This window comes from Vibrio sp. Vb2880, from assembly GCF_033337975.1.
Taxonomy (GTDB): domain Bacteria; phylum Pseudomonadota; class Gammaproteobacteria; order Enterobacterales; family Vibrionaceae; genus Vibrio; species Vibrio alginolyticus.
The window spans coordinates 113,905-229,247 of record NZ_JAWORT010000001.1; the positions used below are offsets into that span (position 1 = coordinate 113,905).

General features: G+C 45.6%; 96 protein-coding genes and 1 riboswitch (2 of these 97 only partly in view). Of the genes, 53 read left to right on the plus strand and 43 right to left on the minus strand.

Annotated elements, in window-relative coordinates:
* Positions 1-19 carry the end of a TetR/AcrR family transcriptional regulator gene (locus tag R7M92_RS00525; RefSeq protein ID WP_115386815.1) on the plus strand. It extends 527 nt beyond the left edge of the window, so 19 of the gene's 546 nt are visible here — the last part of the coding sequence; its start codon lies beyond the left edge, outside the window; the stop codon is at positions 17-19.
* Positions 20-103: 84 nt separating this feature from the next.
* Here the strand turns inward: R7M92_RS00525 and R7M92_RS00530 are convergent, their stop codons facing one another.
* Both R7M92_RS00530 and R7M92_RS00535 read right to left on the minus strand, forming a co-directional pair.
* Complete coding sequence (locus R7M92_RS00530) at positions 104-2,542, minus strand: formate C-acetyltransferase/glycerol dehydratase family glycyl radical enzyme (RefSeq protein WP_318132480.1); 2,439 nt, start codon at positions 2,540-2,542, stop codon at positions 104-106.
* A 2-nt stretch (positions 2,543-2,544) separates the two neighbouring features.
* The gene (locus R7M92_RS00535; protein ID WP_318132481.1) at positions 2,545-3,471 is read right to left on the minus strand and encodes a glycyl-radical enzyme activating protein; all 927 of its coding nucleotides are present in this window, start codon (positions 3,469-3,471) and stop codon (positions 2,545-2,547) included.
* Between the two features lie 257 nt (positions 3,472-3,728).
* Here R7M92_RS00535 and R7M92_RS00540 point away from each other — a divergent pair, with 257 nt between their 5' ends.
* Entirely contained in the window at positions 3,729-4,403 is a 675-nt protein-coding gene (locus R7M92_RS00540; RefSeq protein ID WP_027726626.1) for a fructose-6-phosphate aldolase, read from the plus strand.
* A 238-nt stretch (positions 4,404-4,641) separates the two neighbouring features.
* On the opposite strand, the gene R7M92_RS00545 is transcribed toward R7M92_RS00540, so the two are convergent.
* From R7M92_RS00545 to R7M92_RS00560, 4 genes are all read right to left on the minus strand, one after another.
* Complete coding sequence (locus R7M92_RS00545; protein WP_256896032.1) at positions 4,642-5,070, minus strand: DUF2809 domain-containing protein; 429 nt, start codon at positions 5,068-5,070, stop codon at positions 4,642-4,644.
* A complete protein-coding gene (creD, locus tag R7M92_RS00550; RefSeq protein WP_115386819.1) occupies positions 5,057-6,397 on the minus strand; it encodes a cell envelope integrity protein CreD in 1,341 nt (446 codons plus the stop codon). The genes R7M92_RS00545 and creD overlap by 14 nt, the downstream gene beginning before the upstream one ends.
* A gap of 75 nt (positions 6,398-6,472) precedes the next feature.
* A complete protein-coding gene (creC, locus tag R7M92_RS00555; RefSeq protein WP_318132570.1) occupies positions 6,473-7,915 on the minus strand; it encodes a two-component system sensor histidine kinase CreC in 1,443 nt (480 codons plus the stop codon).
* On the minus strand, positions 7,915-8,625 hold the full coding sequence (locus tag R7M92_RS00560; RefSeq protein ID WP_031781081.1) for a response regulator: 711 nt from the start codon (positions 8,623-8,625) through the stop codon (positions 7,915-7,917). Before R7M92_RS00560 ends, creC begins: the two co-directional genes overlap by 1 nt.
* Before the next feature lie 259 nt (positions 8,626-8,884).
* Between R7M92_RS00560 and R7M92_RS00565 the strand changes: the two genes are divergently transcribed.
* Positions 8,885-9,397 carry a DUF2799 domain-containing protein gene (locus R7M92_RS00565; RefSeq protein ID WP_017634421.1) on the plus strand — a complete coding sequence of 171 codons (513 nt, stop codon included), beginning with the start codon at positions 8,885-8,887 and terminating at the stop codon, positions 9,395-9,397.
* 34 nt (positions 9,398-9,431) lie between these two features.
* On the opposite strand, the gene R7M92_RS00570 is transcribed toward R7M92_RS00565, so the two are convergent.
* Together R7M92_RS00570 and R7M92_RS00575 are read right to left on the minus strand one after the other, a co-directional pair.
* Entirely contained in the window at positions 9,432-9,890 is a 459-nt protein-coding gene (locus R7M92_RS00570) for a GNAT family N-acetyltransferase (RefSeq protein ID WP_033906688.1), read from the minus strand.
* A 24-nt stretch (positions 9,891-9,914) separates the two neighbouring features.
* The gene (locus tag R7M92_RS00575) at positions 9,915-10,385 is read right to left on the minus strand and encodes a GNAT family N-acetyltransferase (protein ID WP_033906687.1); all 471 of its coding nucleotides are present in this window, start codon (positions 10,383-10,385) and stop codon (positions 9,915-9,917) included.
* Between the two features lie 132 nt (positions 10,386-10,517).
* Here R7M92_RS00575 and R7M92_RS00580 point away from each other — a divergent pair, with 132 nt between their 5' ends.
* From R7M92_RS00580 to R7M92_RS00625, 10 genes are all read left to right on the plus strand, one after another.
* Complete coding sequence (locus R7M92_RS00580) at positions 10,518-11,708, plus strand: MFS transporter (protein ID WP_318132482.1); 1,191 nt, start codon at positions 10,518-10,520, stop codon at positions 11,706-11,708.
* Entirely contained in the window at positions 11,683-12,651 is a 969-nt protein-coding gene (gene yidZ / locus R7M92_RS00585; protein ID WP_171345523.1) for an HTH-type transcriptional regulator YidZ, read from the plus strand. The genes R7M92_RS00580 and yidZ overlap by 26 nt, the downstream gene beginning before the upstream one ends.
* Before the next feature lie 141 nt (positions 12,652-12,792).
* Positions 12,793-13,662, plus strand: coding sequence for a DMT family transporter (locus R7M92_RS00590; protein WP_318132484.1), 870 nt, complete (start codon positions 12,793-12,795; stop codon positions 13,660-13,662).
* A 388-nt stretch (positions 13,663-14,050) separates the two neighbouring features.
* A complete protein-coding gene (locus R7M92_RS00595) occupies positions 14,051-16,228 on the plus strand; it encodes an FUSC family protein (RefSeq protein WP_318132485.1) in 2,178 nt (725 codons plus the stop codon).
* 10 nt (positions 16,229-16,238) lie between these two features.
* The gene (locus R7M92_RS00600; RefSeq protein ID WP_033906682.1) at positions 16,239-17,882 is read left to right on the plus strand and encodes a TolC family protein; all 1,644 of its coding nucleotides are present in this window, start codon (positions 16,239-16,241) and stop codon (positions 17,880-17,882) included.
* Positions 17,882-18,085, plus strand: coding sequence for a DUF1656 domain-containing protein (locus R7M92_RS00605; protein ID WP_005462724.1), 204 nt, complete (start codon positions 17,882-17,884; stop codon positions 18,083-18,085). The genes R7M92_RS00600 and R7M92_RS00605 overlap by 1 nt, the downstream gene beginning before the upstream one ends.
* 12 nt (positions 18,086-18,097) lie before the next feature.
* Positions 18,098-18,988 (plus strand): HlyD family secretion protein, encoded by an 891-nt coding sequence (locus R7M92_RS00610; protein ID WP_318132486.1) that lies wholly within the window; start codon positions 18,098-18,100, stop codon positions 18,986-18,988.
* Between the two features lie 16 nt (positions 18,989-19,004).
* Positions 19,005-19,691 (plus strand): potassium channel family protein, encoded by a 687-nt coding sequence (locus tag R7M92_RS00615; protein WP_017634413.1) that lies wholly within the window; start codon positions 19,005-19,007, stop codon positions 19,689-19,691.
* Positions 19,684-20,832 (plus strand): AI-2E family transporter, encoded by a 1,149-nt coding sequence (locus R7M92_RS00620; RefSeq protein ID WP_005386936.1) that lies wholly within the window; start codon positions 19,684-19,686, stop codon positions 20,830-20,832. The genes R7M92_RS00615 and R7M92_RS00620 overlap by 8 nt, the downstream gene beginning before the upstream one ends.
* A 216-nt stretch (positions 20,833-21,048) precedes the next feature.
* A complete protein-coding gene (locus R7M92_RS00625) occupies positions 21,049-21,720 on the plus strand; it encodes a DUF2057 domain-containing protein (RefSeq protein ID WP_017634411.1) in 672 nt (223 codons plus the stop codon).
* A 59-nt stretch (positions 21,721-21,779) separates the two neighbouring features.
* Here R7M92_RS00625 and R7M92_RS00630 read toward each other — a convergent pair whose 3' ends face one another.
* Both R7M92_RS00630 and R7M92_RS00635 read right to left on the minus strand, forming a co-directional pair.
* Positions 21,780-22,226, minus strand: a complete 447-nt coding sequence (locus R7M92_RS00630; protein WP_047102393.1) for an RDD family protein — start codon at positions 22,224-22,226, stop codon at positions 21,780-21,782.
* A gap of 180 nt (positions 22,227-22,406) precedes the next feature.
* Entirely contained in the window at positions 22,407-23,171 is a 765-nt protein-coding gene (locus R7M92_RS00635) for a ferredoxin--NADP reductase (RefSeq protein WP_005374935.1), read from the minus strand.
* A 210-nt stretch (positions 23,172-23,381) separates the two neighbouring features.
* On the opposite strand from R7M92_RS00635, the gene R7M92_RS00640 reads away from it, so the two are divergent.
* A complete protein-coding gene (locus R7M92_RS00640; protein WP_005374933.1) occupies positions 23,382-23,834 on the plus strand; it encodes an acyl-CoA thioesterase in 453 nt (150 codons plus the stop codon).
* 688 nt (positions 23,835-24,522) lie between these two features.
* Here the strand turns inward: R7M92_RS00640 and R7M92_RS00645 are convergent.
* A complete protein-coding gene (locus tag R7M92_RS00645; protein WP_005374929.1) occupies positions 24,523-24,741 on the minus strand; it encodes a VF530 family DNA-binding protein in 219 nt (72 codons plus the stop codon).
* Between the two features lie 132 nt (positions 24,742-24,873).
* Between R7M92_RS00645 and R7M92_RS00650 the strand changes: the two genes are divergently transcribed.
* Complete coding sequence (locus tag R7M92_RS00650; RefSeq protein ID WP_015313624.1) at positions 24,874-25,797, plus strand: LysR family transcriptional regulator; 924 nt, start codon at positions 24,874-24,876, stop codon at positions 25,795-25,797.
* On the opposite strand, the gene R7M92_RS00655 is transcribed toward R7M92_RS00650, so the two are convergent.
* Together R7M92_RS00655 and R7M92_RS00660 are read right to left on the minus strand one after the other, a co-directional pair.
* A complete protein-coding gene (locus tag R7M92_RS00655) occupies positions 25,794-26,084 on the minus strand; it encodes a putative quinol monooxygenase (protein WP_005374925.1) in 291 nt (96 codons plus the stop codon). The genes R7M92_RS00650 and R7M92_RS00655 overlap by 4 nt on opposite strands.
* A gap of 69 nt (positions 26,085-26,153) precedes the next feature.
* Entirely contained in the window at positions 26,154-26,807 is a 654-nt protein-coding gene (locus tag R7M92_RS00660; RefSeq protein WP_005384588.1) for an oxygen-insensitive NAD(P)H-dependent nitroreductase NfsB, read from the minus strand.
* 167 nt (positions 26,808-26,974) lie between these two features.
* Here R7M92_RS00660 and R7M92_RS00665 point away from each other — a divergent pair, with 167 nt between their 5' ends.
* Together R7M92_RS00665 and R7M92_RS00670 are read left to right on the plus strand one after the other, a co-directional pair.
* Positions 26,975-28,438 (plus strand): helix-turn-helix domain-containing protein, encoded by a 1,464-nt coding sequence (locus R7M92_RS00665; protein WP_169644583.1) that lies wholly within the window; start codon positions 26,975-26,977, stop codon positions 28,436-28,438.
* A gap of 129 nt (positions 28,439-28,567) precedes the next feature.
* Complete coding sequence (locus R7M92_RS00670; protein WP_318132487.1) at positions 28,568-31,225, plus strand: alpha-amylase family glycosyl hydrolase; 2,658 nt, start codon at positions 28,568-28,570, stop codon at positions 31,223-31,225.
* A gap of 84 nt (positions 31,226-31,309) precedes the next feature.
* Here R7M92_RS00670 and R7M92_RS00675 read toward each other — a convergent pair whose 3' ends face one another.
* Positions 31,310-32,467: a D-alanyl-D-alanine carboxypeptidase family protein gene (locus R7M92_RS00675; RefSeq protein ID WP_104976414.1), complete on the minus strand. Its 1,158-nt coding sequence runs from the start codon at positions 32,465-32,467 to the stop codon at positions 31,310-31,312.
* Positions 32,468-32,677: 210 nt separating this feature from the next.
* Here R7M92_RS00675 and R7M92_RS00680 point away from each other — a divergent pair, with 210 nt between their 5' ends.
* Both R7M92_RS00680 and R7M92_RS00685 read left to right on the plus strand, forming a co-directional pair.
* Positions 32,678-33,973 (plus strand): alpha/beta fold hydrolase, encoded by a 1,296-nt coding sequence (locus tag R7M92_RS00680; RefSeq protein WP_225477314.1) that lies wholly within the window; start codon positions 32,678-32,680, stop codon positions 33,971-33,973.
* 460 nt (positions 33,974-34,433) lie between these two features.
* A complete protein-coding gene (locus R7M92_RS00685) occupies positions 34,434-35,414 on the plus strand; it encodes a rhodanese-related sulfurtransferase (protein WP_017634441.1) in 981 nt (326 codons plus the stop codon).
* A 68-nt stretch (positions 35,415-35,482) separates the two neighbouring features.
* Here the strand turns inward: R7M92_RS00685 and R7M92_RS00690 are convergent, their stop codons facing one another.
* A complete protein-coding gene (locus tag R7M92_RS00690) occupies positions 35,483-35,788 on the minus strand; it encodes a DUF6482 family protein (protein ID WP_017634442.1) in 306 nt (101 codons plus the stop codon).
* A gap of 108 nt (positions 35,789-35,896) precedes the next feature.
* Here R7M92_RS00690 and R7M92_RS00695 point away from each other — a divergent pair, with 108 nt between their 5' ends.
* The 3 genes from R7M92_RS00695 (at position 35,897) to gbpA (ending at position 39,894) form a co-directional block, all read left to right on the plus strand.
* Positions 35,897-37,378: a cryptochrome/deoxyribodipyrimidine photo-lyase family protein gene (locus tag R7M92_RS00695; RefSeq protein ID WP_213866700.1), complete on the plus strand. Its 1,482-nt coding sequence runs from the start codon at positions 35,897-35,899 to the stop codon at positions 37,376-37,378.
* 80 nt (positions 37,379-37,458) lie between these two features.
* Positions 37,459-37,959, plus strand: a complete 501-nt coding sequence (locus R7M92_RS00700; RefSeq protein ID WP_005384595.1) for a fasciclin domain-containing protein — start codon at positions 37,459-37,461, stop codon at positions 37,957-37,959.
* A gap of 272 nt (positions 37,960-38,231) precedes the next feature.
* A riboswitch (cyclic di-GMP riboswitch) is annotated at positions 38,232-38,332 on the plus strand.
* Positions 38,333-38,430: 98 nt separating this feature from the next.
* Positions 38,431-39,894 carry an N-acetylglucosamine-binding protein GbpA gene (gene gbpA / locus R7M92_RS00705; RefSeq protein ID WP_318132488.1) on the plus strand — a complete coding sequence of 488 codons (1,464 nt, stop codon included), beginning with the start codon at positions 38,431-38,433 and terminating at the stop codon, positions 39,892-39,894.
* 52 nt (positions 39,895-39,946) lie between these two features.
* Here gbpA and R7M92_RS00710 read toward each other — a convergent pair whose 3' ends face one another.
* Together R7M92_RS00710 and R7M92_RS00715 are read right to left on the minus strand one after the other, a co-directional pair.
* Positions 39,947-40,819 carry a patatin family protein gene (locus tag R7M92_RS00710; RefSeq protein ID WP_318132489.1) on the minus strand — a complete coding sequence of 291 codons (873 nt, stop codon included), beginning with the start codon at positions 40,817-40,819 and terminating at the stop codon, positions 39,947-39,949.
* 190 nt (positions 40,820-41,009) lie between these two features.
* The gene (locus tag R7M92_RS00715; RefSeq protein ID WP_318132490.1) at positions 41,010-41,651 is read right to left on the minus strand and encodes a MarC family protein; all 642 of its coding nucleotides are present in this window, start codon (positions 41,649-41,651) and stop codon (positions 41,010-41,012) included.
* 194 nt (positions 41,652-41,845) lie between these two features.
* Between R7M92_RS00715 and nfsA the strand changes: the two genes are divergently transcribed.
* The gene (gene nfsA / locus R7M92_RS00720; RefSeq protein WP_054728823.1) at positions 41,846-42,568 is read left to right on the plus strand and encodes an oxygen-insensitive NADPH nitroreductase; all 723 of its coding nucleotides are present in this window, start codon (positions 41,846-41,848) and stop codon (positions 42,566-42,568) included.
* A 69-nt stretch (positions 42,569-42,637) separates the two neighbouring features.
* Here the strand turns inward: nfsA and R7M92_RS00725 are convergent, their stop codons facing one another.
* Positions 42,638-43,531, minus strand: a complete 894-nt coding sequence (locus R7M92_RS00725; protein ID WP_031780904.1) for a hypothetical protein — start codon at positions 43,529-43,531, stop codon at positions 42,638-42,640.
* Positions 43,532-43,989: 458 nt separating this feature from the next.
* Here R7M92_RS00725 and R7M92_RS00730 point away from each other — a divergent pair, with 458 nt between their 5' ends.
* From R7M92_RS00730 to R7M92_RS00740, 3 genes are all read left to right on the plus strand, one after another.
* Positions 43,990-45,108, plus strand: coding sequence for a polysaccharide export protein (locus tag R7M92_RS00730; protein ID WP_017820139.1), 1,119 nt, complete (start codon positions 43,990-43,992; stop codon positions 45,106-45,108).
* A 129-nt stretch (positions 45,109-45,237) separates the two neighbouring features.
* Positions 45,238-45,678, plus strand: coding sequence for a phosphotyrosine protein phosphatase (locus R7M92_RS00735; RefSeq protein WP_017820138.1), 441 nt, complete (start codon positions 45,238-45,240; stop codon positions 45,676-45,678).
* 51 nt (positions 45,679-45,729) lie between these two features.
* A complete protein-coding gene (locus R7M92_RS00740; protein ID WP_005374875.1) occupies positions 45,730-47,898 on the plus strand; it encodes a polysaccharide biosynthesis tyrosine autokinase in 2,169 nt (722 codons plus the stop codon).
* A 65-nt stretch (positions 47,899-47,963) separates the two neighbouring features.
* Here the strand turns inward: R7M92_RS00740 and R7M92_RS00745 are convergent, their stop codons facing one another.
* Positions 47,964-48,335 (minus strand): hypothetical protein, encoded by a 372-nt coding sequence (locus tag R7M92_RS00745; RefSeq protein ID WP_158156064.1) that lies wholly within the window; start codon positions 48,333-48,335, stop codon positions 47,964-47,966.
* A 7-nt stretch (positions 48,336-48,342) separates the two neighbouring features.
* A complete protein-coding gene (locus R7M92_RS00750) occupies positions 48,343-48,651 on the minus strand; it encodes a monooxygenase (protein WP_005374871.1) in 309 nt (102 codons plus the stop codon).
* A 109-nt stretch (positions 48,652-48,760) separates the two neighbouring features.
* On the opposite strand from R7M92_RS00750, the gene R7M92_RS00755 reads away from it, so the two are divergent.
* The 5 genes from R7M92_RS00755 to R7M92_RS00775 all read left to right on the plus strand — a co-directional run bounded on the left by R7M92_RS00755 (position 48,761) and on the right by R7M92_RS00775 (position 54,961).
* On the plus strand, positions 48,761-49,651 hold the full coding sequence (locus tag R7M92_RS00755; protein ID WP_042521726.1) for a LysR family transcriptional regulator: 891 nt from the start codon (positions 48,761-48,763) through the stop codon (positions 49,649-49,651).
* Between the two features lie 280 nt (positions 49,652-49,931).
* Entirely contained in the window at positions 49,932-51,197 is a 1,266-nt protein-coding gene (locus R7M92_RS00760) for a DUF1835 domain-containing protein (protein ID WP_318132491.1), read from the plus strand.
* A 389-nt stretch (positions 51,198-51,586) separates the two neighbouring features.
* Positions 51,587-52,891: a dicarboxylate/amino acid:cation symporter gene (locus tag R7M92_RS00765; RefSeq protein WP_054576578.1), complete on the plus strand. Its 1,305-nt coding sequence runs from the start codon at positions 51,587-51,589 to the stop codon at positions 52,889-52,891.
* A 403-nt stretch (positions 52,892-53,294) separates the two neighbouring features.
* Positions 53,295-53,768 (plus strand): DUF6795 domain-containing protein, encoded by a 474-nt coding sequence (locus tag R7M92_RS00770; RefSeq protein WP_232284613.1) that lies wholly within the window; start codon positions 53,295-53,297, stop codon positions 53,766-53,768.
* Positions 53,768-54,961 (plus strand): lipase family protein, encoded by a 1,194-nt coding sequence (locus R7M92_RS00775; protein ID WP_005374861.1) that lies wholly within the window; start codon positions 53,768-53,770, stop codon positions 54,959-54,961. Before R7M92_RS00770 ends, R7M92_RS00775 begins: the two co-directional genes overlap by 1 nt.
* 9 nt (positions 54,962-54,970) lie before the next feature.
* Here the strand turns inward: R7M92_RS00775 and R7M92_RS00780 are convergent, their stop codons facing one another.
* The 4 genes from R7M92_RS00780 to R7M92_RS00795 all read right to left on the minus strand — a co-directional run bounded on the left by R7M92_RS00780 (position 54,971) and on the right by R7M92_RS00795 (position 57,865).
* A complete protein-coding gene (locus R7M92_RS00780; protein ID WP_318132493.1) occupies positions 54,971-55,345 on the minus strand; it encodes a YkvA family protein in 375 nt (124 codons plus the stop codon).
* A gap of 181 nt (positions 55,346-55,526) precedes the next feature.
* The gene (locus R7M92_RS00785) at positions 55,527-56,651 is read right to left on the minus strand and encodes a M20 family metallopeptidase (RefSeq protein ID WP_318132494.1); all 1,125 of its coding nucleotides are present in this window, start codon (positions 56,649-56,651) and stop codon (positions 55,527-55,529) included.
* A gap of 9 nt (positions 56,652-56,660) precedes the next feature.
* Entirely contained in the window at positions 56,661-57,128 is a 468-nt protein-coding gene (locus R7M92_RS00790) for a YjiG family protein (protein WP_005374849.1), read from the minus strand.
* The gene (locus R7M92_RS00795) at positions 57,128-57,865 is read right to left on the minus strand and encodes a nucleoside recognition domain-containing protein (protein ID WP_005374846.1); all 738 of its coding nucleotides are present in this window, start codon (positions 57,863-57,865) and stop codon (positions 57,128-57,130) included. Before R7M92_RS00795 ends, R7M92_RS00790 begins: the two co-directional genes overlap by 1 nt.
* A gap of 448 nt (positions 57,866-58,313) precedes the next feature.
* Between R7M92_RS00795 and R7M92_RS00800 the strand changes: the two genes are divergently transcribed.
* Together R7M92_RS00800 and R7M92_RS00805 are read left to right on the plus strand one after the other, a co-directional pair.
* Positions 58,314-58,601 carry a hypothetical protein gene (locus R7M92_RS00800; protein WP_049872671.1) on the plus strand — a complete coding sequence of 96 codons (288 nt, stop codon included), beginning with the start codon at positions 58,314-58,316 and terminating at the stop codon, positions 58,599-58,601.
* 96 nt (positions 58,602-58,697) lie between these two features.
* A complete protein-coding gene (locus R7M92_RS00805; RefSeq protein ID WP_318132495.1) occupies positions 58,698-59,414 on the plus strand; it encodes a DsbA family protein in 717 nt (238 codons plus the stop codon).
* A 69-nt stretch (positions 59,415-59,483) separates the two neighbouring features.
* Here R7M92_RS00805 and R7M92_RS00810 read toward each other — a convergent pair whose 3' ends face one another.
* From R7M92_RS00810 to R7M92_RS00830, 5 genes are all read right to left on the minus strand, one after another.
* Complete coding sequence (locus R7M92_RS00810) at positions 59,484-61,544, minus strand: alpha-amylase (protein ID WP_318132496.1); 2,061 nt, start codon at positions 61,542-61,544, stop codon at positions 59,484-59,486.
* A gap of 180 nt (positions 61,545-61,724) precedes the next feature.
* Positions 61,725-62,402, minus strand: a complete 678-nt coding sequence (gene mtgA, locus R7M92_RS00815; RefSeq protein WP_062855380.1) for a monofunctional biosynthetic peptidoglycan transglycosylase — start codon at positions 62,400-62,402, stop codon at positions 61,725-61,727.
* Between the two features lie 151 nt (positions 62,403-62,553).
* On the minus strand, positions 62,554-64,746 hold the full coding sequence (glgB, locus tag R7M92_RS00820; protein WP_241782197.1) for a 1,4-alpha-glucan branching protein GlgB: 2,193 nt from the start codon (positions 64,744-64,746) through the stop codon (positions 62,554-62,556).
* A 283-nt stretch (positions 64,747-65,029) separates the two neighbouring features.
* Entirely contained in the window at positions 65,030-67,210 is a 2,181-nt protein-coding gene (gene malQ, locus R7M92_RS00825; RefSeq protein ID WP_213866692.1) for a 4-alpha-glucanotransferase, read from the minus strand.
* 117 nt (positions 67,211-67,327) lie between these two features.
* Positions 67,328-69,781 (minus strand): glycogen/starch/alpha-glucan phosphorylase, encoded by a 2,454-nt coding sequence (locus R7M92_RS00830; RefSeq protein ID WP_005374836.1) that lies wholly within the window; start codon positions 69,779-69,781, stop codon positions 67,328-67,330.
* Between the two features lie 734 nt (positions 69,782-70,515).
* On the opposite strand from R7M92_RS00830, the gene malT reads away from it, so the two are divergent.
* The 7 genes from malT to sstT all read left to right on the plus strand — a co-directional run bounded on the left by malT (position 70,516) and on the right by sstT (position 79,238).
* Positions 70,516-73,224, plus strand: coding sequence for an HTH-type transcriptional regulator MalT (malT, locus tag R7M92_RS00835; protein WP_005374834.1), 2,709 nt, complete (start codon positions 70,516-70,518; stop codon positions 73,222-73,224).
* 578 nt (positions 73,225-73,802) lie between these two features.
* Complete coding sequence (locus R7M92_RS00840) at positions 73,803-74,720, plus strand: DUF368 domain-containing protein (protein WP_017820124.1); 918 nt, start codon at positions 73,803-73,805, stop codon at positions 74,718-74,720.
* 244 nt (positions 74,721-74,964) lie between these two features.
* Positions 74,965-75,390: a hypothetical protein gene (locus R7M92_RS00845; protein WP_025768641.1), complete on the plus strand. Its 426-nt coding sequence runs from the start codon at positions 74,965-74,967 to the stop codon at positions 75,388-75,390.
* 9 nt (positions 75,391-75,399) lie between these two features.
* Positions 75,400-76,014: an SCO family protein gene (locus tag R7M92_RS00850; protein WP_042522188.1), complete on the plus strand. Its 615-nt coding sequence runs from the start codon at positions 75,400-75,402 to the stop codon at positions 76,012-76,014.
* Positions 76,004-76,312, plus strand: coding sequence for a PTS glucose/sucrose transporter subunit IIB (locus R7M92_RS00855; protein ID WP_318132498.1), 309 nt, complete (start codon positions 76,004-76,006; stop codon positions 76,310-76,312). Before R7M92_RS00850 ends, R7M92_RS00855 begins: the two co-directional genes overlap by 11 nt.
* Before the next feature lie 275 nt (positions 76,313-76,587).
* A complete protein-coding gene (gene rsgA / locus R7M92_RS00860; RefSeq protein WP_318132499.1) occupies positions 76,588-77,664 on the plus strand; it encodes a ribosome small subunit-dependent GTPase A in 1,077 nt (358 codons plus the stop codon).
* 356 nt (positions 77,665-78,020) lie between these two features.
* Entirely contained in the window at positions 78,021-79,238 is a 1,218-nt protein-coding gene (gene sstT, locus R7M92_RS00865; RefSeq protein WP_213869934.1) for a serine/threonine transporter SstT, read from the plus strand.
* Between the two features lie 65 nt (positions 79,239-79,303).
* On the opposite strand, the gene pdxY is transcribed toward sstT, so the two are convergent.
* The 3 genes from pdxY to R7M92_RS00880 form a co-directional block, all read right to left on the minus strand.
* The gene (gene pdxY, locus R7M92_RS00870) at positions 79,304-80,173 is read right to left on the minus strand and encodes a pyridoxal kinase PdxY (RefSeq protein ID WP_182038106.1); all 870 of its coding nucleotides are present in this window, start codon (positions 80,171-80,173) and stop codon (positions 79,304-79,306) included.
* 101 nt (positions 80,174-80,274) lie between these two features.
* On the minus strand, positions 80,275-80,463 hold the full coding sequence (locus R7M92_RS00875; RefSeq protein WP_017634469.1) for an AbrB/MazE/SpoVT family DNA-binding domain-containing protein: 189 nt from the start codon (positions 80,461-80,463) through the stop codon (positions 80,275-80,277).
* Between the two features lie 139 nt (positions 80,464-80,602).
* A complete protein-coding gene (locus R7M92_RS00880) occupies positions 80,603-81,799 on the minus strand; it encodes a tetratricopeptide repeat protein (protein ID WP_213967507.1) in 1,197 nt (398 codons plus the stop codon).
* A 546-nt stretch (positions 81,800-82,345) separates the two neighbouring features.
* Here R7M92_RS00880 and pulA point away from each other — a divergent pair.
* Entirely contained in the window at positions 82,346-86,335 is a 3,990-nt protein-coding gene (gene pulA / locus R7M92_RS00885) for a pullulanase-type alpha-1,6-glucosidase (protein ID WP_318132500.1), read from the plus strand.
* 99 nt (positions 86,336-86,434) lie between these two features.
* Here the strand turns inward: pulA and R7M92_RS00890 are convergent, their stop codons facing one another.
* From R7M92_RS00890 to R7M92_RS00910, 5 genes are all read right to left on the minus strand, one after another.
* On the minus strand, positions 86,435-88,051 hold the full coding sequence (locus R7M92_RS00890; RefSeq protein ID WP_239933094.1) for an endonuclease: 1,617 nt from the start codon (positions 88,049-88,051) through the stop codon (positions 86,435-86,437).
* 331 nt (positions 88,052-88,382) lie between these two features.
* Positions 88,383-89,996, minus strand: a complete 1,614-nt coding sequence (locus R7M92_RS00895; RefSeq protein WP_318132502.1) for an alpha-amylase family glycosyl hydrolase — start codon at positions 89,994-89,996, stop codon at positions 88,383-88,385.
* Positions 89,997-90,116: 120 nt separating this feature from the next.
* Positions 90,117-90,623, minus strand: coding sequence for a glycosidase (locus R7M92_RS00900; protein ID WP_238843734.1), 507 nt, complete (start codon positions 90,621-90,623; stop codon positions 90,117-90,119).
* A 316-nt stretch (positions 90,624-90,939) separates the two neighbouring features.
* Complete coding sequence (locus tag R7M92_RS00905) at positions 90,940-91,749, minus strand: MalM family protein (RefSeq protein WP_005374786.1); 810 nt, start codon at positions 91,747-91,749, stop codon at positions 90,940-90,942.
* 100 nt (positions 91,750-91,849) lie between these two features.
* Positions 91,850-93,121 (minus strand): maltoporin, encoded by a 1,272-nt coding sequence (locus R7M92_RS00910; protein ID WP_005374784.1) that lies wholly within the window; start codon positions 93,119-93,121, stop codon positions 91,850-91,852.
* A 446-nt stretch (positions 93,122-93,567) separates the two neighbouring features.
* Between R7M92_RS00910 and glgX the strand changes: the two genes are divergently transcribed.
* A complete protein-coding gene (gene glgX, locus R7M92_RS00915) occupies positions 93,568-95,559 on the plus strand; it encodes a glycogen debranching protein GlgX (protein WP_238843735.1) in 1,992 nt (663 codons plus the stop codon).
* A gap of 78 nt (positions 95,560-95,637) precedes the next feature.
* On the opposite strand, the gene R7M92_RS00920 is transcribed toward glgX, so the two are convergent.
* The gene (locus R7M92_RS00920; protein ID WP_017634477.1) at positions 95,638-97,008 is read right to left on the minus strand and encodes an L-serine ammonia-lyase; all 1,371 of its coding nucleotides are present in this window, start codon (positions 97,006-97,008) and stop codon (positions 95,638-95,640) included.
* Between the two features lie 11 nt (positions 97,009-97,019).
* Positions 97,020-98,561, minus strand: a complete 1,542-nt coding sequence (locus R7M92_RS00925; RefSeq protein ID WP_025499426.1) for a sodium:solute symporter — start codon at positions 98,559-98,561, stop codon at positions 97,020-97,022.
* 339 nt (positions 98,562-98,900) lie between these two features.
* Between R7M92_RS00925 and R7M92_RS00930 the strand changes: the two genes are divergently transcribed.
* The 3 genes from R7M92_RS00930 (at position 98,901) to R7M92_RS00940 (ending at position 102,577) form a co-directional block, all read left to right on the plus strand.
* A complete protein-coding gene (locus tag R7M92_RS00930) occupies positions 98,901-100,196 on the plus strand; it encodes an MFS transporter (protein WP_158173275.1) in 1,296 nt (431 codons plus the stop codon).
* A 101-nt stretch (positions 100,197-100,297) separates the two neighbouring features.
* Complete coding sequence (locus R7M92_RS00935; RefSeq protein WP_005374772.1) at positions 100,298-101,314, plus strand: nuclear transport factor 2 family protein; 1,017 nt, start codon at positions 100,298-100,300, stop codon at positions 101,312-101,314.
* A gap of 177 nt (positions 101,315-101,491) precedes the next feature.
* Positions 101,492-102,577: a porin gene (locus R7M92_RS00940; protein ID WP_009706550.1), complete on the plus strand. Its 1,086-nt coding sequence runs from the start codon at positions 101,492-101,494 to the stop codon at positions 102,575-102,577.
* A gap of 69 nt (positions 102,578-102,646) precedes the next feature.
* Here R7M92_RS00940 and R7M92_RS00945 read toward each other — a convergent pair whose 3' ends face one another.
* The 4 genes from R7M92_RS00945 to hisD all read right to left on the minus strand — a co-directional run bounded on the left by R7M92_RS00945 (position 102,647) and on the right by hisD (position 106,478).
* The gene (locus R7M92_RS00945; RefSeq protein ID WP_025768657.1) at positions 102,647-103,360 is read right to left on the minus strand and encodes an alpha/beta fold hydrolase; all 714 of its coding nucleotides are present in this window, start codon (positions 103,358-103,360) and stop codon (positions 102,647-102,649) included.
* Between the two features lies 1 nt (position 103,361).
* Positions 103,362-104,366, minus strand: coding sequence for a cupin (locus tag R7M92_RS00950; protein ID WP_025768658.1), 1,005 nt, complete (start codon positions 104,364-104,366; stop codon positions 103,362-103,364).
* Positions 104,367-104,449: 83 nt separating this feature from the next.
* Positions 104,450-105,184 carry an SDR family NAD(P)-dependent oxidoreductase gene (locus R7M92_RS00955; protein WP_025768659.1) on the minus strand — a complete coding sequence of 245 codons (735 nt, stop codon included), beginning with the start codon at positions 105,182-105,184 and terminating at the stop codon, positions 104,450-104,452.
* Between the two features lies 1 nt (position 105,185).
* Complete coding sequence (gene hisD / locus R7M92_RS00960) at positions 105,186-106,478, minus strand: histidinol dehydrogenase (RefSeq protein ID WP_005374756.1); 1,293 nt, start codon at positions 106,476-106,478, stop codon at positions 105,186-105,188.
* 289 nt (positions 106,479-106,767) lie between these two features.
* On the opposite strand from hisD, the gene R7M92_RS00965 reads away from it, so the two are divergent.
* The 8 genes from R7M92_RS00965 to R7M92_RS01000 form a co-directional block, all read left to right on the plus strand.
* On the plus strand, positions 106,768-107,517 hold the full coding sequence (locus tag R7M92_RS00965) for an HpcH/HpaI aldolase family protein (protein ID WP_005374748.1): 750 nt from the start codon (positions 106,768-106,770) through the stop codon (positions 107,515-107,517).
* Between the two features lie 150 nt (positions 107,518-107,667).
* A complete protein-coding gene (locus R7M92_RS00970; protein ID WP_318132503.1) occupies positions 107,668-108,624 on the plus strand; it encodes a LacI family DNA-binding transcriptional regulator in 957 nt (318 codons plus the stop codon).
* Between the two features lie 268 nt (positions 108,625-108,892).
* Entirely contained in the window at positions 108,893-109,888 is a 996-nt protein-coding gene (locus R7M92_RS00975; RefSeq protein ID WP_318132504.1) for a TRAP transporter substrate-binding protein, read from the plus strand.
* Positions 109,889-109,945: 57 nt separating this feature from the next.
* Positions 109,946-110,509: a TRAP transporter small permease gene (locus R7M92_RS00980; protein WP_318132505.1), complete on the plus strand. Its 564-nt coding sequence runs from the start codon at positions 109,946-109,948 to the stop codon at positions 110,507-110,509.
* A complete protein-coding gene (locus R7M92_RS00985) occupies positions 110,506-111,786 on the plus strand; it encodes a TRAP transporter large permease (protein WP_318132506.1) in 1,281 nt (426 codons plus the stop codon). The genes R7M92_RS00980 and R7M92_RS00985 overlap by 4 nt, the downstream gene beginning before the upstream one ends.
* Before the next feature lie 525 nt (positions 111,787-112,311).
* On the plus strand, positions 112,312-113,286 hold the full coding sequence (locus tag R7M92_RS00990; RefSeq protein WP_318132507.1) for an ester cyclase: 975 nt from the start codon (positions 112,312-112,314) through the stop codon (positions 113,284-113,286).
* 49 nt (positions 113,287-113,335) lie between these two features.
* Positions 113,336-114,331, plus strand: a complete 996-nt coding sequence (locus R7M92_RS00995) for an ester cyclase (protein ID WP_318132509.1) — start codon at positions 113,336-113,338, stop codon at positions 114,329-114,331.
* Positions 114,324-115,343, plus strand: partial view of a sodium:solute symporter family transporter gene (locus R7M92_RS01000; RefSeq protein ID WP_017820102.1) — the 5' portion only. It continues 714 nt past the right edge of the window; the window shows 1,020 of its 1,734 coding nt (coding positions 1-1,020); the start codon lies at positions 114,324-114,326; its stop codon lies off the right edge, out of view. Before R7M92_RS00995 ends, R7M92_RS01000 begins: the two co-directional genes overlap by 8 nt.

Consider the following 115,343-nt stretch of genomic DNA (forward strand, 5'->3'; position numbering starts at 1 on the left):
CATTTTGCACAAGCTTTAATGCGTTCAGGTATAGTCATTTGCGGATTAAGTATTCAAACGAAAGGCACCAATCGGTGCCTTTCGTTTTAGTTAGTGAGTGTACTTACAGCTCGTGCTCAGTACGTGCGATAATGTCGTCTTGCGCATCTGGTGATAGCGCGGTGAAGAAGGCTGAGTAGCCTGCAACTCGCACAACAAGATCACGATATTGTTCAGGGTTCTTCTTCGCAGCTAGCAAGGTCTCGCGAGAGACGATGTTGTACTGCACGTGCCAACCTTTGTGGTGGTTGAAGAAGGTACGAATCAACATAGAAAGCTTGAGCTTATCCCCTTCAGACTCAACTGCTGCCGGGCTTAACTTCTGGTTAAGCAGCACGCCACCAAGGATCTTATTCGCTTGAATCTTACCAACCGAGTTGTACACTGCCGTTGGACCTAAACGGTCTGAGCCAGATGACGGGCTTGCACCTTCTGCCAATGGCGTTTTCGCTTTACGACCGTCTGGCGTTGCCATGGTTGAAGCACCGAATGGGACGTTTGCCGAGATACTTGATGTCCCTGCGTAGTAACCGCCGCCAATTGGACCACGCCCATGACGTGTATTAACGAACTGTTCTAGCTCATCAATGTACACTTGGTACGCGTCTGCCAGTAGTTGGTCTACTGCGTCATCATCGTTACCGTATTTGGGTGCAAAGTTGATAAGACGTTGGCGAAGTTGTTCGTTCTCCATGCCGTCGAAATCTTCTGCCAATGCTTTTGCAAGCTGTTGTTGTGAGATAAGGGGCTGCGTAATCTGAGCGTCATCGAAAACAAGGGGCTTGATGGCAGCTAGGCTGTTACCCAAGTTGGCGATACCGACTTGCAAACCAGATACCCAGTCGTATTTCGCGCCACCTTCTTTCACGGTTTTACCGCGAGCTAAACAGTTATCCACCAGCGTTGAACAGAAGATGTCTTGAGCTTGCTGTTCAAGCACGCTATCGACTACGGTATCAATCTCAATCGATTTACGGGTGTAGTAGCGGATTTGCTCTGCCCAAGACGCCGTCACTTGCTCAAAGTTCTCAAAGTTTCCTTTTGCTAATGACTTATCGTGTGGCAAGAAAGCTTTACCCGTTGTTGCATCCACACCTTCGTTAAGTGCCGCTAATAGGATACGCGCAAAGTTAATGAAGCTCATGCCCGTGCAACGGTAACCCCATTTGCCCGGAACCGCCGTCTCGATACAACCGATAGATGCGTAGTTGTAAGCGTCTTCTTTCTCTACGCCAAGCTTGATGAATTCAGGAATGACAATCTCGTCATTGTTGAACGCAGGCATACCGAAGCCACATTTAATCACTTCAACACAGCCCATCAGGAATTCTTGGTTTAACCCCTCATGGTAACGCACACTCAAGTTAGGTTGCGTCGAACGTAACTGACCACAAGATTCCAGAATCGCCCAAGAAAGTGGATTCACTGCGTCTTCAGGCTCACCCTTTTCATTCAACTTCTGACCGCCGATACAGACGTTTTGGTACAGCGGAGAACCTGCGGATGCTTTTGAGTGCGCACCAGAGCGAATCTTGTTTACTTCAAGCAGCTTCAACCAGCAGCTTTGTAGCAACTCTAATGCGAAGTCTTTCTCAATTGTGCCGTTTTCGATATCACGAACATAAAATTCGTTGAGGAATTGGTCCATACGACCGAAAGAAACCGAGTGACCGTTCGATTCGATTTGTAGCATCAATTGAACGAAGTAGCTCAATTGCAGTGCTTGCCAGAAGTTTTCTGGCGCATCACTCGCCACATGACGACAGTTTGCCGCAATGCTTTCTAACTCAGCTTTGCGCAGCGGGCGCGTCTCTTCAAGCGCCATTTTTGCTGCTAATTCAGCGTAGCTCACCATGTGATCTTTAATGGCAAGCAACACGATTTCGACCGATTTGTAGAACTGCTCTTTCTTCAAGCCTTCAAAGGTCGAAACATCATTGTTTACGCGGTGCTGACGAACATCCTCTAGCAAACCGTTCATGCCTAACTTCAAGATTTTCTCGTTATCCACCGCTAGGTGCGCGTCACCCGAAGTCATGTTGCCTTCAGCTTTAATGATGGTGCTGGCTAAGATTTCTTGCTGCTCATTGGTAAACAAGCCATAACAACGATCTTGAACCGTTTTACCGCGCCAGTACGGTGTGATGCTGTGGATGCTTTGCTTATCTTCTTCGGTGACCGCAAAGCCTGCACCCGGACGGTCGGCTAGTCCATCAATTTCCGCTTCAATCCAACGGACTGTATATTCCGGGAAAATAGGCGCAGCGCGCACTTTGCTCGCTTGGTTACCGACGATCAATTCATCGTGCTTAATCCAAATCGTACGAGTGCGTAAGTGCTCTTGCAGTGCCAACGCACGTTGGACAATCACAGGTTTGTCTTCGTTTGTTTGATAAGCACGAGTGTATGCCTCTGCACGCTCGGTACAGACAGGTGGCGTTACGATATTTACCAGTGCCGATTTGTGCGCTTTGATACGCTCAGGAAGGGTGTTCAGGTCCATAGTTAACCTCTTACAATCACGTTAAGTTGGGTGTTTTCGCTTGCGTATTGCATGGCGCTTTCTAGCAGTTCTGGTTTGTTTAATGGCTTGTCAGAACACTCGTAAGGCATATCGAGCAAACGGTATTTATTGATGCCGAGCGTGTGGTACGGCAGCAAGTGAAGTTCTTGGCAGCTTTCTAGTGAGGCCGCAAAATCGATGATGTCTTTCAACTCTTCGATGGTGTCATTGAACCCCTGCACAACGGGAACGCGAATCACAATGCGTTTCGCGATAGGTGCCAGTTTTCGGAAATTGTCTTTGATGCGTTTTAGTGAACCTTTCGCCCAACTAAGAAACTTTTCTTCATCGGTGTGTTTTAAATCTGCCAACCAACAATCGATATGCGGCGCGGCTTTTTCGACGTTCTTCCATGGCACATGCATGCACGATTCAATAGCAGTCGAGACTTGGTTGTCATGCAGACGCTGCGCGAGTTCGGCCACTAAATCCGCTTGCATGAGAGGCTCACCACCGGAGAAGGTCACACCACCTTGGCTTTGGTCATAGAAAGGTTTGTCTTTCATCAAGGTGTCGAACAGCATGTCTGATTTCGCCTCTTCACCGCAGACGGTCAGTGCTTGCGTAGGACAGACGTTTCGCAGCGCGATCAGTTGGTCTTCTTTGATGGCTTTGCGATTGATGATGATCTGGTTGTCGATACGTTGAATACCATCACCCACCGTGGTTTGAGTTGTGGCTTGATATGCAGAAATGCAAAGCTGGCAGCCTTCCATGCAGCTTCGCTGATCAAACAACAGTGAATGTTTTTCGCTGCGGCTTTCTGGGTTTTGACACCAAGGGCAAGACAAGCTGCATCCTTTAAGAAAAAGAATGGAACGAATGCCATCGCCATCATGGGTAGAGAATCTTTGGATATTGAAATACATCTCTGCTTGCCTCTTGGTCTGTGCTACCGCTGTGTACTTAATCCGTTTCTTTTTGCTGGTTAAGTCTTATGAACAGCTTTTCTGTGTTCTAACTGAAAGCTTCATTTGAGTGTTTACAAGTTTTACTCGGCTTTCATTTAGTGAAATTATTGTGGTTTCAAATGAAATTTCAATTGATCGAAATCAAGATCTCGTTCGATTGTCAGATCTATAGTGATCCCATCATCAAAACGAAGATTTTGTTTAAGGTAGAAACCATGATTGAACTTTATTTAGATACTGCTGATGTGGCAGAAGTAAAACGCTTTAACCAGTGCCTACCGCTAAAAGGCGTGACGACAAACCCAAGCATTTTGGCGAAGTCAAAACAGGGACTGAATGAAACCCTAGCAGGCATGCAAGAAGCACTTGGCGGTACACCGCGTTTTCACGCGCAAGTCGTGAGTTCAACTGTTGAAGGCATGGTGGCAGAAGCACGTCAACTGAATGAATTGCCTTACGATATGGTGGTAAAAGTGCCAGCAACAGAAACGGGTTTAGCGGCAATTAAGTTAATGAAAAAAGAGGGAATTCAGGTTCTTGCTACCGCTATCTACTCTGCTCAACAAGGTTTCCTTGCAGCACTGTGCGGTGCAGACTACCTAGCACCTTACGTAAACCGCATTGATGCGATGAACGGCAACGGTGTTGAAGTGGTCGCCGATCTTCAATTGTTGCTCGATCAAAACCAACTACCAGCGAAGATTTTGGCAGCCAGTTTCAAAAACACTCAACAAGCGATGGAGGTGATGAAACTGGGCATCGAAGCCATTACATTACCAACCGATGTGGCGGCGCAAATGTTCGCTCATCCAGCAGTCAAACCTGCGGTTGAACAGTTCGATAAAGACTGGAAAGAGACGTTCGGCGAGAAGCTTTCATTTGAAAGCTAATTAAAAATAGCAGCTAGACTTCATAGTTAACAATAAAGGGAATCTTAACTCACCCTGTGCGCCGGTGAGTTAAGATTCCCTTTTGTATTTCAGATAGAGAAGTAGCGCTACAGTAGTTCTCTATTGGTCAGTGACCAAAGGTACACGCGCTTTAGTAAACTGATTTTGATCCTTTTACGAATACCTCGTTTGGAATGGCGGAGTCGGTTTGGTAGCGCAATGGCTTTCATCTCGGTTTTCATTTCTTTTCCATCCACCAACACAGTAGACCCCCGATGCAGTAAGCCAGCAGATCTTTCCAATCAAATGTGGCGCCCAAAATCACAGCCAGAGGCGATGAAGATTCGATACCAAGCCAAACCGCGACCTGTAACAATTGCCCTAACTCAACAGCAAACGCAATCAACACCACCAGTGAAACCAGCCAGTTAACGGGCATGGAGAACAAGCTTGCAAGAAAGTAGTAGAGCCAAACCACAACGAGAACATCACCAACTGTCGGACGAATAAAGCTGTCTCGAACATAGAGCGCGATAACGACCAATGCGATAAAACACACCAAGCTTTTGAGTCCATTTTTTGCAGAAAATTGCAGGCGGATAGCGGACGTCTCTTCCACCATATCGCTTGGCTGACCAGCAAGAGTGACTCGTTTAAACATCTTCACGATTCGCCTTTGCACTTTCTTCTGCTTTCTTATTTCGTGCGTACCAGTCGATGTTGCGTGTAATGACCATAGTGAAGCTCAAAATCGCAAAACACAGTAATGTCCCCATGACCAATGCGTAACTCTCTGCTTGTAGCAAGCCAAACAGTAATCCGTAGAGAGTGAGCAAACACGCTCCGAATATCGCGCCGTGCTTGGTGTTGCTCAACATACCGCTCACGTACACACTTAAAAGCCCCGTCGATGCAACTGCTGACACCACATACGCCCAGTTAAAGCCGAGGTGTTCACTCATCGAAATCAGCAACAGATAGAAAAGTGCTAAAGCCAGACCAATAAAGCCGTATTGCACAGGGTGCACCGGACGCGCTTGGAACAACTCCAGTAAGAAGAAACTCGCAAATACTAATGTGATAACCAACAGTGAATAGTTCACAGCTCGGTGAGACTTCAAATAGTGATCAACGGGGTCAATCAAATCTACGCCCATTTGTCGCTGTTCAAGCTCGTGACAAGCGTGATTCGATGACAAACAGCTTTGGAACAGCTGCGCGATATTGGTTGAGAAGTTGTTGCTCGCCCATTGCGCGTTAAATCCATCTTCAGATACTTCTGATGACACCGGTAAGTAATCACCGATAAAGCTTGGATGCGCCCATGTTGAAGAGAGCTCCACTGTTGTTTGACTGCCAATTGGTGTGACTTGAAGCTGTCCCATCCCTTGTAGCAAGAAGTTAAGATCGAATACCAAAGGTTTTGCTGGGTTTAGGTCTGCAAGTGTCAGATCACTGTGGAAGCCTTGTGGTAACTGATTTAACCCCGTTCCCGGTGCGACTTCGATATCAGAGCTCGCCATGGTCATGTCATCCAAACGAATCAATCCACGGCTGTCTTCAATGCCAACGACTAGGCTCATGTTGTCAATATCAAGCCCCTGCAACGCCGCGAGTTCGTCTGCATCAAAAGTGCCTTTCAGTGCCACTTGTGCTTTGTATAAACGCGCGCGGTAAATGCCTCGGTACTTTTCAAAACTGTCCAGATTCGCGCTCATATCAAAAGTGCTAGGTAAAAGAAATTTACGACGCTCTTTAATCTGTACTTTGTCATCTCGGTAACTGGTTTCGGTGTAATTAACCATGATGAATGGACCAATGATGCGCTGTTCGCCGCTGCTGCTGCGTGCGATGTCGTTTCTGACTTCATCTTGGCGATATGAGCGTTCTGAGATCAGCCCTGTGACCATTGAAAGCGGGATTTGCAGTAAGACAAACAAAAACAGCACGAAGGCGAACTTCGTGCCGAGTTGGTTATTGAGGATCTTTTTCATGTTTCATTCTCCATTTGCTGATGGGAGTAATCTAAATCAGCAATTTGGAGAACGAATGGAGCTAATGTGGAGTTTCTATGGAGTTGGTAAAATCAGGGTCACTTTCACGCCAGCATCGACGTTTTCGACTTGCAACTGACCTTTGTGCAGCTTGATCACTTGCTCAACAAAATTAAGCCCGAGCCCAGTGCTCTTAACACCATTTTCCCGAGCGAGGGAGTAGAAGCGCTCGGTTAAACGAGGCATTGCATAGTCGGGAATGTGAGGACCTGAATTGAAAATCGACAGGCACACCTTTTCTTTCGTGACCTCAGTTTTCCATTCAATGCATCCCTCTGAATGAACAAAATCCAGCGCATTGTCCATCAGGTTAAAAACGGCTTGTTTCAGTAAGAAGGCATCACCAAGTACGGAGAGATGGTCATCAATTTGGATTTTGGCAGTGACCGACTTAGCACTCAAACGCGCATCCGCCGACTCAACCACTTCATTGACCATTTGTTCTAGCGAGATAGCTTCGACTTGCTCTAGCTCAGGGCGCTTTTCAAGACGAGCAAGTTCTAGCAACTTATCAATCAATGACTGCATGCGATCGCTCTCTCGCTCAATGTTGCCAGCAAAGCGCGCGACCTTTTCTTCAGGCAACGGCATTTGCAATATTTCACTCGCGCCTTTGATCGCTGATAACGGACTTTTCAGCTCATGAGTCAGCGTCTGTACGTACTCTTCCACATACTGCTTACCATCGAGCTGATTGCGCATTTTCTCTAATGCATCACTTAGCGTGCCGTACTCATAAAAGATACGAAATGTCGGCTTAGAGACCTTTTCACCTTCACCCATTTTGGTCGCGTAGTCTTCTAGCTTGTTCAGTGCCGAGTGAATTCGCCAAGCAAACAATGCCCCTGCCAATAGCACTAAACCACTCATCCACACCATCCAAAACAGCACATTGCATTTAGAAAGATCGATGAAGGGTTGTACTGAGCGATTGGATTTTGCCACCGTCACGCTGCCAATAATTTCGCCTTTATGATAAATGGGCGCAGCCACGTGCATAACGGTTGAGAGCGGATCTTTCGGGTCTTCGATGGTACTGCGCGCGCCGTATTGACCACGCAACGTGAGATAAACATCGTTCCATTGCGAGTAGTCTTTGCCTACGTCTTGCTGCCAAGAATCCGCAATAACAATCCCTTGTTTATCGGTGATGTAAATTCGATGGTTAATCGCTTTTTTGCCGATTTCCCAAATGCGCGCTTGAGGCTCTCGCTGTCCATAAGCCGTTAATAGTTTGGAGAAGCGATTCTCAGACAACTTGTCATTCGCGACGTCTTCTTCCGCCAATACCGCAAGCAAGTTCGCCATATCCACCAGCGTCTCTTCGGTGGTTTGGCGCACGGTTGGCTTAAGTTCTTGGACAACCGTTTTGCTCACCATGTAAGCCGTCATCCCGACTAAGATGAAGTAGAGAAAAAACAGTCTGAGTCCAAGTGGGATCTTCGGCCAGCGATTCATCATTCACCTTTAATGCAGTAAAAATAACCAAAGCCACGTTTGGTACAGATGCGTTCAGACATCTCAAACGGCTTCAACTTATGGCGAATGGCTTTGATGTGGGTATCAATATTGCGCTCGTACGCAGCTTCCGGCGCCATGTCAGCAGCGACCATAAGTTGCTCTCGACTCAATACATTGGAAGAGACAGAAATCAGTTTATCGAGGATCTTGAACTCCACCGCGGTCAGCCCAAGCATTTGCCCGCCAACACCGTAGTCGAAGTTCTGCGCAACTAAATCATGGTTCAAATGAGGTTGTTCTGGAACAGCCACAGGCTCTGGTTTGTGCTCCATCATCGGCATTTTGGCTTTGATTCGAAGTTTAATACGAGCCAACATTTCACGCGGGCTAAATGGCTTAGTCACGTAATCATCTGCGCCAATCTCCAAGCCCACTACGCGGTCAATTTCATCGCTTCTTGCAGTGAGAAAGATAATGGGAATATCAGAAAACTCACGGATGGTTTTGCATAATTCAAAACCATTGCCATCCGGTAAGCCTACGTCTAAGACAAGTAACGCTGCAGAGTTATGCTGCAAAAAGGCCAAGCCCTCTCCTGCCGTTGCAAACCACTCTGCGTGGTAGCCATCCATCTCTAATACATGAATCAGGTTCTCTGCGATAGCAGATTCATCCTCGATAATAAGGACGGTGGGTTGTTCGCTCAATGTCTTAGCCTCATTGACGGTGTTTATCTTTATGTTGGTATTATCACTTAATTTGGGGCCAAGGCTAGTGGATTGATGCAGCAAAGGCGCAGTTCGTGGATAATACTAATCAAACACACTTCTATTCAGCATAATAAATTTATCACTTAGATTAATGAGTCACCACAATTGTGGATACAATGATTTCAACCATTGATATGAACAGTGTTCATTTTAAACTCAAGTTATCAATTCGATTTTATTTAAAGGACAGTCACTGATGAAAAGAGCGCTAATCCCCCTGGCTTTACTGACTTTGCTCTCAGGTTGCGCCAGCATGTCTCCGGATGAGTGCAAAACGGCAAACTGGTACAACGTAGGTTATCAAGATGGCCGAGACGGCAACGATCCAAGCATTATCAATAGCTATACCGAAGACTGTGGTGAAGCGGGTGTGATACCCGACCGAGCGAAATGGAAAGAAGGCTTTGATAAAGGCACTATCCAATATTGCTCACCAGACAATGGGTACACTGTCGGTATCGAAGGCAAAGAATATTACGGTGTATGCAGCAGCAAAGAGTTTATTGAGAACTACCAGTTAGGTCATCAAGAATATCAACGCCAGCAACGCATCCAACAAATCGATACTGAAATCTCGGTCATCGATAATCAGCTTGATGGCAATCCAGACAAAGACAATGCCAAGAGACTGAAAGAGAAGAGAAAGCGATTGGCTGACGAGCGTTCAAGCCTCTTGTCGCCAACCATCAACTTGAATCTGAATTTCTAAATCGATTGGATTTAGCTTCTAAAAATTCATGGCCCTAGCTCAGTTCTAGGGTCATGAATTGACTGTTCGGATCGAGTTCGTAATCCCCGAACGGCTCGCAGTACACAAAGCCATGCTTTTCATACAACAGGCGCGCTGGTTTAAAAAACTCCATCGAGCCCGTTTCTAAACTCAAGCGCTGCAAACCTTTTTGCTTCGCTTGCTCAATCACATGAATCAATAATTGAGATGCCACACCTTGGTTTCTTGCCGTAGGCGTGGTGCGCATGGATTTCAGCTCCGCGTGTTGGTCATCCAACTCTTTAATCGCCGCACACCCAAGCAGTTGCTCACCTTTCCATCCGGTCCAAAATGTCACTTCTGGCGCTTTGAGCTTATCTAAATCTAACGCATGCACGCTTTCTGGTGGTGACGTGGCGTACATGTCCTGTAAATGTCCTTCCAACATCGCTATCACTTGCGGCCGTTCTAAATTGTCGATTTCAATCCTCATCTTTCCATCCTTGGTTTTTCCTAGCTAAAGCGGCTGTCTCATAATGTGTTGCGGTCCAACGGGGCCGCCGTGGTAAAGCTCATTGGTATCTTCAAACCCTGATTTTAAATAGCACTGATAAGCGGGTATGTTGCGGCAATTCACAGTGAGATAAAGCGCATCAAACTCGGGATAATGGCGTTTGGCGAAATCGGCAAACTGTTGAATGGCTTGCTTGGCGATGCCTTTGCCTTGATGACGGTGATCCACCAGCAAAGCCCGCACGCCTAAACTGTTTTCCGGGCAAAAATCGTATTTCTCACTGTAAGCTGCATCAAATAGAAAAAAGCCAACCACATCATCGTCTGTCAAAATCAGATGCGGAAGTTCTGTAGGTTCAAGACGCGTAAGCATTTCACCCACATCCGCGACCGTAAACTGCGATTGCTCTTCTAGCACGCTAAGTTCGCAAGTTTGTTCATGTCGCTCAGGCGAATACTTTTCAATAGTAATCATAATCTTCCTTGTTGTTTTTATGCTCAATTCATACAGGGTATGTCGTAAATAGAAATACCTAGTGTCGTATTTCCCACTCGCAGGCAAACGTTTAGCACTCTATTATCCTCGCCATTCGATAGAGAGGTTTCCATGTCCCGTTTTTTACTTTGTAGTTTTGCACTCGTTTTACTCTACCCTACTGCCATTGATTTGTATCTTGTTGGTTTGCCTCAAATTGCGTCAGATCTCAACGCCAGTGAATCTCAGTTGCATATTGCGTTTTCGATCTATTTAGCTGGCATGGCTACCACCATGTTATTCGCGGGGAAAATTGCAGACTCTGTGGGACGAAAGCCTGTTGCCGTCGTCGGCGCGATGATCTTCGTGCTCGCGTCTTTTCTCGGCGGAATGGCTGAACAACCAAACGCTTTCTTGATTGCTCGCTTTTGCCAAGGCATCGGTGCAGGATCTTGCTATGTCGTCGCGTTCGCGATTTTACGCGACACGTTAGACGATGAACGCCGCGCGAAAGTATTGTCGATGCTCAATGGCATCACCTGTATCATTCCAGTGATCGCACCCGTGATTGGTCACTTGATTATGCTGAAATTTCCTTGGCCGAGTTTGTTTACCACGATGGCAGGAATGGGCATTCTCGTCAGTGTATTGGCCATTTTTGTTCTCAAGGAATCACTACCCAGCCAACAATGTGAAGAACAGACAACGCCAGAGAGCCATCAAGAGACTTTCTTCGAGCGATTTTTTATCAGTAGGCTGATCATTACTGCACTTGGAGTGACCACCATCCTGACCTTTGTTAACGCTTCACCAATTGTTGTGATGAGTATGCTTGGTTTTGATCGCGGTGGCTATTCTTCCATCATGGCGGGGACTGCGACGATCAGTATGTTGATTTCGTTCTCGGCGCCATTGGCATTGGGGATTTTCAAGCAGCGAACCTTAATGATGAGCTCTCAAGGATTGCTCGTTTGTTCAGCCATCGTGCTCAGTGCAGCCCATTTCCATGATGGACAACCTTTTTACTATGTTTTCGGACTTGGGCTGATTTGCGCAGGCTTCGCTTGTGGCTTTGGCGTGGCCATGAGCCAAGCGCTCAGCCCATTCTCTCAACAAGCTGGCGTGGCAAGCTCGTTACTGGGCATTGCTCAAGTTTGTAGTTCCGCGTTCTATATTTGGTTTATGGGTTTCATCGGCGTTAGTGCACTGAATATGTTGGTGTTTATCTTAGTGTTAGGTAGCGTAATCAGCCTTGCTCTAATACTATTGATTCCAAAGCCTGTTCACGATACCCATTATGAAGAAATCCCTAGCGCGACTTGATTTAAACTTACTGTTCACGCTGCAATTATTGCTGCAAGAGCAAAGCGTCTCGAAAGCCTCGAAAAAGCTGAACGTTACGCCCTCTACCGTAAGTAAGTCGCTCAACAAACTTCGTCATTGGTTCGATGATCCTTTGTTTGTCAAAACACCTAAAGGTCTTGCGCCAACGCCTTTGGCACAAAGCATGGAGCAAGATCTCGCAGAATGGCTGCAAATTGGCAGCCAAATTGCAGAAAAACGCAGCGATATTACGCCTAAAGGAGTGCGTTTTGATATCACGATTGAGTCGCCATTAGTGCTCACAGTGCTGGACAGACTCATCGTCGCTATCCACCAGCGATACCCTGAAGCGAAAGTAAAAACCAGTAACTGGGATTACGATTCACTCGACGCCATCATTCGAGGAGAGGCGGATATCGGTTTTACCGGCCGAGAGAGTCACCCGAGATCGAAAGAGTCGTTGGATCTTCTGCCTTATTTCTTGGATTTTGAGATTCTATTTTATGACCTGCCGATGGTGTATTTACATAAAGATCATCCGGCATTACAGCAAGAGTGGAATCTCGAGACCTTTCTGAGCTACCAACACATCAATATTGTTTGGGAAAAAAGTGAAACTTGGGCGTTGGATGAAGTATTAACGGAACTAGGGCTACAGCGCTCTATCGGGCTGACGATGTCCAACTTTGAGCAATCTCTTTTTATGGCAGCGCAGCCGACGCATGACATGATCACCACCGCGCCGCACTATTGCAAAAGTTACACAGAAAAGCTGCATCTCGATTTGGTGTGCTTGCCAATTCCGTTAGACAAAACTCAACAAGACAAGTTACTGATTCCATTTACCATGATTTGGCATAAACGCAATGCGTACAACCCCAAATTGCTATGGTTGAAAAACACCATTAAGTCATTGTACAAACAACCTTCCCAACCACAGTAAGACTCAGGCTAAGGTCAGGTTTTCTCTGGTTATTTTTAATGACTTTCTTGCTCTGATAGCTATAACTAATCACTTTATCAACTAATAAAAATGTTCTTTTGGATCTACACTAGCTGTTCATTTACACGCTAAGGATCAAGGATGTCGACCTTCTTACTCACTGCTATTGCAATGCTGGCGTTCGCTGCCAATTCATTATTGTGCCGACTTGCCTTGGCAGAAGGGTTAATTGATGCGGGAAGCTTCACGCTCGTTCGATTGATATCTGGCGCGATTACCTTAATCGCAATGCTTGTCGTGAGAGGTCAGTGGAAAACCGATCGGCCAACTTCTCGCTTTCGCTTTTTTGCTGGCGTGGCGTTATTTGGTTACGCAGCCCTTTTCTCTTTCGCGTACTTACAACTGGCGACAGGAACTGGTGCTTTGCTTTTGTTTGGTGCCGTGCAACTTACATTACTGGCGATCTATTGGTTGCAAGGTGAGCGCTTTCAGTTTCTCGAAATCATCGGTATCGGCCTTTCAATTGTTGGATTTGTTTGGTTGATGTTGCCATCTGCCACTCGCCCCGATATTAGCTCTGCACTTCTCATGTTGATTTCTGGCGTTTGTTGGGCTGCGTTTACTGCGCTCGGTAAACAAGCGCCTTCTCCAAGTAGTGGAATCACGTGGGGATTCATCGCAGCATCAATAATTGGCGTGCTCCTTTCGCCATTAATCTTGTCCTCAATCCAACTTTCTTTGAGCGGAGTGTTGCTCGCTATCGCATCTGGTGCCATTGCCTCTGGCCTTGGTTATACACTTTGGTACCAAGTCGTACGTAAGCTCTCTTTACTTCAAGCCGCCGTCAGCCAACTTTCCGTGCCAGCCATTGCTTTACTACTCGGCAGCATCGTACTCCACGAGCCTCTTTCACTGCATACTCTTTTAACCAGCGGCATCATTCTTGGTGGGATCGCTTTGGTTTTTTTATCTCGATCCAAAAAAACAAACGAACAATCGGCAAGCCGATAAAAAGTAATAACTTTCCCTCTCAAATACCCATTCATCATCTATGCTTTTTAAAGCAGTAAAGCTCATTGCAGATGGTACAAGTGGTCTGCTTTGGTACCAGGCGAAGAATATAAGGTGAGAATTGGCTCACACAATGCAGCGATTTTGTTTCAAAAGTGAGAATCATCACAGATCGCGAATTTGCTCGTTTTAGGCGTTTCACCAATAACGCCAAGGGCTAGCACGAGATCAAGCCAAATACGCACTTTTTGTTTTGACAAAGGGTTTACAAAGCACACTTTTTCACCCGCTATATTCCGCCCCCCGAATTTATTCAGAACAAGATTCTGATTATTCATATAAGAAATTCATCAACTTATAACGATAAGCCTGAGCAAACTTTGACACTATGAACGACAAAATAAAATTCGCTATTAAAGTATCGCTTAGCCTGACTCTGGCTTATCTGATCCCGTTTGCCATGGGTTGGCCGCAAGCATCGACGGCCGCAACTACTGTAATGCTGATTGCATCGACAGGCAGTCGTCGTGAATCACTCGCCAAAGGTACCTTACGCGTGTTAGGTACATTGGTTGGTGCCGTGGTTGGCTTGTTACTGGTGGGGTTGTTTGCTCAAGACCGCTTGCTGTACATGCTGAGCGTGTCGGTTGTGGTCTCATTCATTTTTTACTTCCGTAATGCCTATCAAAAAGATCCAACGCTACTCATGCTGACCGGCGTGATGACACTGATGATGTCCAATGGCGGTGACGCAGAAGGTGCGTTTCTTTATGGCGTTGACCGCGCCTACATGACGGTGTTTGGGGTGGTGGTTTACACACTCGTGGGGACTTTCTTATTCCCGACCAAAACAGAACAAAACCTAAGACAGCTCATCGAACAACTCAACCAAGCACAACGCGCGTTGTTCACCTCTATCTTGCAAAATTTCGAGCAAAAATCGGCAGGGCAAATCTCTCCTCAAGAAGGCGGAGAAGAAAATCCAGAAGCGGAAGAGCCACAACCTCCTAGCGTGGACACTCTCATCGAACAGATGTTTGCCGCTCAAAATGCGCTCGAACAGCGTTTTGCCACGGTCAGTGTGGAATGCAGTGACGTGTCGGCCTACATGAAAGAGTGGCGCTTGGCAGTTCATTTGAACAAGCAGGTAACGCAACAATTGACCGTCGCGGCGCACAGCCACTTTAGCCACCAGCAAGACCGTGAAAGTATCAGCAACTTTGATCAAGCCGTGGCGGAAATTGACGCGCTATTTGATACCTGCCAACAAGTCTGGGACGAAAAAGAACCCGCTTATCGTGCCCAGGAATTCAAAGTCAAATACAACCAAGCGTTGCTAGAAGACGCAGCTCACCTAGAGAAAGGCTCTGCGCTTACGCTTGGTCACCTGTTGGAACTGATGCATCAAAACTTGTCGCGTTTAGCGGAGAGCATTAGCTGTATTGACTCTGTGACGAACAATGTCTCCTTTGACGTGCCACTGCCGAAACCGAAAGGCAAGTTTCTATGGTGGGACGCAGAAAACTTTAAAACCGCGGTCAAAACCTTTGTCACTTATTGGGTTGCTGGACTGATTTGGATTTATTTCAATCCACCAGGCGGCTATTCATTCGTGGTCTTCTCGACCATGTTTATGTCTTTGCTGTCGTTCGTGCCTGTGCACCCAATTTTGTTGCTTGTGCTGTTCACTTTCGGCTTCTTGTTCGCGGTGCCTTCTTACGTCTTCATTCTTCCGCAATTGGATCTCGGGTTAGAACTTGGCCTGTTCATCTTTATCTACACCTTTATCGGCTTTTATCTGTTTAACGGGCCAGTGACGATTTTCTATATGATTGGCTTGTTTGTTCTTGGTTTAGACAACAACATGTTTTATCACTTCGGGATCCTCATGACGATCATGCTGTTGTTCTACATGGTGGTGTTCATGATTATTTTCGCGCACTACTTCCCGTTTAGCTCACGACCAGAACACCTCTTTTTGACCATAAAAGAACGCTACTTCCGACATACCCGAGAGCTGTTCACTACCTATCAACAGCAGTCCAGCTCGGTTATTACGCCGCTCAAACGGGCCTTGCACTTGGTGACGCTCAATGTCTCATCGAAAAAGCTCAAAGTCTGGGGTTCGAAAATCAACCACAAACACTTTGATAAAACCACGCCAGAAGCGATTGGCGCGTTTAGCAAAGCGTGTGATGTACTCAGTACTCACATCAACATCTTAATGGCCGCCGAGAAAAAGTTGATGACCAATCCACTAATTACTCAGCTTCGCCAACAGCACCGCGATTCCATCATTCCTTTGATGGCGGGCGCTTTAGCCAGCCATCAAGCAACACAAGAACTCGACTCCGTATTCGACCAATACAGTCAGGATTACCAAACATTCGAAGATAAACTGGAAGATTTTTTTAGTGAGTTGGATTTATCTGACTACGCTTATTCAGAGATAGCCGGTTTTTATATCTTGCTGAATTTAAAACGGAACGTGTTCGAAGCAATCAAGCATTGCAAGCAAACCTACGAGGATATCGATTGGGTGAACTTACAACAGAAGCGTTTTTAAAGGTGGGGATATGATGCTTCCAAAACTAACCAAACCAAGCCTCGCCATACTTTCTTTGCTCGGACTCAGTGCGTGTACCACGGTAGGACCAGATTATGTTCATCCAAAGCAGGCGCCACTGCCAAGTGACTGGTCGGTGCAAAAAGCAGCCAAAGATACGCAGCAATCAGAGCAACAGCTACAACAATGGTGGCAGCAATTTAATGACTCAACTCTTAATCAGCTGGTTGAGTTGGCGAGCAAACAAAACCTCGATTTAGAAGCCGCAGGGCTACGAATTGTTCAAGCACGTTCATTGCTTGGTATTTCGACTGGCTTGCAATACCCACAAGTTCAAACCGTGTCAGGAAACCTAGCGCGTGCCTACGTAAATGATCAGGGCGTGAATAACGCCACTTTATCGTTTGATGCTGCTTGGGAAATGGATGTTTGGGGCAAGTATGCTCGCGGAATTGAGTCGGCAGAAGCGGGTTACTACGCATCCATCGCATCGTATCACGACATCATGGTCACCATAACCGCCGAAGTGGCGCGCAATTACATCAACTATCGCACATTCCAAGAACGTATTTTGCTGTCTCGCCGCAACATAGAGATTCAAGAGCGTGTCGTACGTATTACTCAGGTGCAGTTCGACTCTGGCAACGTTACAGAATTGGACGTTCAACAAGCTAAAAACCAACTCTACACCACCAAAGCAGCGTTACCGAGCCTCGAAGTGGCAATGAAGCAATCACGTACTGTGTTGGCTTTGCTACTGGGTCTGTTACCAGAAGAAGTAGATCGACTGCTACAGTCAGATGGGATGCACAAGCAAATCGCTGAGTACGAAGCCCAGTTCAAATCGACGGGCAGAAAATCGGCGCTATCGGGCACCGACGAGCGTTCCATTGTGCCACGTCCACCGCTTTTGGATACGCAAGTGGATGCTAACTTAGTGATGCGACGTCCGGATTTGCAAGTCTCTGAGATGCAAGCTCGCGCGCAAAGTGCGCAGATTGGCGTGGCAGAAACCGCTCTGTACCCAAGCTTTTCGTTGTTCGGTTCCATCGGTATCGACAGTACGGTTCCCGATGGCAGCAGTTTCAGTTTTAGCGATTCGCTCACCATGGTGGTTGGCCCAACGTTCAGTTGGAACATTTTCCAATACGGACGCGTGAAAAATAACATTCGTTTCGAAGATGCTCGCTTCCAAGAAACGCTGACGAACTACAACAAAAAGGTACTGCAAGCCGTTAATGAAGTCACCAATGCAATCGAAGCGTATGACCTGTATTTGCAACAAAAAGATTTACGCTTGCAATCGGTCAACTCTTCCATTCGTGCGTTCAACATATCCATGACACAGTACGAAAACGGACAAATTTCATTCGAACGTCTGCTTAACTCGGTAGAAAAAATGACCCGCGCAGAAGACAGCTACGCAACGATCAAAGGGAACGTGGCGAACCAAGTTGTTGCACTCTATAAAGCCCTCGGTGGAGGCTGGCAAACCCAAACAGGCAAGCCTTTCATCAGTGAATCGATTGCCACGCAGATGACAGAGCGCACTGACTGGGGAAGTTATTTAAATGAAGAAAACCGCGTATTGCCGCCTTTGCGCCTCGAAACTCCGGCTGAGACCAGTGATGAAAACAAAACGGAGGATCGGTAATGCCTCATGAACTTTCTTGGGGAGACATTTACTTTTCTCCTACGCTACTCGTGCTCTTTCTCGCCGTCACGGCCACGTGGATAACGGTGATGATATTGAACAAGACACGTTTGTCTCGCTTCATCGCTTTTCCGTCTCTGACGTTTATTGCCATCATGGTCGGTTATGTGGTGGCCATCGACAGCTTTTATATTCAATTTTAGGTGCCAAACAAGATGAAAAAACTATTCGTAATCGCACTCAATCTTGTCATTCTTGGTGGCGCAGCTTGGCTCGGCTATCAAAAGTTTGAGGAATACTTTAATAACCCATGGACACGAGATGGACAAGTGCATGCTAACGTCATCAAAGTGGCTCCTCGCGTATCAGGCCCAATTGTAAATGTCGCGGTGCAAGACAACCAAGAAGTAAAAACGGGGGATTTACTGTTTGAAATCGACCCTGCGACTTACCAGGTTGCGTTATCTCAAGCCGAAGTAGCACTGGAGCGCTCCATTGTTAGCTCTCGCGGTAAAAAAATCGAATATGACCGCTTAAAAGACATTCGTGCCAAAGACCGTGGCGCAGTTTCTCACAAGGATCTGATTCGTCGTGAAATCGCTTACGAAGAATCGCTACTGCAAATCAAATCTGCAGAAGAACAACTAAAATCAGCACGCCTTAACCTCAGCTTTACCAAAGTTTATGCGACCGTCGATGGTTTTGTATCTAACCTCGATATTAGAAACGGTACGCAAGCGGTCGCAAACCAACCACTGCTCGCACTGATCGACAAAAACAGCTTTTGGGTATTTGGTTTCTTCCGTGAAAACCAACTTGCGCAAATCGAACCTGGCAGCCAAGCGCGTGTCACTTTGATGTCTCACCCAGGCACGCCAATAGACGCGACGGTTGACTCGATTGGTTGGGGTATTGCGCCCAAAGACGGCACGGTCGGCTACAACCTTCTTCCAAACGTAAACCCTGTTTTTCAGTGGATTCGCCTAGCACAACGTATTCCGGTGCGAATCTCCCTACAAGAACTTCCTGAAGATGTTGATCTTCGATTCGGGCTTTCTGCGTCCATCATGGTGATGAAAGAGTCATCCGCAGAAAGTGAACAATAACTAAGTGAGAAGAGCCATGGTCATTGGTAAAAACCTCAAAAATATTAATGAAGAAAACAACTTCTTCTATCTAACCTTAGCACTAGTGATTTTGTTGCTAGGGAGTGCGATGGCACAAGTCGTAGGTGAAGGGACGATTGAACACATACTTCAGGCTTTCACGGTTCTGACGTTTATCGTCTGTTTTGCGAGCCTTCGCTTTGACAAAACCTGGTCTCGTTTCCTCTACAGCCTGTTTGGTGTTTGGGTTCTTGTGATTGTGATCAAGACCGTTTTCGACATCAGAGAGATGAATGTGGTGATGCTTGCCCTCACCTTTGCGTTCTTTTTCGGCACTTTTAAATCCATCGCAAGACAGATTCTTTTCACCGGCCATGTCAACAGCAACAAAGTCATTGGCTCGGTAGCGCTTTTCTTGCTGCTTGGTCTGATGTGGGCGATTGCCTACCTCATTCTGCTTGAGTTTTCGCCTGAAGCCTTTACCGGTATGGAAGCGATTTCTTGGGGGCAGAACTTCTCCAATGCAGCGTATTTCAGTTTCGTTACCTTAACCACGCTCGGTTATGGCGACATTAGTCCTCTAACACCACTGGCTCAAGTCGTGGTGTATTTAGAGGCCATCACAGGTGTTTTTTATATGGCGATTGTTGTTTCAAGTCTCGTCAGTTCTAACATTGATCATCAGGTAAACAAAAATGGATAAACAATCGGTAAAAATCGACAGTAAGCTTTTCATCAGTAATATGGTGGAATCGGCAATACGCATTGGCTTGATCTTTGTCTTGCTGATGTTTACGTACGACATCATCAAACCCTTCATCCTTCCGGTTATTTGGGGCGCTATTATAGCCGTCGCTTTAATGCCGCTTACCCAAAAATTGCAGCGTGTATATGGTGGTCGTAGAGGCTTGGCAGCCACAACCATTGCTTTACTTGGTATTGCCCTCCTTGTCACGCCACTTGTTATGGTATCAGGCTCCATTGTGGATGGTGCAACGCACGCGCTTGAAGTACTACAAAATGGACAAGTGAAAATACCAGGGCCAAAACCTTCCGTAGCGGATTGGCCTATCGTGGGTGATAAGCTCTACGAAGTGTGGACCCTATTCGCTACTAATCTTGAACAAGCTATTCAAACCTTTATGCCACAAATAAAGGCAGGACTCACATCTTTACTGGGTACACTGGGGGGCGTATTGGGAAGTTTACTGCTTTCAATCTTGTCACTTGCGATTGCAGCAGGTTTCATGACGTACTCTGAATCTGCAGCATCAGGCTTAAGAACCATCGCGATTCGAACCGCTGGTGAAAACGCAAAAAGCTGGACCACGCTTATCGCTGCGACAATTAAAAGCGTACTGCTTGGCGTAGTCGGTGTAGCGGCGATTCAAGCACTGTTGATCGGTGCTGGTTTCTTCGTATTTGGCGTTCCGGCAGCAGGTTTACTCACACTGCTTCTAATGATTTTATGTATCGCTCAGCTCCCGGCGTTGCTCGCAGTGCTACCTGTGATTGGCTTCATGTACATGACCCAAGACACCTCAACAGCAACCATGTTTACTGTTTGGGTCGTAGTTGCGGCTCTTTCTGAAAACCTGTTCAAACCAATGTTAATGGGACGTGGCGTCGACGTGCCAATGCCTGTGATTCTGCTCGGTGCCATCGGTGGTATGCTTTTCTACGGCATCGTTGGTCTGTTCTTAGGTGCCGTTATCCTAGCAATTTGGTATGAGTTATTTGTTTGGTGGTTGAGCATTGAGAAAGCACAACAGCAAGAAGAAATGGCAGAACAACAAGACGCTTCTGATGACCAATCAGAACCTGGACACGGTGCTGGAATTTAATAAATCAATAAGTTAGAAAGAAATTTAATCTATAACTTATGATATCAAACCGCTGCATTTCAGCGGTTTGATTCTATTTGGATCACAGTTTCGTCGTAATAAATGCGATAAAAATGACGTTCTTGTTAAATTTTCATACTTATTACACTTGGGAGTTGCAATCGGGCAATGAACGATGCACTCTCGATGACCACTAATTTGCTTAGGATAAAAACAATGAAATTGATCAAGCCTTTAACTTGTGCGCTTGCTCTCGCAATGAGTGGCATGGCATTCGCAGATGTAACCGTGAGTGTTCCTGACAACGTTTCAGTATTAGCGGCTAACGGTGAAAAAGCAGATCTTTCGGGTGGTTTTTTCGCCTCTGAAAGAACACTGACGTTACCTGATGGCCTTAACCAAGTCGTATTTCGTTTCGCCCCTTACTTCAACCAAGGTAATGACCGTTTAAGTGTTGAAAGCGATGTTATCGTTACACGATTTGACGCGACCAATGCCGAACTCACTCTACAAATGCCAGAATACCGCAACCTACGTGATGCGGAAGAGAAGATCAAAGACTTAGATTGGAAACTGGTTGATGATTCTGGCAACGCAATCGCGGTTGACCAGGACAAGTTGCTCAAACCGGGTATGCAAATCGGTCGTGATTACGTACGTGAAATCGAAGATTATAACCAAGCTGGCGGTGCAGCAGCCGTGGCTTTTGCTGGCGCAGCAACCATGCAGCCAGTCACGCTTCCTGCAAAGGTTCCTGCGGATATGAAGCAAGTGAGAGCAACTGCGGTTAAAGCGGATTCGACAGCTGAAGAGATGCTGCACTTCTGGTACCAAAAAGCAGACGCAGAAACCAAAGCTCGCTTTAAGAAATATGTTAATCAACAGTAAATCTGGTTAACTTTATCGATATTAAAAAAGCCACTTCACGTGGCTTTTTTGATCAAAAATTAGGAAGCTTGGACAACTTTAGTATTGGCGATCAAGTCATGCAACAATCGTCGCTCCGGATGAAAGAACAACAATGCCAAATTTACCAACGGGATCCCCGGAATGAGCATCTCCAGCAAGTAGCTAATAACAAGCCTTAACCCTGCTGTAACTTTCGTTGCCTTACTATCATTTTTCATTACAACTTTAATACCAATCATGCGCATACCAATGGTTTGCCCATGACTCAATGCATTCCAGTTGATCATTAAAACCGTTGGTAAAGAAAGCAAGTAAAACGCCTGAGTTTCACGAACAAGCGTGAGGTTATCTGCTAAAGAGAGCTGAAAGTCGTTAAGAAAAGAGTTAATACTCAATGCAATTATTAACACGACCACCATCGTAAAGAGCAGGTCGATAAAACCAGCAATGATTCTCTGTTGCTTGCTCGCGATAAATGCATACATGGACTTCAGTCACCTCAATGTAATTGGTTAAGCGAGAATGACTGAGTGTACAGACGCGCAATGGTGAGCGCAGTTTAGGTATTGCCAACATAATATTCAACTAAGAACATACTAAATCGCGATCGTATCTCAAAAGTAATCATTACATCTTGAGCATAACCGTATCAATTTAACAAAACGCTACCAGTAACGTTCGTAAATGATATTTCCCCCAGTTTGATGGCGATACTTTTCCAAGCCTAGCTCTTGTAAAACGGGCACGGTATCTTTGATCATTTGCGGATTCCCACACATCATGACAAAGCTACGCTGAGCTGAGAATGGCGCATCAGCGGCGTTGGACAGTAAACCCGATTCGATGAGTTCAGGAATTCGGCCTTGTAATTTACCGTCAACCACTTCCCTGCTGACTATCGGTATATACTTTAATCTGCCTTCATATCGTTGCTGAAGCTGTTCAATTAGGTATTTATAAACCAGATCTTTTTCGAAACGAACGGCATGAACCAGCACAATGCGCTCATTGTGAGGCGGTAAGTTTATATCATCCAGCAGCGATAAAAACGGTCCAATCCCCGTACCTGTAGATAGCAGCCACAGGTCATGAGCCTGTTTAGGAATAGAGTCATGGATTAAATCGCCATGTGCGGTGGCACCGACATAAATGCTATCACCAGATTTAAGCTTTTGGAGCCGTGGAGAAAGTTGTCCTTGAGGGTCGGCTACTATTAGAAATTCCAACCAATCGAATTGCTCGCTTGGCGCATTAACCACAGAGTAAGCACGGCTGATCGGCTTACCTTCATCATCAAGCAAAGCAAGCTTGGTGAATTGGCCAGCTTTAAATGAAAGAGGCGCGCCAGATATTCTCAAACTGAACAGCTCACCTGTCCAATCAATGCGTTTCTCAACTCTTGCGAGGTTGAAACCTTTGAGTTCAATCATGAGACACCTCCTATCTGGTTACTCTTAGTTAAACTTACGCCTTCAACTCGATTATGTAAAGTTTCTAGTTTACATAATCAAACCACTATTTCATTTCACACTTTAAAAACAATTTTATTACATATTAAATGATTACATCTAGAATAAATGCTCAAAGTGATAAGTCGCGTCGCAATTTGTGGCAAAGCAGATGAAAAAGGAGCAATAAAAATGGACACACTGTTAAAGGACTTTCCCGTTATCACAGAGATAAAAGTCGCATGGGGTGAAATGGATGCTCTGCAACACGTTAATAACGTGGTCTATTTTCGCTACTTCGAGACCGCACGTTTAGATTACTTCAACAAAATTAACCTGCTGGTCGACCTGCAGACCTCGCAAATTGGGCCAGTACTGAGCGAGACTCAATGCCGCTACAAATTGCCTGTTACTTACCCAGACACGCTATTAGTCGGTTCTCGCGTAATCGACATGCAAGAAGATCGCATCACAATGGAGTACCAAGTGCTGAGTAAGAAGTGGGGTAAAATTGCGACCATCGCGACCGCCACTGGTGTGATGTTTGATTTTAAGAACAACGTTAAAGCTGCGATTCCAGATCACGTTCGCCAGTCGATTTTAGACTTGGAAGGAACCGTGGGTAGTACGCATCACTTGGAGTAGCAAGAAACGAGAGATTAAAGGCGAGGTTCCCGACAGCGCTTCTTCATCGCTATCGGGAATGATGCTGAGGTACCATTCCAACTTACGCAATAAGAAAACTCGCGTCATTCTAATGAGCCTAAAGTGAATCATTCGAAACCTCGCTAAACGTAACAGTAGAGCGACTCTTTCAGCCTACGCGATAAGAAGAGCTACGTCATTCTAGCGAGCCATAGCGAGACTAAGAATCTACTTACCGCTTGCAGCAGACCATAAAGCCATGAATAAACTCAATACAATCTGAGAGTAGATTCTGAATCACGCTCGTTCCTCGCTGTTCAGAATAACAGTTCGAGTTTGGCTCTGATCTCTACAAAACCATCTAAAAAGCGATTCCAGAAGAACCTATGTGACCATCCGGAATTTCGCTTTAGACGTAACAGTAGAGCGACTCTTTCAGCCTACGCGATAAGAAAAGCTACGTCATTCTAACGAGCCAAAGCGAGACTAAGAATCTACTTACCGCTGCTGTAGGCCCATAGAGCTATGAATAGACTCAATACAAGCCTGAGGGTAGATTCTGAATCACGCTTTAAACGTAACAGCAGAGCGACTCTTCTAGCCTACGCGATAAGAAAAGTGACGTCATTCTAGCGAGCCATAGCGAGACTAAGAATCTGCTTGCCGCTTGCTGCAGACCATAGAGCGGTTAGCAGAATGTCTCGATGTACAGCGCTTCCACCTTATCTCTGGCCCATTGCGTTTTACGCAGGAACTTCAGCGACGATTTGATTGAAGGATCTTTCTTGAAACAGTTCACACGAACGCGCTCATACATGCCATTCCAACCAAAGTGTTCAACTAGTCGGGTGACGATTTTCTCTAAACTCAACCCGTGAAGTGGGTTATTCGGCTGCTGTTGGCTCATGCTATTGATCCGGTAAAGTGAAGTTGCGCGCTAATCTAACTCAAACTCGCCGTGCAACCTAATGTTTTAACCTTGAATTGGCCTACGACTCTCCCCTATAGTAGCCCAAACTTCTTAAAAGCCCTTTTCACAATGAAAGCCCTCAACGACCTCAATATTTTTGTCGAAACCGCGCGCCAAGGCAGCTTTTCAAAAGCCGCTAACAGCATGGACATGACACCTGCCGCCATTAGCGCATCGATTAAGCGTCTTGAAGGGCAAATCGGTTTCCCGTTGTTTGTGCGTTCCACCCGAAGCCTGCGTTTAACCTCAGAGGGCGAACTGTTTTTAGACAAAACCACGCAAGCGTTGGCAACATTGCAAGAGGGGTTGGATCAGATCTCAAGTGCGCGCGGGGAGTTGTCTGGTCAGCTGCACATTACTGCACCCTCCGATTTTGGTCGCAATATGTTGCTCGATTGGGTGGATGAGTTCATCGATCTCTACCCAAATGTTTCCATCAAACTAGAGCTGTCCGATAGCTTGACGGATATGTACACCAAGCCTGTCGATATTGCGATTCGCTACGGCGAGCCGGCCGACTCCAATCTGGTCGTATTGGCATTATGTGGGTCAAACGAACGGATATTATGTGCATCGCCAGAGTACGTAGCTACACATCCAGAACTCACCTCTCCTGCCGATTTAATGCAACACAACTGCTTGTGCTATATGGTCGCGGATTCGGTCTACAACAAATGGACGCTCACGCGTGACGGCGAGAAAGAACAAATCGTGGTCAGCGGTAACTTAATGAGCAACGATAGTGACTTGCCACACCGGTTAGCGATCAAAGGCAAAGGCATTGCGAATAAATCATTGATGGACATTAGCCGAGACTTAATCGAGGGAAGATTGGTGCGAGTGTTACCAGAATGGGATTGCGGCCCAGTGCCGCTCTACATGGTATGTGCCGATCGTCGATTATTGACGCCAACGATTCGGACTTTCCGCGACTTTATCCAACAAAAATGCTGCCAGCAACGCGCCAACGTGCTGGCAACCTTCTGTCATTAGGCGATAAATCGAAGAGGACGAATCTGGGTATATTCAACCCAATCATTCTCTTCCAATGTTTCAAGAAACGTCGCCATATGCGGGCTTTGCAAATGCTTATCCAAGGCCTCTTGCGATGCCCAGATTTCTTGGAACATAAATAGGCCATCAACTTTTTCGTCGAGATACAACTCGTATTGGCAACAGCCTTCTTCTTTGCGAGTTGGCTCTAGTAAACCAGCAAGCAAATTCACCACCTGATCCTTACTATCTGGATAGGCTTTCACTTCTGCGACTAAGTGGATCATCGTTTTATCACTCTTTTGCGATTTATATATTGATTACAAGGTTCTACGTCACCTGCAAGTAAGCTCGAATTAGATCTCGGTGAATACGGTTTCTGCGTCCCAGCGAGACTTTGGCGTTTTCGCGTTGAAGTCATCTTCCGCGTGGTAGCCAAGCGGCACGATCACAACACTGGTATAACCTTTTTCACGCAAGCCAAATTCTTCATCCAGCACTTTTGGATCAAACCCTTCAATTGGTACTGCATCGATTTCTAACGTCGAAGCACCCAACAGCAACGTACCCACGTTGAGGTAAACTTGTTTCTCCATCCAATGGTTTGCATCTTTCAGATCAAAACGGTGCATGTTCACAAAGTAGCTACGACCACCGCGTACAGCCGCTTTCGCTTCTTCAGTTGGGAATCGACCATCTTTTTCTTCTTGCACCATTAGCGCTTCAATGTAGTCGTTATCAATGCCTGTTTTCGCACAAAACACCAATACGTGAGAAGCGTTGAGAATCTTCGCCGCGTTAAATGCGTAGTTCTCTTGCGCCGCTTTAGCGATGCGCTGTTTGCCTTCTTCTGTGCTTGCCAGAATGAAATGCCAAGGTTGAGAGTTCACACTCGATGGACTAAAACGAATCAGCTCTTTAACTGCATCGATTTTTTCTTGAGATAGCTTGCGCGTTGGGTCAAACACTTTCGTTGAGTAACGAGATTTTGCAGCTTGTACGATATCCATGAGGCTCTCCAATTAATGAGTTTAAGCTGAGTAACAGCATAACCTCATGAGATAAAGGGAAAAACCGATTTCGATTAAAAACATTTTCAAAATAAATTTGAAAATAAAACGATAAGAAAGGCTTTGAGCGTTCTCACTGAACTTCTTCATCTTTTCGGCAATAATGCATGTTTGCTCGCAACCAAACTCAACTCATGCTGCCTCAAGATAACGTTATTACATCCTTTCTGTGCAAAAAGCTCGGTCACAATCACCTTCGAATTGCCGGCGAATATTGGCACATTGAGAAGTTGGTGGCCTTGCAATGCATGATGTTGAAAGAAGCGCCTAACCTCCAAGAAGGGCTGCTTTGGTGGAGTAAAAGTGTCTCATTATTCGACCGCCGTTTGTACGTCACATTGCAACATGGTGATGCCCAAATCCATCTTCAAGTCGAATGTAGAACGGGCGATATGCCAAATTGGGCGGAGTCGGTGTTTGGCTTGCTCAAAATGCAGTTGGAAATGCTTGAGTTAAGCGAATCAATACAGGTACAAGTTCACGCCAACAATCCACTCGCGGCCAATATTTTTCTAGAGGAAACGCGAGATTCTAAAACGAGTTCAAGCGTGTTTGAACTGGTGAAACATGTTTATTTGCTGCTTTCTCACCAACCAATTGAACAGCCAGAATTGCTGAGTGTTTTGAACGCCTTGTTCATCAAAAACAGTAATTACGCGCTCAAGTTAGAGCAAGCGGCAAGGCAACTGGGCGTCTCCAAACGCACCTTGCAACGTCGACTGCAAGAAAAGCAAATGAGCTACTCTCAATGCGTTGATTTCGCTAAAAGAAAGCAAGCACTCACTTTGCTTGCCGACACCCAACTCACAACGCAGCAAATCGCCTATCAACTTGGTTATGAAGAACCTTCGAACTTTCACCGCACTTTTCGTCGTTGGTATCCGTTTTCACCCATGCAATATCGCCAACAATGTTTGGATAACCGAACTCAACTAAATCAACAACCGATCCGCTTATACTACGCCAAAGCCAATACCTTCGACGATAACCACATCGACCAACCTGTCGGCAAAATCTGGATGGAAGTGGACAATATTGCGTTTGAAAAAGTGGTCTCGGTAGAATGCCGTGACCGTGATGGCGCATGGCGGCGCTACCCCGCCTTCTTCGAGCGTTTTTTAAGTCATGGTACCGAGCTATGGGCAACGACCGAACTTCCGGTAGCGCATCCCCTTACCTTTCGCCTGTGTTATGAAGTCGATGGAGAACGTTACATTGAGAATAACCACCAGCGTGATTATGTGGTTTCTAAGGGGCTTTTAATTGGCGCAACGGAATATATTGTCCCGACTCGGCAGCTTATTAATATTGGGGCGCAATACACGCTCTTTATCGAACTGGCATGCCGACTTGAAAACGTTGTGAGGATTGACTGTTACGCCGATGATGACCCCACACCTCACGCAATGCGCTTGACCCAACACTCGCAACATTATGCTTGTTGGGTGCTGCAATTATCGCTCACTCAAACTGCAAAGCAGTGCCGTTTCCGCCTTTATGATGAATCCGACAACGAGCTCGCGAAAGAGCATTACCCGATACAATATCCTATTGTGCAACCTCTCAATTAAAACTGTCGGTCAGATCAAAATCGTCTCTTCGTGACATCATATCACGTCTTTTTTGGCGTGAAATGACACTCTCAATTTCAAACCTTTGCTTTATCGTTTCTGCATTGCTGCATAACGGAGGCAAAGACCGTGTTTGAAACTCTACCTAACTCAATGAATAAAATAAAAATACTTCCTTTATCGATCGCTCTAGCTCTTTCTGGCTGTGGAAGCGACGAAACCGCACCAGTCGATACAGGCAGCCACGTGGCATCTCCTGATTGGCAAGATCAAATCATTTACTTCCTGATGATCGACCGTTTTAACGACGGCGACAGCGCTCTTAATGATCAAGGGCAAAACGAATTCGATCCGACTTCGGATAAAAAGTTCAGCGGCGGCGACCTCGTTGGCGTGAGTGATAAGTTAAGCTACATCGAAACTCTCGGTGCCACATCGATCTGGATTACTCCGCCAGTGGCAAACCAATGGTGGGATGCAGAACAAAACTATGGTGGCTACCACGGTTACTGGGCGCGTGACTTCCAAAAAGTGGATGAGCACTTTGGTGACATGGAAAGCTACCAAGCGTTAGCACGCGAAGTGCATGCGCGTAACATGTTCTTAATTCAGGACATCGTGACCAACCACGTAGGTAACTTCTTCACTTACGATGACCCATACAATTACGATCCTAGCCTACCTTGCCAAGGTTTCCGTTTGATTGAAAATGCGCTACCAGCAGGACAAGAACTGCCTTACCCGCTCAACAAGAATGAGTGTAAAGAAGATGGCACAGGCAGCTACCACTGGACGCCAAGCATCACCGACCACAACGATCCGGTACAAGAAAAAACCTGGCAGCTCTCTGATTTGGATGACCTTAATACGTCCGATCCTGAAGTACGCGCTTATCTAAAAGAGAGCTACCGAAAATGGATTCGCGAAGTCGGCGTCGACGGATTCCGTATCGATACGGTGAAGTTTGTTGAGCACGATTTCTGGAACGACTTCCTGCACGCCGACGATGGTGTGATGACTCAAGCGGTTGATACTGGTCGCGATAACTTCCTGACCTTTGGTGAAGTCTTCGAAACATCTACGCCTTACAACACAGAAGGCGAAGAGAAAATGCTGACTTACATCGGCGAAAGCGGCTCGCCGGAGCAGTTAACCTCGGTACTGAACTTCCCATTGCAAGCGACCATGACGCGCGTATTTGCAGCAGGGCAACCGACCGATTACTTACGCTTCCGTCTTGAGAAAATGATGGAGATGTTCCCAAATCCATACATCATGCCGAACTTCATTGATAACCACGATATGCCGCGTTTTCTATCGCAAGGCAGTGTCAACGATATGAAGCAAGCTCTGATCACCATGATGAGCGTACCCGGTATTCCTGTGATTTACCAAGGTACAGAGCAAGCGATGCCAGCAGCGCGCGATGCGATGTTTGCTGGCGGTTACCGTGAAGACGGCGACTACGTAGATTCATTCGACCAAAACAGCGAGATGTACTTGTTCATCCAAGAGCTTGCTAAGTTACGTACCGAAAACAAAGTCATGACACGCGGCGAAATGAAAGTCATTGGCAGCGATAAAGCTGGTGCAGGTGTGTTCGCCTTTACCCGCACTTTGGATAACGACGAAGTCTTAGTGGTAATGAACACATCTAACTCTCCAATGTTGATGAACCAACTCGATGTAGAACAAGTTGGTGGCACCGTCTTCAAACAACAAATCATGTCGAACTGGGTAGACGCTCCAGAGCAGTTAATCGCAGATGAAAACGGTCACGTAACCCTTGAGCTACCAGCCAAATCTGCCGTGATTTACTCAAAAACTAACGATACCCAATCGGTAGATACCCCAGACCTCAACATACAACTGGCGCAGGATTGGGAAGGAAAAACCATCACTGGTGATATTGTTATCGCGGGTAGTGCGAACGCCAACGAGAAGTTGAACCTTGTCGTCGATGGTAACTTAGAAACAGCGCAAGCCATTACTGCAGGCGCTGATGGTCAGTTTAGTGTCACGCTGTCGACTCGTCACTTTGCAATTGGCGAACAACAACACCGCTTCGCGATTTATTCTACTGAGAAAAAAGCTGGCATTGAAGATGTTAACTTTGTGTCGGACTTAAGCTGGTCAAACACGCCAGACGACACTATTGATGACGCGGGTGATGCGCAAGATGGCATGGGCGGTCCTAACGGTAACTATTCGCTACCAACGGATCCAACATTCGATAAAAACAATAGCCAACTCGCAATCAACAAAGCTGAGGTATTTACCGTTGGCAGTAACGTACGTTTGACCTTCACTATGGACAACATCACCGACACTTGGTTGCCACCAAACGGCTTCGACCACGTAGGTTTCACCATCTTTATTGATTTACCTGAAGAAGCCGCAACTAACTTGTCTGAGCTACCGAAGATCAACGCTTCTATGCCAAGCGGAACCTGGAGTCGTAATGCGGTTGTTTTTGGCTGGCAAAGCTCGATTTACAACACCAAAGGAGCAAATGCGACGACATGGGGAGAAGCGGTCACGCCAGCACCAACAGTGACAGTAGACAAAGCCAATAACACTATTTCGATGGACTTTGCGAGTGACGCGCTGGGCCGCCCAGATTCGCTCGATGGTATCCGCTTCTATGTCACGACTTGGGACTTAGACGGCCTTTCGGCAACTTACCGTCCGCTAGAACAAGACAAAGGCCCTTGGAACTTCTCCGGTGGCGCATCGGATGAAAGTAAGATTTGGGACGATTTACCAATCATCACCTTGTCGGAATAAACCGTTAAATAAAACACCGCCCAGCGTTTAGCTGGGCGGCCATCAACAAAAAAATGCAGAAAGACACTTCTGCTCGTTTTTATTCTAGTTAAAGAACGATTTCACCCACAGCACCAGACTGTCCCAAAGCTGAGCGAACCACGAGCCCTCTTCTACCGCTTGGCTGCTGACCAAGGGATAACTCGCCACGGTACTGTCATCGCTTTTCCAAACGACCTTACCAATCTCATCTCCTTGCGCGATCGGCGCAATCAACGGTTCATTTAACACCACACTCTTATCAAGCCCAGCCGTCATTGAACGAGGCAGAGTGAGATAGGCATCTTTAGCAAAGATCGCCTCAACTTGATTAGCATTTCCCTTCCAAACGCGAACTTTAGACTCAACTTCCCCCTGTTTAGCAACTTGCTTGGTGTCATAAAAGCGAAAACCATAGCTGAGTAGATTCTTCGATTGGCTGATCCGAGCCTGTTTACTTGGCGTACCCATCACCACCGAGATAAGGCGCATTCTTCCTTCTTTGGCCGAGCTCACCAAGCTGTATCCGGCATTGCTGGTGTAGCCGGTTTTTCCCCCGTCGACATCAATGGAATTGTCCCACAACAACTTATTGCGGTTGTACTGCGTAATGTCGTTCCACTTGAAGACTTTCTCACTGTATAGCGCGTACACATCAGGAACATCGCTGATGATCGACTGCATGAGTCTTGCCATATCGGTTGGTGAGGTTTGGATGCCATCACTATCAAGACCATGGGAGTTCACAAAATAGGTGTCTTGCAGTCCTAATTTCTCCGCCCAACCATTCATCAAGGCAACAAAGCCGCGTTCACTGCCTGCAACATGCTCAGCCAGTGCAACGCACGCGTCATTTCCTGATTGGATGATCACGCCGCGCATTAAGTTCGCAACACTAATTTCATCTTTCGGTTTGATGAACATTTTAGAAGAACCGGGAAACTTGGCCGACCACGCGTTTTCGCTCACGGTGACAACATCATCCCATTTCAAACGCCCCGCTTTGATTTCTTGTCCAACTACATAAGCGGTCATCAACTTGGTTAAACTCGCCGGAGCAAGGCCTGCTCGCCCGTTATACTCGGCAATAATGGCACCGGATTGAAAGTCCATTAATACGTAGCCTTTTGCCTGTAACTGAGGTGGGTTGGGCGTAACAACGGCAAAAGTAGGTACGCTTATTAAACAAGTCACAATTGTCCATCGAGCCAGTGACACTTTCATCCGACTTCCTCCATGCTCTTACTTTGTCGCAACTCTATTGAGCATAGCTCACTCAACCAGTTGCACCAGTCGCTAATCGTTTCATTTTCTTGAACTTACATTGATTTGACCAAGGTATAGAACTGAAGAGGCAATTGGGAAATAGCGTTGGTTCTTCGCGCCATTCGCAGTAAAGTAGCGCTACCCCTCAATAAGGAAATAAAGATAACAATGAACGCTCAATCATTTATCGACGCAGGATTGCATTACACTCCCCACAGTTTTACCGTTCCTCTGGATTACCAAAACGCGAGCAAAGGCACCATTGAAGTCTTCGCCCGTGCGGTTTGCCTAGTTGGCGAGGAAGAATCGACCAAACCTTGGTTGGTTTACTTTCAGGGCGGACCTGGCTTTCCCTCTCCGCGTCAAAACGGCAATAACGGCTGGGTAAAACGCGCGCTGCAAGAGTACCGAGTTTTGCTTCTCGACCAGCGCGGTACGGGCAACAGCAGCGTAATTAATCACCAGACGCTTGCTCACCTCACGCCAGAGCAACAAGCAGACTACTTGAGCCACTTCCGAGCGGATAACATCGTGCGCGACGCGGAATACATTCGTGAGCAATTTGGCGTCGAAAAATGGGCGATCTTAGGTCAAAGCTTTGGTGGTTTTTGCTCCCTCACCTATTTATCTTTGTTCCCAGACAGCTTGCTACAAAGCTACATCACAGGTGGCGTGCCATCAGTCTCGCGTCATGCCGACGATGTGTATGAAGCCACTTTCAAACGCACCATGGAGAAAAACCAAGCGTTCTTCCAACAATTTCCCAATGCACAGCAACTTTGCCAAAACATTGCGAATCACTTGCTAGAAAATGAAGAGTACCTACCAAATGGTCAACGCTTCACGGTGGAACAATTTCAACAAATCGGCATCAACTTTGGTGTGAGTGATACTTTCTTACCAACTTACTATTGGCTAGAAAGCGCGTTGATTGAAGTGAACGGCAAACCACAACTTCGTTATGAGTTCTTAAACGATATGTTGGCGCAGCAAAACTTCCAAACCAACACGATCTACGCCATTTTACATGAATCGATTTACTGCCAAAGCTTCGCGTCGAATTGGAGTGCGCACCGCGTTCGCCAAACCCGATCAGAGTTTAATTATGAATCTGGCAAGCCATTTTACTTCACGGGGGAAATGGTCTTCCCATGGATGTTCGACCAATACGTTAACCTCAAGCCACTAAAAGACACCGCAGAAATATTGGCAGCGAAAGAAGATTGGACTGCGCTGTACGATCAAACACAACTGGCTCAGAACAAAGTGCCTGTCAGTTGCGCCGTTTACGCCGATGATATGTTTGTTGAAATGGATATCAGCCGAGAGACGCTCGCGTTAATACCAAACTCAAAAGCGTGGATCACCAATGAGTATGAGCACAACGGTTTACGTGCCGACGGTGAACGTATTCTCGACAGGCTCATAGCCATGGGCAAACAGACCGCAGCTACGTTGAAATAAGCACGGCAGACGTTAGAAAAACGCCTTTTCAGTATGTGGTGAAAAGGCGTTTGTTTTATAGCGGTTTATGAACAATGGCGATCAGTCATTCACTCTTTGTCCCTAAACCTTTATCCCTCACCACCTCATGTATAAAACTGCGACATGTCCTTTCCTTGTCAATGACTCCGGTGATTACTTGGTGCTTCTTGCGCCTAACTTTTTTGAAGGGCCCAAAACAGCATAAATTTAAACCAAAAGTATCGGCTCCAACCTACCTAACCCACTATAATTAATGCTTATAATTTGAACACATAGCGGCTTCACCTGCGGACATGCTCCCCCTATCAAAGACCGCCAGGCCCCGCCTACTCATAATATCCGTATAATTTGTCCGTATTTCCGACTAGTTTAGTCAGGTATACTTCGTGCCGCTAAAATTTTAAGGTCGTTGACCACCTGTATTTTTAAAGGAAACCTCATGAGTCAGTATGTAGTTTGTGCGCTGTACAAGTTTGTTGAGCTGAATAACTATCAAGAGCTACGCGAGCCATTACTTGCGTTGATGGAAAAACACCATATTCGCGGAACATTACTACTGGCAAGTGAAGGTATCAACGGTACTGTTGCATCTGATCGTGCAGGTATTGATACGCTACTGGAGTGGCTAAACAACGAACCTCGTTTGACTGGCACCGTATACAAAGAGTCGTATTCTGAGACCCAGCCATTCAATCGCACCAAAGTGAAACTGAAAAAAGAGATCGTAACATTAGGTGTTGAAGGTATAGACCCTCGCCACGTAGTGGGTACTTACGTGAAACCTCAAGAGTGGAACGATCTTATTGCTGATCCTGAAGTGTTTGTTGTCGATACACGTAATGATTACGAAATCGAGATCGGGACATTCAAAGGCGCTGTAAACCCAAATACTGAAACCTTTCGTGAATTCCCAGACTATGTAAAAGAAAACATGGACCCGGCAAAACACAAGAAAGTTGCGATGTTCTGTACCGGTGGTATCCGCTGCGAAAAATCAACGGCTTACATGAAAGAACAGGGCTTTGATGAGGTCTACCACCTAGAAGGCGGCATTCTTAAATATCTTGAAGAAGTTCCTCAAGAAGAGAGCATGTGGGAAGGCGATTGTTACGTATTTGACGGGCGTGTTGCAGTGAACCACCAGCTAGAAAAAGCAGATTACGATTTATGTAACGCTTGTCGTCTACCGATCACTGAAGAAGACAAACAGTCAGAATTGTTCGAGCAAGGCGTGAGCTGTCCAAAATGTCACGGCACACACTCAGAAGAACAAATTGCTCGATTCCGCGAGCGTGAAAAACAAATTGTTCTTGCAGAGCAGCGAGGCGAGCAGCATGTTGGTGGTGAAAGTGCCAAGCAAAGAGAAGCCCGACGTGCCGCTAAGTACGCGCAAAAAGAAGCGCAGCGTAAACAAGACTAAGCCTAACTCTCCTTATATTTAGCGAGCTGCCGTAAGGTGGCTCGCTTTTACTGCGCACCAATACTCTTTCAATACAATTTTGTATCCCTCACCAATACCTCTAGTTGATTGTCTCTTTTGCCTTCGGGTAGCCCCACCATTTCATCATAAGCACTTTGATGCACTAGAACCTGCTTATTTGCTTTGATATTCCTGCACTTCTTTTGCATCTCGATCAGGGAATGAGCCCTCAAAAAGATACCGTTGTCATCAGTGATAAATTGCGCTTCTCCATCAATCACAACAGATGCCTGATACAATGCGAGATCAAGCGAATGAATGACCAATTTGTCCACATAGAAGTATTTTTGTAACTTACTCAATGCTATTGCCATGTGTCACCTCCCTAAAAGTTATGTCTACGTTTTGTGGAATAAAACCGATCATTGGATGAGATTTCTTCGGTTTACTTGCGTACAACATCGGAAACAAAGAGGATTCCGATGCAAACAATCAATGTCGTGTGGTTAAAGCGAGATTTAAGGCTGACTGACCATCAACCACTAACTCAAGCATTATCAACAAAGCACCCAACTGTGCTTTTATATATTGTTGAACCATTGCTATTGAACAACCCACACTATTCTGAGCGCCACCGGCGATTTGTTTGGCAATCACTGCAAGACATGGATGAGACGCTCAAAGCGTATGGGCATCGAATCACGGTGCTGTATGACGATGCCTTAGCATGTTTCCAATCAATTCAAGCGCAATATCAAATCAACGCTGTTTTTTCTCACCAAGAAATAGGACTCAACTGCACCTTTGAGCGCGACAAACAAGTTGCCGCTTGGCTGTATGAGCAGAACATCGACTGGTTTGAGTTCGAACACGGTGCTGTTATCAGAGGTGCAAAAAACCGGCAAGGTTGGGACAAACATTGGGACTCTGTCATGAGAGCCTCAATAAGCCCTATTGAGCTCCAAACCGACTTATTGCATTCATTGGATGCAGAAACTCTCGGCTGTTCGTTTTCGCCACCATCATCCTGGCTATCAAAATGCAAAGGAATGCAAACGGGAGGAAGCCGGCTCGCTTGGAAAACACTAGAGGACTTTTTTCATCGTCGAGGTCGTGATTACTATCGAAGCATTTCTAGTCCCACTGCCTCACGTACAGCCTGTACTCGCCTTTCTCCATACCTCGCTTGGGGTAACATATCCTTGCGTGAAGTTTATCAATACCTTTTGAAACACTGGCAAGTGGCTGGGTTTCGTCGCAGCTTAATTGCATTGTCTTCACGGCTTCATTGGCACTGTCACTTCATCCAAAAATTCGAATCGGAATACGACATGGAGTTTTACTGCGTTAATCGGGCTTACGAACCATTGATTAGACAAAGTAGTACTTTCGATGAAGAAAAGTTAGCAGCATGGAAATCCGGGCATACTGGCGTACCTTTGATTGATGCCTGCATGCGCTGTTTGCACCACACTGGTTACATTAACTTTCGCATGCGTGCCATGCTGGTTAGCTTTCTTACTCACCACATGAACATGGATTGGCGAGTAGGTGTAACGCATTTAGCGCAACTGTTTCTCGACTTTGAGCCTGGAATTCATTACCCACAATTCCAAATGCAAGCAGGAGTAACCGGGACTAACACAATCCGTATTTATAATCCGATCAAGCAAGCCCAAGAACATGATCCTAACGGTACGTTCATCTACAAGTGGGTACCTGAGTTACAAATGGTTCCTCCCCCTCTTTTATTCGAGCCCTGGACAATGACCCAGATGGAAGCTGTCATGTATCAGTTGCAGCCAGATAGCCGTTACCTTGCACCTATTATCGCACTAGACAACACAGCTAAGGCAGCAAGAGAGCGCTTATGGGCGTGGCGGAAACGAGCCGATGTGAAACAAGAAGGCAGACGAATTCTTGCGCGACATGTTAGGCCCTCAAAAGAAAGTAGGACGCGATGATCATCTTTCAATCACAATGCGTACAAATGCAAACACACTCCAGGGAACCCGTTGTACCCTCAACTAGTAAGGAACACATTATGTTCAAACGTATCTTAGTTATCGCGGCGACACTGATGGCGACGTTATCTTTTATGCTGCCCGTCAAGGCTCATGAGCATGGCATGATGAAAGCCGATATTGTCGACGTTGCCGCTGAAAATGGCTCTTTCAATACGCTTGTTGCTGCGGTGAAAGCAGCGGGCCTGGTTGACACTCTCAAAGGGGAAGGCCCATTTACTGTTTTTGCACCAACGGATGACGCTTTTGCAAAACTGCCAGACGGCACAGTCGACATGCTCTTAATGCCGGAAAACAAAGACAAGTTAGTATCTGTTTTGACTTATCACGTCGTCCCAGGGAAAGTGATGGCTGCCGATGTTGTTAAGCTAGACAAAGCGACTACGGTTCAGGGGCAAGATGTGATGATTAAAACCATGGGCGATAAAGTCATGGTTAACGATGCAAATGTCATCGCAACCGATGTGAAAGCTAAAAACGGTGTCATTCACGTGATTGATACTGTCATAATGCCGAAATAACACCATCCAGAGGGCGGTACACTCCGCCCTTTAGACAGAACTTCTTCCACCCTTAGCACGATTCCTCTCCATTTATCCCCAACAAACCTCCACTCATTCTCCATGATTATTAATAAGATAAAAACAAAATTAAAATCAATATCTTGCAATACGATACTGCATAATATTGACGAGGTTAAGATATCGTTATCTTTCAATTTGAGAACAGGATTCCATGTCAGTGACGTTTACTTTTCCACATGTAAATTCTTAAGCTAAATTTTGGCTGCTCAATCACATTTCGGCAAACCATTCGAAAGGGTGGGACGCAAAGCTTCCGGTCTGTCAGCATTTAAAAATCTAAAAGAATGCTCATGATAGCGGGGTTACCATGACTCAGTGTTACAGAAGTCCAATTTCTGTAGCGTTGCTTTATGCTCAGCATGCGCCGGGGTGTGACATTAGTTTGTCAGTCATAACAGAGGACATGTGATGAAATCATTTCCAACCAAATCCGTACTCGCGTTAGCACTTGCAAGCATTAGCTCAGGTGCTGCGGCTCACGGTTATGTATCAGAAACCAATGGTGGTGTCGCTGCAAGTCGCTCGGCACTATGTAAGTATCCATCGCCAGATACTAACGAAAAAAATAATAACTGCGGTGCGATTCAATATGAACCGCAAAGCGTTGAAGGCCCTGATGGCTTTCCCGAAACAGGGCCTCGCGATGGTAAAATAGCGAGTGCCGAAACCGCTTTAGCAGCTGCCCTTGATGAGCAAACTGCCGACCGTTGGGTAAAACGCCCTATTCAAGCAGGTACACAAACTTTTGAATGGACATTTACCGCTAACCACGTGACGCGCGACTGGAAATATTACATCACCAAGCCTGATTGGAACCCAAACGCTTCACTATCACGAGACTCTTTTGATCTAACTCCTTTCTGTGTCGTCGACGGCAATATGGTTCAACCCCCGAAACAGGTAAGCCATCAATGTAATGTGCCTACTCGCGAGGGATACCATGTCATCCTGGCAGTATGGGATGTTGGCGACACTGCAGCCTCATTTTATAACGTGATCGATGTGAAATTTGATGGTGGCAGTCCCGTTATTCCAGATTGGAAGCAAGGCGGTCAAATTATTCCTACAATGGATTTAAATATTGGGGATTCGGTTTATACGCGCGTATTTGATCAAGCAGGTGAAAACATAGCGTATAGAACTGAACTAGAAATTACCGATGCAGCAATGGGCCAAGCGAAAAACTGGTCTTACGCACTCGCGACTAAGCTAAACCAAGAACAAGCAAAACTGCAAGCCGGGCAGTATGCAGAGGATAAATTCACTCCTGTTTATGGTACTAATCCGGTGTATCTGCAAGCAAATAGCGGCCTTGAGCGAGTAGAGATCGGCTATAACATTGAAACTCCTGTTTCAGAATACTCACTCACAGTAGATGGCTTAGCAGACGAATATATCATTGAGTCAACACCGACAACGTTGGATCTGACACTAACTGCTGAAGGCGATTTAAATGCAGAACTCACCGTTTACAATCACCATCGCGAACCACTTGCAAGTTGGGCAAACGAAATGAAAGACGGCTCGGTAGAAGCGATATCGCTCGCTTTAAGTAAATCGGAGCCGGGTCACCATATGCTCGTAACACGTGTTAAGGATAAAGATGGCAACTTGGTGGATCAGCAAACGCTCGACTTTCACTTAAAAGAAGATCCAGTAACGCCACCACCATCTGGTGAGTACGATTTTGTCTTCCCTGAAGGACTATCTAGCTACACGGCGGGCACAAAAGTGCTTGCCAGCGACGGGGGCATTTATCAATGTAAACCTTTCCCATACTCTGGTTACTGTATGCAGTGGAAAGAAAGCGCAAACCATTACGAGCCTGGAATAGGTTCACACTGGGAGATGGCTTGGGATAAAGTCAACTAAATCACCCTTTGAACGTTACGCAAAAGAGCCTCACTATGAGGCTCTTTTATAATCAAACGCAAAAATGACAATTTTCCCGGTCTAAACCATGAACACCAGATAAACTAGTGAGATGCGCTCGCCCCTCAATCAGCCCCATTTCATACCCTTCTAGTAAAACGGATTGTCGCATTGATAAGCGCTGAACATGAAAATTATCTGGTGGGGCAATTACCCTAACATGTGTTCCTGGTGGAGGGTTACGAATAAACTCTAATGATTGATTATAGTTATCTGCACGTCTTAACATCGCATCCGCCATTTTGGGGTGCTCCGCAAACAGTTTCTTCATCAGCCATGTGGTCTTAACTGGCTTTTTGGCATAATTCAGTGGGTGAGAGAGTACTACGGTTATGTCGCGAGCCCCTCGACGATAAGCCTCACGCACTGGTATAGAGTCAGCGACCCCACCATCGGTATAACAACCGCCAGAAAAACAAGGGGTATGCTTGTAGGCAATCGGCAATGCTGTTGTCGCTTCAATCGCATGGTGAAAATTATCACGTGTCACGCGATAGTAATCTGCTTGCCCTGTATCTACATTTGTTGTCGCTGCGAGAAAAGGAACGCCATTAAACAGTTTATTTTCATCGACGGGATACAAGCGATTAGATTCTTCAAACAGCCACTTCACATCAATGAGGTCCCCACCTTTAACGAAGCGAGTTGGGTCAAAAAAGCGTTTGCTTGTGGCCAGCTTAGTAATGACGTTAATACTGCGATGCGGGTAGTCGGTCAAATACCCAATCAAAGTTGATGCACCAGCAGATACACCGATTGCAAAATCAAACGGTTTATAACTCTGCTCTAAAAACGCATCTAACACTCCGCTTGCGAAGACGCCTCGCATCGCGCCACCTTCTACTACAATTGCTTTTGTTGCCATATTTCCCCCATTCTCCTTGCCAAAAGAGTAATGAAATTCGTGCAATCACAACAATTGAATATTCTTATTATTGAAATAGGTGAAGTCTATTTATTTCTCTCTTAGAAAATGAAAACTAAAGTTCAAAAAATCCGTACCCGTTAGAAATGTAATTGCGGGCTTAACCAAGGTGGCAAGGTCTAAGAGAAATCTAGGAGAAAACCGTTTTATAGGCTTCGCCCGCGCCATCAATGAACATTTGAGTACCAATAACCGCTAGAATTAAGCCCATCATTTTAGTCACAACATTTAGAGCACTTGGTCCAACCGTTTTGACCAATTTGTCTCCAAATAAAAACAGTACATAGGTGATCACACAGAGGACAGCGAAAGAAACGATAGTAATAATGGTTTGATCGAAACCACCCGCTGTCGCAAAGTTCATCGCGGTAGCAATCGTTCCAGGCCCAGCTAATATTGGCATCGCCAGTGGAGACACTGCAATACTCAATGCCGCCCGTTGCTGAGCTGGTGAATACGCCTTCTCTTTGGTTTTCTGATGCGTCGAATCACCTTGAAGCATGTTAAAACCTATCAAAAACACCAAAATGCCGCCTGTTATTCGCAATGCATAAAGCGTGATACCAAACAAATCAAAAATTAACTTACCGGCAATAGAAAATATCGCGATGATAATAAATGCAATAAAAACCGAGCGGAGCGCAATGGAACGGATGGTTTCTTTATCTTCATCAGCAGTTAAACTCAAAAAGATGGGAATATTGGCGATAGGGTTCATGATGGCAAAGAAGCCCATAAACACCGTAACTGTATGAACAATGAGTTCTTTCATATTTTCCACTGCATTTAAATTATTGATTCTAAAAACAGTATATACGCTCTCAAACAGAACGAGTGGTGTATTCTCGATTCGTCTTCACACTTATGCACCAAGCATTGTTTTTCTTTTGAGATAGTTTACCGACTCATCAAATGTCGCTAAGGTGAGTCTTCAGCCTTTAACGTAACAGGGGATGTTAAGTCACCATGAACAGCACGATTCAAACAATTCTCAATCACCGCTCAATTCGAAAATTCACCTCACAACCGATTGAGAGCGAACAATTAGATGCCATTCTTCAAGCTGGCCTTGCGGCGTCCTCATCAAGCATGTTGCAAGTCGTTTCAATTATTCGCGTGACCGACAAAGAAAAACGTACGCTATTAGCTCAATATGCCGGAAATCAAGGGTACGTTGAAAGCGCGGCTGAGTTTTTGGTGTTTTGCATTGATTACCAACGCCACGCCAGTATCAACCCAGATGTTCAAGCTGACTTTACCGAGTTAACGCTAATAGGCGCTGTAGACTCGGGCATCATGGCACAAAATTGCTTGCTAGCGGCGGAGTCGATGGGACTAGGAGGTGTGTATATTGGTGGTTTACGAAACAATGCCCAAAAAGTAGACGAATTATTAGGTTTACCTAAAAATACCGCCATTTTGTTTGGTATGTGTCTTGGTCATCCAGATCAAGCCCCTGAAGTAAAACCTCGCCTACCTAAGCATGTCGTGGTGCATGAGAATCAGTATCAATATCTAAACTTGGATGATATTCAGACGTATGACCAAACTATGCGAAACTACTATGCAAACCGTTCGAGCAATCAAAAACAGAGTACTTGGTCACAAGAAGTCACCAGTAAACTGGCTGGCGAATCACGTCCGCACATCCTGCCTTACTTAAACAGAAAAGGGCTCACTAAAAGGTGATGACTACAATACGATAGGATCAAAAAAGGCCTCTGAAGAGGCCTTTAGAATTTATCAGCAAAAACTTGCTTAGTTACCGCCTGTCGCGCCAGTGCCTGGACCCGGTGGATCTTCAGGTTCAATTGGCTCACCGACTTCCGCATCTGGAATTTGTGGTACGTCAGGTTCGATATCTTCTAATGGAATGTCGTTATCGATAGCCTCTTGTACATCAGCAACAACTTTCTGAGTATCTTCAGCTGGAATCGTTACGTAGATAACGTCACCTGAATCATTCTCAGGATAATTTGGGTTCGCCGCGATTACATCTTCTGTTATTGCTTTTGCAGCAACAGCTACAGCTTCAGGCGAAGCTGTTGGGTTCGCTTTGATGATGTCTGATACAACGTTTGCTGTTGCAACTAGCTGAGTAGCAAGTGCGCTGTTACCACCCTCACTGCCAAGTCCTGCTACTACAGATTCTGTATCACGAAGGATTTCGTCAACTGTTTTACCACTTGCATTGATATCGATACCCAAATTCTCGAATACTTTTTCAGCGATATCAGAAGAGTATACTTCACCATCTTTTAAAGAGTTAGCAACCAAAGTCGTAAATGGAGAGCCTGTTACCAATGAATCCGCCTGGGCTAGGCCTTGAGGGATTTTGTAGTCAGATGTAATAGGTTTGCCATTTGACGCGTCTTTACTATCTTCTGTGTGCGTTAATACGAAAGCACAATCACCTGGCGCATTTACAACGTTGATATTTTCAAAACGCGCTTTACCAACCATACCTTCATAGTTTGTTGTATTTTCAATCGCGTCGTATGTCTCACCACCACATACTGCTTGAACTTTCATGCCGATAACAGCTGGGTCATAAGCCTGAACTGAGTATCTTTTTACCTCAGGGTCGCTGTCACTACCACAACCTGCTAGTAGGACTGCTGCCACACTTGCCGTTAAAAGTTTGATTTTCAAAATTAGCTCCAATATTTGTTGTTATATCCGACCGCAACAGGAAGCATAACGGCAGTTGCATATAGTGTAAATAGGATGCATACAACTTTGGCATGAGTTTTTTCACATTCTTGCCTGTTTGCTTGTGCAAAATCATGCATTCATCTCAATAACGTTAAATAGACACAATTTTGTCATGTATTCGTCAGTATTTTTTCAAGTAACTTGTTGCCTTTATTGCAACCAGATGGATAATAGTTGACTATTTTTTGTGGGTCGGATTTTCACACCTTCATTAATGAAACTAAGAGCTCTAAGTCGCTAGCAGCCATTTGGAGTGTTTATTACACAAATAATTCTGAATGGACTCGCTTTCTAAAGGCTTAAAACTGCAGTAAATCATCAATATTGATGAAATGCAGTTCAATTAGAATGAATCAATTTCAGTCGGCAAACTTTCTTTCGGTAGTTATAAACCAATGAACACATTTAATAAATTTTTGGGGATATCAGTACTTCCTATCCTTCTTACAGGGTGTACTTTGCCTGGTAGCCACCTTTCGGTCAGTGACAAAACAGTCATGAGCACTGAATCGAGTGATATAGAGTCTCAGGTTACCGTTTATCCCTTAACTTTGGAGCGCGTAACGTCTTTAAATTCAGTGGACCCTTTTTCAAAACCAAACCCAGAGTTAGATATTGAAATCGCAAAATATGAATACGAAGTAGGACCTGGCGATATCCTAAATATCACTATTTGGGATCACCCAGAGCTAACGATCCCAGCGGGCTCATACCGAAGCTCAGCCGAAGCGGGTAACTGGGTGCATTCGGATGGCACGATCTTCTACCCTTACATAGGTGTCGTACATGTTGAAGGCAAAAACGTACGTCAGATTCGTGCAGACATTGCAAGCCGCCTTGCAAAATACATTGAGAGCCCACAGGTCGATGTAAGCGTTGCGGCATTTCGCTCTAAAAAGACTTATGTAACTGGCGAAGTTAACAAGCCAGGACAACAACCAATTACAAACATCCCCCTTACACTTCTAGATGCTGTGAATAGAGCTGGCGGACTGGCTGCCGAGGCTGATTGGCGTAATGCGACACTGACACGCAATGGCGTTGTTGAAAACGTCTCTTTGTATGCTCTGATGCAACAAGGCGATTTAACTCAAAACCGCCTTCTAAAGCCTGGCGATATTGTTCATATTCCTCGAAACGATGCGCAAAAAGTATTTGTTATGGGCGAGGTTAACGATCCGAAATTACTCAAAATTGACCGTAGCGGCATGAGCCTTACTGAGGCTCTTAGCAGCGTTGGTGGTATCAGTGAAATCTCCGCAGATGCTACCGGTGTGTTTGTCATCAGACGTTCAAAAGAAGAAGCTAAAATGGCGGACATTTATCAGCTAGATGTTTCTGACGCTTCTGCTTTGGTGATTGGTACTGAGTTTGATCTCAACCCTTACGACATAGTCTATGTGACGGCTGCACCTGTTAGTCGTTGGAATCGTGTGATTGCTCAGCTCGTTCCAACCATTTCCGGCTTTAATGAACTAACCGAAGGTGTACTACGAGTACGCACTTGGCCGTAAAACAACGTGCCGCAAGAAAATTATCTCTTGCGGCACGTAATCGATAGCTACTCAGCTCAATTGCGCAATATAAAGAAGCCAGCAATTCAGTTGAGATCATAAGCATACAACTTAAAGTAGGGTAAGCATTTGTTTTCTAATATTCTTGTCGTCTGTGTCGGTAATATTTGCCGCTCTCCAACAGGAGAGCGGCTTTTGCAGTCTTTACTACCAAACAAACATGTCGCATCAGCAGGAATCGCAGTAGATAAGAGCCATCTAACGGGAAAAGCTGCTGACGAGATGGCAACCACTATCGCGAACGAACATGGCGTAAGCTTAGATGGACACGAAGCACGACAATTAACACCTGAGCTTTGCGCTCAATACGATCTGATATTGGTTATGGAAAAAGGTCATTTAGAAGCCTTAACCAAAATCGCTCCTGAGGCACGAGGTAAAACGATGCTGTTTGGACAGTGGATAAATGAACAAAACATCCCTGATCCATACAGACAAAGTAGAGAAGCTTTCGAACATGCATATACGCTTATAGAAAAAGCAGCAAAAGCGTGGTCTCAAAAACTATAAGCCGCAAGGCTAAATAAACGCCAATGGCAAGGTATTTAAGAAGTTAAAGTAATGACAACACAAACTATTAAGCAATCACGTCAAGCCGACGATGAGATCGATTTGGGAAAGTTATTTGGGATCATTCTCGATGCCAAATGGCTCATTCTATGTACCGTAGTCCTATTTTCAATTATAGGCGTCGGCGTTGCCATTCTATCAACACCTATCTATAAAGCTGACGCTCTTATCCAAATCGAAAGTAAGAGTTCAGGTGGTATTTCAGCGATGGTTGGTGATATGGGAGAGCTGTTTTCAGCAGAATCATCAGCGACAACAGAAATAGAGATCATCAAATCTCGTATGATCTTGGGCGGTACTGTTGATAAGTTCAACTTAACGACTGTCGTTTCTCCAAACTACATGCCAATTATTGGTAAAGGCCTAGCTCGACTACAAGGTGAGCAAATCAGTCTGAGCGTTTCACGATTTAATGCTCCTTCTTACGCAGTTGGCGTTCCTTTAACTCTTGAAGTTATTGATTCTGAAAAACAGACGTTCAGGCTCTTAGAAGATGACAATAACGTCATTTTAGAAGGTAAAGTTGGTGAACTGCTTGAGAAGAATGGATACCAATTTTTGGCGACTGAACTTGTGGCTCAAACTGGTGACTCATTCACGGTCAGCAAAATCAGTAAATTAGATGCAATTAATAAACTTCAAGAAAACTTATCGATTAGCGAACGTGGTAAGCAAACCGGGATTATATCTTTAAGCTTCTCTGGTGAAGACCGCGCTAAGATTCAAGATATCTTGAACGACATTAGCCAAAACTACTTCTTACAAAACGTTCAAAGAAATTCTGCAGAGGCAGAGCAAAGCCTCGAGTTCTTGAAAGGTCACCTCCCAGACATCAAAACAAAACTGACCGCTTCTGAAGACGTTTTAAATCGATTCCGTCAAGAAAATGAATCTATCGATTTAGGCCTTGAAGCTCAGTCAACGCTGAAAGTAATGGTTGAGTTAGAAGCACAGCTAAATGAGCTTACATTCAAAGAAAGTGAGATCAGCCAACGCTTCACACAGGATCACCCTGCTTATAAGTCGCTACTTGATAAACGTGAAACACTACTAAAAGAGAAAGAACGTCTTAATAAACAAGTTCAAAAGTTACCGAAAACACAGCGTGAAGTTCTACGTATGACACGCGATGTAGAAGTAAACCAACAAATCTACATCCAACTATTGAACAAGGTTCAAGAGCTCAACATTATTAAAGCCGGAACAGTTGGCAACGTTCGAATCTTAGATAACGCTCAATCTTTCTCTAAGCCAATTAAGCCGAAAAAAGCGCTTATCGTTGTGCTAGCAACACTGCTTGGCGGTATGGCAGGCGTTGCTTTCGTATTAATTCGTGCAGCATTCCACCGTGGTGTGGAAACACCAGATCAAATTGAACAGATTGGCATGCCAGTTTACGCAAGCGTTCCAAAATCTATTCAACAACTGGAATTTGCAAACAAGCTTAAGCGCAACAAAGGCAGCAACAATGAGCTAGTCCTTCTAGCGGAAGCTAACCCAGCCGATCTTTCCATTGAGGCTCTACGTAGTCTTCGCACTAGCTTGCACTTTGCAATGATGGAGGCGAAGAATAACGTTCTTATGATTTCAGGTCCTGCACCATCTATCGGCAAAACATTTGTATCGACCAACTTTGCGGCCGTCGCTGCGAAAACCGGTCAGAAAGTGCTGCTTATTGATGCGGATATGCGTAAAGGTTATTTGCAGCAATGCTTCGGTCTACGTTGGGACAACGGTCTTTCTGATTACTTGAGCGGTAAGACATCCCTTAGCAACATCATTAAATCTACATCCATTGATAATTTAGATGTTGTGACTCGCGGCCAAGTACCACCAAATCCGTCAGAACTTCTTATGCACCCTCGCTTCAAGAGCTTTGTTGACGAGATGTCTGCACAATACGATCTAGTCATCATCGATACGCCGCCAGTACTCGCAGTTACCGACCCAAGCATTGTTGGCGCGCTTGCAGGAACAACTCTGATGGTCGCTCGTTTTGATCAAACGACTTTGAAGGAGATTGAAGTCGCGCAAGGTCGCTTCGAGCAATCAGGCGTTGAAGTTAAAGGTGTGATTCTCAATGCAGTTGAGAAAAAAGCATCTAACTCATACGGCTATGGATACGGCTACTATAACTACGCGTACAAAAGCGAATCATAACTTGAATTTAGATCGCTAATTAAACCAAATATGACAAAGCCCTGCTAGAAACAGCAGGGCTTTTTCTATTGCACTCTTAATTGCTTGTACGTAATCCAACTAAGCAAGACAAAGAATATTGGGTCACTCCAACCAAAACCGACAAATACTCCGATAATGCCGGCATAGGTAGTAATCACTGCCCCTAAGCCATTAGTAATCAATAATGCTTTAAACAGCTGTTTCGCAGTATGCCCTGATTCCACATTACGTAACATCAAACTCACCGCAGCGATTCCACCTAAAAAGATCGAAGTATGCTGCGATAAAAACAGCGCGTACTGGTCGTTAATTTGTACTCCATAGATCGGCCACATTATGGTTGGTACAAAAAACAACGCAAAAGCGAATACCGTATATACGACACCATGAACGGTTAGAAAAGTGCGGTTGGTCATCATCTCCTTATCCTCTAATAGGCCCTTGATTGAGCGTAGTTAACGGCACATTGATATCGAAAATTTGACCTCGTACTTCGACTACGCCCATTTTTCGTAAGCGTGCGGCATGCATTTCGAGATAAGCTTGCGCCGTGGCTTCATCTTCAAAAAGATAGATACCACCACCGAGTTTGTCTTTTTCGCTTTCCGTCCAGATTTTCCAAATCATGCCCGGCTCTTGGTTAATCGACTTAGCTAAGTCGACCAGAGCATTCGACATCTCGTCACCAAACGGACCATGAAATTCAAAATCAACTTGCAATAATTTCGCCATCTTGAGTCTCCTCTTCTTATTGACTCGTTTTCGATGACAAGATTATTACCTTTATAAAACTGACAGAAAAGTTCATAATTTCGCCATTAACTGTCTAAAAAATTGACTCATGAGACTAAAAACGACCTTAGAACAATGGCAAACGCTACAAGCGATTAATCAAGAAGGCAGCATTCAATCCGCAGCTTTACTGCTCAACAAGAGCCATACCACATTGATCTACTCGGTGAGGAAGTTAGAAGACCAACTTGGTATTCAACTTATCGAAGTACGAGGGCGCAAAGCGGGTTTGACAGAGCACGGCAAAACCATACTGCGTCGTGCACAATCCATGCTTGAACAAGCGCGGGAACTAGAAGTCATCAGCGAGCAGTTAAAAAGTGGGGTGGAATCTCAAATCACGGTCGCAATAGATCATCTTTGTGACCCTTGTTGGCTTTATGCACCACTCAGTCAATTTTTGGAGGACAACAACACGACCTCCGTTCAAGTGGTTGAAACGTCACTGAGCAAAACAACCGAAATGGTCGTAAATGAGCTCGCTGACATCGCAATCATCAACTTACCGATAACCAACTACCCTGCCGAAGCATTTGGCGTAACAACCATGCTGCCTGTAATCGCAGCACACCATCCACTCGCTAAAAAGCCGCATGTTTCCATCGACGATTTTGCAACCACCAGCCAAATTGTCATCCGTGACTTAGGTGATTCAGACAAAACGAAAAGAGATGTGGGTTGGTTACGCGCACGTCAGCGTATTACCGTCGATAACTTCGACCACGCTTTTCACGCCGTAGAGCAAGGCGCTGGATTTTGTCGGCTACCAGCGCACTTAGTCGCAACCCGCAAGAGCGATAAAATTAACGTATTGGAGATCGAACACTCCCATCAATATCAAGTTGCGCTGCACCTCACTTTGCCCAAAGGAGCCAAAAGTGGTCCTGCGACTCAAGCGCTTTATCGTACTTTACTCAAAAGTGTAGAAACTCGAGTCTAGCAACAGTGGTATTGAGTTGAATCGCTAGTGTTATCGGCTATTGATTCTCCCTAAATATAGAGAAACGGCCATTTTGTGACGCTACACTCTCACAAAAGGTTGCACGAAGGATAGCGACCACCTACTATCACTCTGCTCATGCCTAAAGCACCCAACACTCGCGGAAAGAACTCGGTTCACGGCAATATCCTCACCTGCTTGGTTTAGCAGGCACAATCTGTTTTTACCTTCTTTTTTGCTTCTATATAGGCGAGTGTGGAAGAAATAAGAAAGGTGAAATATGAACTCTACAAATAGCTTCTCGATCAATATCAATCAGCAAAAATCCATTGCTAAAAAAAGGCTCAAAGCTATCCGCCTATACGATGACGCCACGTTGGAGTTAGTTAAGCGATTTCACTCCAAACCAGAATCTTTGGCTCCCAATACAATTCAATTGGCTGACGTTCAACATGCACTCGTAAGAGAACTGGGCTTATCCAGTTGGAGTAAACTAAAAGCTCATGTCGAAGAGCTAGAAGCGCACAAACTAGCCATCAAAGAACAAAAACCGCCCCTAGATGCAAAAGTAAAAACGCTACACGTTCGTTGTGGCCACGACATTCAACAACAACTTAAAGCCAGCGGATTTGAAGGGACATTTTTAGCCCTGATCGATCCGCTTTGTATTGGCCCCATACCAGCAACACCGCAGAACTTCCTTGCCATTCGTGCCCAATATGTCGTAGAGACTCTGCTGCCCGTGATGAAGCGTGAAGACTCGGTTCAAGATATAGTCACATTGGAACAATCAAACCTCGATCTGTTGCAAAGTGATGTATTTGAACGAATCGTCTTTTGGGTCGAACATGACAGTTATGATCAATTGATGCTAATTCGTGCTCTAACACAGTTAGAGAATGTAGAGAATAAAGTGATAGAGATCATTGAGTTGAACCAGTTCCCGAGCACTGAACGATTCATCGGCTTTGGGCAGTTGCCTGAAGAAGCTATTCGTTCTTGTTGGCGATACCGTAAACCTGTGACAGCAAAATTATTCAGTCAGGCTAAACGGTGTTGGCACGCTATTACATCACCGACACCTATTTCCATAGTTAATTTGATTCAGCAGCATAACCTGGATTGCTTGCCCAATATATTCAACGTGCTTAAACGCCATTTGCAAGAGTTACCTAATTCACAAACTGGATTGAGCTTGACACAACACCTCGCACTAAAGGTCTTGAGCTCGCAAAATCGTTCAATTCCCATCAAAGATTGGTTTGAGCAATATCAACAACTAGAACCTCTTCCTTACCTAGGAGACGTGATGTTTTACGCGTTACTCCTCCCTCTAGCACAGTGTCAAACACCTTTGATCACGATTGAGTCACGTGAAAGGCACTGGTGGGAACAAAGCGTCCGTATCACTGAGGCTGGCAAGCAGTGTTTGGAAGGCTTAATACGAGCGAAACAATGCTATTGGGTTGGAGGGATTAAAAATACCAGTCAAAGTTATTGGAGCTGGGATCACCTCCAACTAACTACACTTGCCAACCATCATTGAGTTGACAAATATGAAAGCATAAAGGGTTCGTTGGCTCTGATGAACACTCAATACTAAATTATCCCTAAAGAAGCGACCGCTAGCCTGAATATAACTTAAATAGTTATGCAGAAATGCATCCACTCAAAGAGAGTATGCACTCTATCTCTTATTAAAATTTATTGTAAATCCTCTTTGTTATCGGTTGTATATTCGATAAAAGTGTTAAAATACAAACTTTTCATCCGGCCAATTCGTTAATATTTGGTTAAAATCCCATTTTTATTAGTGATAAAGTTCACATCTATTAACCATTTAGAGGATTATTCTTTCGTATTTTCTCACTCCGCTGCTAATCTGCTCGCCGCTTTGAAGTGAACTCAAGGTGCATAACTATAAGGAGTGTTCTCATGAATACCAAGAAACCGATGTCGCTTACCAGCCGCGTAATTTTAGGTATGGTTGCGGGTATCTTGACAGGATTTGCAATTCGCACACTTTTTGCCGACAACGGATTTGTCGACGCATACATTGTTAATGGATTATTCGAAGTTGGTGGACAGATCTTCGTTGCCAGCTTAAAAATGCTTGTTGTACCGCTAGTATTTGTTTCGTTAGTTTGTGGTACTAGCTCTCTCAAAGACCTCTCTACACTGGGTCGCATGGGCGGTAAAACCCTCGCTTTCTACGTTACGACAACGGCTATCGCGATTACGCTTGCTCTAACTATGGGTACTCTATTCCAGCCAGGGGCAGGGGCAGATCTAACGGCAGCAAGTTCATTCAAATCAGCCGAAGCGCCATCTTTAGGTCAGGTGATCATCGATATGTTCCCGACCAACCCAATCAGCGCAATGGCAGAAGGTAAAACTCTGCAAGTTATCGTGTTCGCCGTGCTATTCGGTATCGCGATCAGTGCAGCGGGTAAACCAGGCGAACGCATCGCAGCATTCTTCTCTGATCTGAATGAAGTGATCATGAAACTGGTCGCGATTTTGATGAACTTGGCGCCTTATGGGGTGTTCTTCTTAATGGCGAAGCTATTTACTGGTCTTGGTCTGGGCGCGATCGTCAATCTGGCAGAGTACTTCTTAGTACTGGCTGGTACGCTTGTCCTACACGGTCTAGTTACTTACAGCTTAATGTTAAAAGGTTTCACAGGTCTAAACCCAATTACGTTCCTACGTAAGATGGAAGACGCGATCATGTTTGCTTTTTCTACAGCATCATCGAACGCGACGATTCCAGTGACAATGGAAACAGCAAAGCACCGCATGGGTGTTGAGAACCGTGTATCATCGTTCACAGTACCACTTGGTGCAACCGTGAACATGGACGGTACGGCGATCATGCAGGGCGTAGCAACTGCGTTTATTGCTCAAGCTTTCAATATTGATTTAACTATGGGCGATTACCTAATGGTTATCATGACGGCAACTCTGGCGTCTATCGGTACCGCAGGTGTTCCTGGTGTGGGTCTTGTCATGCTTGCTATGGTATTGAACCAAGTTGGTCTGCCGCTTGAAGGTATCGCGCTCATCATGGGTGTTGACCGTCTTCTTGATATGATTCGTACCGCGGTAAATATCACTGGTGACAGTGCTGTAACCGTCATCGTTGCGAAATCAGAAGGTGCATTGGATGAAGCTCGCTTCAACGACCCAATGGCAGGCGTAGCCGAAGAAGAAGTGCATCTGAAGCGCGCGGAAGCTTAAATACTTCCAAGTTAAATTATCCTGTCTAAGCAAAAACCACCTTACTCTAAGGTGGTTTTTTATTTCCAATTAACCCGAAATCAAAAAGGTTTAGATAAAATTCTCGTCCCCCGAGGTTGTTTCAATTACTAATAGGTCAGTAGTTAGATTCTATATTAGTTCATCTAGAGGGTTAAGATAACTCGCCTATGTTTATCACTTTGAAAATGATATAAGGGACATTTTCATCATATAGAGATACAAATTCCATTATCAAATTAAAGTTCAAAACCAAATCGCGATAGATAGTAGTCTGATAATTAAGTTGGTACTAAGATACATACATCATAATTTCATGTTTAAAAATAGTCTTTTTTTATTCATATTCTCATTTCCAATACTTGCATTAGGTTTCAACGAAAGTATGTTCGATTTTTTTAAGAAATTTAAATATACATTAAGCCCAGAGATAAAAGGTACTTTAGTTCTTGATCAAAGACCTCTAAAAAATTTAACCGTTTACTTAGAAGCTAATTTTTTAAAGAATGCTTACAAAAGGAGTTCAATTACTAATGAGTTAGGTGAATTTCACTTTAAGCCAGTCATACATTCTCAAAGGTTTAAAGAATCAGCTTTGAATCAAACATATTCATATATCGGAATATATACCTATATAAATGAAGAAAAGAAGTACATTTGGGAGTCTCAGTTAAGCTACGTTTCACCGCCTATATTTATAAAAGATAACTTAAATAACCTTTACTGTGAGCTTAAAAATAAAGAATTCCGATATTTTTTCAAAAATATCAATCTAGAAAGTGCTCGAGATCTAATGGTTATTAGCAACTGCAATTTAAATGGATTTTTATATAAAACAGAGTTTACGGAGGATACATAATGCCGTCTTTAACACCAAAACTTGCATCAGAGATCGCGAACATACCGTATGGAGTATACCAGGGACAAGGGAGACTAGCGTTTAGGGGAGAAGGAGGTTTTGAAAAACACTTTGCATTTTCGCAGCAAGATGTTTTTAGTGGCCGAACTGGAGGCATCACAGGATTAGATCGTATACCATTGTTTAGAAAAGTGGTACCTGGTGTAATGAGAACATCTGAAGCATTTGCGGTAATTGGTATTGGGAAAGGAAAATATAAGGGAGATTTAGTAATTTCCATTAGAGGGACGCAAAACGCCAATGATTGGGTAACCAACCTAAATGTCGGCCTTAAAGGCTCTCCAAATGGCTCTATCGCTCATGCTGGATTTATTAATTCATTTTCAAGTATCAAACCAAGCATAAAACAATATTTACAGCAATGCCAAAATTTACCTAACCGTATTCATTGTGTTGGGCATAGCTTAGGAGGAGCTCTGGCTTCATTATGTTCTGATTGGCTGAGAGAAGAATATTCATTAAGAGTGAATTTATATACTTTTGGCGCACCTAGAGTTGGTTTAGAACAATATTCCCGTAAATCTAGTAAAAGCAACGACAAAGTATACCGCTGTACTCACGGCGCAGATCCTGTGCCTAAAGTACCTGTCTGGCCATTTATTCATGCTCCACATAATGGCGATGAGTACCGCTTAGACGCTAGTACTGGCTTTAATTTAAATGCTCATAGTATGTCTAGCGAAACAAGCTTAGGGTATTTAGATAATGCTAACTCCGAAACGTGGGGAGCAATAAAAGTCAGATCTAACAAGTACTTGTATACACCTACTAGATTTAAGTTTGAGCACAGAAACCAAGCATCATTTACAGAATATTGGTCAGAAAGAATTCAAGCAGCATTAATAACCTTATTAAAAGATACTGGCTTGTTTGCAGCAATAGCAGCCCAAGCCACAGTATCTACTGGAATGACATTTTATGATATACTCGCCAGAAATATAGAAAAAGTAGCTAAAGCTTCTAAAGTAAGAGAATCACAAGTCAAAGGGCTGTTAGGCCATATGCTGGTGTTTATTGGAAAACCAGTAACAGCAATTGAAGATATGTCTGCAAAGTTTATTAGAAACGTTTTTCTTATGGTATTTGGAAAACTTTATCGAGCAGCACAAATGGCTATTAGTGCTGTAAAATAAACTTTCAACTTAATCAGACATCGAATTCAGTTTTTCTCTGGCTTGTGCTTCGTGTTCTTTAGTGATGACATTACCGACTGAGTTCGCGGCTAAGGTAAGTGCCGCCATATCATCGGTAAAACCGACGCCAGCTAGTACGTCTGGCACCATATCTGTTGGTAGGACGAAGTAAGCCAACGCGCCACCTAAGATAGCCTTGTGGCGAACAGAAGTGTTGGAATCTGCCATCGCGAGCCATGATTTAATGCCCATAACCGCAATCTCTTCACCTGCTTTCTTGACGGAATTTTTCATTTTACGCCAGAAGGTTTTCTCATCTGGCGCTTGCATCGTTTGGTCTTTGGCGTCTTTCGGCGCCGATTTTACAGACATTGTTGTGGTCATCGTTGCCTCCGAAATTTATGACTATGTCCAACATATTAATAAATCGAACCTGAACGCAAGATTAATAACAAGAAATGATAGTAAAGTGAAACACAGATAGAAAAATCCCCAAACCGAAGTCCGGGGATTATTGCCTTGGAAACAAACAGCTTTGGGAACCAAGCTTTAGAAGCAGAATGCCTTATTGAGCAATCTTCTCCAATACACGCATCAGCATTTTGATACGTGGTTCGATAGACTCAAGCAACAAGTACTCTTGAACGCTGTGGAAGCCCGCACCGATAGGTCCTAGACCATCCAAAGTTGAAACGCCAAGAATCGCCGTGTTGTTTGCATCAGAGCCGCCACCCACTTCTTTCCAGTTGATGTCGATAGCCAGTTCACTTGCCGCTTCTTCAACTAATGTCATTAAACTTTCTGTTTGTGGGCTTGGCACCATAGAAGGCTTGTAAGCTTCACGAACCAACTCAATGCTCACGCCATCAACGAATGGTGTTTCCAGCATGCCGTTTACCTTGCTGTCGACATCATCGTATTCTTCATTGCTCCAGAAACGCACATCCACAATAGCTTCAGCATGTTCCGGAACGATGTTCGCACCGTTGCCGCCAGAAATAATACCGACGTTCAACGTGGTACCAGATTCAAAGTTGGTCATTGCATTGACTGCTAGAATCCAATTCGCCATCTCAGTGATTGCGCTGCGGCCATTCTCTGGCTCGTTACCAGCGTGAGCTGCAACGCCATTAAAGGTCACTTTGTAGCGAGCCATGCCTTTGCGCGCTTTCACTAAACCGCCGTCTGCACGTGCTGCTTCTGCAACCAGTACATTCTTTGCGTTTTTCGCTACTGATTGAATCCAATCCACAGAGTCCAGAGAACCCGTTTCTTCATCTGGGTTCATGCAGATAGCGATAGACAGCTTATCCAACACCGCTTGGTCTAGATTGCGCATCGCGTATACGATGTTCAGCAAGCCAGATTTCATGTCCGAGACGCCCGGACCGTAAGCTTTCTCTGCATCTTGAGACATTGGACGAAGCTCAGCAGTACCCACAGGGAACACGGTATCCATATGACCAATCAGCATCACGTCGATTTGCTCAGCTTCCGGCTTATTTCGAACTTCAAGACCAACACCCGCTCTGCCACAGTCGATGCGTTTTACGCTCCAACCTGACATCGCTTGGTACTTATCTTCAAATTGAGAAGCGATGAACTCGATACCATCAGTAGTGTAAGTACCACAATCCACATTGATTAGCGGACGTAGCTCTTCTAGATATTCATTTAGAGAGAATTGCATGACTCACTCCTAGACAAATAGATTCATCACCAGCATTGCGCCAAACGCGTTCAATACTGAGATTGCAATCATAACTGGGATGTAACGACCTTCAGTACCGATTGGCCCCATGATACGACCCATGTACTGAACTTGAGAGCCCATTAGGTAGATAGCAGGCGCAAGAATCGCAATGTGCGTGCCGTTCAGGATGCCTTGGTCAAATAACGTAATCACTACGCCCACCGCGCCGCCCATCGACATCCAAGCGCCGATCAATACCGCTGCAGCTTCACCCGGAAGACCAAACACCGCCATGATTGGAGAGAACACAGTGCCCATCAGATCCAGCGCGCCAGTGATTTGTAGAGCCTTGATGATAACAAATGCCATCAATACGTTAGGAACCGTAGAGGTAGTCGCAATCACCCAACCTTTCTTAGCACCTTCGACGAAGATATCCGTCACCATTGGTTTTTTCGCTTTAACGTCACCCATTATGCCGTCTCCTCTTTTAAGTTCTCTGATTTGTTTTGGTCTTGCTTGTCTTCTTTACCTTCCGTCATGTTCAGGTAGATACGGAACAGGTTCGCGCCGATGATCTTAAATGCGAACATCACCACAACTGCTAAACCAATAGAAGACGTTACTGCTAGAGAGCCGTCAGCCATCGTCAGTGTGAACAGCACAGCACCCGATGAGAAGAAGTTCACGATGGTTGCACCTGCAGTGAACTGGAACATGGTAAATACGTCCGTTTCACGCTTAGTTAGGTGACCTTCATCTTTTAGCTGACGCGTCATTGCCGCACCTGCATCGGTACTTTGTAGAGAAGCAATTAAAGCCAGACCAGAGTTACCAGGGATGCCCATTAGAGGACGTAGAAGAGGAGTAAGAAGCTTACGAGCTGCTTCAAGTGCACCGTAGTGCTCAAGTACGTTGATCATACCTAAGGCGAACATAACAGTTGGAATCAAAGTAAGTGCGAAAATGAAACCGTCGCGAGCACCGCTACCACCAGTACCGCGAAGCGACGTTGTTGCAACTTGCACACCGTCAGCCGTTTCGGTGACACCATACGCCACCTTGCCGAAAGAGCCATTGAGCGTTGTAAAATCGAATACACCGTACCATTCGCTAGATTGCATCAGGCCAGAAAAGAACACAACCGCAAACGCCAGAGCAACGTAGCACCCCAGTGTAACTTTACGCTCAGTTTGAACAGGAATTTTCATAACATTACCTACACATGTGGAACTTAACACATATGTTCACCTGAATAATGTGCTAGAGAGATGATCAAAATCAATCCGCCTGCCGAACATTATCGAGACTCAGTTATGAAGTTTTGTTTTATGATTCCAATCACAATTGAAAGATAATAAAAATTTGTGCTAACAATTAGGTATATTAATCTATGTCGATAGCTCACGACTTCTTCATCAACTCAACAAATGATTCTGACGAATATTGCTTTCTACAACATTCATGACGTACTTCATACTTTGGCATTGAGACAATATCGATTAACTCGAAAGTAACATTCAGCCACGAAATTTAGGTTAGGATGGCCCGGTCATATGTAAACGGTATAAACCAGAATTAACAGGACTATACGACCCATTGTTACGCTCACAATATAAAATAGCCAAATGGACACTCGCCCTCGTGCTTTGGGTGGTGATGATATGCTTAAGCCAAAATTCTGGTTTCTCGAAAAGCTGCCCGAAGGCTCACCAAATACAGAGTCAGCAAGATGAAAGCGTGAATTTATCACCATCTTGCGACCTTTCAGAAAAGCTGGTTCAAGCTTACCAACATCAGTTTGATCATATTCTTATTCCATTTTTTCTGTTTGCTTTGATTGTGGCGCTACCGATGACAACCACAGCAATTCGCTATCTGGAATACACAGAACCGATACCGGAAAAGTATCGGGTTCACCTAAAACTTTGCGTGTTTAGAGAATAAAGCCAGCAAGGCGAGAGACCTTTCTGCCTGACTTTTGTACATATTTTATTCACTTCACATAACAAACAACGAAATTTAAAAGTTTTAGGAAATATTATGACATTCACTCGTACACTTTTGGCGTTAACGATGGCTATCGTACCTGCCGTATCTTTCGCATCAGAAAAGACCGCAGAACAAAAGCTAGAGGAAGTTACTCAGATACTAAAAGAAAACCCTCAAATTCTTGATTCATTGCACCAAAACCTTCAAGAGTACATTGCGTATCAACAGTCATTTGGCGACACCTTGAAGGAGGTTCGTCAATATCTAAGTGATGGCAAACATTCCTCTTTTGGTGCTGAAAACCCTGAGTTAACCATTATTAACGTAACAGACTACAGCTGCCCTTTTTGTAAACGTTTAGAAGGAGAGCTGGTCAAAGTTGGTAAGGAATATCCGCAGGTAAAAGTGCTTAACCTCAATGTCTCTTTTAAAGAACAATACGAGAAAAACGGCTACAACTCGGCAAGTTACGCATTAAATGTTTGGCAAAACCAGCGAGATAAGTACGAACAAGTGCATGAGTTATTGGTGAAAAAACCGGGCGCACATGACGCACGTTCCTTAAATCAAATCGCGAAAAATACGGGGACAGAAGCACAGCTTGTCGACGACAAAGAGACCAAGGCGTTGCTTGATAAAAACTATCAGTATTTCACGCAACTTGGTTTACGCGGCACGCCCGCGTTGATCATTAATGATCAAGTCATTCCTGGCTATGTGCCGTTTGACGAGCTAGAAAAAGTCATCGTCCAAGAACTGGCGAACTAATACAACAAAGCCCTTCCCTGATAACTCAAGGAAGGGCTTTTTCTATCTAGGCTTAAAACGAAGTTCTAACTACTTGTCGCGACCCACAAACGCCACAACGACTTTGTCATTGCCAAGCGAGCGAGAGAACACGTACGCGCCTTCTTGTTCAATTACTTGATGCTGACCCGCACCAATCGCTGGGTGCGCTTTACGGAACTGACCAAGAGTTTGCCAGTGTTTGAGCAGCGCTTGCTTCTCATCAGATAGCTTCCATACCATGTCAGAACGAGTGCCTTGGTGGAAATCGTCCGCGTAAGGACCAATGTTACGACCAACTTCATCACCATAATAAACCTGAACAGCACCAGGACTCAGAAGCAGTGCATTCGCGGCGTTACGCTGCATACCGTAATCTTTGAAGCGAGAGAAGAACAGCTCGGTATCGTGAGAAGACATGTAGCTCACAGGGTTAAAGTCTTTCTCACTGGCGATAGTGTCCGCATAGCTTTGGTAAGTGTCTGCCATTTGGCTGAAACACGCCGCGCCTCTATCTAATTTCTTCTGCATGTCGAAGTTAATCAACGCATCAAAGCCATCGTCAAAGTAAGGGCTGCGATAAGCGGTATGTCCCCATACTTCACCCATCATCCAGAATGGCTGACCTGACTTACCGTTCTCTTTACGCCACTGCTCAAGGCTGCTTGATGCCTCTTCTTTCAAGCGTTTCCACACATCGCCTTCAACGTGCTTCACCGTATCGACACGGTAACCATCAATGCCAAAGCGTTTCACCCAATCAGTTTGCCACTCAATTAGGTAGTCCGAGACGGTGTAATTGTCGCGCGCCTCTACGCGAGTACCAGGGTTATCCAATAGCCACTGCGCGGGCTTCACGGCTTTGTCTGATTCGGTGATAAAGTCAGGTAAACCCGCCAATGACATAGTGATATCACTGCTGCCCGGAGCTGGGTATCCCGGTAGACCTGTTCTTACCCAGTCACCGCCCCACCATTTCGACCAGTTTGGACTCTGGTAATCAATATTCTGGTGATAGCTATGCCAATTTTCACCCGCTTTTGGTTGCCAGTCACCCCACTTATTCGGTAAATCAGCGTTTGGTTTTAACACCTCAATACCGTCAAATTGCAAATCGGCTAACGTTGAGTAACCGGTGTGGTTGATTACTGCGTCCATCAAGACTTTAAGGCCACGTTTGTGTGCCTCTTCCACCAGCTTTTTCAGATCAGCTTCGTTACCGAAGTTCTCATCAATCTTGGTAAAGTCACGCGTCCAGTAACCGTGGTAAGCGTAGAATGGGAATGAGCCGCTATCGCCGCCGCCAACAAAGCCGTGCACTTGTTCAACGATTGGCGACAACCAAATCGCATCTGTACCTAGGCTCTTGATGTAATCTAGCTTTTCGATCACGCCTTTTAGATCACCGCCGTGGAAGGTGCCGATCTCTTCTTTGCCGTCTTTCTTGCGTCCATAGCTGTTGTCATTGCTCGTATCAGCATTCTTGAAACGGTCGACCATCACGAAGTAAATGTTGGCATTGCGATAATCAAACGATACTGCTTCTTTGGTTTTCTTCACTGGCTCTAGTAGCACCAACCCGCCTGAATCTTTGCTTGGCGTCAGCGATACTTGCTGATCTTTTACTTCGACCATTTGCCCAGAGTAAGCATCACGCAACTTGGTGCCATCGGGGAAACTGTCACCCAGCGCAATGGTGACTTCGCCGCCTTGATAAACCTCACATTGCACTTGTGGGATTGGGCGTTTGAATTCTGTCTTCGCGGCTTTCTTAGGTTCACGCTTGAAGCGCAGTGTTTTCGCTTCCGCATCAAAAGCAAAAGAGTAATCGCCAGTAAAGCGGATTTTTAACGGCAGTTCCGTTGGCTTTCCGCAGTTCAGCGCGATAGGTTTATTGAATTTGACCTTCTGGCCATCAGGCGCGACACAGTCGCCTTCAACACCCGTAATTTTGAGCGTGTATCCATCTTTGGTTAAGGGCACAACCAAAGGCTGCTCTGCATTTAAAGGAAAGTCACGGCTGTTGGTCGTGGTCGAAATGGTGATGTTTGGCTCGGCGATGGCACTTGCCGATGCAAGCAATAAGGTAGTCGTAATCAGATTCAGTTTCATCGTTCAGTCCATTGGTTGCGCATAGGCGCAGTATTCGTGTTGTATTTTTATTCACACTAATAGTAAATGGATGAAAAACTGAGCACATCATTCTGAAAGGCTACGCCCTAAAGCTTGTGACGCTTCACATTTTATTGATATAGGGGCGTAGTTCTATTTAAGCGCAATAGATTGAGGGAGTTAAAGTTGCACGCTGCCAAGATTGCTCATTTGATTCATCGCCCATCTTGTGCGGCGAGCAGTGTAATCACTTTGTGGATAGACTTTGATTCGATATGGATTTGGCAACACCACGGCTAAACGCGCTGCTTGCCACTTCGAGAGTTGCTTTGCACTGACACCAAAATAATTCTGCGCCGCCGCTTCAGCGCCGTAAATACCGGGACCAAATTCAACCACATTTAGATACACTTCGAGAATGCGCTCTTTGCTCCACATCAGCTCCATCAGCAAAGCAAAGTAAAGCTCATAAGCCTTGCGAACGTAGGAGTGAGACGGAAACAAAAACACATTTTTCGCGGCTTGTTGGGTAATGGTGCTCGCGCCTCTCGACGGACCATTATCACCAGCCTCGGAAATCACGTCGAATAGCGATTCGAAATCGACACCATAATGATGAGGGAATTTTTGATCTTCGGTCGCAATCACCGCTAACTGCATATTTTTTGAAATGCGCGACAAGGATACCCATTCGTGTTGACTATTGTCTGGATAGTTCTTTGGTGGCGCAACAATGCGGCTTAACTTCCATCCCCATATTGGTGGATCGACATATTTCACCAAACCAACCAAAACGACTGGGGCGATCAGCAATATCAACACCATTTTAAATAGAAATGACTTAAGCCTTTTCAACATGTGTAGTTCCCCAATGCATTAGCGATTGATGATAAATAAACCCGTGAGCTTGCCTGATTCAATCAAGAACAACAAGTTTTAGAGGTAAAAAATAGGTCAAAAAAAGCCCGATTTACAATGTAAAACGGGCTTAGAATTTGATTAGACTAAATTATTTGTGCAGCTTGTAGAACACGGTTGAAAGTGGAGGCAAACGAAGCTCAAGTGATTGAGGCAGTGATTCACTTTCAACTTTTTCCGTTTTCACACTGGTCAGCACTTTAAAATCGCTGCCGCCGTATTTGCTATCGTCTGTATTCAGTAGCAGTTCGTATTGACCTGCATTTGGAACGCCTAAACGAAAGCGCTCGTGTGGTACGGGCGTAAAGTTGGTGATGATCAGAATACGCTCACCTTCTTTACTAATACGCTCGTGCGCTAGGATGCTCGCATCCGCTTCGTCTTGTAGACGCCACTCAAAACCAGCAGGAACACAATCTTGATCGTGCATCGCCGCTTCATTTCGGTACAAGTGGTTCAAATCTCGCATCAGCTTTTGGACACCTTGATGACGCTCATATTCCAGTAAGAACCATTGCAACTGATCATCGTGGTTCCACTCCGCCGTTTGGCCAATTTCCGCGCCCATAAAGTTCAGCTTTTTGCCCGGTTGACCATACATATAACCGTAGTATGCTCGTAGGTTTGCGGTTTGCTGCCATTCATCACCTGGCATCTTGTTATGGATAGAGCCTTTTCCGTACACCACCTCATCGTGAGAGAGAGACAAGACGTAGTTTTCGCTGTGCGCATAAACCAGCGGGAAGGTGATGGTATTGTGGTGGTATTTGCGGTGAACAGGATCTTCTTTGATGTATGAAAGACTGTCGTGCATCCACCCCATATTCCACTTGAAGCCAAAACCTAAACCACCCATAAAGGTTGGCGCAGACACCCCCGGAAACGCCGTTGACTCTTCCGCAATCGTCATCGCATTCGGGAAGTGCTTGTACACTTCTTCGTTCATCCATTTTAAGGTTGCGATTGCGTCGTAGTTTTCGTTGCCACCATCGACGTTTGGTACCCACTGGTCGTGGCTACGTGAGTAGTCGAGGTAAAGCATCGATGCGACTGCGTCCACGCGAATACCATCAATATGGAATTGTTCAAACCAGTACAGCGCATTCGAGACAAGGAAGCGACGCACATGTTCACGGCCTAAATCGTAAATGTAGGAGTTCCAGTCTTGGTGCCAACCGCGACGCGGATCTGGATCATGGAACAGAGGCGTACCATCAAAGTTCGCTAAACCATGATCATCCGATGGGAAATGCGCAGGAACCCAATCGAGCACTACACCGATACCAGCTTGGTGACACGCATCCACGAAGAATTTGAAATCATCAGGTGAGCCAAAACGGCTAGTTGGTGCAAACAAGCCAACAGGTTGATAGCCCCATGAACCATAGAATGGATGCTCAGACACAGGCATCAGCTCAACGTGGGTGTAGCCCATATCCACAAGGTATGGCACCAACTGCTCCGCAAGTTCGCGGTAGTTCAGGAAATCACCTTTCTCGTTGCGCTTCCATGACCCAGCATGCAGCTCGTAAAACGATAACGCTTCATCACGCTTTTGCGTCACTGCGCGATTTTGCCATTTCGCATCTTGCCATTGGTAACGCTTGTGATCGTAAGTAATGGACGCGAACGATGGGTATTGCTCAGAGTAGAAACCCCAAGGGTCTTGTTTATGAGGAAGCCCTTCCCCATTTGGCCCTTTGAGCTCAAATTTGTATTGTACCCCTTCTTCCAGACCAGGAATGAATAGGCCCCAGATACCGTAGTCTAGGCGTTGCATTGGATGACGACGGCCATCCCATTGGTTGAAGCAACCCACAAGGCTAACAGCCGATGCATGTGGTGCATAAACAAGGAAACGCACACCAGAGATGTTTTCACCGCCACGTTCTAGCGTGACAAAGTGTGCGCCCATGTAGTGATACATGTCTTTTGGCGTATGCAGATGCTCGTACTCTTGGTAGATATTGTGATACTGGTACGGGTCATCAATAATTTGTTCAACACCATTCCAATCGACCGCTAAACGGTAGTGGGTCAGGTGTAAATCGCGTTGCTCTTTTAAGATGAAACCGCTGTCGCCATCACGCTCAAGCGCCACGCGAGGTTCACCATTAACAAGTAGTTCAACCTTGTTTGCGCCCGGCATCCAAACTCTCAGCGAAGCTTCGTCGTCAATGAATGGACCCAGCGCCGCAAATGGATCTGAGTAAGCCGCCTCAGCAAGCAGTTCGTATGCGCGTTCGTGTTGTTTCTTTATTTTCTTGGTTTTGGTGGTTTTCAAATCTTTCTCCCTAGAGCCAACATCCTTTTCAAGACCAGAGATCTGAATCAAACATCGGTTTCTCCACAGCCAACGTTGTGAACTCACAAAAAGACTCCGCTTCTCACGTTCGTTGCGTAAACGGCGTCAAAATACAAAAATGCCCGCTATTGTCGCGGGCATAATAACGGTACTTCATCCTAACGGATTGTGTTTTAGGAATGAGTGACCTAGACGGAACTTTCGTACCTCTGAGCTAACAAAATTGGTAATCAGCTCGTCCATCTACGCCACTCTAGGCATCTTACTTACTCGCCTGTGCACGAACTTCAGTAAGGCGTTTAGAAATACGATTCACATCTTCACGGCTGAAGATTTCATCTAGGTTCATCGACAATTTACGACGCCAGTTTGGATACTCATCCACCGTACCAGGAATATTGACCGGTTGATCCATTTCTAGCCAGTCTTCAAGCTGAACACTAAGCAGTGCAGAGTCACCCGCGGCTACGTGCAGTTGCAGCGCTTCGCTTAGGTATGAATCCATTGGCACGTACTGAGCATCATGACCAATGCCTTCTGGCAAATAGCCATGCCAGCGAACGCTGTCTAGAATGCCTTGCTTGCACTTCAAGCGATCAGCAAATAAGCCTTCCAACTGTTTTTCATCTGGGTAAAGGCCAATCTCACGACCCATTTTCAAATCATCGCAGTGCCAGAAACCACGGAGGGTTGGCATGTCATGCGTACACAGTGCCGCCATCGATTGCTCTGCGTAGTGCTTCGGAGAAATGAACCCACCGTCTTCTTTCGAAGTTTCGAAGAAGAATACTTTGTATGAGTGCACACCTGCATCGCGTAGGATATCGACGATTTCATCTGGCACAGTACCTAAGTCTTCACCAATCACAGAACACTGATGACGGTGCGACTCAAGCGCTAAGATTGCTAGCATGTCTTCCACTGGGTAGTACAGATACGCACCTTCTGTCGCCTTCTCGCCTTTTGGAATCCACCAAAGGCGAAGCAGACCAAGTACGTGGTCGATACGCAATGCACCACAGTGCTTCATGTTGGCACGTAACAACTTGATGTACGCGTCGTAACCCGTCGCTTCTAAAACTTGAGGGTTAAGCGGAGGCAGACCCCAGTTTTGACCCAGAGGACCAAGTACATCCGGCGGCGCACCGATGCTTGCGTCTAACACTAAGTTACCGTCGTCGGCCCATGTTTCGCTACCTGAATCTGCAACACCAACCGCAAGGTCGCGGTACAAACCCACAGCCATGCCTTTTTCTTCGGCTAGCGCTTGCGCTTCTTTGATTTGATCGTCTGCGATCCATTGCAGGTACATGTACAAGTGAACACGATCTTGGTTATCCTTGATGTACTTCTGAGTACCAGCTGCGTCGAATGTGCGGTATTTCTCAGGGAATACTGGCCAGCCCCACATGTTTGCATCTTCTGAATGTAAATCAGCATGAAGTGCATCGAATGCAGCTTGGTGTAGCAAGCTGTCGCCGCCTTTTTCAACAAAGTCCAAGAAGGCACGAGCGCGATCGGTGTTTTTGTCTAAATGGCGAGCTTTAAACTCACTGAATAGCAACGGAAGAACGCTCATTTTTAGTTGCGAAACTTCGGTGTAATTCACCCAATGAGAGTCTCGCGCTTTTTGTAAACGTTGTTGGAACTCTGCACTACCCACTCGCTGTTGTGCTTCTGCACTTAGCGCGAATTCAGGTACAGAGCTTACGTCGATGTACATAATGTTCAACCAACGACGAGAAGACGGGCTGTATGGGCTTGCCCCTTCTGGATTCGCAGGGAACAGCGAGTGAATCGGGTTCAAGCCAATGAAGTCACCGCCACGAGAGGCAATATCACTCACCAGTTGTTTTAGGTCACCAAAATCACCGATGCCCCAGTTATGCTGAGTACGCAGTGTGTAAAGCTGGATACTAGGACCCCATAGCTTTTTGTGTTGGTTTAGATCGTCTTGTTTGAAACACGCTTTCGGCGTAATGATCAATGACATCTCGTAAGGTGTTTTACGACGCTTACGACTGATGATCAGTTTGTGATAACCCCAAGCCAAGTTCTTTGGCAATGCAAACACTAGAGGGCCACCCTCAGCACGCTCATCACGAACAATTTGGGACTGAAGATAGCCTTCAAGTACCTCTCCTTGTTCTGTTTCTAAACGCCAGCTGAATTCACTCTCACGAGCACTCGTACCTAGGTTTAGTTCCACTTCGACTGGTTCGCCGTCGCGTAAAACAAGAACAGGGGCTAGTACGTCTTTCTTATGTTTCTTTTCAGCAGAAGCCAGTAGTTTTTCATCACTGCTAGTATCGTAGCCAAGCGAAGCGAGCAAGCGGCGTAGCGTCTCCTCAGACACTTTAGCCTCATCTCCCCAAGCACTGACATAGCTATCAGCCAATCTCGCCATTTCCGCGACTTTCTTTAATGCTGTTTGTTCTTTCATCGCTTTCTCCGAAGGTAATACCAACACCTTCCATGTAGGGTTTTATTGTTATCAATAACTTCTTTTGGAAAATGACCAAAGGTAGCGCTTGGCTACCTTGGTCTTAACTAGGTTCTATTAGCGTTTCACCGCTTCAAGTTTCCAGATATTGTTCACGTAGTCGCGGATTGAGCGGTCTGACGTGAACTTGCCAACAAGGGCGGTATTAAGAATGGCCTTCTTCGCCCAGCCAGCTTGATCTTTATATTGTTCGCTCATGTCTTCGTGCGCTTTCACGTAAGATGCAAAGTCCGCAAGACATAAGTACGGGTCACCGCCGTCTAGTAGGCTGTCATACGTTGCACGCAGTAAGCCTGGTTGACCTGGTGTGAACTCTTCACCCAATAGCAAGTCCATTGACGCTTTGAGTAAGTGATCCGCATTGTAGTAATCAAATGGGTTGTAACCTTGAGCTTTCAGCGCTTTCACACCTTCAACATCTAGACCGAAGATATAGATGTTCTCATCGCCTACTTCCTCACGAATCTCAACGTTTGCACCATCCATTGTACCGATAGTTAGCGCACCGTTTAGCGCCATCTTCATGTTACCTGTACCTGATGCTTCTTTACCCGCTAGCGAGATTTGTTGAGAAACGTCAGCCGCAGGGATAATGATTTCAGCCATGCTCACACGGTAGTCAGGGATGAATACCACTTTCAGCTTGTTACCGATGCGAGGATCGTTGTTCACCTTGTCTGCAATCTTGTTGATTGCGAAGATGATTTCTTTCGCTAGGTGGTAACCCGGTGCTGCTTTTGCTGCGAAGAACACAACGCGTGGCGTACACTCAAAACCTGGTTCATTAAGAATACGGTGGTACAGAGACAGTACGTGTAGCAAGTCTAGATGCTGACGTTTGTACTCGTGTAGACGCTTGATTTGAACATCGAAGATTGCATTAGTATCGAGCTCGATACCCATGTTCTCTTTCACCCAAGTTGCTAGGCGTTCTTTGTTCTCTTTCTTCACTGCCATGAATTCTTTTTGGAATGTCGCGTCAGTGGCGTACTTCGCAATACCTTCAAGTTGCTCTAGTTTCGCTGGCCATTCTGGGCCGACTTTCTCAGTGATAAGCTGAGACAGACCTGGGTTACAGAACTTCAACCAGCGACGTGGCGTAATACCGTTCGTTACGTTGTGTAGACGTGTCGGGTACATTTCGTGGAACTCTGGGAATAGGTCTTTCTTAACCAATTCAGAATGAAGTGCTGCTACACCGTTTACTGCGTAAGAGCCGATTACACATAGGTTTGCCATGCGAACCATGCGGTGGAAACCTTCTTCGATGATAGAAAGCTTCTGTTGCTTCGCGACATCACCCGGCCACATTGCACGTACGTCTTGTAGGAAGCGGTGGTTGATCTCGTAAATGATCTCCATATGACGTGGTAGCAGGTGCTGGATTAGCGACTCTGGCCATGTCTCTAGTGCTTCTGGAAGTAGCGTGTGGTTGGTGTACGCAAATGTCTTAGAGCTGATTTCCCAAGCCGCTTCCCAAGCTAAACCTTTTTCATCCATCAGGATGCGCATTAGTTCAGGAATCGCAATCGTTGGGTGCGTATCGTTAAGCTGGATAGTCTCTTGCTTAGGTAGATCCGCTAGCGAGTAGCCCGCAGCTTCGTGGCGACGTAGGATGTCACGTACAGACGCTGCTGAGTGGAAGTACTGCTGCATTAGACGCAGTGTTTTACCTTTCTCGTGGTTGTCGTTCGGGTAAAGCACTTTAGTGATGTTACCTGCGTCGATCAGTGCGTGCTGAGCTTCGAAGTAATCACCATTGTTAAAGCTTGCTAGTGAGAATGGTGCAATCGCCTGACATTCCCAAAGACGTAGCGGGTAAACCGTGTCTGATTCGTAACCCACAATTGGAAGATCCCAAGGCATTGCTCTTACTGTCATGCCTGGTACCCATTTGCGAACTTCTTTACCGTTCTCGTTAATCACTTCAACGTGACCGTAGAAACCGATCTCTTGCGCAAGTTCTGGACGCGCAATTTCCCAAGGGTAGCCTTCTACACCGCGCCAAGCGTCAGGTGCTTCTTGCTGGCGACCATCTTTGAATGACTGTTTAAATAGACCGTATTCGTAATGTAAACCATAGCCGACAGTTGGGAATTCTTGTGCCGCACATGAATCCATGAAACACGCAGCCAGACGACCAAGGCCACCATTACCCAATGATGGGTCGCGCTCTTCTTCTAGCAGATCAGTTAGGTTGTAACCCAGTTCAGCCATTGCTTCTGTTACTTGTTCATACAGACCCATGCTGATTAGGTTGTTACCAGTCAAACGACCGATAAGGAATTCTAGCGAAAGGTAGTTAACGCTCTTCGCACTTTTAATGCGTGGATCTTCTTCTGTCGCAAGCAAATCTAGAGTAGTAAATTCAGCCAGAGCATGCCCCATTGCTAGGTACCATGCGCGGCTGTCTGCGTTTTCAATCGTATGAGCGTAAGTTACAGATAGGTGTTTCTTTACGCTTTCTTGGAACGACTTCTTGTCAAATTGTTTTTGTTGAGTAGGTTTCATTACGAAATTCTCACGTCTTTTGGTAATTCATCTGCCATACATCGTGCATTTACCTCTGTGAATAAACATCCTCCTAATTCTCATCCTTTGAAGGAGGAGGGCTGAGGGCGTAGAGGGGGTACCATTGCTAGGTTAGTGATCCAAATCTCAACAAAGTGAACTTTGCACCAGTTCTTAGTGATTTTGATCACAATGGAATGTGAGAAAGGTTAAAACCCGTTCATGACGCTTTTTATAGTCCACTCATCTGATGATGTGAAAATTGTAATATCGGTCACATTAACTCGGTCAGCGTAGAAGAACTTTTCGTAATCTATGTGCAACGCGATCTTAACGCTAACGAAACAAACGATATTTAAGTGACGACAATCACAAATAAAGGGCGTAGTTGATGGTAAATCCATCAACCCTTGAGAATTAGGAAGTGGATCAAAGTAACGAACATTTCTGATGTCGTAACATCCCACTCAGCTCACAGGATTGTACGCTTTTTATACAAACTAGAATTAGGCGATGTGAGTTATTTCTAGTTTTCGCTAGCTTTTATATCTAAGTGACCGTATGGAATGGTTTTTCAGACGGACGCAAGCCCCAACAGTAGCGACATTATCCGGCATTCAAACAGTGTTTTTGATGCTGATGACATCATTCAGTAAGACGGCTTTCAAGGGGGCTTTACTAGAATGATCACGTTGCAGTCATTTGGGTATACATAAATAAGGACATAACTACTAATGTGGATTCCATCTAAGCTTACTCGACCAGGACGCCTGCACAATGCCATCGTGCGCCCACGAGTGTTGGACTTACTACAGCAAGCGCCTTACTACAAATTGGTTTTATTCCGATCCCCAGCAGGTTACGGAAAAACGACAATGGCAGCGCAGTGGCTATCCGATAAGCCAAACGTCGGTTGGTACAGCATTGATGACAGCGATAACGACGGCTTTCGCTTTGTAAACTATCTGCTTCAAGCATTAAACAAAGCCACCAACTTCAGTTGCGCTAACGCACAAAAACTGGCGGAAAAACGTCAGATCTCGTCTTTACGCTCCCTATTTAGCGAAGTGTTCGCTGAAATGGCTGACTTTCATCAAGAGTGCTACGTGGTGCTTGATGACTACCATTTAATCACGAATGATGAAATCCATGAATCCATGCGTTTCTTTTTAAAGCACATGCCAGACAACCTCACCGTTGTGGTAACCAGTCGTGCAGCGCCGCCTCTGGGCACTGCAAACTTACGTGTTCGTGATTTAATGATCGAAATCGGCAACGAGATGTTGGCGTTTGATACCGAAGAAACCACTCGCTTCTTTAACCAGCGTATCGCCGATGGTATCGATGAAGACATGGCGAACAGCCTAAGAACCTATGTTGAAGGTTGGCCATCGGCGATGCAGTTGATCGCATTACAAGCCCAACATCAAAACCGCACATTGGCACAAACTGTAGAGTCGGTATCGCAGTTCAATCACGCGCACTTGTGGGATTACTTGGTCGAAGAAGTGTTTGACTTACTCGATCACGAAACTCGTCACTTTTTAATGCAAGTATCCGTGCTTGACCACTTCAATGATGAGTTAGTGTTTGCCCTTACCCAACGCGAAGATGCACTGGGAATGATTGAATCGCTTAACCGTTACGGCTTATTCATTTACCCGCTCGAAGGGGAACAGAACTGGTTCCGGTTCCATAACTTATTTGGCGAGTTTTTATCTCATGAGCGCCAAGCTCGTATTCCTCAGCAAGAAAAAGATCTCCACCGCAATGCTGCTATCGCTTGGTTACAACAAAAAGCACCACACCAAGCGATTCATCATGCACAAAAATCGAATGATAAGGACTTAGTGGTAGAGATCCTAAACGAATTCGGCTGGAAGATGTTTAACCAAGGCGAACTCAGCACACTGGAAAGCTCAATTAACAAGTTGGACGATGATCTGTTGTTCAGCCACCCAAAACTTACGATGCTCCGAGCATGGTTGGCTCAAAGTCAGCATCGTTATAACCAAGTGGGCCACCTGCTTGAAGAAGCGGAAGAGGAACACAAAAAGCGTAACATTGCGTTAGATATTCATTATCAAGGTCAAGCAAACGCGTTGCTTGCTCAAGTGGCTATCAACAGTAACCAACCAGAAAAAGCTCTCGAATTAGCGGAGCTAGCGCTTAGCCAACTTGATAACACTATTTACCGTAGCCGAATTGTGGCGACTTCGGTTGTTGGTGAAGTTAACCACGTGCTAGGTAAACTAGACCGTGCTTTGCCGATGATGCAACAAACTGAAAAGCTAGCTCGTCAGTATCAGGTATATCACCAAGCGTTATGGGCAATATTGCAGCAAAGCGAGATTTTAATTGCACAAGGTTACGTGCAAGCTGCCTTTGAACTACAAGATTCCGCATTTCGTCTGATTGAAGATCAGCAGCTTCAGCATGTTCCTCTTCATGAATTTTTGCTGCGTATTCGCGCGCAAGTACTTTGGTGCTGGAACCGACTTGATGAAGCGGAAGAATGCGCGTACAAAGGTCTGCAAATTCTCGAAAACCATTCACCAAGCAAGCACTTACATAGCTATTCGATGTTGGCGCGTATTGCGATTGGACGCGGTGAATTAGACAAAGCCGGTAAATTCATTGAGCACATCCAACACTTGATGAAACAGTCGACTTACCACGTAGATTGGACTGCAAACGCTTCACTATCGTTGATTCTATTTTGGCAAGCGCGCGGGAATACCGATGCAATGCAAGAATGGCTCAACACTGCGGTTCGTCCTGAATCGGCATGCAACCACTTTTCTCAATTGCAATGGCGTAACATTGCTCGCGCCCACATTAACTTAGGCCAATATACCGACGCTCGTGCTGCGTTAGATTTTCTCCAAGGTGAAGCTCGTCGCACTAACCTAATCACAGATACTAATCGCAACTTAGTGGTTGAAGCGGTCCTTTCTGCTCGCCAAAAAGATGAGGAGCAAGCCAAGGCACTGTTAAAAGAAGCATTAGTAATGACGAACCAAACTGGCATGGTCGGAAACTTCCTGATTGATGGTGCAACCATTGGCGGTCTGCTGGAGAAGTTGAGCCTCCGCCATGAACTGGGCGATCTTGAGCGTCACCGTGCTCAACAGTTAATGAAGGACATTTCATCGAATCAACGTAGCCGGTCAATTCACTTTGATGAAGACTTTATTGAAAAGTTGGTGAATCACCCTAATGTGCCAGAGCTAGTACGTACCAGCCCATTAACACAACGCGAATGGCAGGTTCTGGGACTGATTTATTCAGGCTTTAGTAACGAGCAAATCGCACAAGAGCTGGATGTGGCAGGTACGACAATTAAAACCCACATTCGCAACCTGTACCAAAAGCTTAATATTGCTAATCGTAAAGAAGCCATTGTGACAGCTGAAAATTTGCTGCAGTTGATGGGATACTGAACTGCTCGATAAACGGGTTAAAACGTAAAGTAAAACACAAGGGTTGGCGTAACACGTCAGCCCTTTTTTATGACTGACAGTAAGAGAAGTGCAATTTGCAAAGCACGTAAGTAACGTTGTTCATATAAAAAAATAGCCAACCGCAATAATCGCGATTGGCTTATATTTAGTGTGAACAAATTGTATTCACTAACAACGTCAGTTGGCTAGGTGACCCTCGGCTTAAGAAGGGTCGAGCAGTATTATGCATTAATCATGCCAAAATGCAAAGACTTATTTTTGGGCACAAGATCTCATATAAGCTGGATTTATTCACGCGCAAATTATCAAAATGCAATTTGACAATGCAAATTGCAATTGCACAATGCAACCAAGATTGATAATTGATAGTAGAGTTAATCATCTCAAAAATGTAAACCAAGCATTAAAAGCTCGTTACGGCGGCATTGTCTCTTGGCGGGTAATAAAGATAGGCAATAGATTGGATATAAAACCAAGTAGTTACAGCACTATTTCATACTTTTTTCATCGCAATGTTTGTATACTCTCTGCCATCGAAACGACTTAGCATTAGAGCAATGAACTACTTAATTACTTTCTTCAAGGGAATCGCCATGGGTGCAGCAGATGTTGTACCTGGTGTATCTGGCGGCACCATCGCGTTTATCACTGGTATTTACGATACGCTGCTTGAAAGCATTCGACGCATTAACCCCTCACTTTTCTCTATCTGGCGAAAAGAAGGGTTTAAAGCCGCGTTTAATCACATCAACGGATTCTTCCTAATCGCTCTGTTTGCCGGCATTTTCACCAGTATTGCAACGCTAGCAAAGTTGATTACTTGGCTTCTTGACACACACCCGATCCCACTTTGGTCATTTTTCTTTGGTCTAATTTTGGTCTCTGTGTATCACATTATTCGTCAGGTTGAGCAACGCGATCTTGTCCGCTTTGTCATTCTGCTCGTTGGTGTCGGGTTTGCTTATAGTATTACTGTGCTCAAACCTTTACACATGGAACCAACGGCCATTAACACCTTATTCGCTGGAGCTATCGCGATTTGTGCGATGATCTTGCCGGGTATCTCTGGCAGTTTTATTTTGCTGCTGATTGGCATGTATGCTCCTGTATTAGCCGCAGTGAAAGGTTTTCAAGTCGATACATTAGCGCTATTTTTGTCTGGCTGCGTGATCGGTTTACTGTCCTTCTCTCACTTATTGTCGTGGTTACTACGCAAGTTCCGTGATTTCACCCTGATGTTTTTGACTGGATTAATGATTGGTACGTTGCCAAAGATTTGGCCATGGAAAGAAACCATCACTTGGCGCACCAATTCGAAGGGCGAACAAGTGCCATTGCTACAGCACAACCTATCACCATTTGAATTTGAACACGTGACATCACAACCTTCTCAGTTAGTACTTGCTGTCGTAATGATGCTTGCAGCCATTGCTCTGGTTTTGGGTCTAGAGAAATTCGCAGATTCAGATAAATAACTTTGGTATCAAACACATACTGAACCAAATAAAAACGGAGCCAATTGGCTCCGTTTTTATCTATTGGCTAAGGGCAAAAACATCTCAATTGAAAACTCTGCTGTATTTGATGCAATAAAGTCCGTCGCATTACTAAGAAGCTGGTCACCGAGGTATAACGCACAATTTACCGAGGTCACGAGTTGGCGAGCGGCGCATCTGTGCTACGATGCTCGTAATGTTAAGTGATAAATGCTGAACCTTAATGAAACTGTTACAAATCGCCGCTGTTTCAGCCGCATTAGTTGCGGGATTTTATGCCCCGACTCTAATAAAAAGCTTTTCTTCTTCCACTCAAAGCAAGTCAATAGATGAATACTGCTTTCTCTCTACAACCTCTTGCGTCCAAGAAAATGTTACGATGACGCTAAACTCAGAAACTGCTCAACCCTTGGTTCCTACCACTCTAAATGTTGAGTGGCATACAAGCGATGCTAAGCAACTCATCCTAAGTCTTTCAGGAAGAGAAATGGAGATGGGTGAGCCTAAGTTTTTGCTGAAGCAAATCGCTCCTGGCCAATATCAAGGTGACATCATTCTCCCGGTTTGCACGGAGGATGCAATGACTTGGGTTGGTGAACTCAGTGATGGAGAGAATACCGTTTACCCTGCTATAAAAATGCAAAGATAAGGAATCGTTATGAGCCGCAATTGGTCCCTATTTCTCGTAGCTGCTTTCGCACTCGGGTTTGGCGTAAAGAGCTATTTAGATAACCAGAAAACGAAGCCAGAGCAAGTGGACAGTTCCACCTCTCAACAAACGGTATTGTTTGGGGAAAATAACCAAGCCGTCAATATCTTCGATGTGAATGACCCTCGCATCCGAGTCGTCTATTTTGGCTTTACTCGCTGCCCAGACGTTTGCCCAACTTCTCTTGCAATGCTGGCAGGAGCACTGAATCAAATTGACGACGCGCAAAAAGCACAACTACGCCCGATGTTCATTTCTTTAGACCCAGAGCGTGATGAGGCCGATGCATCAGCAAAATATGCCCATTACTTCCATCCAATGATTGAAGGCCTATCGGCACCACTTGATGTAACGACACCTTTGGCACACAACTATGGTGTCATTTTCCGCAAGACAGAATTGGAAGGCTCGGAACTAAAGTACACGCTGGATCATAGCTCTTACTTTTACTTCTTGAAGCCGGATGGCACGTTAATCACTAAAGTACCGCATACGCTCTCGCCGGCACCGATTGTTGAAGCCATTTCAAAACTAACGACCGAAGGCTCTTCAAATGACGGTTAAGTCAGTGCTGAAGCAATTTTTCAATTTCCTAACTCATACCAACCCCAATGTCGAACAAGACGTCGATACGATCATTGACGCCATTGGGGGCATAGAGAACCTGCTAGAAACTGGTGCATGTGCGACTCGGCTGCGTCTTACCCTCAGAGAGACGTCCGTCATCGATAAGAACGCACTCAAAAATCATGGCGCGCATGGCGTCGTGATATTGGATGATCGTCATGTCCAAATCATATACGGCTTAAAAGCCAACACGTATTCGCAGATTATGGAAGAGCGCATCACAAAACAAAGTTAATATTTTTGCAGTATAGCTACCCTCTTTAAAAAAGGGCAGCTATACTCTTTTGGCTTAATTAACTCACTTATTTATTAACCAACGAAGAGGACACAAGATGATTGTATTGAATAACACTAACTGGGCATCGCAAGGGTAATCCTAACAGCACCAACTCTGTGGCATAACCACAACTCCCCTTCTCTGACCGGTCTTTACCGGGGTCAACTCTATCCGAATTAGACCCTAATGCGATTTGTATTAAGGCGCTTTGTTGCGTCTGGGATAATTCAATAATGAATCAAACACATACTTTTTGTGACACATTAGTTTCAACTTCAAACCCTCTAAAACAATTGGGTTGGAAACCATTTTTTCAGCAACAACTGACATTAGACGATTACGACAACACTATCTTTGCTCGTGTAATTGCGCATCACCGAAGTGGTTATTTATTGGCAACAGAAACTGGGCAAGTTCATCTTAATGCCCACCATTCTTTACCCAACATGACCGTCGGAGACTGGGTAATCTTAAATGAAGATCAGCAATTTGTTCGCTTACTGGATCGCTTGAGCCTCTTTAGCCGCAAAGCCGCTGGCAGCAAAGTGGCAGAGCAACTCATCGCAGCCAATGTGGATACAGTGTTTATCGTCTGTTCCCTTAACGACGACTTCAATTTAAGTCGTATTGAACGCTATCTTGCCTTGGCTCATGAAGCCGAAGTCGAACCCGTCATCGTGCTTTCCAAAGCCGATTTGTGTGACAATACTGATGAACTAAAAAGCCAAGTACAGAAGCTCGACCCTCTATTAGCTATAGAGACAGTCAACGGCTTAGAAATAGAGAGTGCTTCTAAACTCATGATCTGGTGCAAAGAAGGACAAACCCTCGCTTTTATCGGTTCTTCAGGCGTTGGCAAATCAACTCTTGTTAATGCATTACTCGGGCAACAAGAACAGGCAACTGGGCATATTCGTGAAGACGATAGCAAAGGTCGACATACAACTACATCGCGCTCTATCCATCTATTACCTGATGGCGGCATCTTGATTGATACTCCGGGAATGCGCGAGCTTCAACTAGCAGATTGTGAATCGGGGGTCAGCGAGGCGTTTTCTGACATTGAGGCTCTCGCTCAGCGTTGTCGCTTTGGTGATTGCCAGCATCAAACTGAGCCGGGTTGCGCAATTCAAACTGCGATTGAAAATGGCAAACTGGAAGTTCGTCGTTTCAATAACTATCAAAAACTATTGCGAGAACAAGCCTTTAACGGTGCGACTTTGGCAGAGCAACGAGCTCAAAGTCGACAGTTCGGGAAACTCACTCGAAATGCCATGAGTGATAAGCGCAGGCGCCAACAAAGTTATTAATTTGTTGCGTTTGAGTTGTCAATAAAATCAAAGGAGACGAAAGTCTCCTTTTTAACAACTTTATTAAAAACCATTACTCATAACTAATGATAATTTTCAACATGAAAATCTTATTTAAATAACATTGAGCAAACATTTAATCCAAAAACAAACTAAAACTAGACACAAAATATTACCAAGCTAAGATATGTGATATTCAGCAAGAAAATGGCTGAATTTATAAAAACAGGATAATTGATAATCATGTGTCTTAGTGACCAGAAGCAATGCTCACCCCTTGTAATATAAGGGCATTATCGCCGTGTAATGATGGACTATTGCCCTGCCACTCTGGCATAAATTTGCAGGAATGATGTATGCAACACAACAGCCTCGTTGCCCGATATGCTCGTGGTAACCTCGTCGTCCAGATCCTTGTCGGTATCGTCTTTGGTATTTTGCTCGCGACAATTTCTCCAAGCCATGCCGAAAGCGCGGGATTAATTGGTAGCCTTTTTGTCGGTGCGCTTAAAGCGATCGCGCCAATCCTTGTGTTTATTTTGGTTGCCGCTTCAATTGCAAACCAAAAGAAAAACCAACACACTTACATGCGCCCAATCGTTGTACTGTACCTGATGGGTACATTCTTCGCGGCGCTATCAGCAGTGGTTCTAAGCTTCCTTTTCCCGACCAATTTAACGCTTGTCACCGGCGCTGAAGGTGCAACGCCTCCTCAAGGTATTGCTGAAATTCTACGCACATTGTTGTTTAAACTGGTCGACAACCCAGTAAATGCACTAGTAGAAGCAAACTACATCGGCATTCTTGCTTGGGGTGTGGGTCTGGGTCTTGCACTACACCACGCATCGGCAACAACGAAGGCCGTATTTGAAGATCTAAGCCACAGCGTGTCTCACATTGTGCGCTTTATCATTCGTCTTGCACCATTTGGTATCTTTGGCTTGGTTGCTTCAACGTTTGCGACAACGGGCTTTAGCGCACTAGCAAGCTACGCACACCTTCTGGCGGTTCTTCTTGGCGCAATGATGATCATCGCACTCGTTGTAAACCCAGCGATCGTGTTCGCTAAAACCAAACAAAACCCTTACCCACTTGTATTCCGTTGTCTACGTGAAAGTGGTGTAACTGCGTTCTTCACTCGTTCAAGTGCGGCGAATATTCCAGTAAACATGGCACTATGTGAGAAGCTAAAACTGGACGAGGATACATACTCAGTATCTATCCCTCTAGGTGCGACCATCAACATGGCTGGTGCTGCAATCACTATCACAACACTAACGCTTGCAGCTGTGCACACTATGGGTATCGAAGTTGATCTACTGACTGCGCTACTTCTAAGTATTGTAGCTGCGGTTTCTGCATGCGGCGCATCAGGTGTTGCAGGTGGCTCTCTACTACTTATCCCACTTGCGTGTGGCCTGTTTGGTATCTCAAACGACGTAGCAATGCAGGTTGTAGCGGTTGGCTTCATTATCGGTGTGATTCAAGACTCTGCAGAAACTGCGCTAAACAGCTCAACAGACGTTGTCTTTACGGCAGCAGTTTGTAAATCAGAGCAGCAAAAAGCTCAGTAAGACTGACAGAACAAATAGAAAGGGGAGCCGATGATGGCTCCCCTTTTTTGTTTAATTGCGCTCAATTATGCGGTGACCAGAGCCACTTCTTCAATCGGGAAGTGTTTGCTTGGCTCAACAAACTCTTGCTGCGCCGCAATAGTTTGCAGCTCCCATTCGCCTGCATGGTACGTTGCACTTAACACCCCGTAGCATGCGTCATGACAATGTTGGAAAGCTTGCTTAGGAGACCAGCCTTTTAAGAGTCCCGCGGTAAAGATAGCTGAAATAAGATCGCCCACGCCAACAGGTTGTTTAGCAAACTCAAATTGAGGACGCTTCGCAAGGTAAATACCTTCTTGCGTAGCCAATAGCATGTTGAAGCTGCCATTTTCTAGGCAGTAAAGGTGCTTAACTAGCACCACCTTTGGACCTTTCTCTAGCGCACGTTGGCATGCGGTGATCGCATCGTCTAGTGAGTGGATTTCCATCTCAGCAAATTGACTTAGCTCGAATTGGTTCGGAACGATCACGTCCGCCATTGGCATCAAACGCGTTAGAAGATTTTCAGCAATGCCCGGAGCCACAATGCAGCCTTTGTCTGGCGCGCCCATCACAGGGTCGCAAACATAAAGTGCGTTCGGGTTCGCTTGCTTCACTTTCGTCACGGTATCTTCAACAACAAGACACTGCTCTGCGCTACCTTGGTAGCCCGTCAATACCGCTTGGCACTTTTCCAATGCACCGATGTTACCAAGGCCACGAACTAACTCGCTGATGTCTTCAGCCGCAAACGCTCGCCCAGTCCAGCCTTCTTGATACTGCGTGTGGTTAGAAAATTGAACGGTATGAATCGGCCATACTTCGAAACCCATGCGTTGCATTGGGAAAACGGCACTGCTGTTACCAGCATGACCAAAAGAAACATGAGATTGTATAGAGAGGATACCTTGCATAGTACCTTACCTCTTATTGTAGTTATCGATAGTTCAAAGACAGCGGCAAGCGCCAGTTTTGCGAAACCAGTAGTGTATCCGACAAACCAAGATTCTCTAACTCAATTCTCCTCAATATCTTCAGAGTAAGTTGGCGCGCTGGTTTTCAACACCATCTTCTTAATTTCCATTTTGTCTTTATTCAGTGCGATTTCTAGGGTATCTCCTTCCCTTATCCCGAGCTGAGCCAGGATTACGCTTGGAATGACTACGGCGGTGTCGTCACCGATTTTAACAGGTTGACTTATCATCTTTCGTCCTCCAAATGTCGAAAATGAGTTTTCACGTCATTGGATGTCTAGCCTCAAATACGTTGAGCTGACTTGGATTGGCGTAACATTTTAAAGACAAAAGAAAAGCCTCAATCTTGAGGCTTCTGGATAAGATAGGTTATGGCTGAAGGAAGTTTTGAGTGAAATCGAGCGCCTCTTTAGAGAGTTTTTTTTCGTTGGGCGATGTGCTTGCCTGGTCTTCTGCTGTTACCGTTGTCATGTTAGGCTGAAAATCTAGTGTTGATGCCTCCTCCCAAGCTTCAGAGGCGTCTTTATTCTCATCATTCAACACCGCATTGAGCTCCTCTTCCGCAGGAAAATACGCTTCGCGTTTGTACACTTTGTTAAGGGCTCGAATAATAGAGTGCTTTCTCACCATTCCTGAGGCCAGCTTTCTTTGCAACGGCTTCGCTATGGACTGCAATCCAACGACAACATCAACACCAATATTGGTTGCCACTTCATCACGTAACATACGCGCAGGTTGGTAGCCCATATTGGCAGCAAGAAACAGCCAAACGTAAGCAATTGCATTACCCGTTTTACCTTTATCCTTCCACGCTTCGCCAGCATGATACATCGCTTTAGCACTGCCACCTTCCGCGGCCCGTTCCAGCCAGTAGCAACCTTTAACCATGCTTTTTTCTGTACCAATGCCATTTAGGTAACATAAGCCGACTTGGATCTTGCCATCTGCACTGTCTTTTTCCGCCGCTTTCATAAACCAGTAAAGCGCATCTGCACTGCGTCCTGCACTATTGTCTGGTGAAAGCTGCCATTCCCCCATATAAATCATGGCATCAATGCAGCCTTCTTCGGCGGCAGTTTCAATCAGTTGGTTACCTTTTGGGATATTTTTTTCAGTTCCTCGACCAAAGACCAAGGCCTTGCCCGTCGAAAATTTCGCTTCGGTATCCCCTTCCATTCCCGCAATTGCGGTACGCCAGAAGTTTGCCTGCTCTTTTAAAATCACATCTTCGCGCATGCGTTCACTTAAGCGAACAATGCCGTACATCCCCGTCACATTGTCCAGTTTAGCGGCTTTATCATACCAATACAGCGCTTGGCGAATGTTGTCCTTTTCGGCTTCTTTCGCTAGAAATAAAATGGTGGGGATATGCCCGGTTTCTGCTTTGAACTCTCGCTCTTTACGCTCTTGCTCTCGCGCTTTATGCATCGCCTTTCGATAAGCGGCTTCGCGAGCTTTCCTCTCTGCCTCGAGTCTCTGTTTCCGCATCGACAACGAGATCATCCACACAAATATCAGGACGAGTGAAAGGCCAGTTGCCGCAATGGCAATGCCCATACTACTCATAAATAGCCTCTTTTGGTTTCAGGGCCCAATTCAACTCCCTTTCAGGGAAATCTTATGATTACGCGCCGACATAACGCCGACTACCTTCATTATATAACGACCACTTAGCGAAAATCTGAAGCTTGCGAAGACTTAATGGCGGTATTTTATTCAACATCACTGCAACTTATTTTTAAAAGAAAAATATAGCCCTCATTTTTATAGAACTTAATCACGGTTTTGGGGCTGAGACATTCTCATCCCCTATCATCCCCCCTTACTCATCCCATAAAAATTTACATTTTAATGATGTGCAGAATCTCTCACTATGCGCCTGTTTTATTATTTAATTTGTGAACAAAATCGACTGTGACAGAAAATTTGCACCTGTAAAAAACTTAACAGCCTGCTCTCACATTTTGCTGATGATTCAGTGTATTAGCATCTAATTGAACATTTCCTTTTTTGGCATCTGCCTTTCTAGCGTGTGCAAAACCTTCTTGATGATTGAGTCAGCGAAGGCAGCGCGCAGCTCAATATCAATTCAATAACAATGGATTTGTAAACGTGGACAATAAGACATTTAAATTATCAACAATTGCCAAAACCGTACTGCCTTTGATTTCCGTCGCGGTAATCAGCGGTTGTGGTAGTGATAGCACGAACGAAGATACGACGACCCCTGGCTCAGGCTTGTACCCTGCGGGAGAGAACGAAGTCGTCATTTATTACAAACGTGACGTAGCATCAGCTTCAACAGCCAGCGACTACGAAGGTTGGGGCTTGCACCTATGGAACGGTGAGGGCTGTACCAGCACAGATTTAGACGCAATGGGCATTCCGGGAACAGGAACGGATTGGTCTGCGCCACACCCATTCGATGGCATCAACGACACCTACGGTGCTTACTACGTACTGAAAATAAACCCTGACGCCTCTGACCCACACGAATGCATGAACTTCATTCTGCACAAAGGTGATGAGAAAGCGTTCGGCAGCGCAAACTCAAAAGTAGAGTTGACGAAAATCGGCGAATCGAAAGGTTTGTTTGGCTTCCACGGCAGCAGTGAGCTTTACTACGAGCCAATCGAAGAACGCCCTGTTGATATTGATGGTCAAAAAGCGCATTGGTTAGACGCCAACACCATCGCGTGGGAAGCGGCGGCCAATGCGGATTCCATGAAGCTGTTCTACAGCCTTAGCAATGACATCAAAATGGATGAAGATAAGCAAATCTCTGGCGGTACAGCGGTTGAGCTGACAAAGGCTGGTGAGTTGTCTGATGGTCTGAAATCACGCTTCCGTCACCTTGCTAGCCTTCAAGCTGCGGGTATCGATGTCGATGACGCGACCTTGCGTACGATCCTGAAGTCACAAATCGTTATGGTGGCTTACAACGCAAATGGTGACGTCATTTCTGCAACTGAAGTGCAAAAACCGGGCGTTTTGGATGCGGTGTTTGCCGATTCCAAGGCAGGTAACGCGATCGGTCAAGAACTCGGTGCGATTGTGGAAGGCGGTGCCGCAACCTTCAAACTATGGGCACCAACTGCCCAAGATGTTGATCTGATAATCTACGATGAAAACTTAGCAGAAGAAGCGACCGTTGCCATGACGGAAGACCCAGCAACAGGTATCTGGGTTTCTGAGGCACAAAGCAACGTTGTCAACAAATACTATCGCTACCAAGTTAAGGTATACCACCCAACAACTGGCGTCGTTGAAACGCGTTTGGTAACAGACCCATATTCAATGAGCTTGTCTAAGAACTCACGATACTCGCAAGTGGTTGATTTAGATGATCCAAGCTTAATGCCTCAAGATTGGAAAAACTACGCACGCCCAACGGTTAAAAAAGACGAAGACCACGTCCTTTACGAGTCACACATTCGTGATTTCAGCTTTAACGACAGCAAAGGCACACCAAGTCTTGATGGCAAATATCTGGCGCTTACAGAACCTGAGCGTGAGTCTGTATCTCACTTACAAGCTTTAAAAGATGCTGGCCTAACAACGCTACATATCTTGCCAGCATTTGATATTGCAACCGTGGATGAAGACGCTGACAAGCGAGTCGATATCACCGACACCGTGGGTAAACTTTGTGGCATCAAGCCAGAAGCCTCCATTTGTGAGACCGAAGATGACGGCAAAGTGATTGAAGAGGTATTAAATAGCTACGACCCAACAACGGGCAAAGCACAAGCGTTGATGAACGATCTTCGCATGCTAGACAGCTTCAACTGGGGTTACGACCCTTACCACTACACCGTGCCAGAAGGCAGTTATGCGACCGATCCTAACGGGTCTAAGCGTATCCTAGAGTTCCGCGAAATGGTTCAAGCGACGCATAAAATGGATCTGAAACTGGTCATGGACGTCGTGTACAACCACACAAATGCATCTGGTGTGAACGAAAAATCAGTACTGGATAAGATTGTCCCTGGGTACTACCACCGCCTAAACGTCAACACTGGCGGAGTCGAAAACTCAACCTGTTGTGATAACACCGCAACCGAGAACTTGATGATGGGTAAACTAATGGTTGACTCATTGATGGTATGGGCGGATGACTATAAAGTCGATGGTTTCCGTTTTGACCTTATGGGCCACCAGCCGAAAGATGTGATGGTTTACGCACTTGAAAAAGTCCGTGAAATTGACCCGAATACCTTGTTCTACGGCGAAGGTTGGGACTTTGGTGAAGTCGCGCAAAACGCTCGCTTCGATCAGGCGACACAAGTCAACATGGCGGGGACAGAAATCGGTACTTTCTCTGATCGTCTGCGTGACGCAGTTCGTGGCGGAAGCCCGTTTGATGGCGGTGTAGATTCTGAAGGTAAGCACCCACTTCGCTTTAACCAAGGCTTTGGTAACGCCGCTTATCCTAACGAAGAAACCAAAACTGACGCAGAATCGGTGAATGGTCGTTTACACAACCAAGATCTGGTTCGTCTAGGTATGGCTGGTAACTTGGCTGACTACATCCTTCTTGATTACAAAGGCGAAACCAAACTGGGTAAGAACGTTGATTACAATGGTGCGCCTGCAGGCTACACAAAAGTGCCATCAGAGAACATCTCTTACGTGTCTAAGCACGACAACCAAACATTGTGGGATAACAACGCCTACAAGATTGCGACAGGCACTTCATCTGCCGAGCGTGCACGTATGCAGTCTGTGTCCCTATCAACGGTGATGCTTGGTCAAGGCATTCCATTTATCCACATGGGTTCTGAGCTATTGCGCTCTAAATCCATGCAGCGCGACTCGTACGATTCTGGTGACTGGTTCAACCGTGTATTCTTCGACGGAAGCGACAATAACTGGAACGTTGGTCTACCACGTGAAGACAAAGACGGTGCAAACTGGGAGTTGATCAAAACCATCGTTGGTGACAGCACGGCGAAACCAGACTCAACCGACATCGAGCTGACTAAGCAACAATTCCTAGAGCTACTAAAAATCCGTAGCACAAGCGAACTGTTCCGCCTAGATACCGCGCAAGAAGTGATGAATCGTGTTGATTTCCGCAACGTAGGGAAAGACCAAGTGGAAGGCTTGATTGTGATGTCTATCGACGATGGTACGTCAGCGGGTGCCGATTTAGATTCGAACTACGATGCTGTCGTGGCCGTTGTGAACTCAACATCAACTGAGAAATCTTTCAAAGTTGCTGGCGCAACTGGTTTCGAACTGCATGAAGTTCAACAAAACTCTGCGGATGACATCGTCAAAGGTGCAAGCTTCACCAATGAAACGTTCACAGTACCAGCACTGACAACAGCGGTATTCGTGCAGCCACAAAACGGCGCGCAAGGTGCTGGCCTACCAGTAAACACGGATAACAAAGACGTATCGAGTATTCCTCCTTACGGCGAAACCGTTGTTTACGTGAAAGGCACGATGAACGAGTGGTCTGATAGCAGTGATTGGGCGATGACCTTTATTGGCAACGGTATGTACTCTGTAACTGGCGTTCTTGAAGCTGGTGAACACGAGTTCAAATTCGCGGACTCTGGTTGGGCAAATCCAAACATCGGTTGTGATGCTGCGAATATAGCTTCTGGTTCACTAGAATTAGGTTCAGAAGGTAACTGTAAGCTGTCTGTTGCTGAAACAGGTAAGTACAACTTCACTCTGAACGCGCTGCATGTTCAAGATGAAAGCGTAGAAAAACCGGTCGTGTCAGTGACCAAGTCAGCAGATGCACCAACATTCGGTGAAACAGCACTTTACTTACGTGGCACTATCACTACATGGGATGCTCCAGCACAAGACTCAACAGCGAAGTTCAGCTATGTTGCAAATGACGTTTATTCGCTAGACATTGACCTAGCGGCGGGCAACTACGAGATGAAAGTTGCGAGCGCAGACTGGGCAGCAGACACCAACTTCGGTGGCGAAGGCAGTGTTGAGCTTGGTAAAGCGCTAACGATGGAAGTCGGTGGCGGTAGTGCAAACCTTAAAATTGCGATTGCAGAAGCGGGAAATTACAACTTCCACTTCAATGCAGCTGACAAGTCAGCACCAATCGTGACAGTAACGAAAAACTAGTTTCATTTAAAAACATCCATAATGAAAAAGGGGAAGCATCACGCTTCCCCTTTGTTTTATTGGCGTCACTAAATGGCGGATACCAAAATCAAGAAGGTGTTAGTTTCCCCAAATCTGTTCAACAAACTCAGGGTGATCAATGAATGGGTTGCGGTTGCCTTGAAAATCAAACACTTGTTGATTCCGATTTCGTTCTTTTTCACTAACAGGATCATTTTTGTGCCAACGCTTAAGCATGTTTAACACCCAAGGTTCAAAAACCGTCGAACTTGAACCATCAAGGACAGCATCCGCATTGCTTGAATTACCTTCCCAATTACCTACAACATTTTCATAACGGGTCGCCATGTAGAAATAAGCACGGGCGAAGTCGCCCTTAAACTCATCAATCGGCTCAAACACCGTACCGGAGTAGCCCAGACTAGTGCTTGCTTGGCCAAGTTTAGAGCCATTACTAGACACGTAGGTCGCGGTGCCCACTTCACCAAATGGCCAATTACTGCGCTTCGCGTTTACATAACCATCGGTTGCAAACAAGTGATGACCGTCTGAGTTCATCGGCTCAACCTTACCGCCAAACCAGCTTTTCGGAAAAGAGTGCTCACGGTTGTAGCAATCCCCTTCCGTTTTGTATTGGCCACATTGGTCTGTGACTTTGGTAAAGCTTACAGTATCGCTACCAGATGGCTTTTCAGAATACATATCGAGAATAGAGCCATCATTTTCGTAATAACGATCAATATCGGCATCTTTTACCAAGGTCCACACCGCAGAATAACCTCGGCTAGTGTGGTTGTTGATGATGTTAAACAGCGCCGTTTTTAGAGCGTAGCCCGTCTTACCAGATGCCGCTTGATAGTAACCATCAACCACTGGTGGGGTCGTCGTTGTGTCACCTAAGTTAAAATCGGTGGTTTCACTTTTCGAGAATTCAGCGCCAGAAGCAAGAGTCTTATCTCCCTCAGTCAGAATGTACGACCCCGCGCCACTGCCACAACAAATGCCGTCACCATACTCGTCTTGAATCGTGAATTGGTAGTTACCGTCAGCTAAGCACATGCTCTTTTCAATGGTGGTTGCTGACTCATATCCCTGACCAGAAAACAGTACTTCGGCTTGGTTGTTTTTTAACGTCCAGCTGGTTTCTGAACCATAGTTATCGGTTGTGAGAGTCAAGACCACTTGGTGATCACTACAACTTTCTACAGGAGGTTGTGTACTCGTCTCAGTCGGTTGAAAATTATCGACGTAGACAACTTCTGAGCCATCAAAACTGGCTTCATCGTAAAAACGCAAACCGACGTTGATGGTCTTGTTCGAGCTCGCTGTGTAATTGTGCGCGAGCTCTTGCCACTGGTTTATCTGTTGTGGGTTCGAGTAATTGTGATAACCATCAACCACCAGACGTGCTTTTACATTTCCTTCGGTATGATAAACCGAGACAGAAAACGGATAGGTTTTCCCTTGCTCCACATTAATGGTTTGCAAAAAGTCGGTGTTGCTTTGGGTACCTGTATTCACGACGACCTGGGCAGCCAGACCACCCGATTTGATTTGCTCGCTGCTTGGCGACACTGTAATGCCAGCGTCAATCTCTGACCACTGCGTAGGTACATTGCCATTCCACTGTTCAAAGTCACCGTTGATAATTTGGCTATATGCAAACGGAGAGCTAACAGCAGCAAGGAGACAGAGGGAGTTCGTTATGGATTTCATTATACTTTTCCATTAGTTATATAAATCCCAAACACGATAAACATATTAGTGGGGCATAAGTAATCCTTCAGTCACATTTTTACGTTGCACAAGTGTTAATTTACTTTTTAATGTGCAGCTTATCTCACAAATATCCATCTGCTGAAAACAAACGCCAATACAAAAAGCGAAGCAACTTGTTGGCTACATCGTCGTGAAACCATTAAGGGAAAAGTAAAACAGACAGAAAAAAGCCAAGTGTGCGCCTATGGGGGTCAGCAACAACACTTGGCTTGTTTATAAGAAAGCTTGTGGTCAGCTCAACTGGTGAGCATCAATTCTGGATAATTCCTTAAGGTTTTACCGCAAAGAATCGTCCTTGTAGTGGCGACATCAGAATCTGATATTGACCATTACTCGGAGTAATTTTTTCATTCGTGAGCAAATCCACCAACTCACCAGTACCAACACTCTCCTGAGTAAGAGCGACGCTTCTAGCGCTCTCTAAGGTATTTAGCGCAAACAAGACTTTGTCCGAACCAGATTGTTTCAAGTCCACATAACTGCCGTTACTCGCAACTAAATTCGTGCGTGACCCTTGATAAAGTGCAGGATGCGCATCGCGCATTGTCATCAGCGATGTCACATAAGATTTGAGATCGGCTTGGTTTGCATCAAGCGTCGCCGTCACGCCTTCAATTTTCGCACTACTGCGCGCAACGTGATCATCGCACAAACCTTGAATGGCACAGGTGCTGTTGTCTTCTTTTGCGGCAAAACCATCCACTTGGTCCCCGATTTCATCACCGTAGTACAACGTGATTGGCCCGGTGTACGCCGCTTGGAAAGCAAATGCAGCTTTATGGCGTAACCAATATTCTACATCATTCACATCCGCTAAATTTCCGCGCTGTAACAAGTCACCAAAGCGCACTAAATCATGGTTGCCGATCATCAAATTCGGCTGCGCATGTGTTGGATATTGGTTGTGTGTGCTGTAGCCATTGTCTAACCAATCCGCACCGCGCCCCCCCACGCCGCTCTCATTCACGGCCAAAGTTTCAACGATGCGATATCGCATAGGGAAGTCAAACGCAGAGCACAATGCTGGATCGCTGTTCGATCCATACGCCTCATTCGCGATTTCAGACTCCCCTTTCCAAATCTCTGCCACCATGTAACCCAACGGATTCACTTGTTCGCCTTTGCTATTGGTGTACGTCACACTTTGTGAGGCTTCATCGACGGCTTTACGAAGTTGTGTCCAAGCGTCTGTCGGAACTTGATAGGCTTGATCTAAACGCCAGCCGTCAATCTTCAGTTCTTTGATCCAATACGTTGCCACTTCTTTGTAGAAATCGAGACTGGCCGGGTAATCAACGGGGTTGCTCGATCCCGATGGCAACAAACCGGAGGGAGATGGTTTGATCAAACCATTCTTATGGTGGCCAAATACGCCATCAAAAAACACGTATAAGCCGCGTTTGTGTGCTTCCTCGACCAAGGTTCTCGCCGTTTCTAAATCACCAAAACGTGGATCAATGGTGAAGTAATCCGTTGCAAAGTAGCCCGTGGCATCCAGACGATCGGCCCAGTGTTCTTGGCCCACTATCGCTTCCGATTCAAAAACTGGCGTCAACCAAATCGCGTTCATCCCTAAATCTTGGATGTAATCGAGTGAATCAATCACTCCTTGCAAATCGCCGTTATGATGGCTGGTGCCATAACCTGTACCGTGACCAATGCTCGCATCACCATCCACAAAACTCTCTACCATGATTTGATAAGTACGAAGTTGGTTACTTTGCGCCATGACATTGGCTTGGCAAGCATAACTGGTATCCGGTAGCGGAGTGCTGCTATTAGTGTCGCCACCACCAGAAGAATTACACGCAGATAAAGCACCAATCACACTTAACGCAAGCAACGATCGAGACAGGCGATGGTTACGTAGGATATTACGCATTTTATTCTCCCTAACTTACTCAAATAAACTACGGAAATTTGAGTAATAAAATTAACCCCGACATGTGTTTCATGCAGGGGTTAATAAATAAAAATAGATTTTAAATAACTGAATGGAATATTATTGGCACTTATTTACCATGACATGAACAGGTTTGCCTTTTCCTTCAAACTGAAGACTCCATACATATTTACCATTTTCTTTAATATCAACCGAAGTATCCGTACCGTAACCACCAAATGTTAATGGTGTTAATTCACCAACGTTCATTCTATTACCTTTTGCGGTAAATTGTGGGAACCATAATTCGGTCGCATACTGCATTTTGTAGGAGCCTACTTTTTCTTGAACCACGGCTTGGTAGAAATTATTCCCTTTGTAGGTGTATTGACGCTGAGGCACGTGTTTCCAATCGGAATCCGCAAAAGTACCCACCACAAATAGTGGTTTAGAAATAGGTCCTTTCGCCGTGCTGTCTGGGTTGTCACACGCTTTCATGAAAGCAACCACTTCGTCTTGAGACATATTAACAACTGGCTCTGTGGCCGCTTCAGGTTCTGCCGTCGATTGACAACCTACTAAGGCAACAAGTAGGGCAGCAGCAAGAGAGGTCTTCATCATGTTCATTTCACGTAATTCCTTTTTAGTATATCCAAAGCAAAATAAACTCAACGGTTAAAAGAAATATTAATCGTTATTAAAATGGAAATATCAAACGCCAAATAAATATCGTCAGATTGCGAATTTAAATCACTTCGAGAAGTTTGTTTATTTCCTAAGTACAAAAAATAAATTAGGAACTGCCATTAATTATTGATCCAACCTATATAAAAAACAAAGTAATAAAAATAATTATGTGAATAAGGTAACTCTATGTAGGGGTATTTTTATTGGTTTATTTTCTATGAAAAAGGTCAGCATTTCGCTGACCTTTTTTATCTGATTATTTTCTATTTACGGCTTTCACAAACACTTGTTGTGCACCTTCGATACCCAGCTCTTTTGCTTCATCAAGCAAAGTGAGCGCTTTCGGAATATCATTCGCTGCGACTGCCGCTTCAATGGAGCTGTAGTAGTAGCTAGTAAGGTCCGTACCTTGGGGAATGTTGTCGTTTTTCGCAACAATCTTAGTATTCACAATATCATTCGCGGATACCGAAAAGCGGAACTGACCAAGTGGGCTATGTTTCGCTAGAGGGTCTGCAATATCTGGCGGCTGAGTGTGGCGCGCCATGGCGAAGGCTTTTGCAGGGTGTAAAACTTGTGTACTTCCTTTTAGATCGGCGGAAGTCGTGTAAACCAACACATGCAGATCGTTACCTGTCATGTCTGGAATCACATTGAGATCAAGTACGAATTTATCATTGTCCAACAGTTTTGCTGGTTCGTACTTAAACTTTGAAAAATCTGCTTGGTAAATGGTTTCTCCTGCCGAGTTCATCACTGCGACATTAGGAGCATAAAATTGAAGTTCTTTACTTACGAATGTCTCTAATTTGATATCGAGACTGCCACGGTTACCTGGAAGAGCAAACGCTGCAATAGCGCCAGCACTGTTACCATCCAACAACATTTGGCTTTTATCAGTCAAAGCGAATTCAGTAACCACAGGCACGTTAAGCGGTACCCATTGAATATCACCCGATTGCGTGATCACTTGTTGCTGACCTTTTGGACTCATCTCTACTTGTTCTACAGACGCACAACCAGTAGCCAACATGCCCAGCAGTACGGGAGCAAGCCATTTTTTCATTACTGTCTACCTCGACTCTTTATTGTTTTTTAAATAAATACAGCCAGATAAGTTCTGGCTGTATCATTCTAGGACAATTTAGGACTTAGTGGTTAGATGATTACCACCAAGCTTCAGCTTGTACACCGAACTGGAACGTATCGTCTGAACGACCGTTGTCAAATGTGTTTGAGTTGTCTTCTTTGTCAGCCGTTAGGTAAGAAGCGTAAACACGGATTTCAGGACGAGCCCAGAAGCTAGAACCAGCAGACCATGCTTGTGCAACAGTTAGCTTACCGTATTTGTTTTCTTCGCCGTCGTTATCGTCGATAGCGTAACCAGCTTCGAAGATAGTTTTGTGGTTGTCATCCCATTTGTACATTGGACGAACAACAACAGACATTGTTTCCCACTTGTCTTGGCCAGCCCACATGTCTTCACCAACACCGTACACTAACTGGTGACCCATTTCCCAGCTGTCGCCCATGCCGATTACACCCCAGTTGATTAGGCGGTAACCAGATGCACCGTTGTCAGCTTCTGCGCCGTACCAGCTACCGTCGCCGTAGAATGCCATTGTTTTTGAGTAACCTTCAGTACCGTACTGAAGCACTGTTTTGTTGAAACCAGCGTCTAGACCTTGAGTCAATTCTGCTGTGAACATTACACCGTTTTTCGCATCTTTAGTGCCGTTTGGCGCAGCGTCAGTTTCGTTAAGAATTGCGTAGTTCAAGCCCATTTCTAGAGAGCCGTTGTCCCATAGAGGAAGACCTGCGTAACGTACGTCTAGAGTGTTTACGTTTGTTGCGCCACCATCGTTGCCTGGGTCTGCGATATCGCCGCGGTCGTTACGAACCCAAGCGAAAGAAACTTTACCAGGACCAGCTTCGATACCTTCAACACCAGCGCCCGCGCCAGAGATGTTCCAGTAGTAGAAGTCAGAGATATGAATGTCGTGACGTTGGTAGTAGCGTTTACCTGCCCAAAGCGTTGCTTCAGGAGCAAAGTTTAGTAGGCCTTTAGCTTGAACGTTGAACTGACGTAGTGCGAATTGTGCATCGTCTACACATTTCACTTCGCCGTTATCCAAACCACAGTTAGCAGAAGTGCTTTCCCAGTCGTTTGAACCGTTAGAAGTCATTGCGACCATAGAGTCTACGTAGAACGTTTTGCCGTTGTTGTTGTAAACTTCTTTACCTAGTTGAATCTCGCCGTAGATATCGCTTTCATTACCTAGACGACCGATCTTGTTCTTTTCGAATGTTAATTGTTGACCACCGTCAGCGTTCACGCCAACGCCAGCACGCATGTAACCGTGGAAATCCACTGCGAATGCAGAACCAGCAGCTAAAGTTGCAGCTACAGCAGCAGCAATTGCACTTACTTTTTTCATTCTTAACTCCATTAAGGGTATTTATAATTCTGTCTTCCCTGCTCACTCTTTTAGGTGAATATAGGCAGTAAAAACACACCTAAAGAAAGAGAGGTAAGATGGGAACGAATCCCCGTTTGTTTCAACAGTTGTGAGATTACCCGAGGCGTACAAGGATGACTTCCTCCGCCCTAAACTAATTTAAGGGGGATGAGAAGGGAGTAGAAAATTTACCGAATGGTGTTTTTTCGAGTCAGATCACCAATCTAGGGAGGAATTAGTAAGTTTGTTCGGTTTTGAGCCGCTACAAAGTGATAGCCATTTCATATTTTTGACTCTAAGCCGTCACATAAAGTAATTAAATTACACGAATATTTTTATATTTAGGGTGGTTGACCTTAGTAAGACAAAGTTTTTAACTTATAGTTTCCTAAAGGTAGCAATAAATATTAAATAAAGTATCTCCGATGACACGACTTCTCTCTCGCCCCTACCCCCTGGGCGCAACATTGAATAAAGAAGGCTGTAACTTCTCTATTCATGCTCCAGGCGTAAAAGACATTCAACTGGCATTGTTTGCAGACAATGGCAGCTACGAGCTTCACGGTTTACCGAATGAATACGCTGGCATACGTCATACTTTTATTCCAGATATTAAGCCGGGGCAAAAATACGGTTATCTTGTCTCCCACAAGGACGAGCCACTGTTAATTTCTGATCCGTACGCAAAATCAATAGATAAAGCCCTCCACTATCACCCTCCCTACTCTCCAGCCAAAAGTTTCGATATGCCGAAGTGCGTCGTTATCGAAGATGATTTTGACTGGCAAAACACGGATCACCCGCGTATACCCAGAGAAGAGATGGTGTTGTTTGAGACGCACGTCAAAGGGATTACCCAACGCCACCCAGAGGTTGAGGACAAGCTGAGGGGGCGCTATTTAGGTCTTGCATCACCTGAAATGCTGGCCTTTTACGAACAACAAAACATCAACACGCTGCAATTGCTACCTGTCGCAGCATGCATGCATGAGCCTCACCTACTAGAGATGGAAAAGGTCAATTATTGGGGATACAACCCTTATCTCTTTATGGTGCCCGATCCGCGCTACGCAGAACAAGACGCCGTTACGGAATTAAAAACAACAATTCGCGAATTGCATAAAAACGGCATCGAAGTGATTCTCGACGTGGTTTACAACCACACTGCTGAAGGTGGTGAAGGGCCTACAATTTTCAACCTGAAAGCCCTCGACTCCTGTTTTTACATCAAACATGGCAACCACTTCGCCAATTACACTGGCTGCGGAAATACAGTGGATCTCACCTACCAACCAGCCTTAAACCTTGTGATGGATACATTGCGCTACTGGGTTAGCGAATTTAAAGTCGATGGCTTCCGTTTTGACTTGGCTGCAACGTTAGGTCGACAGGGCGATGATTACAACCCAGAAGCAGCTTTCTTTAAAGCCGTTGCGCAAGACCCAATTTTGCGTGAAACCAAATTGATTGCCGAGCCTTGGGATATTGGTCCAAATGGCTACCAAGTGGGTAACTTTCCATTTGGTTGGAACGAATGTAATGACAAACTGCGTGATATTTCCCGCAGTTTTTGGCGCGGTGATCAAGGCTATTTAAAAGAGTTTGCCACTCGATTAATGGGCTCTCGTGACATTTATAGTGCAGCGAACTGGCCATACAAACTCACCGTAAATTACATCACGTATCACGATGGCTTCACACTGCAAGATTTAGTGTCTTACAAGCACAAACACAATGAAGCTAATGGCGAAGAAAATCGCGACGGCCACGGTGACAACCGCTCAGAAAACTACGGTGTCGAAGGCGAGACAGAAAATCTGATGATCATCGCCACGCGTGAGAAGCAAAAACGCAACCTTATTGCTAGCTTGCTGTTTGCCTTCGGTATCCCACACATTCTCACTGCTGATGTTCTGTCTCACACCCAAGGCGGTAACAATAATGCCTATTGCCAAGACAACGAAACCAGTTGGCTGAACTGGGAAGAGACAGAACGTAAGCAACATTTCAAAGCATGGATGTCACAAATGGTCGCCAACCGAAATCAATACATGGTGCCATTTATCCGAGCTTTCAGTGGCGAGAATCGCAATAACAACCGTATTTTCTGGCGCCGTACAGACGGTCGCTTAATGGAGCACGATGATTGGAACCGTTTAAGCTCTGTCGCACTTCACCTTGGTATCGGTAAAGAAGGGCAAGAGCTGGTTTACCTCATCAACCAAACTAACGCCACAGCGCGCTTTAAGCTCCCCAATGAGCGAAAGCAAGAGTGGGTGACGATCTGTGATACAAACGTACGTAACCTCAACCCAGGACATGCTGAAGGCGAAGTCTTGCTGTCACCCACCTCGATGGTGATTTTGCACTATCAACCAATCCAAAGCACACCAAAAGGTGAGCAAACGCGTAGCTAAGTTATAAACGCTCCAAAAAAGGAAAGCCGATGCATCTCAGTGCTTCGGCTTTTTTGTTGGTTAGATGTGCCTAACTCATTATTCGCAAGGCGGCGCTAGGTGGATCAAAGCCAATCCACCCAGTGACGTCTCGCGGTATTTCTTGTTCATGTCTTTGCCCGTTTGATACATGGTTTCAATCACCTTATCCAACGAGATCAAACATTTACTGTTACGCTTTAATGCCATACGAGAAGCATTGATCGCTTTCATTGCGCCCATTGCATTACGCTCAATACACGGAACTTGCACTAAGCCCCCAATTGGGTCACAAGTCATTCCTAGTGAGTGCTCCATGGCAATCTCGGCCGCAATACAAATTTGCTCATTGCTACCACCACGCAGCGCGGTCAAGCCAGCTGCCGCCATGGAAGAAGACACGCCAACTTCGCCCTGACAACCCACTTCGGCACCCGAGATAGACGCATTAGTTTTGTACAAAATGCCAATCGCACCGGATACAGCAAGGAAGTCTTTAAGCTGTTTAGTATCGAGCTCTTTGATGAAGCGATGGTAGTACATCAATACCGCTGGAATCACACCCGCCGCACCATTAGTTGGCGACGTTACGACTTGTCCACCAGCCGCGTTTTCTTCACTCACAGCAAAAGCAAACAGGTTAATCCAATCCATGATTTCCATCGGATCGTTTTCGATTGCTTCATTTGCTTCAAGCTTCTTCAGCAAGTTAGGCGCACGGCGGGTCACGTTCAAGCCGCCATCCAAGATACCTTCTGTCTCGAAACCGCGCTCCATGCAACGCGTCATCACACGCCAGATCTGTTCTGCGCGTTGATTAATGGCTTCCATATCCTGAAATGCTTGTTCGTTTTTCAGAATCATGCCGCCGAGGCTCATGCCATTCTTCTCAGCCTGTGCCAACATTTCGTCTGCACTGGAGAATGGGAACTCTACTTCTACGGGTGCAGTCGCACTGCCATTTTGCAGTTCATCCGCCGTTGCGATGAACCCACCACCGATAGAGTAGTAAGTTTCAAACCCAACCTGATTGCCATGCGCATCTAACGCAGTAATCGTCATGCCATTCTCATGCAGAGGAAGGTTCTCTTCATGGAACAACATGTCCGTTTTGTAGTTGAATTCGATTTCATGACGGCCATCGACAGACATCATGCCCTCTTCAATCGCCTTGCGCATCGCTTTATTCGCAGAAGCGATTTTGATGGTATCTGGTTTGTTACCCAACAGACCCAAAATGGTTGCACGGTCAGTATGGTGACCAATCCCTGTTAACGAGAGTGAGCCGTATAAATCGACTTGAATACGAACCACTTTTGCCAAGTTCGATTCAATCAAACGAGTGAAGTGGTAACCCGCGATCATTGGACCATTGGTGTGAGAGCTAGAAGGACCCACACCAATCTTGTAAATATCAAAGATGGACAGCATAAACTTACCTATTACGACAATGCAGCATAAAGCCAATCAGGGAGAACCATACAAGCAGCGATGGTCGCCACAGCGAACACCAACAGCCCATAATGGCTTGCGGTTGGCTTTGCAAAAAGATGTTTTTGATTATTGATAAAGATTTGTTGCTCGGCAGTCACAGCGCCCCAACGACGGCTCACTAACACACCAAACAAAAGGAAGACGAACGTACCAATTGGCGCGAACCACGGCCAAGCCACGTCGAGATACATCGCAGTAAACACCGCAATCACACTCATGATACTGCCAACGATCACGCCTTTCTCATTGGCTTTCACCCAGAATAAACCAAGCACGAATGAACCCAAACGGATACCAACAAAGATAGAAGTCAGACTAGCGATGGTTTTGAGTACCGATTCATTCGATACCGCCAGAAGAGCTGGCACTACCACCATAGCCGCCGCAAGCAAACTCATCTTTCTTGCGACTTTTTCGTAGTGCTCATCATCGGCACTTTTGCGAACGAAACGCTTGTAGATATCGAACGTTGCGACGGTCGCCATCGAGTTGTAGGTCGAATCCAAGGTCGACATTGCGGCCGCCGCCAATGCGGAAATGATCAAACCAACGACGATTGGGTTAGTGTGGTTGAAGACGAAATCCAAAATCACTTCGTTGCTGTTTTCAAACGATTGATCTTGATAGAAAACACTCAGAAGGACACCGAGTACCGCGAAGAACAAGTACACGAAAAACGCACCGTAACCACACAACAGCATCGACTTCTGCGCCGTCTTTTCACATCTCGTCGCTAACGTGCGTTGGATGATCAATTGGTTGGTGCCGTACACACTCAAATGCAAAAAGCTCACGGCAACCACGCCTGCCCAGAGTGTGGTATCTACGCCTAAATCGAAGTCTAAGTTGATGATATTCAGGTGATCACGAGAAAGGTAATCTGCCGCATTAATCTCTGTCATTAGAATGGCAAAGATAGCGATGCTGCCTGCCACCAATACTGCAGATTGCAACATATCGGTCCAGATAACCGTGGAAATCCCGCCCGCATAGGTATAGCAAGCGGTGAAAATACTAATGTAGATAATGGCTTCAGAAATACTGATAGGCAGAACTTGCACTAAGATCAGCGCCACGGCATACAAAATCACACCCGCAGAGATACATTGAACCACAATGAACACAATCGAGTTGATGGTTCTTGCATACACCCCAAAGCGGTGCTCAAGGTATTCATAAATCGAAGTCAGACCCAGCTTATAGAAGACAGGCACAAAGAAAATGACGGTGAAAAAGATAACGATGGGATAGTTAAGGTGAATACTCATCGCTTCCATGCCAGAGCTATAAACCCAACCAGGCATCCCTACAAACGTCATCGCACTAATGTAAGTCGCAAGTATCGAAACACCCGCCGTAAACCAACCAAATTGCTTTCCACCCGTGGAAAAGTCGCCACCATTGCTGTAGCGCTTATTCACTAAATAGCTGATTAGTATGGTAATTGCTACATATAACGCAATCACCACAAAACTTGAGTACGTAACCATTTCAGGGTTTCCATAATTCTGGGTGCTAATTATTTGTGCTTGGATATTACTTTAAAAAAGCATATCTAAACGATAATCCCGCCATAACTGTGACTACAATCACCAATATAGACGGTTATATATTCAAAAATGCCAAAAAGACCGATTTAATGAGACTCCCATCACTAAAAACCACTAATTGGGTACGCATTCATTTTAAAATTGATATTGATCACGGATCTAATGACCTTAAAAAAACTATGATTCACCACGACACGAAATCGAAGATGATCACAATAAGATCGTGTTCTTTAAGTTTGAATAGCAACAAATCCTAAGTGAAATAGAGGTTTATCGGTCATGAATGCCAAAAGACACATGAGCGAAGTTCCTATGATTCAAAGGGTAGCTGCCTATCTAGCGATACTGGTTGGTTACTTTTTCTATTGTTATAACTTTGTAATTATTGACTACGTACGCCCATACATCGTTGAAGCGTATGATGGTATTAGCCTGTCAGACACTGCCCAGTTCTATACATGGCAGTCGGTTGGTGCACTTATCGGTGCATTGAGCTGTGCTTGGTTCGCAACAAAATTTGGTAAGAAATCCACTCTTATTACCATCACAGCCCTAAACGGTGGCGCTACGATCATCAATATGATGTTCACCGACTACACAACATGGGCAGCAATGCGTTTCATCATTGGTTTGTCACTGGGTGGTTACTTCACCGTGGCAGTAAGCTTGATGATCGGCCTATTTACGCCAACGGTACGTGGTAAGTTGACGGCATTCGCGTCTTCTATGTTCTCTGTAGCACTGATGGTAATGGGTGCGTATGCAGCATTTATTGCAAGCATTGATGCACCATGGGAAAGCCTAATGCTTGTTGGTGGTATCCCACCATTGGCAGCCGCTGTGGTCATGATCTTTGTGCTACCTAGCGACAGCAAAGTGATCGCTTACGGTGAAGAAGAACAAGCAAAAGCGGAAGAATCAGACGCACCAGCGAAAACAGGCTCTTGGGGCGAAATGTTAAGCAAGCCTTACCGTAAGATCACTCTAACGTGTCTATTACTGGCTGGCCTTAACTTCTATGGTTTCCAATTCTTTGGTGGCTTCGTAACCACTTACCTACGTGATGTACGTATGTTCGACGGTGCAACCATCGGTCTCATCTTCTCTATCTCAGCATTTGGTTCACTGTTTGGTGCGTGGTTCTGGGGTTGGGTAGCTGACAAATTCGGTCGTAAGGTGAACGCATTTGGCTTCATCCTAGCGGGCATCATGGTTTCAATCTTCTTTGTTGCACCTGGCGACATGGTGATTGGCGGCCTAAACATGCTGGCTCTACTTGGTCTGATTTACAACTTCGGTCTGTCTTCTTCAGCGGTATGGGGTGGTTACTTCTCAGAACTGTTCCCAGCACACCTACGTAGCTACGGCGCGGCGCTATTCCACGGCGGTCGTATCCTCGGTATGTGGGCACCAATGGTACTTATCTTCATCCAAGAGCGTACCGACCTACAAACCGCAATGTGGGGTTCACCAATCGTATGGATCCTTGCAGGTCTTCTATGGCTATCACTGCCAGAGACACTAAAAGGCGGCGTGTTCGATAAGAGCAAAAAAGCCGAAGCAGTAAAAGCGTAACTGAATTTCAAAAACTCCGGCTGGCTCCCCGGCCGGATGAAAAAACTTAATTTCGAGTCCTGTTCCCAAAGCCGACTCGACAGCAAATCAGAGAGTTTATTATGTCTAAATATCAAGAAGCGAAACGCGTTGTACGTGAATACTTCAGCGCAATGGAAAACGCAACTCACGAGAACGTAGCAGAAGTACTAAAAGCACACACGTCAGAAGATTACCTATGGCGTGGGGTTTACCCATTCCGTGAGCAACAAGGCGCTCAAGCAGCGGCTGACGTTTTCTGGGCTCCTTTGATGAAATCAATGACTCGCATGCAGCGTCGTCAAGACATCTTCATCGGTGGTGAGAACGAAGTAACATCAGGTGAAATCTGGGTAATGAGTATGGGTCACTTCATGGGTCTATTCGACGCTGAATACCTAGGCATGCGCCCAACTGGTAAAATCATGAACATCCGTTACGCAGAATTTAACTGTGTTGAAAACGGCAAGATCACTAAGACTGGCCTATTCCTAGACCTTCTAGGCGCGATGGACCAAGCGGGTTGTTACCCACTACCACCATCAACAGGTAAGCACTTCGTATACCCTGGTCCTCGTAACCACGACGGTCTACTGTTCGAAGACGCAGCACCAGAAGAAGGCGTAGCAACACTAGCACTAGTGAACAAGATGGTTGATGACTTATCTGCACTAAACGACAGCGGCGCTATGGGTTGCCCACCAGAAGTTCTTGAGAAGAGCTGGTCTAAAGACATGATCTGGTACGGTCCATGTGGTATCGGTGCGTCTTACACAATTCCTCGTTACCAACAGCAGCACCAATTGCCGTTCCGTAACAACCTGAAAGACAAGAAGTTTAACGGCCACGTATGTCGTTTCGCAGAAGGTAACTTCTCTTGTTTCTTCGGCTGGCCAAACCTATCTAACACGCCAATCGGTGGTTTCCTAGGTATGACAGGTGGTGAAGTACGTGCAGACATGCAAGTGGTTGACGTTTACTACCGTGACGGCGACAAGCTATCTGAGAACTGGGTACTGATCGACCTTCCTTACTGGCTAAAACAGCAAGGTCTAGACGTGTTCGAGCGTACTCAACAGATCCTAAACCCTTCTCTATAAGAAGTCCTAGGGGCGGATTGTCAACCCGCCTTTATGTTGCCTGAATCCCCTCTCGGTTCAGGTGACATGCTCCCAACTCGTGCCTCAAGGATGGGGCACAACCTCAAGATAGAACCCTTATTCAAAACGGGCATGAACGCACGGTGGCTTTCTGCGCCCTGAATAATGAGATTGATGATGAAAAAGTCGACCCTTTCTGCAGTGATTTTAGCAGCGCTTACTTCTAGCTCAGCCTTTGCTGCACACACTTTTGTTAATGACGCTGGCGACAGCCTAACCATCGATGGCCGTTTCGATCTTCGCTACCAAGACCGTGGCGGTGATGACAACGGCGAATGGAACAGCGGCAGCTCACGTTTCGGTTTGAAAGGCCAAATGGGTCTGGATAACGGCTGGACTGGTTTCGGTCACGCGGAATGGGGCTACAACTCTGGCGCGAACGGCGACAACATTTACGACCGCTTGCTATACGCAGGTGTTGATCACGAAAAATACGGCAAGATTGCTGCGGGTACTAAGCAGTGGTCTACCTTCTACGACGTAGCATGGTACACCGATTTAGGTCGTGTATTCGGTACTCGTGGCTCAGGTGTTTACAACCTAGCTGACTGGGGTATCGCATCCGGTGCTGGTCGTGCAGAAAACTCAATTACGTACCGTAATTCAATCAATGAAAAAGTGAGCTACGGCTTTACTTACCAAACCACGCGTGAAGATGTTGCTCTAGCAGGCAATGCGACAGCCTCACTGAAAAACGGCATGGGTGCGTCGATCACTTACAAACCCGTTGATGGCGTAACACTGGGTGCGGCTTACCATCAAAATGAAGTTGCGGATCTAGACGCAAGCGTAGTTGGCGTAGAAAACGGCGACAACATGCGCATCATGCTATTGGGCGCGAACTACAGCAACGGCGGCTTCTACGCGGGTGCGACTTTCCACGTTGGCGAAAACTGGGAAGCAGTGAGCCAAGGCGGTACGGACGTAATGTTCGATACCCTAGGTGGCGAAATCTACACTTACTACCACTTCGATAACGGCCTACGCCCAACGTTGAACTACAACTACATGGAAGATCGCGGTGACGAGACACAAGGCTACGAGCGTAACTTGCTGATTCCTGGTCTTGAATACCACTTCCAGAAGAACAAATTCCTAGTTTGGACTGAATACCAGTTCGACCTAGGTAAAGATCAGTACGATGGCAGCAAATTCGAAAACCGTGATGATCAATTCGCGGCAGGTATTCGCTACTACTTCTGATAATACTCATCGCTCACCACCTATACCCAAGTAACCTTAAGGTGGTGAGTGATGAAGTTCTTATCAACACTAAGCAAAGTTATCTTGAAGCCAAGTAGTCATCACTTCACTAATAATTAAAGGCTGCTCAAGCGTAGATAGATGCCCACACTCAGGGATAACATGAAGCGTGACGTTTGGGATGCATCGCTCCATAAGCAGATGATTGTCTAGCGGACAAAGCTTATCTTCTTTACCTGTTATCACCAACGTAGGAGCTTGAATGTCCGCCAATAAAGGTCGAGCATCCGGGCGAGTTGCTAACGCTTTAGCATGTGCTTCAAATGCCTCCAAACCTACATTGACCGCCATGCCTTCTATACGCTCAGTTAACGCTTTGTCTTGCAAACGGCTTGGATGAATCAGCACAGGCATTAGAGTATCAGGCGTAATGCTTTCAAATTCACCACTTAACGCTCGACTAACCAGTGCGTCGCGCTTTTGTGTCACCTCTGGCTTTTCATCCGCCGCGTTGGTGTCCATTAGCACCAAACCTCTGACTCTATCTGGCGCTTGGCGGTACACCTCAAAGGCAAGAATCCCACCCATTGATAGGCCACCCAAGACAAACTCCTGCGGTGCGTCTTGCAACACTTTCTGCGCCAGCTGTTCCATTGACGGCAATGAGGCCAGCGTCGGGCATGAAGGCTCAACCCAACTTGGCAACGCTCGGTTGACTTCCTCAAACAATGTGCCATCACAAAGTAGTCCGGGTAGCCAAACTAACGAGGTGGGTTGCGTCATTTTATTCTCCTGCCAGCGGCTTTGGTTGATCAGACCCAAGAATGCAATACGTCAAACTATTACCACGCAAGTTCGTCAGTGAATAAGACGCACCTTCTGGAACATTCAGCACATCACCGCGCGTTAAAACAACATTAGCTTGTTCGCCTTGATGCGTGAGGACCACCTCTGTATCGCCATCAAAGTTGATAAGTACTTGTTTTTCTTCTCGGCAGTGTTGAGGAATCGAGCCACCTTCAGAAAGCTCATAAGCCATGATGCTCACTTCATCTTCACTCTTTACTTGGAAGTCATAACTCGCCAAAGGATGACCCGTTAAGGCGTATTGTTTCACGTTGCTTCCGCCGAAATCGCCTTTGATTTCACGATAATCTTTTTGCAGAGCGACAAATGGCATCATCTCTTCTGCGGTGTAGGTATCGAAGGTCGCGAGCTCTTCTTCGGTAAGCAGCGGCATCAATTCTGATTCTTGTGGCACCGGGTCGCCATTAATGGTGTCCACGAGTGTGCCATCGGCTTTGAGGTATAAACCATAACCTTGACTGTCTTTAATAACGTTTGGATGCCAAATAACGCCGCCACCTGAATCGTCGCCGCCAAGTACCGAGAACATAAAGCCGTAATCGCGGCCAACCACTTCAAATCCACGGAAGAGATTGGTTGGAATCGAGATGACGTCACCGTGAGACAACACCGCCTCATGCTCTCCATCGTTCCCCCAATAAAAACGGAACTGACCTTTGAACACCAAGAAAAGCTCGGCGGTACGATGAGAGTGCAACGAATTTTTGATGCCCGGCGGTTGGCCTGCGGCACCAATGTTAAAGCCCGCCGTATCGCGAATATGAACATGCTGACGACTGCTTTCTGCCACCCCAGCACCGATAATGCAGAAGTTATCTTTCAGATCACTGCCTGGCGTGCGCGCATCAATAAACGCACTCGTACCCGGAATCAGTTCCATGTAGCGGACCAGATTATTATTCATTTTAGATTGTAGAGTCATTGTAAATCCTTGTTGTCCTTGTTTGGACCTAGCCTTTGAATTGTTAGTTACAAACCTAAAGTTAGTTACAAACCGAAAGTGTGTTACAGACCTAAAGGTCGCCCACCATCAACCGCGATGGTATTGCCTGTCGAGAAGGTCAGAAGATCTGCCGCGGCGTACACGGCTTGAGCGACTTCTTCATCATTGGCTAAACGCTTAAGCGGTGTGGATTGTTCTTGTTGATTACGCCATGCGTCATCCAAGCCTTTGACAAACTCAGTGTCGACAAGCCCTGGAGCAACAGCCAGAACTCGAACCTCGGGAGACAGAGCGCGAGCTAAAGAACGGGTCATGTTCTCCGCGGCAGATTTACTTGCACAGTAAGCAATGTTGCTCCCCATCGCAGTCTGTGCCGCGATAGAAGTAATGTTCACCACACAACCATTGGCTTGCTTAAGCCAAGGCTCAAACGCTCGAACCATGGCAAAAGGCGCACGGACGTTCACTTGGAAAATTTGGTCAAACAGCTGGTCATCTAAACTTTGCAAATCAGAGTGCGCGACGAATTTCGTCATCCCCGCACAGTTGACCAACAAATCCAGCTTGTCGCTTATTTCACTGACTTGATGTTTAAGCTGTTCAATCGCACTAGAATCTGCCACGTTCAATTTGAATGCTAGATGCTCGTTACGTGGCAGCGAGGAAAGCACATCCTCGGCCGCTTTCTGATTACTGTTGTAAGTCAGAATTACGCGATATCCCGATTCAGCTAGCTTGCGACAAATGGCGGCACCCAGTCCGCCACTGCCGCCTGTGACTAAGGCAAGTTTCGACATATTACGCCTCTTCCACTTTGCCTTTGTAACGGCGCACACGAATATCCGCTTGCTCTTTGTGGCCAGCAAAACCTTCGAGTGCACACAAGCGAGAGCAGTACTCACCGACTTTTAGCGACGCAGCTTCCGTTACACGCTGGTAAGTACAGGTCTTGATAAATTTACCTACCCAAAGACCACCGGTGTATCGCGCCGCTTTCTTCGTTGGCAGTGTATGGTTGGTACCAATACATTTATCGCCGTAAGAAACGTTGGTTTCACGACCTAGGAACAAGGCACCGTAGTTGGTCATGTTATCTAGGAAGTATTTAGGATCTTCCGTCATCACTTGCACGTGTTCAGAAGCGATATCGTCTGCCACTTCCACCATTTCTTCGTAGCTATCACACACAATCACTTGTCCGTAATCTGCCCACGCTTTACCCGCAACTTCAGCCGTTGGGAGAATGGTTAACTGACGTTCGATCTCTTTGATGGTTTCTTGCGCAAATGTTTCGCTATTGGTCAACAATACAGCGGGAGAGTTGTAACCATGCTCAGCCTGACCAAGCAAGTCTGCCGCTGCCAATTCCGGGTCACAGCCTTTCTCATCGGCAATGACTAGGGTTTCCGTTGGGCCTGCAAACAAATCGATACCGACGCGACCAAACAACTGACGTTTTGCCTCTGCTACAAATGCGTTACCCGGCCCTACAATCATATCGACCGGTGCAATAGTCTCCGTCCCCAGAGCCATTGCACCTACCGCCTGAACACCACCGAAGCAATAGATTTCATCCGCACCCGCCATTGCCATCGCAGCGACAATCGCCACATTCGGCTGGCCATTAAACGGTGGCGCACAAGCAATAACACGTTTTACGCCCGCGACTTTCGCCGTCAGTACACTCATGTGAGCGGATGCAACCAATGGGTATTTACCGCCAGGGATGTAACAACCCACGCTGTTGACTGGAATATTTTTATGCCCCAGTACCACACCAGGCATGGTTTCTACTTCGACGTCTTTCATTGAGTCACGCTGAATTTGAGCAAAGTTTCGAACTTGTTGCTGAGCGAACTCGATATCATGACGAGTCGATTCATCAAGCGCATCCACACAGGCTTGGATTTGCTCTTCTGACAGGCGGAATTGCTCCGGCGACCAGTTATCAAACTTTTCAGACAACTCACGTACAGCGCTATCACCTTTCGATTCAATATCAGCAAGAATGTTTTCAACAATCTGACGCACTTTTGCGTCGTTTGATGCTGATGCTTCTTCAGTGATTCCGTTTTTTAAAATGCGTGCCATTGGGTTTCTCCTTGAACATTGAGGCTGACGAACGGTTATTTTTATGCTTTTGGATACGAATGCAAAATCAGATTAAACACTTAATTAACATTTGACAAGTTAAGTCAACAAACCAAAAAAACCACCCTTAAGCCTTTGTATTGATTAATTTAAACAAATAAAAGTAAGTAATAAGGACCTTGATTGAGTTTAATTTTTAATCAAAAATGAGTTTTAGATCACATCATTTTTACTCATCATTTACATTTCATCGTGTTAGTTTTTGCATACCTTTGCAAAGGAGAGAATTATGAGCAATTTTAAGCAACGTCTGACTAAAGAAACGCTATTAGGTACATTTGTTAAAACCCCTCATCCTCACATTATCGAGGTATTGGCACTGGCAGAGTTGCCTTTTGTGGTACTGGATGCAGAGCACGCACCTTTCGATCGTTCCTCGCTTGATCTGTGCATCATGGCGGCCAGAGCGAATGACCTCGCGTGCGTGGTACGAGTACAAGACAGCGCTCCTTCAACCATTTTGAACGCGCTTGACTGTGGCGCGGCGGGTGTACAAATTCCCCATGTTTGTACTGCTGAGCAAGCGACGCAACTGGCGAAAATCTGCCATTACGGAGAAGGTGGCCGAGGGTATGCTGGTTCCAGTCGAGCAGCGCAATACGCCACTAAGCCCATGGTTGAACACTTAAAAGACAGCCGTGCGAATACGATTGTCATTGCACAAATTGAAGACCCTCAAGGGGTTGAAAATGTTGAAGCGATTGCCAATGTTGAAGGAATTGATGCGCTCTTCATTGGCCAAGTTGATCTCACTGTCGCTTATGGTGCTGATAGCGTTCATGATGAGAAAGTCGCACAAGCAAGTATGCGAGTAATCGAAGCGGCCAGAGCCGCCAATAAACCTGTTGGCATGTTTGTCGCGACGGCTCAACAAGCTCGGGAATGGCGTGAACTCGGCGTTAGCTTCTTTTGTGTTGGCTCTGAACACAAAATGATCATTGATGGCTTCAAGCAAGAGAGAAATGTGATGAATTCTTGAGTTTTCTCTGATATTTACGCCTTATCAATGTAATGCTCTAGACACAGAAATCCCCTAGCCCATACACTCAGCACGTATGAGAAGGTTCAATGGCCTTAAATAAGGAGTATCACCATTAAAGCGAAAGTAACTTCGATCGACGTCGCGAAGATGCTCGGCGTCTCTCAATCGACGGTATCTAGAGCATTCAGCCCGACTGCGAGTATTAGCGAGAAGAAACGCAAAATGGTGATGGATGCCGCAGCTAAGCTCGGATACACACCGAATGCCATCGCCCGAGGTCTGATTTCGAATCGTTCAGGCTTAGTGGCGATTGCGTTAGATAGCGAATCAAACCCAATGTACGACATGCAATCTCGTGCTTTGGCTGTCGAAATTCAAAAGCGAGGCGGACAAGTTGTGCTTTGCCCTATCGACAAGGACGACCTCGATCTCGCCATTTCACGCGCCATTGAATACCAAGTGGACGGACTCGTTATCGCCACCAGCCGTTTAACCTCACGCGCGTTTGCCCAATGCGAAAAGTTTGGCGTTCATTTAAGCTTGATTAACCGCTACGCCGAGGGTATTAATGCCAATAGCTCTGGTATTGATAACCGATTGGCGGGCCAACAAGCAGCCGAGTATTTAACGCAGAAAGGCGCAAAACAGTGTGCTTATATCAGTGGCGATGCTGGCTCCATGACCAGTGAAGAGCGTTGGCTGGGTTTCTCTTCAAAATTGCAAGAACTCGGCTCCCCGTCACCAACCTTTATCCAAGCCAAGTACAGCTTTGAAGCAGGCTTAGAAGCGGCGAAAGCGATCTTGTCGCACACTAGCAAACCCGATGCAATTTTTTGTGCAAACGACATCCTCGCCATGGGTGTGATGGATGGTTTACGCCAAGCCGGAGCAAAGATCCCTCAAGACTTCTCCGTGATGGGCGTGGATAACATTCCGATGTCTGCTTGGCCTAGTTATGATCTGACGACCATCGCTCAACCCGTCGACAAAATTGTTCAGCGCGCAGTTGAAGATCTGATGAACCGCATCAATGGCAATCAGGACGCAACGGGTGAGTATCTTCTCGAGCAAGGCACCTTGATCGAACGCAGCAGCACCCTTTAATAAATTCATATTTATTCATTCTTAATAAACAAAATGCCCTGCTTTCGAGCGGGGCATTTTTCTGTGACCGCGATTAAATTTCAGCCAATCATTATTCAATTCTGCTTCAATTTTCTGACCTTGTTATTGACTTGTTACTTGAATGTTTTATTTTGGATTCGTATGCAAAATGGATATGAATTGCTCAATTAATTTATAAAAACATAACAAGTAGTGTGTCTTGCCGACGAATGCCTATGGCAGGTCATACCAGAAACAAGGAAGAACGATGAAGAAAGCAATCATAACTTCGCTTACTGCACTGGGATTCGCACTGACCAGCATGAATACGTTTGCAAGTAACGTTATTCGTCTTGCTCACGACAGCCAAGAAACGTCTCCAGTACACAAAGCAATGCTCTATTTCGAACAAGAAGTGGAAGCACGCTCAAACGGTGAGATCGAGGTCGAAATCTACCCGGCGAGACAACTGGGCGATGTGCGTGAGACCACGGAACTTGTGCAGCAAGGCAACTTACAAATGACGTTTGGAGCGTCTGTTTTACTCTCTCCCTATGTCCCAGAATTTAACGTGCTCGACGTGTTCTACCTTTTTGATAGCGAAGAGCAAGCGCACAAAGCGCTCGACAGCGAGAAGATCGGACAACCATTGTTGAATGCTATGGAATCAAAGGGTTTTCACGGCTTGGGCTTCATGGAGGTCGGCTTTCGTAGCGTGACTAATAACAAACAACCAATAGACAGCGTTGAAGATTTGAAAGGGCTGAAGATTCGCTCAGCATCGAACCCAACCCAGATCAGTGCTTGGAAATCCGTGGGTACCGCACCAACGCCTCTTTCTTGGGGTGAAATATTTACCTCGCTCCAACAAGGTCTGATAAACGCTCAAGAAAGCGGCATCTATTCGATTTATGCCGAACGCTTTTATGAAGCGCAGAAGTACCTCTCTTTGACCAACCACATTTACACCAACTACGTGCTGTTCATGAACAAATCGTTTTGGGATTCACTGCCTGCAGAGCAACAGGCGCTGATCAGTGAAGTAAGCAAAGAAACCATCGCTAAGCAGCGCGAGTTCGCCGCTAAGCAAAATCAAGAAGTGATCAAAGATCTCAAAGCGAAAGGCATGACGGTTAACATCGTCCCAGATGACGTGCGCAGCATCATGAAAGAGAAAATGAATGCAGCCGTGTACCAAGATCTGCGTAGCAAGACAGGCGAAGACTTGTTTGACAGCGTGATTGCCGAGATAGAACGCCTATAACTCCCACTCTTTTGCACGATCTGGAAACAGGTCGTGCTTTCCGTTTTGGAGGTAAATATGAAGTGGTTTCGCTTACTAGACAAGTACCTAGAACCTACCCTTATTGTTATCGCGATCTCGATGATGACAACTTTACTGTGCTTGCAAATCGCACTACGCCTATTTGACGCAACGATCGCGTGGGCTGAAGAGCTGGCACGCTATTTATTCGTATGGGCGATGTACCTTAGCATCAGCTACTGTATCCGAGATGATCGACACATCCGCATTCGTGTGTTCATCGATAAACTTCCGGGCAATTGGACGCAATTCAGTTTGATTGTTTCTGATCTTATCTACCTTGCCTTTAGTGCCACTGTCGCCTGGTTTGGATTTAAGGTGATCAATCGCAGCCTGCAACTCGGTCAGATTGCACCCGCAATGGAAATTCCTATTGCGTGTTTGTATGCCTCTGTTTTAGTTTGCGCACTATTAAGCTGCGCGCGCCTAGTGACAAGCATTTATCAACGTGTGAACGCGTGCTCCACCAGCAATGAACGAGTTCGCTTTTCTCGCCAACGCTATCGCCATATCAAAGCAAAGTACCGTACTTCTAACCGACTATTGGAGTTTAACGCATGACGTCTGCACTTTTGTTTGGCAGCTTTGGTCTGCTTCTGCTCATTGGCGTTCCGGTCGGTATTGCTCTGGCGGCAGCCAGTATGGTCGCGATACTCAGTCTGCCGTTTCTTAACATCGAGTTTTTAGTCCAAGGAATGGTAACAGGGCTCGACTCTTTCCCTCTCCTCGCCGTCGTTCTATTTACCTTGGCAGGTAACCTTATGAGCCAAGGAGGGATCTCAAAACGATTATTACACGTGGCGGAGGTCTTCTTTGGCCACTTTACTGGTGGGCTTGGCATCGTCGCCATTGTGGCGTGCATGTTCTTCGCTTCCATCTCTGGTACGGGGTCTGCCACTGTTGCCGCTATCGGCCTGACGATGATTCCATCTATGGTGAAGAAAGGATACGACCGCAGCTTTGCCGGTGCCTTGATAGCCTCTTCCGGCGGAATTGGGGTCATTATTCCACCCTCTGTGGTGATGATCGTCTACGCGATCACAGCTGAAGTCTCGGTAACTAAGATGTTCATGGCGGGCATCATTCCTGGCTTGGTCGTCGGTATGGTATTGATCGGCTACTGTCTAATTGTCTCAAAAATGCGGGGCTACACAGGTAACGAACGCAAAGCGACTTGGGCAGAGCGTCTTGCTGCGCTAAAAGAAGCCAGCTGGGCAATGCTACTACCCGTGATCATTCTCGGCGGTATCTATTCCGGTATCTTCACACCTACCGAATCAGCCGCCATTGGTGTGCTCTATGGCTTATTCTTTGGCATGTTTGTTTATAAAGAGCTCAAACCAGCGCAAGTTGTGAAAATCATTCTAGAGTCGTCAGTGTTAGTTGGCGCAGTGCTCGTTATTGTGGGTGCGTCCGTGACGTTTGGCCGCATATTGACCCTAGAACGTCTGCCGACTGAAATTGCTCAGTTCATTCTATCGATTACCGAAAACAAACTGCTGATACTGCTTTGCATCAATGTTCTGTTGTTGCTTGTCGGTACCTTCATGGAAACGCTGGCGGCCATTGTTATTCTCACACCAATTCTGCTACCCATTACGTCAGCACTCGGCATGGACCCCGTTCATTTTGGTATCGTGATGATCGTGAACTTGGCCATTGGCTTTGTTACGCCTCCTTTAGGTGCCAACTTGTTTATGGCAAGTCAGGTAGGCAAAGTACCGATAGAGTCGCTCTCTAAAGCCATTATGGGCTGGATTGGGGCAATGATAGTGGCCTTGATGTTGATTACCTTCATCCCTGCCATCTCGCTATCGTTACCTGCGCTTTTATCCTGATCGTTGCACTCATAGAGCGCTTATGACTGTTATAGCCACTAGATAAACACCTTTCTAGTGGCTTATTCGTTATTTACTTCCGATTTAATAAAAAAGCCTTTAAGCATTCGTATGCAAAAGGAAAATTTGAAAGATATAAGGATAATTGACACCAAAATAGCTGAATATTAGCGATAAAGTCTATTTGGGTGCCTTGATCTGCATGATTATCAGTTTTGGCTTAATCATTTGTTTCCATTCAAACAGATAAAAATAAATTAAGCGATTAAAAAACAATAAGATATTAGGAAATTCATACAAAAAACTTTGACCTCCTTTCTTATTAACACGTCTCGATAAGAGATAGCTTCCATCTCTCCTGTACTTTTTTAGTTTATTTTCCGCTCAATTGTTAAAAGTCTGATCATTAGCACGCTATTTAAACAATAAGAAAACAATCCATTGACAAACTAACAACATAATATATTTTGAATACGTAACCAAAAACATAAGACAAACATAATTATTCAATTACGGAGGTGATTTATGGCCATGGTTGGCTTCGATGAAAAGTGGCGTGACTTTCCCGACTACATTCTTGGTATCACAAAAGAGATTTGGGAAGACCGAGGTTTAAACACCTTAGAACACTACTACTCACCTGACATTGTTGTGCGCACGCCACTCTCTATCGTTCAAGGAAACGAAGGGGTGATCAGTGCAACAATGGCAACACTGGCTGAGTTTCCAGATCGCACGCTATATGGCGAAGATGTCATTTGGTCTGGTACGCCAGAGCAAGGTATGCTTTCTTCTCATCGAATCATCTCTACTGCAACACACAGTGGCAACGGCTTCTACGGACAAGCCTCGAACCGTAAACTTCGTTTCCGTATTATCGCGGATTGCCACGCCATCAATAACCAAATCAATGACGAATGGTTGGTTCGCGATCAAGCCGATATCGCGAAACAACTGGGCATGACGTCAGAAGAGTTTGCACGCCAACAAATCGAATTTGAAGGTGGCGTGGAATCAAGCCCATTTCCGTTCACACCTGAAGTCGACATTCCTGGACCTTATTTGGGTGTAGGCAATGACAATGAATACGGTCAACGCTACGAAGCGATTCTAAGAAGTCTTATGAACGCCGAGTTCTCTATAGTACCGAAAGAGTACGACCGCGCTTGCATCTGCGAATACACCCGAGGAAAAACCGCCCTATCACACTCGGAAGTCGATCATTTTTGGATGGCCCTTCGTGCGTCCTTCCCTAACGCTCAATTTTCCGTTCACCATCGTATCGGCCGAGATGACGACATGATGTCACCACGCGCTGCGATTCGATGGTCTTTGCACGGTAAGCATGAGGGATACGGGATGTTTGGTAAGCCTTCAGGAAAAGAGGTTTACATCATGGGGATCAGCCACGCTGAGTTTGGCCCTTGGGGTCTTCGTCGCGAATTCACTTTGTTTGACGAGACCGCAATCTGGAAGCAAATCCTGCTACAGCAAGGCTAACGACTGATTAAACACTATTCATTCAAATCACAGACAGTAAGGAAGCAACATGTCACTCAACATCATCGAACAGTTCTACCAGAACTACTTCAAAGCCGCAGATAAAGAGCAAAAGCAGGCCGCTCTGCAAGCTTTGAACCCTGACGTAAAATGGTGCGTGGCGCACCCTGTGAACGATCTTAATGGCCCAGATGCAACCCACGAATCTTTCCTCTCACCACTTGTTAATGCTTTGCCTGATGCCGAGCGCCGACCAATAATCGTGATGCACGGCGAATACGAAGGCCGCACTTGGTACAACTCTACCGGCTACTTTATCGGTACATTTGAACAACCACTGTTTGGCATCCCAGCAACAGGGAAAACACTCTACTTGCGTTACACCGAAATGGTGTGTGTGGAGAACGACCAAATCACCGAATCTTACATGATCCCAGACTTCATCGACGCGATGAATCAAGCAGGCTGCAACCCTCTTCGTAAAAGCTTAGGTCACGATGGCTTGGTTCCTTCTCCTGCAACTTCTAACGGTATTCAACAATCTGTTGTGTCTTTGGAAGAAAGTGAAAAGAGCGCCCAGCTGGTTGAAGATATGCTGTCTTGCTTGGGTCGTTTTGATGGCAAAGATCTTTTCTCGATGGATTTAGAAAACTACTGGCACAATGACTTCATGTGGTACGGCCCAGCAGGTATTGGCACGACGCGCGGTATCAAAGGTTTCCGTAACCACCACCAAGCGCCATTTGTGTTTGCCTTCCCAGATCGAAGTGTCGATATTGAGGTCAATTTTTTGGCCAAAAATGACTACGTATCCACAGGTGGTTGGCCACATATGTATGGCACGCACACTGGCCACAGTGGTTGGCTTGGCCTCGCTCCAACAGGAAAACACATCGAGCTACGCGTTATGGACATTTGGCGACGCGAAGGCGATCTATTGAAAGAAAACTGGGTGTCGAACGACATCGTTCATATCCTGCTACAACTTGGCTATGACGTGTTTGCACAAATGAAAGAACAGTTAGAAGGACCTAATTATGCATGAGTTTGGCGCACTTAACTGGAGCATCCTTGGCGGATACATTGCCCTAACGTTAGTACTGGGTGCGGTGATTGGTAAGCGAGTAACTTCAGCTAGCCAATTCGCTTTGGGTGACAAAAACATCCCTTGGTGGGCGATCGGTATTTCAGTCGTTTGTACGTACGTTAGTGCCATGTCTTTCCTTGGCGGGCCAGCTTGGTCTTACAAAGAAGGTCTGTCGGTTATCGCGATTCACCTCAATTACCCTCTCGTGATCTTCTTTATCGTGGCTGTGTTTATGCCGTTTTTCTACAACAACGGTTTAACCTCTATCTACGAGTACCAAGAACGACGCTTCGGTAAGGCGTCACGACTGACATTGTCGTTTATCTTTCTTATCAAACAAGCATTGAGCTCAGCAGCGGTACTCTATGCCACAGCAATGATTTTAGAGTTCATTACTGGTATCGACGTGATGTACTGCATCATGATCGTCACTGCAATTGCCCTTATCTACACCGTAATGGGCGGTATCGCGGCCGTCATTTGGACCGATGTGATTCAAGCAGTAATCTTATTTATTGGCGCATTCATCATCATTGAAGCTGTATGGAATGGCATGCCAGCCCCGATGACGGAGGTCATGGCAGAACTCAAAGCGAAAGGAATGACCGATGCCCTACAAACAAGTTTTGACCTAAGCCAAGTAACGACGGTATGGGCCGGCGTTATCGCAATGACGATGTTCCACACCACCGTGTATGGCGGTAACCAGATGATGGTACAACGTTGTATGGCCGCGAAAAACATGGGCGATGCGAAAAAGGCAATGTTGATGATGGGTTACGTGGCCTTCTTTATTTACTTTGTCTTTATCTTGCTTGGCGTCCTGTTCAACGCTTATTACGACGGTAAAGAGTTTGAAAACGGCAACACCATCATTCTTCATTATGCGAGTGAATATGGAATGCCAGGCTTGATGGGCATCATTGCCGCTGCGATTCTGGCGGCAAGTATGTCGAGTCTCGATTCCGCA

Bases quoted from the DNA above. Each gene is read 5' to 3' on its own strand.
- R7M92_RS00530 (WP_318132480.1), bottom strand. From the start codon at position 2,542: ATGGACCTGAACACCCTTCCTGAGCGTATCAAAGCGCACAAATCGGCA.
- R7M92_RS00535 (WP_318132481.1), bottom strand. From the start codon at position 3,471: ATGTATTTCAATATCCAAAGATTCTCTACCCATGATGGCGATGGCATT.
- R7M92_RS00540 (WP_027726626.1), top strand. From the start codon at position 3,729: ATGATTGAACTTTATTTAGATACTGCTGATGTGGCAGAAGTAAAACGC.
- creD (WP_115386819.1), bottom strand. From the start codon at position 6,397: ATGAAAAAGATCCTCAATAACCAACTCGGCACGAAGTTCGCCTTCGTG.
- creC (WP_318132570.1), bottom strand. From the start codon at position 7,915: ATGAATCGCTGGCCGAAGATCCCACTTGGACTCAGACTGTTTTTTCTC.
- R7M92_RS00565 (WP_017634421.1), top strand. From the start codon at position 8,885: ATGAAAAGAGCGCTAATCCCCCTGGCTTTACTGACTTTGCTCTCAGGT.
- R7M92_RS00570 (WP_033906688.1), bottom strand. From the start codon at position 9,890: ATGAGGATTGAAATCGACAATTTAGAACGGCCGCAAGTGATAGCGATG.
- R7M92_RS00575 (WP_033906687.1), bottom strand. From the start codon at position 10,385: ATGATTACTATTGAAAAGTATTCGCCTGAGCGACATGAACAAACTTGC.
- R7M92_RS00580 (WP_318132482.1), top strand. From the start codon at position 10,518: ATGTCCCGTTTTTTACTTTGTAGTTTTGCACTCGTTTTACTCTACCCT.
- yidZ (WP_171345523.1), top strand. From the start codon at position 11,683: ATGAAGAAATCCCTAGCGCGACTTGATTTAAACTTACTGTTCACGCTG.
- R7M92_RS00590 (WP_318132484.1), top strand. From the start codon at position 12,793: ATGTCGACCTTCTTACTCACTGCTATTGCAATGCTGGCGTTCGCTGCC.
- R7M92_RS00595 (WP_318132485.1), top strand. From the start codon at position 14,051: ATGAACGACAAAATAAAATTCGCTATTAAAGTATCGCTTAGCCTGACT.
- R7M92_RS00600 (WP_033906682.1), top strand. From the start codon at position 16,239: ATGATGCTTCCAAAACTAACCAAACCAAGCCTCGCCATACTTTCTTTG.
- R7M92_RS00605 (WP_005462724.1), top strand. From the start codon at position 17,882: ATGCCTCATGAACTTTCTTGGGGAGACATTTACTTTTCTCCTACGCTA.
- R7M92_RS00610 (WP_318132486.1), top strand. From the start codon at position 18,098: ATGAAAAAACTATTCGTAATCGCACTCAATCTTGTCATTCTTGGTGGC.
- R7M92_RS00615 (WP_017634413.1), top strand. From the start codon at position 19,005: ATGGTCATTGGTAAAAACCTCAAAAATATTAATGAAGAAAACAACTTC.
- R7M92_RS00620 (WP_005386936.1), top strand. From the start codon at position 19,684: ATGGATAAACAATCGGTAAAAATCGACAGTAAGCTTTTCATCAGTAAT.
- R7M92_RS00625 (WP_017634411.1), top strand. From the start codon at position 21,049: ATGAAATTGATCAAGCCTTTAACTTGTGCGCTTGCTCTCGCAATGAGT.
- R7M92_RS00630 (WP_047102393.1), bottom strand. From the start codon at position 22,226: ATGTATGCATTTATCGCGAGCAAGCAACAGAGAATCATTGCTGGTTTT.
- R7M92_RS00635 (WP_005374935.1), bottom strand. From the start codon at position 23,171: ATGATTGAACTCAAAGGTTTCAACCTCGCAAGAGTTGAGAAACGCATT.
- R7M92_RS00640 (WP_005374933.1), top strand. From the start codon at position 23,382: ATGGACACACTGTTAAAGGACTTTCCCGTTATCACAGAGATAAAAGTC.
- R7M92_RS00645 (WP_005374929.1), bottom strand. From the start codon at position 24,741: ATGAGCCAACAGCAGCCGAATAACCCACTTCACGGGTTGAGTTTAGAG.
- R7M92_RS00650 (WP_015313624.1), top strand. From the start codon at position 24,874: ATGAAAGCCCTCAACGACCTCAATATTTTTGTCGAAACCGCGCGCCAA.
- R7M92_RS00655 (WP_005374925.1), bottom strand. From the start codon at position 26,084: ATGATCCACTTAGTCGCAGAAGTGAAAGCCTATCCAGATAGTAAGGAT.
- R7M92_RS00660 (WP_005384588.1), bottom strand. From the start codon at position 26,807: ATGGATATCGTACAAGCTGCAAAATCTCGTTACTCAACGAAAGTGTTT.
- R7M92_RS00665 (WP_169644583.1), top strand. From the start codon at position 26,975: ATGTTTGCTCGCAACCAAACTCAACTCATGCTGCCTCAAGATAACGTT.
- R7M92_RS00675 (WP_104976414.1), bottom strand. From the start codon at position 32,467: ATGAAAGTGTCACTGGCTCGATGGACAATTGTGACTTGTTTAATAAGC.
- R7M92_RS00680 (WP_225477314.1), top strand. From the start codon at position 32,678: ATGAACGCTCAATCATTTATCGACGCAGGATTGCATTACACTCCCCAC.
- R7M92_RS00685 (WP_017634441.1), top strand. From the start codon at position 34,434: ATGAGTCAGTATGTAGTTTGTGCGCTGTACAAGTTTGTTGAGCTGAAT.
- R7M92_RS00690 (WP_017634442.1), bottom strand. From the start codon at position 35,788: ATGGCAATAGCATTGAGTAAGTTACAAAAATACTTCTATGTGGACAAA.
- R7M92_RS00695 (WP_213866700.1), top strand. From the start codon at position 35,897: ATGCAAACAATCAATGTCGTGTGGTTAAAGCGAGATTTAAGGCTGACT.
- R7M92_RS00700 (WP_005384595.1), top strand. From the start codon at position 37,459: ATGTTCAAACGTATCTTAGTTATCGCGGCGACACTGATGGCGACGTTA.
- gbpA (WP_318132488.1), top strand. From the start codon at position 38,431: ATGAAATCATTTCCAACCAAATCCGTACTCGCGTTAGCACTTGCAAGC.
- R7M92_RS00710 (WP_318132489.1), bottom strand. From the start codon at position 40,819: ATGGCAACAAAAGCAATTGTAGTAGAAGGTGGCGCGATGCGAGGCGTC.
- R7M92_RS00715 (WP_318132490.1), bottom strand. From the start codon at position 41,651: ATGAAAGAACTCATTGTTCATACAGTTACGGTGTTTATGGGCTTCTTT.
- nfsA (WP_054728823.1), top strand. From the start codon at position 41,846: ATGAACAGCACGATTCAAACAATTCTCAATCACCGCTCAATTCGAAAA.
- R7M92_RS00730 (WP_017820139.1), top strand. From the start codon at position 43,990: ATGAACACATTTAATAAATTTTTGGGGATATCAGTACTTCCTATCCTT.
- R7M92_RS00740 (WP_005374875.1), top strand. From the start codon at position 45,730: ATGACAACACAAACTATTAAGCAATCACGTCAAGCCGACGATGAGATC.
- R7M92_RS00745 (WP_158156064.1), bottom strand. From the start codon at position 48,335: ATGACCAACCGCACTTTTCTAACCGTTCATGGTGTCGTATATACGGTA.
- R7M92_RS00750 (WP_005374871.1), bottom strand. From the start codon at position 48,651: ATGGCGAAATTATTGCAAGTTGATTTTGAATTTCATGGTCCGTTTGGT.
- R7M92_RS00755 (WP_042521726.1), top strand. From the start codon at position 48,761: ATGAGACTAAAAACGACCTTAGAACAATGGCAAACGCTACAAGCGATT.
- R7M92_RS00760 (WP_318132491.1), top strand. From the start codon at position 49,932: ATGAACTCTACAAATAGCTTCTCGATCAATATCAATCAGCAAAAATCC.
- R7M92_RS00765 (WP_054576578.1), top strand. From the start codon at position 51,587: ATGAATACCAAGAAACCGATGTCGCTTACCAGCCGCGTAATTTTAGGT.
- R7M92_RS00770 (WP_232284613.1), top strand. From the start codon at position 53,295: ATGTTCGATTTTTTTAAGAAATTTAAATATACATTAAGCCCAGAGATA.
- R7M92_RS00775 (WP_005374861.1), top strand. From the start codon at position 53,768: ATGCCGTCTTTAACACCAAAACTTGCATCAGAGATCGCGAACATACCG.
- R7M92_RS00780 (WP_318132493.1), bottom strand. From the start codon at position 55,345: ATGACCACAACAATGTCTGTAAAATCGGCGCCGAAAGACGCCAAAGAC.
- R7M92_RS00785 (WP_318132494.1), bottom strand. From the start codon at position 56,651: ATGCAATTCTCTCTAAATGAATATCTAGAAGAGCTACGTCCGCTAATC.
- R7M92_RS00790 (WP_005374849.1), bottom strand. From the start codon at position 57,128: ATGGGTGACGTTAAAGCGAAAAAACCAATGGTGACGGATATCTTCGTC.
- R7M92_RS00795 (WP_005374846.1), bottom strand. From the start codon at position 57,865: ATGAAAATTCCTGTTCAAACTGAGCGTAAAGTTACACTGGGGTGCTAC.
- R7M92_RS00800 (WP_049872671.1), top strand. From the start codon at position 58,314: ATGATATGCTTAAGCCAAAATTCTGGTTTCTCGAAAAGCTGCCCGAAG.
- R7M92_RS00805 (WP_318132495.1), top strand. From the start codon at position 58,698: ATGACATTCACTCGTACACTTTTGGCGTTAACGATGGCTATCGTACCT.
- R7M92_RS00810 (WP_318132496.1), bottom strand. From the start codon at position 61,544: ATGAAACTGAATCTGATTACGACTACCTTATTGCTTGCATCGGCAAGT.
- mtgA (WP_062855380.1), bottom strand. From the start codon at position 62,402: ATGTTGAAAAGGCTTAAGTCATTTCTATTTAAAATGGTGTTGATATTG.
- malQ (WP_213866692.1), bottom strand. From the start codon at position 67,210: ATGAAAGAACAAACAGCATTAAAGAAAGTCGCGGAAATGGCGAGATTG.
- R7M92_RS00830 (WP_005374836.1), bottom strand. From the start codon at position 69,781: ATGAAACCTACTCAACAAAAACAATTTGACAAGAAGTCGTTCCAAGAA.
- malT (WP_005374834.1), top strand. From the start codon at position 70,516: ATGTGGATTCCATCTAAGCTTACTCGACCAGGACGCCTGCACAATGCC.
- R7M92_RS00840 (WP_017820124.1), top strand. From the start codon at position 73,803: ATGAACTACTTAATTACTTTCTTCAAGGGAATCGCCATGGGTGCAGCA.
- R7M92_RS00845 (WP_025768641.1), top strand. From the start codon at position 74,965: ATGAAACTGTTACAAATCGCCGCTGTTTCAGCCGCATTAGTTGCGGGA.
- R7M92_RS00850 (WP_042522188.1), top strand. From the start codon at position 75,400: ATGAGCCGCAATTGGTCCCTATTTCTCGTAGCTGCTTTCGCACTCGGG.
- R7M92_RS00855 (WP_318132498.1), top strand. From the start codon at position 76,004: ATGACGGTTAAGTCAGTGCTGAAGCAATTTTTCAATTTCCTAACTCAT.
- rsgA (WP_318132499.1), top strand. From the start codon at position 76,588: ATGAATCAAACACATACTTTTTGTGACACATTAGTTTCAACTTCAAAC.
- sstT (WP_213869934.1), top strand. From the start codon at position 78,021: ATGCAACACAACAGCCTCGTTGCCCGATATGCTCGTGGTAACCTCGTC.
- pdxY (WP_182038106.1), bottom strand. From the start codon at position 80,173: ATGCAAGGTATCCTCTCTATACAATCTCATGTTTCTTTTGGTCATGCT.
- R7M92_RS00875 (WP_017634469.1), bottom strand. From the start codon at position 80,463: ATGATAAGTCAACCTGTTAAAATCGGTGACGACACCGCCGTAGTCATT.
- R7M92_RS00880 (WP_213967507.1), bottom strand. From the start codon at position 81,799: ATGAGTAGTATGGGCATTGCCATTGCGGCAACTGGCCTTTCACTCGTC.
- R7M92_RS00890 (WP_239933094.1), bottom strand. From the start codon at position 88,051: ATGAAATCCATAACGAACTCCCTCTGTCTCCTTGCTGCTGTTAGCTCT.
- R7M92_RS00895 (WP_318132502.1), bottom strand. From the start codon at position 89,996: ATGCGTAATATCCTACGTAACCATCGCCTGTCTCGATCGTTGCTTGCG.
- R7M92_RS00900 (WP_238843734.1), bottom strand. From the start codon at position 90,623: ATGAACATGATGAAGACCTCTCTTGCTGCTGCCCTACTTGTTGCCTTA.
- R7M92_RS00905 (WP_005374786.1), bottom strand. From the start codon at position 91,749: ATGAAAAAATGGCTTGCTCCCGTACTGCTGGGCATGTTGGCTACTGGT.
- R7M92_RS00910 (WP_005374784.1), bottom strand. From the start codon at position 93,121: ATGAAAAAAGTAAGTGCAATTGCTGCTGCTGTAGCTGCAACTTTAGCT.
- glgX (WP_238843735.1), top strand. From the start codon at position 93,568: ATGACACGACTTCTCTCTCGCCCCTACCCCCTGGGCGCAACATTGAAT.
- R7M92_RS00920 (WP_017634477.1), bottom strand. From the start codon at position 97,008: ATGCTGTCCATCTTTGATATTTACAAGATTGGTGTGGGTCCTTCTAGC.
- R7M92_RS00925 (WP_025499426.1), bottom strand. From the start codon at position 98,561: ATGGTTACGTACTCAAGTTTTGTGGTGATTGCGTTATATGTAGCAATT.
- R7M92_RS00930 (WP_158173275.1), top strand. From the start codon at position 98,901: ATGAATGCCAAAAGACACATGAGCGAAGTTCCTATGATTCAAAGGGTA.
- R7M92_RS00935 (WP_005374772.1), top strand. From the start codon at position 100,298: ATGTCTAAATATCAAGAAGCGAAACGCGTTGTACGTGAATACTTCAGC.
- R7M92_RS00940 (WP_009706550.1), top strand. From the start codon at position 101,492: ATGAAAAAGTCGACCCTTTCTGCAGTGATTTTAGCAGCGCTTACTTCT.
- R7M92_RS00945 (WP_025768657.1), bottom strand. From the start codon at position 103,360: ATGACGCAACCCACCTCGTTAGTTTGGCTACCCGGACTACTTTGTGAT.
- R7M92_RS00950 (WP_025768658.1), bottom strand. From the start codon at position 104,366: ATGACTCTACAATCTAAAATGAATAATAATCTGGTCCGCTACATGGAA.
- R7M92_RS00955 (WP_025768659.1), bottom strand. From the start codon at position 105,184: ATGTCGAAACTTGCCTTAGTCACAGGCGGCAGTGGCGGACTGGGTGCC.
- hisD (WP_005374756.1), bottom strand. From the start codon at position 106,478: ATGGCACGCATTTTAAAAAACGGAATCACTGAAGAAGCATCAGCATCA.
- R7M92_RS00965 (WP_005374748.1), top strand. From the start codon at position 106,768: ATGAGCAATTTTAAGCAACGTCTGACTAAAGAAACGCTATTAGGTACA.
- R7M92_RS00970 (WP_318132503.1), top strand. From the start codon at position 107,668: ATGCTCGGCGTCTCTCAATCGACGGTATCTAGAGCATTCAGCCCGACT.
- R7M92_RS00975 (WP_318132504.1), top strand. From the start codon at position 108,893: ATGAAGAAAGCAATCATAACTTCGCTTACTGCACTGGGATTCGCACTG.
- R7M92_RS00980 (WP_318132505.1), top strand. From the start codon at position 109,946: ATGAAGTGGTTTCGCTTACTAGACAAGTACCTAGAACCTACCCTTATT.
- R7M92_RS00985 (WP_318132506.1), top strand. From the start codon at position 110,506: ATGACGTCTGCACTTTTGTTTGGCAGCTTTGGTCTGCTTCTGCTCATT.
- R7M92_RS00990 (WP_318132507.1), top strand. From the start codon at position 112,312: ATGGCCATGGTTGGCTTCGATGAAAAGTGGCGTGACTTTCCCGACTAC.
- R7M92_RS00995 (WP_318132509.1), top strand. From the start codon at position 113,336: ATGTCACTCAACATCATCGAACAGTTCTACCAGAACTACTTCAAAGCC.